The organism is Streptomyces sp. HUAS 31 (genome assembly GCF_028198125.1).
GTDB classification, from domain to species: domain Bacteria; phylum Actinomycetota; class Actinomycetes; order Streptomycetales; family Streptomycetaceae; genus Streptomyces; species Streptomyces chartreusis.
The window spans coordinates 8,270,169-8,381,989 of sequence record NZ_CP116353.1; the positions used below are offsets into that span (position 1 = coordinate 8,270,169).

The following is a 111,821-nucleotide window of genomic DNA, read 5'->3' on the forward strand; positions in this document are numbered from 1 at the left end:
CCACCCAGCTGGCGGACGGCTCCTGGGACGAGCCGTACTTCACCGGCACCGGGTTCCCCTGGGACTTCTCCATCAACTACCACCTCTACCGTCAGGTCTTCCCGCTCACGGCGCTCGGCCGGTATGTGCACGGGGAGCCCTTCGCCGAGCGGAGCGCGGGGCCCAGCAGGTCGCTCGCCGAGGCCAAGGGGAGCTGATGAGCCCGCAGCCCGCCCCGGCCCCGCTGCTGATCGCCTGCGCGCTCGGCATCGAGCAGTTCGCCCTGCGCGCGGGCGAGCGCGGCGGCGCCGGCGGGCCGGTCACCGTGCTCCGTACGGGCATGGGGCCCCGGGCGGCGGAACGCTCCGTCACCCGGGTGCTCGCCGACCCGGCCCTCGCCGGGGCCGCGGTCCTCGCCACCGGCTTCTGCGCGGGGCTCGCCCCCGGGATGCACCCCGGCGATCTGGTGGTCGCCGAGGAGACCCGGGATCCGGCGGGAACCGTTCCGTGCGTGGGAACCGACCTACTCGTCAAAGAACTCGTGCGGACCGTCCCGGGCCGCACCGTCCACACCGGACCGCTCACCGGCTCGGACCATGTCGTCCGAGGTCAGGAACGGTCCGATCTGCTCACGACCGGTGCAATCGCGGTCGACATGGAGTCGGCGGCGACGCTACTGAGCGCCGTCCGTACGGGCGAGCGCCCGGTTGCGGCCGTCCGGGTGGTCGTGGACGCTCCAGAACATGAACTCGTCCGGATCGGCACGTTGCGCGGTGGAATATCAGCTTTCCGCGTCCTTCGTACCGTTCTACCTGCATTCTACGAATGGCACCGTTCTTTGCTGCTCCCCAGGAGGTGAGCCAGATGGCCATGCCGCTGCGTCAGTCCATCAAGGTCGCTACTTACTTGGCTGAACAAAAGCTCCGCAGGCGTGACAAGTTCCCGCTGATCGTCGAGCTGGAGCCGCTGTTCGCCTGCAACCTCAAATGCGAGGGCTGCGGCAAGATCCAGCACCCGGCCGGAGTACTGAAGCAGCGCATGCCGGTGGCCCAGGCCGTGGGGGCGGTGCTCGAGTCCGGCGCGCCCATGGTGTCCATCGCCGGCGGTGAGCCGCTGATGCACCCGCAGATCGACGAGATCGTGCGGCAACTGGTGGCCAAGCGGAAGTACGTCTTCCTGTGCACCAACGCCATGCTGCTGCGCAAGAAGATGGACAAGTTCACCCCCTCGCCCTACTTCGCCTTCGCCGTGCACATCGACGGCCTGCGCGAGCGCCACGACGAGTCCGTGGCCAAGGAGGGCGTGTTCGACGAGGCGGTGGAGGCGATCAAGGAGGCCAAGCGGCGCGGCTTCCGGGTCACCACCAACTCCACCTTCTTCAACACCGACACCCCGCAGACCATCGTCGAGGTGCTGAACTTCCTCAACGACGACCTCAAGGTCGACGAGATGATGATCTCGCCCGCCTACGCCTACGAGAAGGCCCCCGACCAGGAGCACTTCCTCGGCGTCGAGCAGACCCGCGAGCTGTTCAAGAAGGCCTTCGCGGGCGGCAACCGCAGGAAGTGGCGGCTGAACCACTCGCCGCTGTTCCTCGACTTCCTGGAGGGCAAGGTCGACTTCCCGTGCACCGCGTGGGCGATCCCGAACTACTCCCTGTTCGGCTGGCAGCGCCCCTGCTACCTGATGAGCGACGGGTACGTGCCGACGTACCGGGAGCTGATCGAGGACACCGACTGGGACAAGTACGGCCGCGGCAAGGACCCGCGCTGCGCCAACTGCATGGCGCACTGCGGCTACGAGCCCACCGCCGTCCTCGCCACCATGGGCTCGCTGAAGGAGTCGCTGCGCGCCATGCGCGAGACGGTCTCCGGAAACCGGGAGTGACGCCATGACCGCCATCTCCTTGGGCGTCCCCGAGGTACCGGTCCGGCCGGTCGCCGAGCGACGTGTGTCGCGGCAGATCCAGGTCGGCCCGGTGGCGGTCGGGGGCGGCGCCCCGGTGTCGGTCCAGTCGATGACGACGACCCGGACGTCCGACATCGGCGCCACCCTGCAGCAGATCGCCGAGCTGACGGCGTCCGGGTGCCAGATCGTGCGCGTGGCCTGCCCGACGCAGGACGACGCGGACGCCCTCGCGACCATCGCCCGCAAGTCCCAGATCCCGGTGATCGCGGACATCCACTTCCAGCCGAAGTACGTGTTCGCCGCGATCGAGGCCGGGTGTGCGGCCGTACGCGTCAACCCGGGGAACATCAAGCAGTTCGACGACAAGGTCAAGGAGATCGCGCGGGCGGCCAGGGACCACGGCACGCCGATCCGGATCGGAGTGAACGCCGGGTCGCTCGACCGGCGGCTGCTCCAGAAGTACGGCAAGGCCACTCCGGAGGCGCTCGTGGAGAGCGCGCTGTGGGAGGCGTCGCTGTTCGAGGAGCACGACTTCCGGGACATCAAGATCTCGGTGAAGCACAACGACCCGGTCGTGATGATCGAGGCGTACCAGCAGCTCGCGGCGCAGTGCGACTACCCGCTGCACCTCGGGGTCACCGAGGCCGGGCCCGCCTTCCAGGGCACCATCAAGTCGGCGGTCGCCTTCGGGGCGCTGCTGTCACGGGGCATCGGCGACACGATCCGCGTGTCCCTGAGCGCCCCGCCCGCCGAGGAGGTCAAGGTCGGCATCCAGATCCTGGAGTCGCTGAACCTCAGGCAGCGGCGCCTGGAGATCGTCTCCTGCCCGTCCTGCGGGCGGGCCCAGGTCGACGTCTACAAACTCGCCGACGAGGTCACGGCCGGCCTGGAAGGCATGGAAGTGCCGTTGCGGGTAGCCGTCATGGGCTGTGTGGTCAACGGTCCCGGCGAGGCGCGGGAGGCCGACCTCGGGGTCGCCTCCGGCAACGGCAAGGGCCAGATCTTCGTGAAGGGCGAGGTCATCAAGACCGTCCCCGAGTCGAAGATCGTCGAGACCCTGATCGAGGAGGCGATGAAGATCGCCGAACAGATGGAGCAGGACGGGGCCGCATCGGGCGCCCCCATCGTCACGGGGAAACCGGCAGTGACTGTGAGTTGAAGCAAGGCACGGACCGAGAGGGGGCCCGAGCGTGACGATTCTGGAGAGCATCCGGGGACCACGCGACCTGAAGGCGCTGTCCGAGGCGGAACTCGGTGAACTGTCCGACGAGATCCGGGAGTTCCTGGTGCACGCGGTCGCCAGGACCGGCGGACACCTCGGGCCCAACCTGGGCGTGGTGGAACTGTCCATCGCGCTCCACCGGGTCTTCGAGTCGCCGGTCGACCGCATCGTCTGGGACACCGGTCACCAGAGCTATGTGCACAAGCTGCTGACGGGACGCCAGGACTTCTCCAAGCTGCGCGGCAAGGGCGGCCTGTCCGGCTACCCCTCGCGCGAGGAGTCCGAGCACGACATCGTCGAGAACAGCCACGCCTCCACGGCGCTCGGCTGGGCCGACGGGCTCGCCAAGGCCCGTCAGGTGCAGGGGGAGAAGGGGCACGTCGTCGCGGTGATCGGCGACGGGGCGCTGACCGGCGGCATGGCCTGGGAGGCGCTGAACAACATCGCGGCGGCCAAGGACCGGCCGCTGATCATCGTCGTCAACGACAACGAGCGCTCGTACGCGCCGACCATCGGGGGGCTCGCCAACCACCTGGCCACCCTGCGCACCACGGACAGCTACGAGCGGGTCCTGGCCTGGGGCAAGGAAGTGCTGCAGCGCACGCCCGTCGTCGGCAACACCGTCTACGAGGCCCTGCACGGCGCGAAGAAGGGCTTCAAGGACGCGTTCGCGCCGCAGGGGCTCTTCGAGGACCTGGGACTGAAGTACGTCGGCCCGATCGACGGGCACGACATCGGGGCCGTCGAGTCCGCGCTCAGGCGGGCGAAACGGTTCCACGGACCCGTGCTGATCCACTGCCTCACGGAGAAGGGGCGCGGCTACGAACCCGCCCTCGCCCATGAGGAGGACCACTTCCACACCGTCGGCGTGATGGACCCCCTGACCTGTGAGCCGCTCGCGCCGTCGGGCGGGCCGTCCTGGACGTCGGTGTTCGGCGAGGAGATCGTGCGGATCGGCGAGGAGCGGGAGGACGTCGTGGCGATCACGGCGGCCATGCTGCACCCCGTCGGGCTCGGCAGGTTCGCCGAACGGTTCCCCGACCGGGTCTGGGACGTCGGGATCGCCGAGCAGCACGCGGCCGTGTCCGCGGCGGGCCTCGCGACGGGCGGGCTGCACCCGGTCGTCGCCGTCTACGCCACGTTCCTGAACCGTGCCTTCGACCAGCTCCTCATGGACGTCGCGCTGCACCGCTGCGGAGTGACGTTCGTGCTGGACCGGGCCGGCGTCACGGGCGTCGACGGCGCCTCCCACAACGGCATGTGGGACATGTCGATCCTCCAGGTCGTCCCTGGCCTGCGGATCGCCGCGCCGCGCGACGCCGACCAGCTGCGGGCCCAGCTGCGCGAGGCCGTGGCCTGCGACGACGCGCCCACACTCGTGCGGTTCCCCAAGGAGTCGGTCGGCCCGTCGATCCCGGCGGTGGACCGGGTGGGCGGGCTGGACGTGCTGCACCGGGACGCAGGCGAGCCGGACGTCCTGCTCGTCGCCGTCGGTGTGATGGCCCCGGTGTGCCTCCAGGCGGCCGAGCTGCTCCGGGCCCGCGGCATCAACTGCACCGTCGTCGACCCGCGGTGGGTGAAACCCGTCGACCCCGCGCTCGCGCCCCTCGCCGCGCAGCACCGGCTGGTGGCCGTCGTCGAGGACAACAGCCGCTCCTCCGGGGTGGGCTCCGCCGTGGCGCTGGCCCTGGGCGACGCCGACGTCGACGTACCGGTGCGGCGGTTCGGCATCCCGGAGCAGTTCCTCGCGCACGCCAAGCGGGGCGAGGTGCTCGCGGACATCGGCCTCACGCCCGTCGAGGTCGCCGGCCGGATCAGTGCGAGCCTCGCTCTCAAGGAGGCCGAGGAGAGCGTGGCCGACGCGGTGCGGGCCGAGGGGAGCCACGACGGTCGTACCGTCGTGCCGGTCAAGGAGAAAGCCGAATGACGAGCGAGTTCGACCTCGGCAGGCTCCTCGCCGAGCGCGGAGCCGAGCGCTACGAGCTGCACACGAAGTACCTGAACCACCAGCTCCCGCGCATGCTGCACACCATCGGCTTCGACAAGGTCTACGACCGGGCCGAGGGCGCCCACTTCTGGGACGCGGACGGCGAGGACCACCTGGACATGCTCGCCGGGTTCGGGGTGATGGGCCTGGGGCGCCACCACCCCGTCGTCCGCAAGGCGCTGCACGACGTCCTCGACGCCCAGCTCGCCGACCTGACCCGCTTCGACTGCCAGCCGCTGCCCGGGCTGCTGGCGGAGCGGCTCCTCACCCACAGCCCGCACCTGGACCGGGTGTTCTTCGGCAACAGCGGGACGGAGGCGGTGGAGACCGCGCTGAAGTTCGCACGCTTCGTCACGGGCAGGCCGCGGGTGCTGTACTGCGATCACGCCTTCCACGGGCTGACCACGGGCTCCCTGTCCGTCAACGGCGAGTCCGGCTTCCGGGACGGCTTCGCCCCGCTGCTGCCGGACACGGCCGTGCCGCTCGGCGATCTCGACGCCCTGGCCCGGGAGCTCAAGAAGGGCGACGTAGCCGCCCTGATCGTCGAACCGATCCAGGGCAAGGGCGTGCACGAGGCCCCGCCCGGCTATCTGCGGGCCGCCCAGGAGCTGCTGCACAAGCACAAGGCGCTGCTCATCGCCGACGAGGTGCAGACGGGCCTCGGCCGCACCGGTGACTTCTACGCCTACCAGCACGAGGAGGGCGTCGAGCCGGACCTGGTGTGCGTCGCCAAGGCGCTCTCCGGGGGCTATGTGCCGGTGGGGGCCACCCTCGGCAAGGACTGGATCTTCAAGAGGGTCTACTCGTCCATGGACCGGGTGCTCGTGCACTCGGCGAGCTTCGGGTCCAACGCGCAGGCCATGGCGGCCGGGCTCGCCGTGCTGTCCGTCATGGAGAACGAGCAGATCGTCGCGAACGCGAGGGCGACCGGGGAGCAGCTGCGGTCCCGGCTCGCGGCGCTGGTCGGCAAGTACGAGCTGCTCGCCGACGTCCGAGGCCGTGGCCTGATGATCGGCATCGAGTTCGGCCGTCCCGACTCGCTGAAGCTGCGCGGCCGCTGGACCATGCTCCAGGCCGCCCGCAAGGGACTGTTCGCGCAGATGGTCGTCGTCCCGCTGCTGCGCAGGCACCGGATCCTCACCCAGGTCTCCGGCGATCACCTGGAGGTGATCAAGCTGATCCCGCCGCTGATCATCGGCGAGCGGGAGGTGGACCGGTTCGTCGACGCCTTCACCGAGGTGATGGACGACGCGCACAGCGGCGGCGGGCTGATGTGGGACTTCGGCAAGACGTTGATCAAGCAGGCGGTCGCCAACCGGTGAGGGCACGCACGCCGCGGGTCCGGTAGGGCCTTGCGGTCCGGTCGGGTGCCGGTGCGGGTCCGGTAGGCCCGTGAGCGCCCGGTCGGGCTCTCAGCTCGCGTTCCGCCGGTTTTGCCTCTGAGGCAAGAAATTTGCCGCAGAGGCAAACCTGCGGCTGAATGGGGAGCATGAGCTCTCCCGAGACCTCGCCCGAGGGCGAGGCGGAAGTGCCGGCCGAGGCGCTCCCCGTCGTCGCGCCCCAGCTCCGGGCCCTGCGTCGGCGCGCCGCCCTCACCCTGGAGGCCGCGGCCCGCTCCGCCGGGCTGTCACCGGCCCACCTCTCCCGGCTGGAGACCGGGCAACGCCAGCCCTCGCTGCCGATGCTGCTCGCGCTCGCCCGCATCTACGGTACGACGGTTTCCGAGCTGCTCGGCGAGTCGGCCGCCGACCGGGACGCCGTGGTGCGCGCCGCCGATATGGAACCGACCGCCGCCGGCGGCTGGACGTACTGGCAGGCCGGCGCGCCCGGACGCGGAATGCAGGCCCTGCGCGTCCATGTGCCGCACGGCTCGCAGGGCGACATCGTGCGGGTGCATCCCGGCGAGGAGTGGCTCTACGTCCTCGAAGGGCGGCTGCGGCTGCGCCTCGGGGACACCACGCACCGGCTCGCGCCCGGAGACAGCGCGCACTTCGATTCGCTCACCCCGCACCGCATCGCCGCCCTGGACCCGGGCGGGGTCGAGCTGCTGTTCGTCCACACCCTGTTGCAGAGCCCCACGGCCACCCTGTGCCTGGGCCCCACCCCTGGAGAGACGCCATGAGCGACATGGAGGAGAAGTTCCCGCGTGCCCTGTGGGTGCGGCTCATCATCTACATCGCGGTGGGGCACGTCTTCGCCGCCTTCATCTACTTCCTGTTCGAGGCGGGCGCGAAGTAGGCCGGGCGCGTCAGTCGAGCAGCCGCTCGCGCAGCCGGTCCCGGGACTCGGGGCTCAGCCGCAGGCCCTGCTCCAGGTAGGTGTCGACGCCGCCCCACGTGTCCTCGATGGTCTCGAAGGCAGCCGTCAGATACTCGGCCCGCGCGTCGAACAGCGGGCTGAGCAGCTCCATGACCTCCGGCGAGTAGGCGGAGGCGTCGCTGGCGCTGCGCCGCACCTTGTAGCGGCGGTGCTTGGCGTTGGACTCCAGGTAGTCGGCGACGATCGCCTCACGCTCGACGCCGAGGGCCAGCAGCGTCACGGCGATGGACAGGCCCGCGCGGTCCTTGCCGGCCGCGCAGTGCATAAGCGCCGGGACGCTGTCCTCGGCGAGGGAGTGCAGCACCTGGGAGTGTTCACCGGTGCGCTCCTTGATGATCGAGCGGTAGGAGACGATCATCCGGTTCGCGCCCTTGCCGTCCGACAGGATCCCGCGCAGCTGGTCGAGGTCGCCGTCCCGGACCATCTTCCAGAACTCCGCGCCGTCCGCCGGGTCGGAGAGCGGCAGGTTGACGTTGCGCACGCCCGGCAGCTCGACGTCCGGTCCTTCGAGCTTCTGGTCGGCGGCGTTGCGGAAGTCGAAGATCGTGTGCAGCCCCAGCGCGCCGAGGAAGTCTGCGTCCTCGGTCGTCGCGTGCGCGAGGTGGCCGCTGCGGAACAGCACTCCGTGCCGCACCCGTCGTCCGTCCACGGTGGGCAGGCCGCCCACATCACGGAAGTTGCGAACGCCCGCCAATTCGGGCTCGGTCGACGGGATCTGCTGCGTCACGGGGGCTCCTCCCAGTCAGTCCCGGCGGCGCGGCTCGGCGATGCGGCCGACGGGGTGCGCTCTCGACCATACGACATGGATTCCTGGGGCAATGAGTTGTCCACAGGCGTTGCCTCGGAGCCTCGCGGCCCTTGATGATGTTGGTACTTGATCGCACCCGTTCGTCTCTGTGGGGGCTTGATGCTGGGGATCTCCGACAACGGCCGTACGTGGCTCCTCTCCGGGCCGACCAGCAGTTACGCCCTCCACCTGACCGACGGCGACGAACTGCTGCACCTCCACTGGGGACCGCGGATCGGACTCGCCGACGCCGAGGCGCTCGCCGTGCGCCCGCTGCCGGAGTACTGGCCCTTCGAGTCCCCGCTCGACGGACGCGAGGAGTACCCCGTCGAGGGCGGCCCCCGCTTCGTACGGCCCGCCCTGTCCGTGCGCACCGACGAGCGGCGCGGCACCGAGTGGAGCTTCGAGCGCCACGAGTCCGAGGGTGACGAACTGCGGTTGCGCTTCCGTGACGGCGGACTGAACGTCACGCTGCACTACCGGATGCGCGGGGACGTCGTCGAGCGCTGGGTGACCCTGGACAACCAGGGAGCCGCCCTGGAGCTGCTGCGCGCCGACTCGGCGGCCTGGACCCTGCCCGAGCGGGAGGGCTGGCGGCTGTCCCAGCTGCACGGCCGCTGGGGCGCCGAGTCACGGCTTGCGCGGGCCCCGCTCACCTACGGCGAGAAGGTCATCGGCAGCCGCCGCGGCCACACCGGACACCAGCATCTGCCGTGGGTCGCGCTCGATGCGGACGCCACCGAGGAACGCGGCGAGGTCTACGGCTGCGCCCTCGGCTGGTCCGGGTCCTGGCGGATAGCCGTTGCCCAACTCCCGGACGCGCGCGTGCAGGTCACCGGCGGCGCCGGTCACGACGACTCTGGCCTGCTGCGGCTGGCCGCGGGGGAGTCCTTCACCACGCCCGTCTTCGCCGGCCTCTGGAGCGACGGCGGCTTCGGCGGGGCGAGCCGCGCCTGGCACGCGTACCAGCGCGCGTATGTGATCCCGGACGCAGACCGGGACCGGCCGGTGCTGTTCAACTCCTGGGAGGCGACCGAGTTCGACATCTCCGAGGAGCAGCAGAGCCTCCTCGCGCGGCGGGCCGCGGCCATCGGCGTCGAGCTGTTCGTGGTGGACGACGGCTGGTTCGGGACGCGCACCAGCGACCGCGCCGGGCTCGGTGACTGGACGCCCAACCCCGACCGCTTCCCCTCCGGCCTCAAGCCGCTCGCCGAGTACGTGCACGCGCTCGGCATGCAGTTCGGCATCTGGGTCGAACCAGAAATGGTCAATCCGGACAGCGAGCTGTATCGCGCACATCCTGATTGGGTTCAGTACCAATCGGGACGAAAGCGTACGGAATTTCGCAATCAGCTCGTGCTGAACCTGGCCCGCGACGACGTCCGGGAGTACCTCTGGGAGCGGCTCGACGGGCTGCTCTCCAGTGCTCTGATCGACTATGTGAAGTGGGACTTCAACCGCTGCTTCAGCGATGCCGGCTGGCCCGGTGAGGCGTATCCGCAGCGCCTGTGGGTCGACCATGTGCATGCCCTGTACGACCTGCTGGACCGGCTGCGCGCCGCTCACCCCGGCGTCGCCTTCGAGTCCTGCTCGGGCGGCGGCGGGCGCATCGACCTCGGTGTGCTCGGCCGTACGGACCAGGTGTGGACCTCGGACAACACCGACCCGCTCGACCGGCTCGCCATCCAGCACGGCTTCAGCCAGATCCATCCGGCCCGGGCCATGGCCGCCTGGGTCACCGACAGCCCGAACGCCATGCTCAACCACCGTGCCAGCTCGCTGCGCTTCCGGTTCGTGAGCGCGATGGCCGGGGTGCTCGGTGTCGGCGGCGACCTCGCGCGGTGGACCGAGGAGGAGCTCGCCGAGGCCGGGGAGTGGGTGGCGCTCTACAAGGAGATCCGGCCCCTGGTGCAGCGCGGCGACCTGTACCGGTTGCGGCCCCCGCGGGGCGGGCTGAGTGCGGTGCAGTACGTGCTCGGGGACGAAACGGTCGTCTTGGCCTGGCTCCAGGCGCAGAGCTACGGCGAGCCCCTCCCGGCGCTCCGGCTGCGTGGTCTGGATCCGACAGCTGCGTATGAATGCCTTGAAACGGGCGAAATTCACCGAGGGGCCGTACTGGTGCATCACGGACTGCGCGCCAACCTGAAGGGCGACCTTGATGCGATGGTTATTCGACTCCGTCGCATCTAGGCGATCTGTCCGAATTGGCACCTTCATTCCAACTCGCTCTGCAATAAAGAAAGCTGGAGCAGTGTCACGTGAGGAGCGTCATAGCCGTGACGGTGCGTCGCCCGTCATGTCCACGTAATTCATAGGCTTTTCAAGGGGCTTTGAGTCGGGCGACGCCCTCATATTTCACGCACGGTGACGGCTAATTCCCACAAGGGATCAACAGGAACGCATTCGGACGGAACCTCTCACTTGTTCCCATGCGTCTTCCTCGCTTACGTTCGCCACCAATCCGGACGGACGCCCAATCCTGCCGCCGCTCGGATTCCGCGCAAACTCACCCGTGCACGGCAGGAGCGGGGGACCCACAGGTACAACCGCCTGTTCCGGTCTCCGGAACGGCTAGGGGTCAAGTCGCGCCATGGCGCGGCCGGGCATCTCCAGCCCGCACCCGACAGCTCACCTCGCAGGCGCCGGAGAGGAATTCGTCATGCCCGCGAAGGGTAAGCATCGCCGTCCGAAGTCCCTGCGCTTCACCCGCTCCATAGCCGTCGCCGGAACCGGTGGCGCCGCTCTCGCTCTTCCGCTCATGGGAGCCACCGGCGCCCACGCCGCTCCCTCGCAGTCCGTTTCGGAAAAGGCCGTTCAGTCCCTTCCGGTCGCCGGCCAGAAGGCCGCCGACAAGAAGGTCGCCCAGAAGAAGACGGACGTGCGGACCTATTCGGTGAAGGTCGGCGATTACCTTTCGAAGATCGCCGACGAGCAGAACGTCAGCGGTGGCTGGAAGAAGCTCTACGCCGACAACCGTGAGGCCGTCGGCTCCGACCCGTCGCTGATCCACCCGGGCCTCAAGCTCGCCATCGGCGGCAAGAAGGCCGCGACGACCGCCCCCAAGTCGTCGCCCTCCAAGCCCTCTTCGGCGTCCAAGTCGTCCGCGAAGGACTCGTCCGCCGCGAAGCCCGCCGCGCCCAAGAAGGCGACCGCGGCCGCCGAGACCACCAGCACCGTCAACGGCTTCTCCGCCCCGCTGTCCGGCGCCTCCCTCGGCACCGGCTACAAGGTCGCGGGCAGCATGTGGTCCAGCGGTTACCACACCGGCGTCGACTTCGCCGCCGCCACCGGCACCCCGCTGAAGGCGGTCGGCGCGGGCACCGTCGTCTCGGCCGGCTGGGGCGGCGCGTACGGCAACCAGGTCGTCATCCAGCTCGCCGACGGCTACTACGCCCAGTACGCCCACCTGTCCTCGCTCTCGGTCTCCAGCGGCCAGACGGTGACCGCGGGCCAGCAGATCGGCCTCTCCGGTGCGACCGGCAACGTCACCGGCCCGCACCTGCACTTCGAGATCCGCACCACGCCGGACTACGGCTCGGACGTGGACCCGGTCGCCTACCTGCGCGCCAAGGGTGTCGCCATCGGCTGACGCGGCGCCACGCCAGAACCACCTGCCTGACACGCGGCCGAAGGCCGGACCCCGATCCCCGGGTCCGGCCTTCGGCATGTTGCGCCCACAACACCCCTGTTCAAAGGGTTATTCCACGTTTGGTGAACACTTTAGGAGTGGCTTATCTCACCGATCGTCAACCCTTTCCTACGGTCGCGTAGGTCACATTCGAAGGTGAATCATGGGCCGATGTGGCAGACGATTCGAAGAGTGACAGCAGTGCAGTGATCGGGTCGTACGTTGCGGTGGGGGACAGCTTCACCGAGGGCGTCGGCGACCCCGGCCCCGACGGCGCGTTCGTCGGCTGGGCCGACCGGTTCGCGGTCCTGCTCGCGGACCGGCGCCCCGAGGGCGACTTCGACTACACCAACCTCGCCGTACGCGGCAAACTGCTCGACCAGATCATCGAGAACCAGCTTCCGAAGGCCGCCGAACTGGCCCCGGACCTGGTCTCGTTCTCTGCGGGCGGCAACGACATCATCCGACCCGGAACCGACCCCGACGAGGTCGCCGAGCGCTTCGAGCGGGCGATCGTCCGGCTCACCTCGGCCGTCGGCACCGTCATGGTGACGACCGGCTTCGACACCCGTGGCGTGCCCGTGCTGAAGCATCTGCGCGGCAAGATCGCCACGTACAACGGACATGTGCGCGCCATCGCCGACCGGTACGGCTGCCCGGTGCTCGACCTGTGGTCCCTGAAGACCGTTCAGGACCGCCGCGCCTGGGACGACGACCGGCTCCACCTGTCTCCCGAGGGGCACACGCGCGTGGCGCTCCGCGCGGGCCAGGTCCTCGGCTTGGAGATCCCCGCCGACCCGGACCAGCCCTGGCCGCCGCTCCCGCCCCGCGGCACCCTCGAGGTCCGGCGGGACGACGTCCACTGGGCCCGCGAGTACCTGGTGCCGTGGATCGGCCGACGACTGCGCGGCGAGTCGTCGGGCGACCATGTGACGGCCAAGGGCGCGCTGTCCCCGGACGACATCAAGATGCGGATCCGATCGGTGGCTTGAGAGAGGTTCCCGAGCGACCGATACGTCCGGGCCGTACCGATGGCTGATCGGTGCGGCCCGGACGTATGTGGTCACGCCACGTGTGCTCGCACCACACACACCATCACCGGTTCGACGCCGTCAACGCCTTCCGCTCCAGCCCGAGTTCCCGGGCCAGCGCCTCGTCCACCCACTCCTGGGCACGCGTACGCGAGATCGAGCCCGGGTACGACGTCAGCTGTACGGCGAGCCCGTCGAGGAGGGCCGTCAGGCGCAGGGCCGTGCCGCCGGGGTCCGGGCAGGGGAACTCGCCGGCGGCGACGCCCTCGGCGATCACCTCGGCGATGGCCCCCTTCCACTGCCGGTCGAGGTCCCGGGTGACCTCCTGGAGCGCGGGTTCGCGCAGCGCCGCCGCCCAGCCCTCGATCCACAGCCGCCAACCCTTGGCCTGACCGGTCGGCGCGTACCAGCGCACGGCCGCCCGCAGCCGCCGCAGTGCCGTCGTACGGCGTCCGAGGAGCCGGCGCAGACGGGCCAGGTCGCCTTCGGCCGCATGGGTGAACGCGGCCGCGACGAGCTTCTCCTTGGTGTCGAAGTGATACAGCACCAGCGCGTTGCTCACGCCGAGCACCGAGGCCACGTCGGCGATCCTCACCGCCGCCACGCCCCGCGCCTCTATCTGCTCGACGGCGGCGCCCAGCAACTCCTCACGCCGTTCCGCCACGCTCAACCGCACTCTTGCCACGTCGTCACCCTAAAGCCTCGTCACCGGCCGTTCCCCGGCCAGGTCCGGCCGGGCCCCGGGACCGCAGTCACCGGTGCCAGCCGAACCGTTCGGTGATCAACGGCAGCCGGTCCGCAGCGATGGCGTGCGCGGCGACCCGCGGAGCCGTCCCGTCCGCCTCGGCACGCGCCAGCGTGAGGTCGGTCAGGGCGCGCATCGAACGTCGTGTGTGGGCGAACGCCTCGTCGGCGTCCGGGCCGATGTCCCCGAACAGCGTCCACCACCACCAGGCGTTCGTACCCGAGTTGACCACGACGTCCGGCAGCACGATGACGCCCCGGGCGGCCAGCAGCGCCTCGGCGTCGGGCCGTACGGGCATGTTGGCCGCCTCGGCGATCCAACGCGCGTTGACACGGCCCTGGTTCGAGGCGTCGATCACGTACGACACGGCCGCCGGTACCAGCACCTCCGCCTCGGCCGAAAGCCAGGCGTCGCCCGGCAGCTCGCGGTCCCCGGGACGCAGTACGGCCCGGTCGACGGTGCCGTGGGCGTCGCGTGCCGCAAGCAGGCTCTCGACGTCCAGCCCGGCCGGATTGGCGATCGTGCCCTTGATGTCGGCGACGGCCACGACGGTGAGCCCCGCGCGCGTGAGGAAGCGAGCCGTGGCCCCGCCCATGGTCCCCAGGCCCTGCACGGCGACGCGCGTCCTCCAGTACGGCACACCGGCCCGGTCCAGCGCGGTCAGCACCGACTCCGCGACCCCGCAGCCACCGACCAGTTCGTCCAGCCCGATGCCGTCGACCTCGACCGCGAACGCCTCCGCGAGCCGCCGCCGGGATCCCGCCTCGTCGTCGAGCAGCGGATACACGGCCTGGACCGACGAGACGAGCCCCGCCTCGACCGCCGCCCGGTCGACCACGTCCTGGGCGAGACCGAGGTCCTCGCCGGTGGTCCAGAGATTCTCGATGTACGGCCGCATGCTCCGCAGGTAGCGCACCAGCAGCCCGTACGCCTCCGGGTCCCGGGGATCGCAGTCGATGCCGCCCTTGGCGCCGCCCAGGGGGACGTACCGCGCCTCCGGGTCGTAGTGCAGGGCCTCCTTCATGCTCATGCCCCGCGCGAGACCCGTGACCTCCTCCAGCGTGCACCCCGGCCGCATCCGCAGCCCGCCACTGGCCACGCCGCGCACCAGCCGGTCGACGACCAGGAAGCCCTGACGGCCGGTGATGTGGTCGGTCCAGGTCAGGGACAGCAGGGGAGTGGTCGGGGCGGGTGGGGTGGTCATGGGGTCTCCGGGGTCGGGGCCGTCTCCCGGGAGCGGGGTCCGGGACCTGGGACGGGCTTTCGGGGCGAAGGCGCGGCTGTGCTTCTACTGAACGGTGAGTCAGTATCGGAGGGGGATGGGGACATGTCAATGTGGCGGGTTGATCTGTGTGGATCGGAGGGGGCGGGGTGGGCCGTGGGGGCGCCGGACCCTTCCCGGCCAGGGGGGATCCGAGAGTGTCGGACGGGCCGCCCATAATGGAACTCCTCACCGAATCCAGCTGGAGGTACCGTGGCCGGTTTCCGATTCCCGAGCTCCGGGCTGCGCGCCCTGCGGCCCGAGGCCTTCGGCGTGGATCCGAGCGGTGAGCGCATGGCGCGTATCCGCAGATCACCGCACTTCAAGGACGGGGTGTTCCAGAACCCGGGGGGCGAGGCCCGCACCAGGCCCTCCGGGTCGATGCTGGAGTTCGCCAAGGTCTTCTTCGACAAGGAGTCCCGGCCCCGACGCACCCCGGACGGCACCATTCCGGTGCACCCCACCACCTACGCGGACCTGGCCAAGCCGCCCGCCACGGGGCTGCGCATTACCTGGATGGGGCACTCCAGCATCCTCGCGGAGATCGACGGCCACCGGGTCCTCTTCGATCCCGTGTGGGGTGAGCGCTGCTCCCCGTTCCCCTTCGCCGGGCCGAAGCGGCTGCACCCCGTGCCGCTGCCGCTCGCCGCGCTCGGCCCGGTCGACGTTGTTGTCATCTCGCACGACCACTACGACCACCTCGACATGCCGACGATCAAGGCGCTGGCCGGCACCGACACGGTCTTCGCCGTGCCGCTCGGTGTCGGCGGCCACCTCGAACACTGGGGCGTGTCCGCCGACCGGCTGCGCGAGCTGGACTGGCACGAGGCGACCAAGGTCGGCGGGCTCACCCTGACCGCCACCCCGGCCCGCCACTTCTGCGGCCGCGGACTGCGCAACACCCAGCACACCCTCTGGGCGTCCTGGGCCGTCGCCTCCGACGAGCACCGGATCTACCACAGCGGTGACACCGGCTACTTCGAGGGCTTCAAGGACATCGGCGCCGAGCACGGCCCGTTCGACGCCACGATGATCCAGGTCGGCGCCTACTCCGACTTCTGGCCCGACATCCACATGACGCCGGACGAGGGCGTCCGGGCCCACCTCGACCTTCAGGGCGGCGACCCGACCGCGGGCGTCATGCTGCCCATCCACTGGGGGACCTTCAACCTGGCGCCGCACCCGTGGGCGGAGCCGGGCGAGCGGATGATGCGGGCCACGCACAAGGCCGGGGTCACGATGGCGGCGCCCCGTTGCGGCGAACCCTTCGAGCCGGCCTCCTTGGGGCCCGTGACGCCGTGGTGGCGCGAGGTCGCCCAGGCGCCCGCCGAGGGGTGGCCGGCGTGGCCGCCGGTGGCTCCGGCGCCGGACAGCACGCCGGTCTCGTAGCGCGACCGCCGTCGAGGAACGACCCATGGGGGCGCGAGTGATCATCACTCGCGCCCCCATGCGGCATTTCACGCGGGGCGCGCGGGGGTGTGTCTGGGTACTTGCGTGACGCCGCGCGCCGCTACTGTCGGTGATGCTCTGGGGTTCGGGACGGCGGGCGTGTGAGGTGCTGAAACGTCCCCACCGGCGCGGTCGGGGCCGGGGAGCGGGCCTTGGCCGAGGGGTGGGGCACGGAAAAGTGCCCCACCTCTCGACGTTTCCCCGTGACCGCTTCTGACCAGGTCCGATCGTTCGATTGCTCCTTGTGAGGGAACGGCGTGATGGGTTATCGGTCTGCCGTGCGAGACCTCATACCAGAGCGGGACGCTCGCTGCGGGAGTTTGTCAACTGCCCACCGCACTTGATGCGAAGGCGACTACTGTCAGTGTCCGTCGGGCGACGCGGAGCCGAATTCGTCAGCTCTGTCGACCGACATCGCCATGGCGCACGCCCCGGGCCGCGCAGATCGCGCGCACCCCCGGGCTCCCGACCGACGGACCAGTACGAGGACCCCGATGTCTCATCTACGCGCCCCGGCCGCACGCGCAGACCGCCGTGAGGGCGGGCGGCACGGGCGCCCGGCCGCCCGCACCGCACCCGCGCTGCCCGAGACCCATATACGGCCCCAACTGCTGCGGCTGGCCGTGCTGCCACCCGTCGCGGTCACTCTCAGCGCCTGTGCGGCCGTACTGTTCGTGATCCGCTCCACGGGCATCCGGCCGAGCCTCACGGTGTGGGCCGTGCTCGCGAGCGCGGTCTCGGTCACCGTCGCCGGCATCCTGATCGCCGCCGTGGCCGCCAACCGCACCGCAGCATCCGTGAGCGACCGCATCCGCGCGCTCCGCCGCAACAGTGCACGAGGCGAGGCCGATCTACGGGCCCTGGTCGAGACACTGAGACGCGGCGAGGCGCCCCCGAAGCGCAAGTCCCGCAGCGGTCCGCCCGAGGACGCCGACGACTTCGAACTGCTCGCCGGCGATCTGGCACGCGCCCACGACGGCGCCGTCACCGCCGTCGTGGCGGCCGCGCAGCTCTCCAGCCAGGCGGGCAGCGAACAGAAGCTCGAGGTCTTCGTCAACCTCGCCCGGCGCCTTCAGTCGCTGGTGCACCGGGAGATCTCCATCCTCGACGAGCTGGAGAACGAGATCGAGGACCCCGACCTGCTCAAGGGCCTCTTCCACGTCGACCACCTCGCCACCCGCATCCGCCGCCACGCGGAGAACCTCGCCGTCCTCGGCGGCGCCGTCTCCCGCCGGCAGTGGAGCAACCCCGTCTCCATGACCGAGGTGCTGCGCTCCGCCATCGCCGAGGTCGAGCAGTACTCACGGGTGAAGCTCGTGCCGCCCATCGACGGCACCCTGCGCGGGCACGCCGTCGCCGACGTCATCCACCTGCTGGCCGAACTGGTCGAGAACGCCACGGTGTTCTCCGCCCCGCACACCCAGGTGCTGCTCCGGGCCAACCTCGTGACCTCGGGACTCGCCGTCGAGGTCGAGGACCGCGGGCTCGGCATGCCCGTCGGCGAACAGAACCGCATGAACGCCCTTCTCGCCGACCCTGACCAGGTCAACGTCGCCAGCCTGCTGGCGGACGGACGCATCGGCCTGTTCGTCGTCTCGCAGCTCGCGAAGCGCCATGGCATCCATGTGCGCCTCCAGACGAATATCTACGGCGGAGTGCAGGCCGTACTCGTCGTGCCGCAGGGGCTGTTGGGCGACGAACCCGGGGCTCGGACGAGTGTGGGGCGGGGGCCTGAGCCGCAGCAGGGGGCCGTCGCCGGTGCCGGTACGGGCATGTCGGCGCAGGCTCTTGCCCAGGCCGCGCCGTCCTCGCCACAGGTACGTCAGCAGCAGGGGCCGGTGCCGTCTCAGCAGCGTCGGCATGCGGCGGCGACCGGGGCGACCGGGGCGGGGACAGCGGCGGGGTCGGCGTCAGCGGCGGCAGGGGCTGCTTCGGGCGCAGCTGAGAGCGGTGGGCGGCGAGGCGTAGGCGAGGCGTCCCAGGCATCGTCGGCATCGCACGGTGCACCGCGCCGGCAGGAGCCGCCGCAGGGCGGCGCGAGGGGAGCGGTCCCGAGGGCGAACGGTGCCGGACCGGCGCCGCTGCCCGTACGCGGAGCCCGGGAGGAACGGGCCAACCCGGCCGAGGCCGTGCCCGGCATCAGGCCCGACGAACGCCGACGCGTGGAGGAGAACGCCGGCGCGCCGCCGACCCCGCGTGTCAGCACCGTCCGCGGCACCATGGGCAAGCCCCAACTTCCGCGCCGACGTGCCCAGGAGCACATCGCACCCCAACTCCGTGGTGGTCCCGCACCACGGCAGGAGTCCGACCAACTCGCCGGGCACGACCCGGGGCTGATGGCCGCGTTCCAACGGGGGATCGGGCTGGCCGAGACACAGCAGCACATGGAATCGGCGCGGGGGGACGCCGAGCATGTGGATGCGGGGTACATGAGGGCCGAGCCCGTCAGCGCCGAGCACGTGGGTACCGACCATGTGGGCGCCGACCGTATCGGCACTGACCACATGGGTACCGACCACATGGGCACGGGTACAAGCCGTACGGCAACGGGTCACACGAACTCGGGCCACACCAGCACCGGCCACACGACCACCGGGCAGGCCAGCGCCGGCCACACAGCCACGGGGCACATGGGTACGGGCTACGTGGGCGCAGGGCACACGGATTCGGTGCACACCCCCACGACCCACGGGATTGCCCCCACCGCCCACGGGATTACCCCCATCACCCACGGGATCACTCCCGCCTACATCCCTTCACCCCATACGACGTCCGAGACCGCGTCATCCACCCCGGAGCCGACCCACCCGGACCCCCTGGTCTCCCAGCCCACTCGACTGGAGTCCGTACGCCCGGCGCCCAGCCGTCCGGAGCCGACGAGCCTCGACACGGCTCGACCCCAGCCCACACGTCTGCGCCCGCCGTCCCTGGATGGACTCCACATGGACGTGACCCCCATGACCACCCGGCCCTCCATGGACGTCTCGCCCATGGACCCGGCCCATATGACCGAGCCCCACCCCGGGTCCGCGCCCGGTACCGACCACACCACCTGGCCTGACGGGAGCGCTCCAGCCGGATGACCACGACTGTGACCAGCTCGAAGTCCGCCTGGGAGACCACCCCCAACCCCGGCGCTCCCGCAGACCTTCGTACCTCAAGGAGTCGATCCACCATGGCGAGCGAAGCGCCGACCGCCCATGTCTCCGATCTCGACTGGCTGATGAGCGGCCTCGTGCAGCGCGTACCGCACACGACCAGCGCGGTCCTGCTCTCCTGCGACGGGCTCGTGAAGTCCGTTCACGGCCTCGACCCGGACAGCGCCGACCACATGGCCGCCCTGGCCTCCGGGCTGTACTCCCTCGGCCGCAGCGCCGGCGTCCGCTTCGGCGAGGGGGGCGAGGTCCGCCAGGTCGTCGTGGAGCTCGACTCGACGCTGCTCTTCGTGACCACGGCCGGCTCCGGCACCTGTCTCGCCGTACTGGCGGGCCGTGAGGCCGACGCGGCGGTGCTGGGCTACGAGATGGCGATGCTGGTCAAGAGCGTCCGCCCGTACCTGGTCACCGCACCCCGGCAGCACTCCGTCGAACCCTCGGCGTTGAGGCCTTGAACATGACGGCGGCCGGCGACGGGCCCTGGCTCGACGACGCGGCCGGACGGCTGGTGCGCCCTTTCACGGTCAGCAACGGCCGTACCCGTCCCACCGTCGCGCTCGATCTCATCTCGCAGGTGATGGCCACCGGGGCGACCCCCCTCGGCTACCTGGGCCCCGAGCACGAGCTGGCGCTCGACCTGTGCCGCGCTCCCGTCTCTGTCGCCGAGGTGGCAGCCCACCTGAAGCTGCCGGCGGCGGTCACCAAGGTGCTGCTGTCGGACCTCGTCGACTGCGGGGCGCTCACCACCAAGCCCCCCGAGTTCCACCACAACCCGACAGACCGGGCCCTTCTGGAGGCAGTGCTCGATGGACTACGACGACAGCTCTGACCCCTTCCCCACCGCACTGAAGATCTTGGTGGCGGGAGGGTTCGGGGTAGGCAAGACGACCTTCGTGGGCGCGGTCAGCGAGATCGCGCCGCTCAGCACGGAGGAACTGCTCACCACGGTCAGCGCAGCGACCGACAGCCTCGAAGGGGTGGAGAACAAGGTCGAGACGACGGTGGCCATGGACTTCGGCCGCATCACACTCGATCCGGAACACGTCCTCTACCTGTTCGGCACACCCGGACAGGAACGGTTCTGGTTCATGTGGGACGAACTCTCGGAGGGTGCGCTCGGCGCGGTGATCCTCGCCGACACCCGGCGCCTGGAGGACTGCTTCGCCGCCGTCGACTTCTTCGAGCAGCGGGGTCTCGGCTTCATCGTCGCGATCAACGAGTTCGACGGCGGCTACCGGTACGACCCGGAGGAGGTCCGCGCCGCCATCGACCTCGACCCGGAGATCCCCATCGTCCGCTGCGACGCCCGGATCTCCAGCTCCGGCGTGCAGACCCTGCTCACCCTGGTGAGGCACCTCATCGCCCACACACCGGCACCCGCGCCCAGCCATGGCGCCCACATGTGACAGCCACACACACCCGCACGGAGCCGCATATGACGTACGCCCACAGGGACGGAATCCGCCCATGAGCTACGGCCCACCCCATCCGGTCGCTCGACTGCTGCTGACCCCCGAGGACAAGGAGGCCCCCGCCCGCGCCCAGCGGTTGCTCCGGCTGGGACTGGGGGATCATGCCGACCCGGCCCTCGACGTCTTCGCGGACCATCTCGCCGAGCTCACCGGGGCGCCGTACGCCATGGTCAACTTCATCGACGAGAACCGGCAGTTCTTCGCCGGGCTGCACGCACAGCACAGGGTGACCCTCACACGGGCTGATGACTCCAAGCCTGAGCTGGGGCGCCATATGGAGCGAGACCATGGGTTCTGCCCACATGTGGTCGTGCGACGCAAGGCGTTGGTCCTGGAGGATGTCTGCGACTATCCGCGGTTCGCCGGGAATCCGATCGTCGACGAGTTCGGCATCCGCTCCTACATGGGCGCGCCGCTCATCGACAGCACCGGGATGGCGCTGGGCACCGTGTGTGTCGTGGACGTGGAGCCGCGGCCGTGGGGGAGGGCGGGCCTGGACACCATCAAGGCGACCGCGGTGGACCTGATGTCCCGGCTGGAACGACGGCAGGCCGACGGACTCCCGCTGCTCTGAGCGCGGCCTCGGCGGTGCCCGACGGCTGTTTTGCCGCCGGGGCGGCATCGGTCCGACTTGGCGTGCCCCTGACTCCAAACTGGGCGGCGCAGCGGCGCGACTAGGCGCGTGTCCTGGAGGCTGACGGCGAACCGTTGCGGCGGCTCAGGGGACTGTTCGAGGAGACCCAGGCGGGCCAGCGGGCCGTCCAAGAGGGCTGCGGGACCGTGTCGGGGTGTCTGTTCGGGAACCTCACGCTGGAGCTGAGCAATCAGACCGAGGCGGTCCGCCGGCGGCTTCAGGAGATCTTCGACGCGCAGGTCGACATGGTCGAGACGGTCGTCGAGGAGGCCCGGGAGCGCGGCGACGTCACCGTGGTGGACACGCGCGAGGCGGCGCGGGCCGTGGTGGCCCAGCTGGAGGGCCAGGTCATGGTCGCGAAGATGTACAACAGCACGGAACGCCTGACCCCGCTGTGGAACAACTGCCTCGCGCTGCTCGGCGCCCGCAGACCGTCGGGTACCCGAAAGCCCTAGTAGCCCCGCCACACGTTGTCGAACGCGGCGTCCTCGATCGCCCGCCGCTGCCGTACGGCCTCCAGTTCCATGACCGCATTGCCGAGGGCGGCAAGCACGGTCGTGACCGTCTCGTCGGTGAGCTTCTCGGCGTCCTCGCCCGACTCGTCACGGATGCCGGCGGCGGTGCCCAGGGCGGTGAGGACGGGCTCGCCCGAGGTCCAGCGCTCATCCGCCTGCCGCCGGGCCGCCGAGTCGACCGGCACCGAAGGAGCGGCCCGCAGCGCGAACCGGGGACCCGGCGCCCGGGCCGTGAGCCCCACGCGCTCCAGATCCTCGACATAGGCCGCGGACAGGCCCCGGCCCCTGCGCCACAGCCAGTCCTCGACGGACTCGTACGGTTCCTGTCGTACGAGTGCCGAGACGGCCTCGTCCAGCAGACGGTCACCCGTGGGCGCCTGTGCGCTGGGTGTGATGAGGTCGCCGTCCAGGACGAGGGCATGGGCGTCGAGAAGGTCGAACATCTCCGCCGCCGCGAGCGCGAGCGACAGATCGCCTTGCTCGACTGTGTGGTCCGACGCCATGTCCAGGGTGACTATCGCGAGATCCCGTGCGGTGTTCATGAGCGGCTCCTGGTCAGTCGGCCGAGTGCGGGGCGTGGACAACGGAGGCTGTCCTCGGCGGTCCGGACGTCATACACCGATTCTCGCTGTCCTTCGGGCACCGTGTGTCGTACTACCACCATGTGGTGCGGGAACCCGATTCTCAGCTCGGCGGCGGCCGAGGCCGCGGTGAGGACCACGAGGGCGGCCAGGAGCAGGGCGGGACGGTAGCCGTCGTGCAGCAGCGGGGCGGCCAGGAGGGGGCCCAGGATCTGGCCGACGGAGTATCCGGCGGTCAGCAGCGCGACCGAGCGGGGGACGCGCAGACCGGCCCCGGCGGCGAGGGCGAGAGTGCTCACGCCCAGGAAGATGGCACCGAACAGGACCGCGGAGACCAGTGCGGCCGCCACACCGCCGACCAGGGCGGGCAGTGCGATGCCGGCGACATCGTCGACGCCGTGCTCTACCTGGAGACGGCTCCGTTCGTCACCGGCGAGATCATGCACGTCGGCGGCGGTATGAGCGCCGGACACTGACAGCCCGTCAGGGCGGGAGCAAGGGCCGGGCAATCCTCCGGGGGATCGACCAAGGAAAGGCCAAGGAGCGGACATGACCACCACGAAGGACGCGAAGGAGATCCTGAGCGGCGTCCTCGACCAGTGGAAGGACGCCGTCGACGGGCACCGGCCCGAGGACGTCGCCTCCCTGTTCACCGAGGACGCCGTCTTCCAGGGGCTGCACCCCTACAGTGTGGGCCGGGCAGGTGTGGCCGAGTACTACAGCTCGCAGCCGCTCGGCATGCGAGCCGACTACACCGTCCTGGAAACCAGACAGCCTGCCGACGGCCTGGTCCTCGGGTACCTCGACGTCCGGTTCTCGTTCACGGACCGGCCCGCGCTGGACGTCAAGCTCGCGGTACTCGTCGCCCGCGTCGAGGACAACTGGTTCATCAGCCACTACCAGGTCTCCCGCCTCCCATAGGCGCCGGCCGAGGGCGTGAAGGAAAGCTGTGGCGCCGCTTAAGAAATCCTCGATGGACCCGGGCGCCGCCGTACGGCAGATTGCTACGCGAATCCACCCCCCTCCCCGGCTGCGGGCTCCCTCGGCATGCCCGCAGCCGGGACTCGAGTGCAACAGGAGCCGTAGCGTTGAAGGCGCTGGTCAAGGAGAAGGCGGAGCCCGGGCTGTGGCTCGCGGACGTTCCGGAACCGGCCGTCGGGCCCGGCGACGTACTGATCAAGGTGCTTCGCACCGGCATCTGCGGCACCGATCTGCACATCAGGTCCTGGGACGGCTGGGCACAGCAGGCGATACGCACCCCGCTCGTGGTGGGGCACGAGTTCGTCGGCGAGGTCGTCGAGACCGGCCGGGACGTCGCCGACATCAAGCCCGGTGACCGGGTCAGCGGCGAGGGTCACCTGGTCTGCGGCAAGTGCCGCAACTGTCTGGCCGGCCGCCGGCACCTGTGCCGCGCCACGGTCGGCCTCGGCGTCGGACGCGACGGCGCCTTCGCCGAGTACGTCGCCCTGCCCGCCGCCAATGTGTGGGTGCACCGGGTGCCAGTCGACCTCGACGTCGCCGCGATCTTCGACCCGTTCGGCAACGCCGTGCACACCGCGCTGTCGTTCCCGCTGGTCGGCGAGGACGTCCTGATCACCGGTGCCGGCCCGATCGGCCTCATGGCGGCGGCCGTGGCCCGGCACGCGGGCGCCCGCCACGTCATGATCACCGATGTGAGCGAGGAGCGGCTGGAACTCGCCCGCAAGGTCGGCGTGAGCCTCGCCCTGAACGTGGCCGAGGCGAGCATCGCCGATGGACAGCGCACGCTCGGTCTGCGCGAGGGCTTCGACATCGGCCTGGAGATGTCCGGCCGCCCCGAGGCCATGCGCGACATGATCGCCAACATGACGCACGGCGGCCGTATCGCCATGCTCGGCCTGCCCGCCCAGGAGTTCCCGGTCGACTGGGCCCGCGTCGTCACCTCGATGATCACCATCAAGGGCATCTACGGCCGTGAGATGTTCGAGACCTGGTACGCCATGTCCGTGCTGCTCGAAGGCGGCCTCGACCTCGCGCCCGTGATCACCGGCCGGTACGGCTACCGCGACTTCGAGGCGGCCTTCGCCGACGCGGCGAGCGGCCGTGGCGGCAAGGTCATCCTCGACTGGACCGCGTAAGTCACCGCGTAAGTCACCGCGTAAGTCACCTGCTTTCCTGGGAGCTTTGAGATGTTCGACTCCGTGCGCGACGACCTGCGCGCCACCCTCGACGAGATCCGCGCCGTCGGCCTGCACAAGCCGGAGCGCGTCATCGACACCCCGCAGTCCGCGACCGTCAACGTCAGCGCGGGCGGTCGCCCCGGCGAGGTCCTCAACTTCTGCGCCAACAACTACCTCGGCCTCGCCGACCACCCCGAGGTGATCGCCGCCGCCCACCAGGCCCTGGACCGCTGGGGCTACGGCATGGCCTCCGTCCGCTTCATCTGCGGCACCCAGGAGGTGCACAAGGAGCTGGAGGGCAGGATCTCGGCGTTCCTCGGCCAGGAGGACACGATCCTGTACTCCTCCTGCTTCGACGCCAACGGAGGCGTGTTCGAGACGCTCCTCGGCCCGGAGGACGCGGTGATCTCCGACGCCCTCAACCACGCGTCGATCATCGACGGCATCCGGCTGTCCAAGGCCCGCCGCTTCCGCTACGCCAACCGTGATCTGGCCGACCTGGAAGCCCAGTTGAAGGAGGCGCAGTCGGCGCGCCGCCGGCTGATCGTCACCGACGGCGTCTTCTCCATGGACGGCTACGTGGCGCCGCTGAAGGACATCTGCGACCTCGCCGACCGCTACGACGCGATGGTCATGGTCGACGACTCGCACGCCGTCGGCTTCGTCGGCCCCGGCGGCCGCGGCACGCCCGAGCTGCACGGCGTCATGGACCGCGTCGACATCATCACCGGCACCCTCGGCAAGGCCCTCGGCGGCGCGTCCGGCGGCTATGTGGCGGCCCGTGCCGAGATCGTCGCCCTGCTGCGCCAGCGCTCCCGGCCGTACCTGTTCTCGAACACCCTGGCCCCGGTGATCGCGGCGGCCTCCCTCAAGGTCCTGGACCTGCTGGAGTCCGCGGACGACCTGCGTGTCCGGCTCGCCGAGAACACGAAGCTGTTCCGCCGCCGGATGACCGAGGAGGGCTTCGAGATCCTCCCCGGCGACCACGCCATCGCGCCCGTGATGATCGGCGACGCGACCAAGGCCGGCCGGCTGGCGGAGCTGCTGCTGGAGCGCGGCGTGTACGTGATCGGCTTCTCGTACCCGGTCGTGCCCCAGGGCCAGGCCCGCATCCGCGTCCAGCTGTCCGCCGCGCACTCGACGGACGACGTCAATCGCGCCGTGGACGCCTTCGTCGCGGCCAGGGCCGAACTGGAAGGCTGACGTCCGGCCCGCTCCGGACCTTGCGATAATCGATCTCATGATCGAAGCGCGGCGGCTCCACATCCTCCGTGCGGTGGCCGACCACCGCACCGTGACGGCGGCTGCCGCCGCGCTGTATCTCACCCCCTCCGCGGTCTCCCAGCAGCTCGCGGCCCTGGAGCAGGAGACCGGCCACCGCCTGGTGGAGCGCGGCGCCAAGGGTGTACGGCTGACCCCGGCAGGCGAGATCCTGCTCAGCCACACCAACGCCGTGCTCGCCCAGCTGGAGCGGGCGGAGGCCGAGCTCGCGGCGTACAGCTCGGGCGCGGCCGGCACGGTAACGGTCGCCTCCTTCGCGACCGGCATCGGCCTGGTCGTCGCGCCCGCGGTGGCCCGTCTCGCCGAGACGTCCCCCGGCATCCGCATCCGTGTCCAGGACGCGGAGGGCGACGCCAGCCTGCCGATGGTGCTGGACCGGCAGGTCGACATCGCGGTGGCCGTCGAATATCGGGGGGCGCCGCCCGCCGACGACCCGCGCCTGACGCACGTACCGCTGTACGCCGAGCCTTTCGACGCCGTCGTCCCGGTCGGCCACCGGCTGGCCGACGCGGTCGAGGTCCCGCTCGCCGAGCTGGCCAAGGACACCTGGATCGGCCCCTACCCCGGCAACCCCTGCCATGACGTGGTCGTCCTGGCCTGCGAGAACGCCGGTTTCCAGCCCCGCCTCGAACACTCCTCGGACGACTTCCGCGCCGTGGTCGCCCTCGCCTCGGCCGACGCCGGAGTGGCCCTCGTCCCGCGCTCCGCGCTGCGCGGCATGGACCTCACCGGGGTCGTCGTACGGCCCGTGGACGGGGTGGCACCCACGCGCCGGGTCTTCGCGGCCGTGCGACGAGGAGCGGAGGAGCATCCGCTGATCCGGCCTGTGCTGGAGGCGCTCGACGAGGCGGCCGGGGCGTGAGGCTCCCGTAACACCGCCGTTTCATATTCGGGATACCGTCCCGAATATGAAACGCGCGCTGGATGACCTCCAGGCTCCCGACGCTCAACTCGACACCCGCCTGGGCTCTCGGCTGGCCGCGCTGCGGGCCGAACGCGGCTGGTCTCTCGGTGAGTTGGCGGACCGCAGCGGCATCAGCCGTTCGACGCTCTCCCGGGCCGAGAGGGCGGAGATCAGCCCGACCGCATCCATGCTCAACCGCCTCTGTGCCGTCTACGGCCGCACGATGTCCCAGTTGCTCAGCGAGGTCGAGTCCGAGCCCGCGCTGCTGGTGCGGGCGGCCGAGCAGCCGGTGTGGGAGGACCGTTCCGCAGGTTTCGTACGGCGCTCCGTCTCGCCGCCGGACGCCGGGCTGCGCGCCGAACTCGTCGAGGGACGTCTCGCCGAGGGTGCCGACATCGAGTACGACCGGCCGCCTGTCCCAGGGCTGGAGCAGCACGTCTGGGTGCTGGAGGGCGCCCTCGGCGTCACGGTCCAGGAGGTCGAGCACCGCCTAGGCGCCGGGGACTGTCTGCGGATGCGGGTGTGGGGGCCGACGCGGTTCCGGTGTGCCGGGCCGGGGGCGGTGCGGTATGCGCTGGCGGTGGTGCTGCCGTGAACGTGACGCGGCTCGATGAGCCTCAACTGATGGACCGCATAGGGGACTTGGCTGACCTGCTGGTGGACACCGTGGCGGACGGCGCCTCCATCGGATTCCTCGGTCCCCTCGACCGTACGGTGGCCCTGGCCTGGTGGAATGAGCGGGCGAGTGGCGTCGGTGACCGGCGGCTGGCGGTCTGGGTGGCATGCCGGGACGGGCGGACGGTCGGCACGGTGAGCCTGGCCTTCGCCGACAAGCCCAACAGCCGCCACCGGGCCGAACTCGTCAAGCTGATGGTGCACCGGGACGCCCGGGGTCAGGGTCTCGGCCGCAGACTCCTCGCGACCGCGGAGGGGGCGGCGGCCGACGCCGGTGTCACCCTCCTCCACCTGGACACCGAGACCGACAGCCCCGCCGAGCGCCTCTACGACTCGGCCGGTTGGACCCAGGCCGGGGTGATCCCGGACTACGCGGCGAGCCCGGCGGGAGTGCTGCGGCCCACGACGATCTACTTCAAGTACGTGTGACCGTTCCGGTCGGCGAGGGGGGATCACCTGTCATGGGCGTGAACATCTCGTTCATCGGCGCGACGACGGAGGAGCTGGACAGGGCGGAGAAGGACCCGAGTTGGGCGGAGCAGCGCGTGTCCGACCTGTACGGCGTCGACCATCCGCTGCCGGACCGGCCGGACTGCGGCCCCGACGAGGAACTGGTCGCGTTCTCCTCCATCGCGGCCGAGCGCGGCTACGGGGCCTTCATGAACGTCAGCTTCTAGGGAGCGGGAGCGGGTCCTGGGGCGGGCGGGGCTCGGGCGGATGGCCCCGGAGCGGGCTGCCCCGCTGCCCCCTCTCACCAGGTGATTGTCAGTGATGGGCGCTACCGTGCCTCCCATGCCCGATGCCGAAGACGTACGCCGTATCGCCCTCTCTCTGCCGGACACGACGGAGAAGATCGCCTGGAGCATGCCCACGTTCCGGGTCGCCGGCAAGATGTTCGCCACACTGCCCGAGGACGAGACCTCCATCGCGGTGCGCTGCCCGAAGGAGGAGCGCGACGAACTGGTCATGGCCGAGCCGGGGAAGTTCTGGATCGCCGGCCACGAGGCACAGTTCGCGTGGGTACGGGCCCGGCTCGCGGCCATCGAGGACGAGGGCGAACTGCGCGACATCCTCGCCGACTCCTGGCGCCAGGCCGCTCCGACCCGCCTGCTGGACGCCTATCCGGAGCTGGGGCTGGCGACGGGGGACTGAAACCCGTGGGGCGTTGTCAGTGCCCCGTGTCATGATCCGAGGGCAGGTGTGGGAGCCGGGGCGGAGGGGGCCCGGCTACCGCGGAGGCTCGAGTGACGGCGGCGTGGACGGCGGTCCGACCGGGGAGGGGCACGACGGACATGAGGGGGGTGAAGCCGGGCAAGCAAGCCGGTGCCCGGCCGGTGTGGTCGCGGGACTTCGCCCTGTTCTTCGTCGCCCGTGCCGTCGCCCAGCTCGGGGACACGATGCTGCCCGTGGCCCTCGCCGCCGGGCTCCTCCAGCACGGGTACGGCGCCGGCGCGGTCGGTCTCGCCCTGGCCTCGACGTCCGCCGCCTTCGCCGGGCTCATCATCTTCGGCGGTGTCATCGCCGACCGCTTCAGCACCCGCAGACTGATGATCGGCGCCGACCTGGTCCGGCTGTGCACCCAGTCCCTGGCCGCCGCGCTGTTCTTCTCCGGGCACGTGGTCCTGTGGCAGATCTGCGCGATCGGTTTCGTCAACGGCGTCGCGGGCGCCGTGTTCCAGCCCGGCGTACCCGGCACGGTCCGCCGGCTCGCCACCGACGTCCAGGGCGCGAACGGCACGATGCGGATCGCCGAAGCTGTCGCCCAGCTCGCCGGACCGGCCTGCGCGGGAGTGCTCGTCGGCTTCGCCTCACCCGGCGGCGTGTTCACGGCCCACGCGACCACTTACGCCATCAGCGCCCTGTGCCTCCTCCTGCTGCGCCTGCCTGCGCGGACCCGGGCGCCGGGCGACGACCGAACCGCTCGCGGCGCACGGGCCTTCCGCGCCGATCTGGGCGAGGGCTGGCGGGAGTTCAGAGCCCGTACCTGGCTGTGGGGCGTCATCGCCGTCTGGTGCGTCTACATGATCACCGTGTGGGGTCCGACCGTCCCGCTCGTGGCGACCGAGGTGGTCCAGCAGCACGGCCCGCGCACCTACGGCCTGATCAACTCCGCCCTCGGCGCGGGCACCGTCGCCGGCGGCCTGCTCGCGCTGCGGCTGAGACCTCGCCGGATGCTCCGCGCCGGCGCGACAGGGCTCTTCGCCTTCGCCGGCTTCCCGGTGACCGTCGGCGCCGGTCTCGGCGTACCCGCCATGGTCGCCGGTGCGGCCGTCGCAGGTGCGGGCATGGCCTTCTGGAGCGTCATGTGGGCGACCAGCGTCCAGACACAGGTCCCGGCCGACGTCCTCAACCGCATCCACGCGTACGACGTCGCGGGCTCCCTGGCGATGATGCCGGTCGGCCAGGCCATCGCCGGACCGGCCGCCGCGACCCTCGGCGCCGGTCATGTGCTCCTGGTCGCCGGGGGTATGAGCCTCGTCGTCGCGGGCGCGCTGCTGTCGGTGCGGTCGATCCGGGGTCTGGTGCGAGCGGACGCCCCGGCGGCGGCACGGTCGGCTCCGGTGCAGGCGGACGAACGCGTGCGGCCCGAGCCGCACTGAAGCGGACGGGTCCGCATAAACGGGTGCGCGACCACGGACCCGAGTGCGGTATTGTTTCCCTGCGCGTTCGGCCAGGGGAAACCCCAGGTCAAACGGGCACCGGGACGTGGCGCAGCTTGGTAGCGCACTTGACTGGGGGTCAAGGGGTCGCAGGTTCAAATCCTGTCGTCCCGACTTGTGAAGCAGCAAGTCAGAGGCCGTATCGGAATTGCCGATACGGCCTTTTTCGTTTTTGCGACGGTGCTGATCTTGTGACGGTGCTGATCGCGCCTCTCTAGAAGGCCGATTCGAGGATGCCGAGGATGTCCTGCTCGGTGGGGCGGCGGGGTGCGTTGCGGGTCACGGCGTCTGCGAGAGCGCCTGAGGCGATCGGGGGCAACAGGTCCGGGCGGACGCCGAGTTCACGCAGGGGCCGTTTGATGCCGAGCTCGCCGGAGATCTCGCGGACCGCGTCGATCGCCGCGCGGGCCCAGTCGCCGTCGGCGGGCGGGTCCAGCCGCAGGGCGCGGGCGGTCTGCTCGTAGGCCTCCTGCGCGTTCGGGGCGCTGAACTCCAGGACCTCCTCCAGGACGGCGGCGAGCGCGATGCCGTGCGGGGTGCCGGTGTGGGCTGTCAGGGCGTGGCCGATGCCGTGTACCAGGCCCAGGCCGGAGATGGTCAGGGCCTGGCCCGCCAAGTGGGCGCCGAGCATCAGTTGCGCACGGGCCTCCAGATCCGAGCCGTCGCGGTGGGCGACCGGGAGCCAGCGCCCGACCATGGCCACCGCCTGCGTCGCGTACGCCACCGAGACCGGGTTGGCGCCGCGCGAGGCCAGGGACTCGATGCCGTGCACCAGGGCGTCGATGCCTGTTGCGGCCGTGATCCGGGCCGGCAGGCCGAGCGTGAGCTCCGGGTCCAGGAGGGCGATCCGCGGCTTGACCGAGGGGTGGCCGAGGTACACCTTGCGGCAGGCGGCGGTGTCCTCGATGACGCCGAAGCCGTTGGTCTCCGCGCCCGTGCCCGAGGTGGTGGGGATCGCGATCAGCGGCAGGCCGTCGAGCGCCTCCCACAGCGCGTCCGCGTCGGCCGCCGCCGCGTCCGCGTTGCCGACCAGCAACGAGATGCCCTTCGCGGCGTCGAGGACCGAGCCGCCGCCCAGGGCCACGACGACCGCCGGGCCGAACGCCCGTGCCCGGGCGGCGCCCTCGTCGACGTTGCCCGTGGACGGGTTGGCGCCCACCTCGTCGTACACCCCGTGCTCCATGCCCGCCGCGTCCAGGACCTTCAGCACCTGGTCGACGATGCCGGCGGCCCGCAGACCACGGTCCGTGACCACGAACGCGCGGTCCATGCCGAGGGAGGAGATCAGCTCCGGGAGGTGGGTGAGGCGGCCCGGGCCGAACTCGATACGGCAGGTGGGATCGATGGCCAACTGGTTGGTGAGTGACTCGCCCATGGCGTGCGGCTCCTGGAAACGCGGCGGGAAGGGAGACTGGAGGGGAAGGAAGGGGGGCGACGGTGTCCTGGGATCAGGCGGTGCCGATCAACGCCTCCTCCGGGTGTGGGAGGCGGAACTCCCGGCCGGTCAGGGCCTCGTACAGGCGGACCGGGCTCATCTCCCCGGCCAGGTCGCCGTGCTGGGCCCTGGAGCGGCGGAAGATCTGCTCCACCAGGGCGGACAGTTCCGTGGACACGCCCACGTCACGGCCGAGGTCGACGGCGAGCCCGAGGTCCTTGCAGGCCAGGGCCATCGCGAAGGAGTCGTCGTAGTCGCCCTCGACCAGCACCGACAGCACGTCGTGCTCCAGGAAGTGCGAGGCGGCCGGGCTGGCGAGCAGCGAGCTGCGCAGGACGCCCAGGTCGACGCCCGCCTTCGTGCCCATGGCCAGCACCTCGGACGTGGCGACGAGGTGGGTGAACCACAGCAGGTTGATCATCAGCTTGACCGTGTAGCCGGCGCCGAGCGGGCCCACGTGCAGCACCTTGTCGGGGTCGCCCAGGGTCTCCAGGACGGGCAGGCACATCCGGAAGTCGTCCCCGGCCCCGCCGACGAATATCTGCAACCGGCCCGCCTCGGCACCGTGCGCCATACCGCTGACGGGCGCGTCGAGCCGGCGTACTCCGCGCCGGTCCAGAACCTCGGCGGCGATCCGGTCCGCGGCGGCCGGAGTTGACGTCGACATGTCGATCCACAGGGCGCCCTCGGGCAGTGCCTCGGCGGCGCCGCCGCGCAGCAGCACCTCCTCGACGATGCGCGGGTTCGGCAGCATCGTGATCAGCAGTTCGGCGTCGGTCGCGCACGCCGCCGGGGTGTCGGCCCAGCGGGCGCCGAGCGCCAGATGCTCGACGGCTGCCTCCTGCCGGGAGTCGTGCACGGTGACCAGGTGTCCCGCGTGGATCAGATGGCGGGCCATGTGGCTTCCCATGTTGCCCAGGCCGATGAAACCGATCCTCATCGATGTCCTCGCTATGTGCCGGTGAAAAGGGGATGGACGGGTGAAGGGGGGATGGACGGGTGAAAGGGGGTATGGCTGCGGAAGGGGTCGGCCGTTCAGGACAGGTCGATCCAGGTGGTCTTGAGTGCCGTGTACGCGTCGAGCGCGTGCAGGGACTTGTCGCGGCCCGCGCCGGTGGCCTTGAAGCCGCCGAAGGGGGTGATGACGTCGCTGGCGTCGAAGGTGTTGATCCACACCGTGCCGGCCCGCAGCCGCCTGGCGGTGCGGTGGGCGACCTTCACGTCCCGGGTCCAGACGGAGGCGACGAGGCCGAAGTCGCTCTGGTTCGCCAGCCGTACGCCTTCGTCGACGTCGCCGTCGTACGACACGACCGCCAGCACCGGGCCGAAGATCTCCTCCTGGCCGACGACGGACGCGTTGTCCACACCGTCCAGCACCGTCGGTTCGACGAAGGTGCCGCCGGATTCGGTGAGTGTGCGCCCGCCGCCCAGCAGGACGCGCGCCCCGTCCTGCCTGCCGCGCTCGATGTAGCCCAGGATCTTGGCGAGTTGGCCCTCGTCCACGATCGGCCCCATCACGGTGGCCGGGTCGAGCGGGTCGCCGACGCGGAAGGTCTCTGCGGTGATCCGCCTTACGGCGTCCAGGAGTTGCTCCTTCACCGCCGCGTGGACGACGACGCGCGAGCCCGCGTTGCAGGTCTGCCCCGCGTTGTAGAAGATGCCCCACGCCACGGCGGACGCGGCGGCCTCGACGTCGGCGTCGGCCAGCACCAGTTGCGGGGACTTGCCGCCCGCCTCCACGGCGACCTGCTTGCCGTTGGACTCGCCCGCGTACACCTGGAAGAGCCGGGCCACCTCGGCCGAGCCGGTGAAGGCGATCTTGTCGACCTCGGGGTGCCTGCCGAGGGCCTGGCCCGCGACCTCGCCGCGCCCGGGGACCACGTTGAGCACGCCGTCCGGCAGCCCCGCCTCGGTGGCCAGCGCGGCCAGGCGGAGCGCGGCGAGCGAGGTCTGCTCGGCCGGCTTGAGGACGACGCTGTTGCCGGTGGCGAGCGCCGGGCCCAGCTTCCAACTGGCGATCAGCAGGGCGTAGTTCCACGGCACGACCGCGCCGACGACACCCAGCGGCTCCCGGGTGATCAGCGCCAGCGCGTCGCCCGGGGTCGGGGCCACCTCGTCGTACGTCTTGTCGAGGGTCTCGGCGTACCAGGCGATCGTCTCGGCGGCCTTGTCCACGTCGATACGCACCGACTCGGTGATGGGCTTGCCCATCTCCAGCGTGTCGAGGAGGGCCAGTTCCTCGGCGTTCGCCCGGATCAGTTCGGCCCAGCGCAGCAGGATCCGCTTGCGCTCCTTGGGCGCAAGGTCGCGCCAGCGGCCGTCCTCGAAGGCGGCGCGCGCGGACCGCACCGCGCGGTCGACGTCCTCGACGCCCGCGGACTGCACCTCGGCCAGCAGTGAACCGTCACGCGGCGAGACGCTGCTGAAACTGTCGCCGGAGGTCGCGTCGGTGAAGGCGCCGTCGATGAACAGGCGTGTCTCGAAGGAGAGTTTGGCCGCCGCGGCCAGCCACTCGTCGTACGACCGCGCCAGCAACTCCTCGATCGTGTAAGTCACTTGATCCTCCAACGGTCGATCGCGTCCTCGTCCAGCTCGACGCCGAGGCCGGGCCTGTCCGGGATCTCCAGGTCGCCCTCGGCGTTCACGCGGACCGGCTCGGCGAGCATGAAGTCGCGGCGCTCGGGGGTCCAGCCGGGCGGGTCGTAGGGGAACTCGAAGAAGGGGCCGCCGCCGACGCCGGCCGCGACGTGCAGGTTGGCGAGCACGCCGATGCCGTTGGTCCAGCTGTGCGGGGTGAACTGACGGTGCTTGAGGTGGGCCAGCTCGGCCAGGGTGCGGGCGCGCTGCATGCCGATCGCGAGCACCACGTCCATCTGGTAGATGTCGAGCGCGTCCTCTTCCAGGTAGCGCAGCAGCTCGGTGGGGGAGTGGTGCATCTCGCCCGCGGCGATCCGCACTCCGGGGTTCTCGGCGCGCAGCCGCTTGAAGCCGGCCAGATCGGCGTACGGCAGCGGTTCCTCGACCCAGAACACGTCGAGCTCGGCGAGGCGGGCGATGGTCCTGCGGGTCTGGGCGAGGTCGGAGGCGTTCGCCGTGTCGCCCGCCATCCGCCAGGACTGGTTGAGATCGACCATGATCTCGAAGTCGGCGCCGAGCTCCTCGCGCACGGCACGCACCGCGGCGATGCCCTCGTCGACACGATTGCGGTCGATCCGGATCTTCAGCGCCCGGAAACCGGCCTCGCGCACCTTCAGCGCGGTGGCGACCCGTTCCTCGGGGGACTTGAGCTCGCCCGAGGAGGCGTACGCGGGCAGCTTTTTCGCCGCGTTGCCGAACAGCTCCGACACCGGGCGGCCGTGCACCTTGCCGATGACGTCCCACAGCGCGGCCTCCAGCGGCCAGTAGTGCGCGCCGTGGAAGTTGGCGGTCTCGATGGCCCTGACGTGCCGGGTGATGTCGAGGGGGTCCTCGCCGACGAACAGGTGCTTGTACGTCTCGAAGCCGTCCATGAGGTCGCCGGAGCCGATGCCGGTGACGCCCTCGTCGGTGTGGACGCGCACGATCGTCGCGTCGAAGGTGCGGCGCGGCTCCGGGTCCCAGGCGGCGCGGAACGGGGGGTCCAGCTCCAGGCGCAGCCGGTCCAGGGTGATGTCGGTGATCTTCATCGGGCGAGTACCTCGGCGGTCGGCGTGTAGAACGGGTTGGCCGGGCCCTCCTTGGCGGCGGCCTGTACGTCGGAGACGGTGGGCGTGCCGGTCACGGCGGCCCGTACCGCGCCGTACGCGGCGGCGCGCTGGTTGCGGAAGGAGACGTCCAGGTCGCCGACCGCCGGGTTGACCCACACCGCGGCGATGATCAGCAGGTCGTCGGCCTCCTCGGCCGGGATCAGCCCGTCGTCGACCGCGTCGGCGACCCCCTGCGCGAGGCCGGCCTGCGCGGCGCCCCAGGTGGCCCGCTGGTGCAGCTCACCCTGCGCGGCGGCCTTGGCCACGAACAGGGTCAGCGGCTTCACCGGCACGGACGGCCGCACCACCGTCATGAACGGCACGTGCCCGGCGCTCGGGGTGGCCAGCGCCGTCGCCCAGGCGGTCTCGACGGGGCCGCCCTTGCGTCCGATCACGATGTTCGTGTGCGCGGCGTCGGCGCCCTCACCGACGAAGGACTCGCCGATGAGCGCGGTCGGGGCAAAGGGCGAAGGCATGGAATCTCCTGGATCTCCGGGAGCGGGAAGCGGCGGCGGACCGGGGACCGGCGAGGTGGGAGCAAAGCTCGCATACCTCGCAGTTCATCCGGCCCGATGCGGCGAATCTAGGTCCGCCGCCACCCCGTCGCAAGGCGCCCGAGGGAATCGAAATGCCGGTTGCTCTCCTGACAACTTCCGGCCTGACCTGGGGGTTCCTTTGGCGACGAGCGCGCATACGATGACTCCGTGACCGACTCCTCCTCGGCCTCCCGCGGACACGGCCTGCGCCGTGACATAGACCTGCTGGAGGCGCTCGCCTCCGACGAGGCGCAGAACGCCGGCGGCCTCGGCGTCGTACGCCTCGCCCAGCTGGTCGGCCGTGAGAAGACCCAGGTCTCCCGGGCCCTGAAGGCCCTCGCCGCCGAGGGCATCGTCGAGCGCGACCCCGACACCCTGGAGTACCGCCTCGGCTGGCGGCTGTTCTCCCTGGTGGCCCGGACCTCCGAGAGCCGCCTCGTGCGGGTGGCCGAACCCGTCATGCACACCCTGTCCGCGGACCTGGAGGAGACCAGCCACCTGTGCGTCCTCAGCGACCGTGACGTCCTCACCCTGCTGTCGGTCTCCGGGCACTCCTTCCGCGTCCACGGCTGGGAGGGACGCGGCGTGCCCGCCTGGCGGCTGTCCGCGGGGCGCGTCCTGCTGGCCGACGCCACGCCCGACGAGCTGTACGTCCGCTTCGGCACGACCGGTGAGATGCCCGTGCAGGACCTGTGGACCCTCATCCAGGACGCCCGGCGGCAGGGCTACGCCCGTGTCAGCGAGGAGTTCGAGGAGGGCCTGGTCGGCGTGTCGGCCCCGGTGCGCGACTTCCGGGGCCGGGTCGTCGCGGCCATCAACATCTCCGCCCCCAAGGCCCGGCTCGGCGAGCGTCTCGACGAGGCGGGGCGTACGACGGCCCGGGCGGCGGCACGGGTGTCGTCGCTGCTGGGCTGGGAGCCCCGGCGCACTCCGTTGCTGCGGGCCCGGCTCACCTGACCCACGTACACCCGCACATGATCGGCGAGTTGCCCTCAGAGCAACCCCCGTTTCGATCCGCCGGAGTTGCCTTGTCGGCCCCATGACGCGCTCGTAAATTCACCGCGCATCGGACGAGCCCCGTCCGAAACGGAGAAAAGAGCAGCTCATGAACCTCGCCGGCATCGACCTCCTGGCCAAGGCGCCACCAGCGGAAGGCGATGTGTTCCTCGGCGGCCGATGGCTCTCGTCCGCCGACGGACGGACCTACCCCGTCCACGACCCGGCCACCGGCGACCTCGTCCGCCACGTCTCCTCGGCGGGACCGGACGACGCCCGGGCGGCGATCGACGCCGCGCACTCGGCCGCGGCCGGCTGGCGCGCGACACCGCCCCGGCGTCGTTCGGAGATCCTGCACGACACCTTCGCGCTGATGCGCGAGCACACCGACACCCTTGCCCGGCTCATCGTCCTGGAGAACGGCAAGGCGTACCGGGACGCGGCGGCCGAGGTCGGCTACGCCGCCGAGTTCTTCCGCTGGTTCGCCGAGGAGGCCGTCCGCGTCGGCTCCGCCTTCGGGGACGCCCCGGCCGGCGGCTACCGCCACGTCGTACGCAAGCACCCCGTCGGCGTCACCGCCTTCGTCACCCCCTGGAACTTCCCGGCCGCCATGGCCACCCGCAAGATCGCCCCGGCCCTCGCGGCCGGCTGCCCCGTCCTGCTCAAGCCCGCCCCGGAGACCCCGCTCACCGCCCTCGCCGTCGCCGCGCTGCTCGCCGAAGCCGGCCTGCCGGACGGCCTGTTGAACGTCCTGCCCACCGACCGCGCCCCCGAGGTCGTCTCGGCCTGGCTCGGCGACGAACGGGTCCGCAAGTTCTCCTTCACCGGCTCCACCGCCACCGGCAAGGTGCTCCTGGAGCAGGCCGCCGCGAACGTCGTCAACGTCACCATGGAGCTCGGCGGCAACGCCCCCTTCGTCGTCTGTGCGGACGCCGACGTGGACGCGGCCGTGCGCGGGGCGATGGACGCGAAGATGCGCGGCGGCGGCGAGGTCTGCATCGCCGCCAACCGGTTCTACGTCCATGCCGACGTCGCCGCCGAGTTCACCGAGAAGTTCGGCGCCGCCATGGCCGCCGTACGCGTCGGACCCGGCCTGGAGGACGGCGTCACCCTCGGACCGATGATCGACCAGGGGGCCGTCGACAGGATCCGCTCGCTCGTCGACGACGCCGTCGCCCGCGGAGCGCGGATCGCCGCGCAGGGCGGCACACCCGACGGGCCCGGCCACTTCCATCCCGCCACCGTCCTCGTCGACGTCCCCGACGACGCCCGGATCCTGCACGAGGAGGTCTTCGGACCGGTCGCCCCGCTCACCACCTTCACCGACGAGAACGAGATGCTCGCCCGCGCCAACGCCACCGTCCATGGCCTGGCCTCGTACGTCTACTCCCGCGACGTCGGCCGCGCACTGCGCCTCGCCGAACGCCTGGAGGCCGGCATGGTCGGCGTCAACCGCGGCCTGCTGTCCGACCCGGCCGCCCCCTTCGGCGGCGTCAAGCAGTCCGGCCTGGGCAGGGAGGGCGGCCGCGAAGGCATCGAGGCCTTCCTGGAGACGCAGTACATCGCCCTGGACTGGACCGACTGACCCTCCCCCGCACCCGCCTCCCCTCCCTCCGCTCACGACAAGGACCGCCCATGGCAATGACGCCTGCGACCCAGCAGCAGCCCAGCACACCCGAAGTGCCCGACCTACACCGCGAACGCCGCCGTCTGCACACCAAGTTGAAGCTCGCCACCCAGATCGGGCAGGGCATCGACGGCTACATCATCGGCGGCATCGGCATGGCGATGGCCGCGCTCACCACCGACCTCCATCTCTCCACCTTCATGCAGGGCCTGGTCGGCGCCTCCCCGCTGATCGGCATCTTCATCGGCGGCCCGCTCTTCGGCCGGCTCGCCGACCGCTTCGGCCGCCGCCCGGTGTTCCTCGTCGACATGCTGATCTTCCTGATCGGCTCGGTCCTGCAGTTCTTCGTCACCGACGGCACCCAGCTCTTCCTCATCCGCCTGCTGATGGGCGTCGCGATCGGCGGCGAGTACGCCATCGGCGCACCGCTGCTGTCCGAGTACGCGCCCCGGCAGGGCCGCGGCCGGCTGCTGGCCAGCCTGGAGATCAGCTGGTACGTCGGCTACGCGCTGGCCACGGTCGTCGGCGCGCTGTTCGCGGACGTCGACGGCGGCTGGCGGTGGTCCCTGGCCAGCAGCGCGGTCATCGCCGTGGTGTGCGTCGCACTGCGCGGCGGCATACCGGAGTCGGCACGCTGGCTGCTGAGCAGGGGGCGCCGCGAGGAGGCCGAGGCACTGATCGAGAAGTACGGCATCGAGGTCGACATCGACGCCGAGCTCGACGAGTCCCAGGCACCCGCGAGGGAGGGTTTCCGGGCGCTGTTCAGCCGACGGCACCTGCGCAGCACGGTGTTCGCCAGCGTCTTCTGGGCGGCGCTCGTCCTGCCGTACTTCGCCATCGGCACGTTCTGGACGCAGGTCTTCGAGGCCCTGAACATGGGCGACAACGCGGTCGCGGCGCTGCTCGTCTACTCCTTCACCGCGGTGGCGGGCGTGACGGCGGGCTGTCTCGTGGTCGACTGGATCGGCCGGCGCAGGCTGCTCATCCCGCCGTTCTGGATCACCGCGGGCGCTCTGGCGCTGGTCGCGCTGTGGCCCACGTCCACCCCGGTCATCGTCGGCGGCTTCCTGTTCTTCATCTTCCTCAACGCCGCCTCCAGCGCACTCACCGCCATCTACCCGCTGGAGGTCTTCCCGACCTCCCTGCGCACCACCGGCGTCGGCTTCGCCACCGCGATGAGCCGGGTCGGCGCGGCCATCGGCACCTTCCTGCTGCCGATGGGCCTGGACCGGTTCGGTGCGGAGTTCGTCCTCCTGATCGGCGCCGGGGTGCTCGCGCTCGGCGGTCTCGTCTCGCAGTTCCTCGCCCCGGAGACGACCGACATGGACCTCGCCCGGGCGGCGCGCAAGGCGCGCGGGGCGTAGCCACCGCACACAACGCAACGGCCCCGCAGGCGAGTGCCTGCGGGGCCGTGCGCTGTCGGGCGTCAGGCGTAGGCGTCGAAGGGGATCCCGGACGGCTTCGCGTAGTTGAGAGCCCACTGGAAGTCGCCGTCGTCGATCTTGATCGTGGCGGAGCCGAAGTCGGCGCTCATGAGCTTGTCGCGGTAGCCGGCCGGATAGCCCTCCCAGCCCACCAGACGCGGGAAGAACCAGTTGCCGGTGGCGTTCTCGGCCGGCTCGTCATTGCCGTTGGCGAACCGGAAGCAGTGACTGGAGACGCCGTCCTTGTGATAGACGATCTTCGGGTGGGTGCCGTCGAATCGGATCGCCGAACGGGCGGCCAGCTGGTAGGTGTTGTGCTGGGACACCGACACGTACTCGGCCTGGTTGTCGCGGATCCACACGATGACGTGTTCCCAGTCGTGCGTGTGCCCGAGGGCCGCCGGACCGAGGGTGATCTGGTCCTTCTCGAAGTAGCTGGCGTACATCACCGCGCACCAGCCGTTGTTGCACTTGGCGCGCGAGTAGGTGTTGGCGTTGGCCAGCTGGGCGTAGTCGTGGCACTTGCCGTTGACGTCGCCGCCGAGCTTGAGACCTGGGTTGAGGGTCCCGTCGGCGCCGATGGCGGCTGTGGCGTAGCAGCCGTCGCCGTCGTAGTCGTAGGCCGGGGAGAAAGTCTGCTCCAGGCCGTCGGCGTTCTGCGGTAGCAGGGTCAGGACGTTCGCGTGGGCACTCGCGGGGAGGGCCACGACCAGCGTCATCGCGCCCAGCGCGCCGAGGGCGAGCTTGGCGAGGGATCTCGACTTGCGCATCACGGCTCCCGGTTCAGCAGTAGAGGTTGCCGCCCGGCGAGACGCCGAGGATCGAGGTGAACCGGTTGTAGGCGTCGACGCGGCTCTGCACCTGCGCCGGGTTCCTGCCGTCGCACTCCAGGGAGCCGTTGATGGAGCGGATCGTCTGGCCGAAGCCGGCCTGGTTCACCATGGCGTTGTGCGGGGTCATGGTGCCGGGACCGGACTGGGTGTTCCAGTACCAAAGACCCGTCTTCCAGGCGACGGCCGCCTCGTTCTGCACCCGCCAGGGGTTGTTCAGCAGGTCGATGCCGAGGGCGTCGCCGGCGGCCTTGTAGTTGAAGTTCCACGACAGCTGGATCGGACCGCGGCCGTAGTAGGCGGCCTGACCCGCGGGGCAGCCGTAGGGCTGGTTCCAGTCGCAGTAGTGCGGGTAGTTGGCGGTGTTCTGCTCGACGATGTGCACGAGGCCGCCGGTCTCGTGGTTGACGTTGGCGAGGAAGGCCGCCGCTTCCTGCTTCTTCACGGTGTCGCTGCCGGTCTTGGCGAAGCCCGGGTAGGCGCTCAGCGCGGCGACCAGGCCGCTGTACGTGTAGAACGAATTCCGGCTCGGGAACATCTGGTTGAACTGTGCCTCGCTGACCACGAATCCGGACGGTGTGCCGCCGCCCCCGCTCGCGGGCGCGTTCCACTTCTGGTTCGCGGTGCCGGTGCAGGTCCAGATCTGCAGCCGGGTGCCGTTGGCGCTGTTGTTGTCCCGGACGTCCAGGCACTTGTTCGCGGCCGGGTTCACGATGTCGCGCGCGCCGCTGACCACCCACTGCTGGTTCGCGCCGCCCGAGCAGTCCCACAGCTGGACCGCCGCGCCGTCCGCCGTGCTGCGCTCGGCGACGTCCAGACACTTGCCGAGCGCGCGCAGGGTGCCGTCGCCGGAGTTGGACCAGACCTGCGCGCCGGTCCCGTTGCAGTCGTAGAGCTGTACGGCGGTGCCGTTGGCGTTGCTCGCGCCCGCCACGTCGACGCACTTGCCGGCGAGGCCGGTGATCGTGCCGTCGGCGGCCCGCGCGGGGGTCACGGTGAGCAGGGCGGTCAGGACGGCGGTGAGCACCGCGAAGATCGCGAGCCGGGGTCTGAGCTGGGTCGTGGACATGGTCGAGGACGCTCCTTCGATGTGTCGAGGGGTGAGCCGGCCGCCCCTCTTCGCGAGGGGCGGCCGGCGGCAGAGCTCAGGGACGTGCTACGGGTAGTTCGTCAGATTGGCCACGTTGGAGCCGGAGTTGGACGGACCGCCCGTGTTGTTGACGACGTGCCGGATGGTGCCTGTACCGCCGAGAGAGACCGTCACCATGCTGGTGAAGCGGACTCCCGCCTTGTTCGGTGCCTCGATGGCCCGCTCGGCGGTCACACTCGGGTTGACGTTGAAGAAGCAGTAGCTGCCGAGGCCGTAGGCCTGATGGCTGGTCACGGAGTCGGCGACCTTGTAGGCCGCGTAGCCCTGCGTGGAGCCGTTCATCCACGCCGCCTGGTTCGGCGGGTCGTAGGGCATCTCGTTCTGGTAGAAGTACGTCCGGCCGCCGTTGCCGTTCCAGACGGTCTGGTACTTCTGGTAGTGCTCGACGAACAGGCCGTACGCGGTGACGTCGTCGCCGTTGACGATCAGGCCGGTGTCGCCGGTGTTGGTGTTCCAGCCGACGCCGCTGCCGTGGTCGGCGCGCCAGATCCACATGTGGTCGCCGATGACGTTGTCACTGTTGATGACGAGGCTGGTGGTCGCCTTGCCGACGGCCGCGCCGCCGACGCGGAAGTACACGTCGTGCAGCGAGGTCGGGTTGGCGGCGTGGGACGCGGACGAGCCGGCCGGGCCGACCTCCATCAGGGTGGGCGAGTTGGTGGTGCCCGCGTCGAAGAGGACGCCCGCGACCTTCACACCGTCGACGTCGGCCACCTTCATGGCGGTGACGCCGTTGTCCGGGATGAACGTGGCGAGACCCAGGCCGAGGACGACCGTGTCGGCGCGGTTCACCTGGAGGGTCTGGTTGAGGTGGTAGACGCCGGGCGTGACGAGCAGGTTCTTGCCCGCGGCCAGCGCGGCGTTGATGTCGCCGGCCGTCGCGCCCGGCTTCACGACGTAGAAGGAGTCGAGGGACAGCGAGCTGCCCGACGGGGATCCGCCCGCCCAGCTCGTCGCGCTGGAGTTGGACCGCACCGACGGCACGAACACCTTGTAGGCGCCGGCTCCGTCGACGTACAGGAACGGCTTCTCCCGGCTGACCGGGGTCTGCGCGACCGTGGTGTACGGCGGGTTGGGGAAGCTGGTGCCGGGGACGCCCTGGCTGCCGACGAAGACCATGTTCCAGTTGGAGCCGGTCCAGCTGCCGAGCTGGGAGTTGCGGGTCAGCCACTGCTGCTGGCTGCCGGAGTTGACCTGGCCGTCGATCTTGGTGTCGGCGAGCAGGCCGCCGCTGGACCAGCCGCCGTCGTCCAGGGCGAGGTTGCCGCGCAGATGCATCCGGCGGTACGCCGACGCCTGCGAGACCGCCCAGCGATCGGCGCCGCCCGTCGGGTTGACGGACAGGTTCTCGGCACCGCGCCAGAAGTTCTGGGTGGCGTTCTGCGGCGGGAACCAGTCGGCCTCGGCGTGCACCGCGCCGTTGACGGTGACCGAGTCCGGCGACAGACCGAGCCCGGCGACCTGGGTGTAGAAGCCGACGTTGACGTTCGCGTTGTAGGAGCCCGGCTTGAACAGGACGGCGTAACGCTGCGAGCCGAACTGGTTGGTCTCCTGCTGCTGGAAGATCGAGTTGAGCCGGTTCTGGATGGTCGAGGACGACATGGACGGGTCGAAGACGACCACGTTCGGGCCGAGGTCCGGGTTCGCGGTCGACTGGTTCACCGGGACCACCTGGAACCGCTGGGCGGCGCTGCCGTTGCACGTGTACTGCACGAACTGGACGCTGTCGGCGAGCGAGGCGCCCGGATCGTCCAGGCACTTGCCGCTGCCCCGGTTGACGAAGCGGTAGACGCCCCCGCCCTCGTCGACGGGCAGCCACTGCTGGTTGGCGCCGCCGCCGTAGGCCCACAGATGGACCGGCGCGCTGTCCGCGGTGGAGACGTCGGCGACGTCCACGACCTGGCCGGTGTTGTTGCGGTTGTTGATGCGGACGTAGCCGTCGCTGGTCGGCGTGAAGCTCCAGTTCTGGGCCGTCGAGCCGTTGCACGCGTACTGCTGCACGACTGTGCCGTTGGCGGTGGCGGCCGCCCGGGCGTCCAGGCATCTGCCGCTCGCGGCGTTCATGACGGTCGCGTAGTCGGCGGGCAGCGCGGCCGCCGCGCTCTCCGCGGCGCCGGCGGGCGCGGGCGCCGAGGTGAGCAGGGACGCGGCCGCCACGGTGACGACCGTGACGGCGGTGGATCTGCGGAGGCGCCTGAGCGCGGGACGCACAAAGGTGGGCACTGATTCTCCTCGCCGAGCGAAGCGATACGGGGGTTCCCGGCCGGAGCCGGGGGAGGGGGCGACCGCTGGTGGGGGTGGCTGGATCAGCCGGTGTATCCGGCGAACACCCGCGTGAAGTCCCAGTCGGACTGGTTCACGCCGGAACAGCTGTCGGCGGGGCCGCCGGTGCAGGGGCGGTCGCGGTTGACGGACCAGAACGTCAGCCGGGCCAGGTGGTGTTGCCGGGCGTAGGCGAGCATCGTCCTGAAGTCGTTGACGGTGACGGTCTCGTTCTGGTCGGTGATGCCGTTCATCGACGAGATGCCCATGGACCGGTAGGCCTGGTCGTCGCTGTAGCCGTACGCCGACTTCAGTGAGTTCTTGAGACCCTCGGCGGCCCGCACGGACAGGTCGCCCATGTTCTGTCCGTTGCCGCCGAAGTCGAACGGCATGATCGTCCAGGCGTCCACGGTCAGGCCGGTGTTCGCGGCGCGGCCGATGAGGCCGGCGTCGGGGCCGTTCTGGCCGGTGCCGATGGTGATGTACACCTTCAGGCCGGGGTTGTCGGCCTTGACCTTCTTCAGGGCGTCGACCGTGCGCTGCTGCACGGTCGGGCTGTCGTAGGCGTCGGCTTCGAGGTCGATGTCGATGGCCTTCAGCCCGAAGGCGCTGATGACCTTCTGGTAGGCGGCGGCCAGTTCGCTCGCACTGGAGCAGGAGCTCTCCAGCTTGTTGCCGCTCCAGCCGCCGAACGAGGGGACGACGTCACCGCCGTTCGCCCGCACGGTCTCGATCGTGCGCTGGTCGACCCCGCCCGTCAGTGCCCGGCCGCCGTCCCACTGCGGGTTGCAGTAGCCGTTGCTGAGGACGAAGGCGAGCGTGAAGTACTTGACGCCGGTGGCGTTGCTGACCGTGGTGGGGTTCGGCGGGCTGCCCCAGCCGTTGTAGAGGTAGGGCGCCACGGCAGATGACGCCAAGGGGGCGGCGGCCTGTGCGGGGGGAGTGGAGAGCAGGCCGGTGGTGAGCGAGAGTGCGGTGAGGGATATGGCCGCGGGGAGGATTTTGGACATGCGCGCGGAAGCCCTTCGTGGGGGGTGAGCAACCGGGGCCGCGTTCACCTTCCGAACGGTGAGTGCGTCTCGTGGGTGTCTGGTTGACCCGTGAACCTAAAGGTCTGGACCACTTACGTCAAGACGTGAAGTAAGTTTTGGCAACAATTAATTGCGGCCTGGTCGGAACGGGCCGAGTCGCCTCCGCCGGTCCCGCCGCGGCACGTGGTACTTCTTGCCTTCTCGCCCCCACCGCCGTACCAGATCGTCGACCAATCGCCTGGTGGCACCTCTATGACGAACCGCCCCTTCGGCCGGCACAGCCGTCACGTGACCGTGGGCCCCGATCGGCTTCTCGCCCTCGGTGACGCCGTGTTCTCCATCGCGATGACGCTGCTCGCGCTCGACATCACCGTCCCTGACGGCCTGCCCGAGAACGACGTCGCCGACGCCGTGGCGGATGCCGTGCCCACCATGGGCGCCTATCTGCTCAGCTTCGCCGTCATCGGCACGCTCTGGCTGGTCCAGCACGGCCTGTTCCGTCTGATCGCGACACTCGACCGCTGGCTGCTCCTGCTCTACTTCGCGCTCTTGGCGCTGATCGCCGCGCTGCCCTTCCCGACCCGGCTGATCAGCGAGTACGGCGAGACGACCACGGCGACCGCCTGCTACGCGGCGGCGATCGCCGTGGCCGTGACCCTCGTGTGCGGCATGTACGTGCGCCTGCTCATGAACCCCGACTCCGCGGCACCGCACACTTCCCGCGCGTTGCTGAAGGTGGAGATCCGCCACGGCGTCCTGCTGGTCCTCGTCTTCGCCACCTCGGTCCCGGTGGCCTTCTACTCGCCGACCCTCGCCAAGTACTGGTGGCTGCTGGCCATGGGGACACGGCTGCTGTACCGCAGGCCGGCCGCCTCGCAGGATTGACGGCCCGCGGAGGCCGTTGGCTCAGTCGGCGTCCCCGAACCACCGGCGCAGCGCTTCGAGCAGTTCCTCCTGGTCCTCACCGACCCACGCCACATGGCCGTCCGGCCGCAGCAGCACCGCGGGCACGTCCAGGTCCTCACCGACATCGACGACCTGGTCGACCCGGCCCGCCCAGCCCTTGACCGACAGCCGGCCGGTCCGGTCGAGCAGCAGGCCGCGGCCGTCGTGCGTCAACTCGTAGAGGCGGCCCTGCTTCAGCGGGAGGTCCCGCATGCGCCGGCCGAGCAGGTCGTGGCCTTCGCCGAATTCGTAGCGGACGTCGACCGCGGTGATCATCCCGGTGACGAACCGGTTCACCTCCGCGAAGTCCATCAGCTTCGAGAACAGCTCCCGCAGCGCGGTCGGGCCCGGTTCGCTTCCCAGCAGGGTGATCTGCGCCCGGGTGTTGGCGAGGACGGCGGCGCCCACCGGGTGCCGTTCGGCGTGGTAGGTGTCCAGCAGCCCTTCCGGCGCCCGGCCCCGGACCGCGGCCGCCAGCTTCCAGCCCAGGTTGAACGCGTCCTGGATACCGAGGTTGAGGCCCTGCCCTCCGGTCGGCGGATGGATGTGCGCCGCGTCGCCGGCCAGCAGCACCCGGCCGACCCGGTAGCGCTCGGCCTGCCGGGTGGCGTCACCGAAACGGGAGAGCCAGCGCGGTGAGTGCGCGCCGAAGTCGGTGCCGGCGGTCGCCCGCAACTGCTGCTTGAACTCTTCGAGGGTCGGCTCGCTCGCACGGTCCTCGGCCACGCCGTCGGCCGGCACCACGACGCGGTAGACCCCGTCCTCGCCGGCGCCCGCACCGAACCGCAGCTGGGTCTTGCGGACTTCGGCGACCACGGCGGCGATCCTCTCCGGATCCTCCGTCAGCTCCATCTCGCCCAGCAGCGTCTCGACCGTCGCGGCCTCACCGGGGAAGCCGACGCCGAGCAGCTTGCGCACCACGCTGCGGCCGCCGTCGCAGCCGGCGAGGTAGCGCGAGCGAAGCCGCGTACCGTCCGCCAGCTCCACGCTCACGCCGTCGTCGTCCTGGCTCAGCCCGACCACTTCGCAGCCCCGCCGGATCTCGGTGCCGAGTTCCAGCGCGCGTTCGTTCAGCAGCCGCTCGGTGACCGGCTGCGGGGTCGCAAGACCGTACGGGTGAGCCGTGTCCAGGCCGTCCGGCCACGCCTTGGCGATGCCACCGAACAGGCCGCCGACCTGGAACTTCTCACTGACCGCCAGGAACCGCTCCAGGAGGCCGCGCTGGTCCATCATCTCGACGCTGCGCGCGTGCAGCCCCTGACCGCGGGACTGCGGGGTCGGTTCGGTCAGTTTCTCCAGCACGACCACACGCACATCGTGCAGCCGAAGTTCGGCTGCCAGCATCAGGCCGGTGGGGCCACCGCCGACCACGATCACATCGATCATCACAATCCCCGTTTCCGCAGGTCCTGGCTTCGGTCGGCGATTGTGCTGCACCAGGGGGGCCTTGCCGCAAGGCCCCCGGTGCGCTATACGTTGAGAGTGGCAAGGAGTCGATGACCTCCTTGCCTTTGTCGTTTCCGAGCCTTCGTCGTTTCCGACGTGACGCGCCGAGGCGGGTCGGGCCCTCAGACCACACAGCCCACATGCGCCAGCGCCTGCTTCAGCAGCACCCCGTGCCCACCCGGCATCTCGCTCTGCACCGCGGGCGACAGAGCCTCCTGCGGGCTGAACCAGACCAGGTCCAGGGCGTCCTGGCGAGGCCGGCAGTCGCCGGTGACCGGGACGACGTACGCCAGGGACACCGCGTGCTGGCGCGGGTCGTGGTACGGCGTGACACCGTGCGTCGGGAAGTACTCCGCGACCGTGAACGGCTGCAGCGACGTCGGCACCCGGGGCAGTGCCACCGGGCCGAGGTCCTTCTCCAGGTGGCGCAGGAGTGCGTCGCGGACCCGCTCGTGGTGCAGTACGCGGCCGGAGACCAGGGTCCGGCTGACCGTACCGTCCGGTCCGATGCGCAGCAGGAGGCCGATGCTGGTGACCTCACCGCTGTCGTCGACGCGCACGGGCACTGCCTCGACGTACAGGATGGGCATGTTGGCGCGTGCCTGCTCCAGCTCGTCGCTGCTCAGCCAGCCGGGCGTGGTTTCGGTCATGTCAGACATTGCTTGATCATACTTTCCGGGAATTGCGAACGCTCAGTCGCGATCGGAACGGGGGACGGGGTCGGGCAGTCCGTAGAGGCGGCGGGCGTTGTCACCGGCCGCCCACGCCGCGATCCGCAGCGCGTCCGGCAGGCCGAGCTCATCGGCGTCCACCAGGTCCTGGAGCAGCTCGCCCAGGCCGCGGCGGAACGCCAGTGCGCCGAGCCGGTACAACTCGGCCAGACCATACGCGTCCGAGCTGTACAGCAGCTTGCGGAACGGCGTGATCTCCAGGGCCTCCGCCAGGATCGCCCGGGAGCGGGCGGGGCCCACGTGGTGCAGGGTCAGGCCCACGTCCAGGTACACCTGCTCGAAGACAGCCGCCAGATAGGCGGCCTGCCGCTGGTACGGCCAGCAGTGCAGGAGCAGGACGGGGATCGTGCCCCGGGTCAGATGCAGCCAGTCCGTGAGGTGGGTGGGGTCCACCCGGTGCAGGCGGATGTCGTTGTCGCCGAAGCCGGTGTGCAGCTGGAGCGGCAGCCCCAGGTCGACCGCCGTCCACAGCAGATGCCGTACCAGGACCGGGTCGGCCAGCCGGCCGCCGTCCGCGAGCCACTGCCGGGCCGCCGCGACGACGAGCGCCTCCGGCGGGCGCGCCGGGTCCAGGTCGAAGCCGGTGCGGTAGGCGGCCACCGACTTCACGGCCACCACCCCGGGCCGGCGCACGGCCTCCTCGGCGGCCGTGCGGAACGCGGCGGGGTAGGCCTCCGGTTCGACTCCGGCGGCCGCGACGGCCTCGGCCACCGACTCCAGCCGTACGACTTCGTACGCGGTCGCGCCGGCGATGCGCGCGAGTTCCCCGGGCGTGGTGATCGGGTGGGGCGTGAACCCGGTGTCGACGCAGAACACCTCGCTTCCGGCCGCGGTCAGGAAGCGCCGGTTCACCTCCCGCGCACCCAGTTCCGCACGCCGGGCCAGGTATTCGTCGGCGGGTGCGTGGCGCGGCAGGTCCAGCAGGGGTGCGCAGTGGCGGCGTACGGCGAGGCCGAGCGGGGTGTCGAAGGGGGAGACGCCGGGCCATGGCTCGCCCTCGGTGAGCAGGGACTCGAAGCCGGCCCGGTCCGGTACGGCGGTGACGATCCCGTGGCAGTGATGGTCCACCAGCGGCAGCGCCGCGAGCGCCTCGTGGACCGGCCCTGTGGCACCCATGTCAGTACTTCCACCGGTACGCGGCGGCCACCTGGTCGTCGTCGAGCCCGGCGACGGCGTCGGTCTCGCCCTGCCGTACGGCGATCACGGCGTCCGCCAGCACCGGGCCCAGCGCGGCCCGCAGTGACCCGTCGGCGCGGAACTCCTCGACGGCCTCGCCCAGCGAGACCGGCAGTCTGCGCACCCCGCGCGCGGCGGCCTCCTGCGCGCCGAGACGCGCCGGGTCGCCGGTGATCTCCTCGGGCAGCAGCGCGCCCGACGCCAGTCCGTCCAGGCCGGCGGCGATCAGGCAGCCCAGGGCGAGATACGGGTTGGCGGCCAGGTCCACCGGCTTGACCTCCAGGTTGGCGGCCTGGTCGCGGTGGCCCGCCGTGCCGGTGACCACCCGCAGGCCCGCCTCCCGGGTCTCCCGGCCCCAGGCGGTGAACACCCCCGCCCACTGCGAGGGCCTCAGCCGCAGATAGCCGGCCGGACTCGGCACGGTCACCGCGGTCAGGGCGGGCAGGTGGCCGAGCACACCGGCGACGAAGGACTCCGCCTCGGGCCGCATCCCGTGCCTGCGGTCACCGCCCGCGTGCAGGTTCACCCCGTCACGCCAGGCGGAGAGATGGACATGGCCGCCGTTGCCGACGCCCTGCCCGAGGACCGCCGGGGCGAAGGACACCGCGAGGCCGTGCCGCCCCGCCACCGCGCGGATCGTCTGCCGCACCAGCACACTGCGGTCGGCCGCCGCCACCGGGTCCGAAGCCGCCACGGACAGCTCGAACTGCCCCGCCGCGTACTCCGGATGGAACTGGTCGACCTCCACGCCCTGCCGGGCGAGCGCCGCCAGCAGATCGGCGGAGCAGTCGCTCAGCTCCACCTGCCGGGTGGCGCCGTACGCCGGACCCGTGACCGCGGGCACGAACGCGCCGTCGGCGCCCGGCGGCCGGGCGACGGCCCACTCGATCTCGATGGCCGCCCGGAAGGTGACGCCGTGGCGTTCGGCGGCCTCTCGGACCGTCCGCCGCAGGAAGGTGCGACCGCACCCGGGATGGAGCTCGCCCTCCTGCGTGATCCGGTCGACCGGTGCCCACGCCCAGCCGGGCTGGCCGGCGAGCTCCACCAGGTGGTCCAGGTCGGGGTAGAGCCGCAGATCGCCGTCCGGGGAACCGAGGACGTCGGTGGTGACAATGGAGTCGTTTGCGAGGAACGTGTCGAACACCGGCGACATCCCGACACCCCAGGCCGCTGCCGAGGCCAGCTTCGCCGTCGGGACCGTCTTCACCCGGCCGATGCCCGCCGTGTCGACGTAGGCCAGGACGATCCCGTGCACACCCCGCCCGGCCAGCTCGCCGCTCAGCGCGGTGGCCCGCTCGACGTCACCGGGACGTCCGCCCGGGACGGGGTCGGCCAGGGTGGTCATACGGTCTCCTCGACGAACTCGGCCGCTGCGCGGCGGGTCCGGTTGTGCCCGCCGGCCGTCAGGGTTTCACGCCCACCGCTCCGTACTGCGGCACCGCGGCGGGAGAACCCGGGGCGCGCCACTGCGAGCAGGACACCATCCCCGGCTCCAGCAGCTCCAGGCCCTCGAAGAAGGCGGCGATGTCGGCGCCGCCGCGGGCGGTGATCGGCGGCGTGGCGTTCTCGTTCCAGAACTCCATCGCCGGGATCTGGCCCTCGCCGCCGACCTCGGAGTCGAAGGTCGGGTGGGTGAGCACCAGGAGGCTGCCGGAGGGAACGGCGGCCATGACGCGCCGCACGATCTCGCGGGCCTTGTCGTAGTCCAGGACGAAGTTGAGGATGCCCAGCATCATCACCGCGACCGGCCGCGTGAAGTCCAGGGTCTGCGAGGCGCGTTCGACGATGGCGTCCGGGTCGTGGACGTCGGCGTCGATGTACGCGGTGACGCCCTCATGAGTGCCCGTCAGCAGGGTGCGGGCGTGCACCAGCACGATCGGGTCGTTGTCGACGTAAACGATGCGCGAGTCAGGCGCGATGCGCTGGGCTATCTCATGGGTATTGTCCGCCGTCGGCAGCCCGGTGCCGATGTCCAGGAACTGCCGTACGCCCTGCTCCTCGGCCAGGAAGCGGACGGCGCGGCCGAGGAAGTCGCGGTCGGCGCGGGCGATGTCCCGGATGATCGGGAACATCCCGGCGACATGCTCGCCGACCTGCTGGTCGACCTCGTAGTTGTCCTTGCCGCCGATCCAGTAGTTCCACACCCGCGCGTTGTGCGCCACACCGGTGTTCAGCCTCGCCGACCCGCCCGACGGGGTGTGGCCATCACTCACGACTCGTCCTCTCCTCGCACGAACGACCGAAACCGGTCATCGTCGCCATTGTGCCGCTCGGTTGATCACGCTGTCCCGGGAATCGGCAGAGCAGGCGGGGCCGTTGGCGTGCGTGCGGGGAGAGAACGGGCGCGGTCCGGCTAGTCGAACTCGCTGGGGGTCGGCGCCGGCGTCTTCCCGGCCAGGACGTCCTTGAGCCGCTGAGTACCGAGCTTGACGGCCTGTTCGACGGAGTCCTGCTGGCCTCCGTCGAGGCCGCCCGCGGTGACGGTGATCGCGTCGGTGCCGACGCGCACGGCGGCGACGTCCTCGGTGAGGGTCGCCGACTGGCCGTTCGACGACCCCGTGATGCTGACGCGCAGGCCGACACGGTCGTCGCCCTCCGTGGGCAGCGTCGTCTCGATGACCTGGACCGTGCGCTGTCCGCCGCCGGTGCCGGTGACGGTGAACTCGTCGCACTCCTGCGGCAGGGTCTCGAGCCAGGCCAGGGCCTCCTGCGGGTCGGTCCGCTCGTAGGCGGCCACCTGGTACAGCAGGCGCGACTCGCCCTGCTGGAAACCGCGCAGCGCCGACGCCCCGGACGGCTTGCCCAGCAACTGGTCGGTGTAGAGGCCGTCGAGCAGCCGCTGGCAGTCCGCGGAGTCCGTCTTGCCGCTGAGGAAATCGTCCACGTCGACGTCGCCGATGCGCAGGCTGTCGTGCCAGTCGGCGACGTCCGAGTCCTTCACCTGCGTCCAGTCGTCCTCGATGTCCGCCGCGGTGATCAGCGCGGCGACGGCACCGGCCTGGGTGAGGGTGGTGGTCGGGGACGCGCTCGGTGTCTGCCGGGCGACGGCACCGGCCTGGGAGACGTCGCCGCCGTCGTCCGAGCAGGCCGCGGTGGTCAGCAACACACCGACGGCCAGGGCCGAGGAGAGCACACGGACAGGACGGGACGGGCGACGGATCATCTGGGATGCCTCCTGTGGACGCGACGGGTGTCCCCAGCGCACCACCGGTTCTGACGGTCCACCAGCTACGCCGGACCGTTCGAGTGAGCGCCGCGGGGCGGCCCGTCCGTCAGCCGCCGGGCCGCCCGTGCCCGTGCTGCCAGGCCCAGGCTGCGATCTCGACGCGGTTCCGGGCGGAGAGCTTCGACCGGACGCTGGACAGGTGCGTCTTCACCGTGGACAGGGAGACGTACAGTTCGGCGGCGACCTCGGCGTTCGTCCGGCCGAGGGCGACCAGGCGCACGACGTCGAGCTCGCGGTCGGTGAGACTCTGAGCGGGCCTCGCCGGGGCCGCGGCGGCGGTCGTCGTCCGCAGGGCGGTGACGTGCTTGAGCAGCCGGACCGTCACCGACGGCGAGACCAGCGAGTCGCCGGCCGCGGCGGCCCGGACCGCCTCCGCGAGGAGGGTGGGCCCCGAGTCCTTGAGCAGGAATCCGCACGCACCCCCGCGCAGGGCCCCGTACACGTACTCGTCCAGGTCGAAGGTCGTCACGACGACCACCCGCAGTGGGTCGGCCACCTGCGGTCCCGCCAGCAGCCGGGTCACCTCCAGGCCGTCCAGCCTCGGCATCCGGATGTCCAGCAGGCACACGTCCGGCCGCTCCCGCCGGGCCAGCGCCACCGCCTCCTCGCCGTCGGCGGCCTCGGCGACCACGGTGATGTCGGGCTGCGCGTCGAGGAAGAAGCGGAAGCCGGTGCGGACCATCTCCTGGTCGTCGGCGATGAGGACACGGATCGGCGAACCGGACGGGGGTGGGCTGGTCATGGCTCGATCATGCCTCAGGGGATCGGGGCTTCCGGCGGGCCGAGGTTCGGCTCGTGCACGGGCGCTTTGCGGGCGGTGGTTCAGCAGGTTCGCCGTCGGTGCGCCTCGGCCGTACGGTCGGTGTCCGGTGGGGCGCCCTCGGCCGATCGGCCGATCCGGACGGGTGCGCGCTCACCTACCGTGATCGGCATGAAGCGCGCTTCGCCCCTCGGCTGTGCCCGGGGTCTCGCCGTCGGTGTCCTGCTCGCCGCCTGTGTCGTCGACGTCCTCTACGCGGGTTCCGACGGCACGAGCGTCCTGCCGACGGCGAGCCCCCTCTGGCCGACGCTGGTCGTGCTGCTGGTGGGCCTGGCCGCGGTGCTGTGGCCGAGGGAGCGGCGGCCCGAGTGGCTCACCCCGCAGGTGCGCACCGGCGTGCCCGCCGCGCTCTCGGCCCTGTTCTCGCTGGGCTCGCTGGTGACCATGAAGGCGAACGTCTTCGGCCCGGGCGAGGTCGTGATCCTGCTGTGCCTGCTGTTCGTCGCGGTACGGCACTGCCGGCCGCGCTGGGCCTGGGGATGCGGCGCCCTCGACGCGGGCGCGCTCCTGCTCCTGCCCGTGCGTGACCTCGGGCGGTCCGACACCGCCGCGCTGGGCCTGGTGGTGGCCGGCCTGGTCCTCATCGGCGTCGTCGCCGGGCCCGCCGTGTATCTGCGCACCCTGGACTACCGGCGTGGGCTCGCCGTCAGTGAGACCCGGCGCTCCGAGCGGGTCGCCATCGCCGCCGACCTGCACGACTTCGTCGCGCACCATGTCACCGGGATCCTCGTGCAGACGCAGGTGGCCCGGATGATGGCGCGCACCCGGCCGCAGGAGCTCGACCCGGTGCTGGCCGGCATCGAACGCGCCGCCACGGAAGCCCTCGCCTCGATGCGGCGGACGGTCGGCGTGCTGCGCGACGCCGGGGACGAGGCGGCCGACCGCCGACCGGTGGGCGACCTGGCGGGCATCGCCGAGTTGACCGACGGTTTCGCGAGCCCCGTCCAGCGGGTCACCCTGCGCCGCGATCCGGCGGTGTCCGACGCGCTGCCCCACGAGGTGCAGGCCGCGGCCTTCCGGGTCGTGCAGGAGGCGCTGACCAACGTCCGCCGCCACGCGGCCGACGCCACGCACATCGAGGTCCGGCTGCGGGACGACGCCGGGCGCCTGGAGGTGTCGGTCGCGGACGACGGCCGTGGCGGCACCCGGCTCCCGGCGGCCGCCCACGGCGGCGGCTTCGGACTCGTGGGCCTCAAGGAGCGGGTCACCGCGGTCGGCGGCGAACTGTGCGCCGGGCCCCGGGACGGCGCGGGCTGGGAGGTGCGGGCGGTGTTCCCGGCGGGGCGATCCTGACGCCCCCGATTTCCGGTACCGATACCTTTCGGGCTCCCTTCGCTGTTCAATGAGAGCGAACGGTGCCGTCTCCCGGCGCCCGAGAGGAGCCGCCCCATGTCACCCGCCGCGGTCCCGCCCGTCGGCGCACGCATCCGGCAGGCGCGCCTCGCACACGGGACGAGCCTGCGGGCGCTCGCGCGTGAGATCGGCGTGTCGGCGAGCCTCGTCTCGCAGATCGAGAACGGCAAGAGCCAGCCCTCGGTCAGCACGCTCTACGCCATCACGACCGCCCTCGGCATCTCGATCGAGTCGCTCTTCGACGCGGGCGAGGGCACTGCGGCGACCGCGGTGAAGGCACCCGCGACGGCCCTCACCGCAGGGCCCGGCACCGCCCCGAACCCCGCCCCCGGCACTGTCCTGCACGCCCTCGCCTCCTTCGCCGCCGACCCCGGCCGCCGCATCGGGCCGGTGGTCACGCCGGACGAGCGGGAGGTGCTGGAGCTGGACTCCGGCGTGGTGTGGGAGCGGCTCGGCCACGTCCCCGGCACGCACGTCGACTTCCTCCAGGTGACCTACCGGCCCGGCGGCGCCTCCTCCAGCTCCGGCGGCCTCATGCGCCACGCCGGCACCGAGTACGGCTGTCTGACCTCGGGCGAACTGATCCTCACCCTCGGCTTCGACGAGTACACGCTGCGCCCGGGGGACGCCGTCTGCTTCGAGTCGACGACCCCGCACCGCTACCGCAACGATGGAGACGTACCGGCCGTCGGTACCTGGTTCGTGTCCACCGAGATGTTCAGTGACACTTGACACCCGTCCCGGACAGTCGTTCACTCCGAAGTGGGGGTGGTCGCCATGGCGATCCGCACATTCGGACCCAATGCCGTCGACTGGGAAGAGCGCGTCGACCTGGACCGGCTGCGCAGGCAGCGGCTGGCCCGCCTCGACGAGACCCTGACCCGCTCCGAGCTCGGCGCGGTGCTCAGCTTCGACTTCGCCAACATCCGCTACATGACCGCCACGCACATCGGCACCTGGGCGATGGACAAGCTGATCCGCTTCGCCCTGCTGGTCCGCGGCGGCGAGCCGATCGTCTGGGACTTCGGTTCCGCCGCCCGCCATCACCAGCTGTACAACCCCTGGCTCGACTACAGCGACGGCAAGGGCGGCCCGCCCACCGGCGCCCGCGCCGGCATCTCCACCCTGCGCGGCGCCTTCCACCCGGACGCGGGCATCGCCGAGGACGTCGCCGCGAAGATCGCCGCCGAGCTGCGCGAGCACGGCCTGGCCGGCGAGCCGCTCGGCATCGACGTCGCCGAGATGCCGATTCTCACCGCGCTGCGCGCCGAGGGCATCGACGTCGTCGACGGCCAGCAGGTCTTCCTGGAGGCCCGCCGCATCAAGACCCCGGACGAGATCTCCCTGCTCACCCAGGCCTGCGCGATGGTCGACGCGGCGTACGAGGAGCTGTACGGCTATCTGCGCCCCGGGGTGCGCGAGAACGAGTGCGTCGGTGTGGTCAGCAAGGTCCTTTACGACCTCGGCAGCGAGTACGTGGAGGGCGTCAACGCGATCTCCGGCGAACGCTGTTCACCGCACCCGCACGTCTACAGCGACCGCCTGATCCGGCCCGGCGACCCCGCCTTCTTCGACATCCTGCACAGCCATCTCGGCTACCGCACCTGCTACTACCGCACTTTCGCGGTCGGCAGCGCCTCCGGTGCCCAGCGCGACGCGTACGTCCGCTGCCGTGAGTACATGGACCGGGCCATCGCCCTAGTCCGGCCCGGCGCGACGACCGCGGACATCGTCGAGGTCTGGCCGCGCGCCGAGGAGTTCGGCTTCGCCGACGAGACCGCCGCGTTCGCGTTGCAGTACGGCCATGGCGTGGGCCTGTCGATCTGGGAGAAGCCGATCTTCAGCCGGCTGGTCTCCCTCGACCACCCCGAGGTCCTCGAAGAGGGCATGGTCTTCGCCCTGGAGACCTACTGGCCCGCCGCCGACGGCTGGTCCGCCGCCCGGATCGAGGAGGAGGTCGTCGTCACGGCGGATGGCTGCGAGGTCATCACCAAGTTCCCGGCTGAGGAACTGCTGGTCGCGGGCCGCAAGTACTGGACCGTGGGCGGCGCGCTCGACACCCGCCGCGAGTCGCAGTCCCACCTCAACACCTCCCACGGCGACGGGAGTCGCTGATGGAACCGGCCGGACTCCTCGCCGCCTACGAGCAGATGACCGTCATCCGCCGTACGGAGAAGGCCGCCCACGACCTGTTCCTCCAGGGCCTGGTGAAGGGCACCACCCACCTCGCCGCCGGACACGAGGCCGTCGCCGTCGGGGCGAGCGCCGCCCTGCGGCCCGACGACTACGTCTTCGCCACCTACCGCGGCCACCACCACGCGATGGCGCGGGGCGCCACGCCGGAGGAGTGCCTGGCCGAACTCATGAGCCGGGCAACGGGGTTGTGCGGGGCCAAGGGCGGCTCCATGCACCTCACCAAGGCGTCCACCGGCATGCTCGGCTCCTACGCCATCGTCGGCGCCCACCTCCCGATGGCGGCCGGCGCGGCGTGGTCGGCCCGGCTGCGCGGCACCGACCAGATCGCCGTCGCCTTCTTCGGGGACGGCGCCACCAACATCGGCGCCTTCCACGAGGCGCTCAACCTGGCCGCCGTATGGAAGCTGCCCGTGCTGTTCGTCTGCGAGAACAACCTGTACATGGAGTACACGCCGATCGCGGACGTCACCGCCGTGCCCCGGCCCGCCGCCGACCGGGCGCCGGCCTACGGCATCGAGGGCGAGGTCGTGGACGGCAACGACGTCGTCGCCGTCCAGGAGGCGGTGGCCCGCCTCGCGGCGCGGGCCCGGGCAGGAGACGGGCCCGCGCTGCTGGAGGCACAGACCTACCGGCACTTCGGGCACAGCCGCGCCGACCCGGCGACCTATCGTCCGGCCGAGGAGGTCGAACGCTGGCTGAAGCACGACCCGCTGGACCTGGCGCGGGGGCGGCTCGTCGAGATGGGGGTGTCCGAGGCCGTCCTCGGTGAGGCGGACGAGCGCGCGACGACCGTCGTACGGCAGGCCGTCGAGGCCGCGATGGCCGCCCCGCCGCCCGATCCGGACCAGGCGCTGACCGATGTGTGGGCGGACGGAGGTGCGGCGTGGCGGACGTGATCAGCTACCGGGAGGCGGTCGCCGAGGGCATCGCGCGGGAGATGCGGCGCGATCCGTCCGTCGTGTGCCTGGGCGAGGACATCGGCGAGGCGGGCGGGGTGTTCAAGACGACCGCCGGGCTGTTCAAGGAGTTCGGGCCCGAGCGGGTCTGGGACACGCCGATCTCCGAACAGGCCATCGTGGGAGCCGCCATGGGCGCCGCGATGACCGGGATGCGGCCCGTCGCCGAGATCATGTTCTCCGACTTCCTGGCCTGTTGCTGGGACTACCTCGCCAACGAGATCCCGAAGGTGCGGTACATGACGGGCGGTCAGGTCATCGTCCCGCTCGTGGTGCGCACCGCCAACGGCGGCGGGCTCGGCTTCGGCGCCCAGCACTCCCAGGCCACCGAGAACTGGGCTCTCACCGTGCCCGGCCTGAAGATCGCCGCACCGGCCACCCCCGCCGACGTGATCGGCATGATGGCGGCGGCCGTGCGCAGCGACGACCCGGTCGTCTTCTTCGAGCACAAGGGGCTCCTCGCGTCCAAGGGCGCGCCCCCGCCGGGGGACCATGTGGTCGAGCTGGGCCGCGCAGCCGTCGTCCGGGAGGGCGCCGACGTCACCCTCGTCGCGCTCGCCTCGATGGTGCCGGTCGCCCTGAGGGCAGCCGAGCTGCTGTCCGGTGAGGGCGTCGAGGCCGAGGTCGTCGACCTGCGCTGCCTGGTGCCGCTGGACGTCACCACCGTACTGACCTCGCTCGGGCGGACCTCGCGGCTCGTCACCGTCGAGGAGAACCCGTACCAGGGCGGCTGGGGGGCGACGCTCGTCTCCGTCGTCGCCGACGAGGGGTTCACCCTGCTGGACGCGCCGGTCAGGCGGGTGACGGGGGAGTGCGTCCCGCTGCCGTTCGCCGACGCGCTGGAGGAACGGGTGATCCCCACCGTCGACAAGGTCGTGGCGGCCGTACGCGGCCTCGCCGCCTACTGAACACCCCATGGGAGGAAGGGCGATGACCAATCGAACAGTCCTGCGTGGCGGTCATGTGCTGTCGATGGACCCCGACATCGGGGACCTGCCCCAGGGGGACGTCCTGATCGAGGACGGCAGGATCGCGGCGGTGCGGCCCGACATCAGTGCCGACGCCGAAGTGCTCGACATGACCGGCCGGATCGTGATCCCCGGCTTCGTGGACACCCACCGGCACACCTGGGAGGCGTCCATCCGCAACGTCGCCCCCGACGCCACCCTGGACGACTACTTCGTCGACATCCTCGACACCTTCGCCCCGCTGTACACACCCGAGGACGTGTACGCGGCCAACCTCGCCGGCGCGCTGGAGTGTCTGAACGCCGGCATCACGACGCTCGTGGACTGGTCGCACATCAACAACTCCCCCGAGCATCCGGACGCGGCGATCCGGGGCCTCGCGGAGAGCGGCATCCGCGCCCAGTACGCGTACGGCAGCGCCAACACCTCCCTCGCCGACTACTGGTTCGAGAGCAAGATCGCGATCCCGGGCGACGACGTCCGGCGGATCCGCGGGAAGTACTTCGCCTCCGACGACGGCCTGCTCACCATGGCGCTGGCCACCCGCGGCCCCGGCTTCTGCCTCAACGACGTCGTCACCGCCGAGTGGGCGCTCGCCCGCGAACTGGACATCCCCATCACCGTGCATGTGGCCATGGGCCGCCTCGCCGGGCGCTTCGGCATGGTCAAGCAGCTGAACGACCTGGGGCTTCTGGGCGCCGACACCACCTACATCCACTGCTGCTACCTCAGCGAGGAGGAGTGGCGGATGGTCGCCGACAGCGGCGGTACGGTCTCGATCGCGCCGCAGGTCGAGCTCCAGATGGGGCACGGCTGGCCGCCCGTGATGACGGCCGTCGAGTACGGACTGCGCCCTTCCCTGAGCACCGACGTCGTCACCACCGTGCCCGGCGACATGTTCACCCAGATGCGTGCCGCCTTCGGCGCCGAGCGCGCCCGCGTCAACGCCGACTGCTGGAAGGCCAACATGCCGGTGCCGGACACCATGTTGACGGCACGTCAGATGCTGGAGTTCGCCACGCTCAACGGCGCCCACGTCGCCGGCGTCGAGGACCGCACCGGCTCGCTCACCCCCGGCAAGCGCGCCGACGTCGTCGCCGTCGACGCCACCGCGCTGAACGTCGCCCCCGTGCACGACGCGGCTGCCGCGGTCACCCTGTCGGCCGACGTCTCCAACGTCGACACCGTCATCGTCGACGGCGTGATCCACAAGCGCGACGGCAGGCTCGTCGCCGACGTCGACCGCGCCCGCCGGCTGGTCCAGGAGTCCCGCGACCGGCTCCTGGCCGCGAAGGAGGCGAAGAGCGCCGCATGACCCGACACCTGGTGCGCCTCGCCGCCGACGTCCCCGAGCCGCCGTACGACGAACTCGGGCACCGGCGGCGGGAGTTGGTGGGCGAGGCGGACGGCAGCGTGCACACCGGCTTCGGGCTGTGCGAGCTGCGGCCCGACGGCCGGGTCGCCGCCCATGTGCACTCGTACGAGGAGAGCTTCCACGTCCTCGACGGTGCCGTGATCCTCGATGTGCCCGAGGGCGCGTACCTCCTGGAAGAGGGCGACTACGGCCTCCTCCCGGCCGGCGTCGCGCACGCCTGGCGCGGTGCCGGGGACACGGGCGGCCACTGGGCCGACATGCTCGCGCCGGTGCCGCGGGCCCGCTACGGCCATGACACCCAGGCCGTCCCCGCGCTGCCGGAACGCGACCCCGTCCGCATCGACGTGCGCGACCCGCGGACCCGGTCCTTCGGGCACTTCGAACCGGGGCAGATGGACCCCGGCAAGCAGTCGCAGGACCTGCTCGCGGTGTCGGCGAGCATGCGGACCGCGCTGCTCGTGTACAGCGGCATCACCGTGAAGACGATGGTCGACAGCGACCTCGGCGCGGTCGCCTCGACCATGTTCATGGTGCAGTACGCCCCCGACGGCGTCGCGGGCAGCCACGACCACCCCTTCGAGGAGACGTACCTGATCGTCGAGGGCCTGGTCGACGCCACCTTCGACGGCGAGCGGTACCGGCTCGGGCCGGGGGACGTCGCGTGGGCGGGCGCCGGCTGTGTGCACGGGTTCTCCAACGCGGGTCAGGGGCCGGTGCGCTGGCTGGAGACACAGGCGCCGCAGCCGCCGCCGCGACACTCGTACCGGTTCACTCGGGACTGGGAGTATCTGAGGGAGGCACTGGACCGATGAGCAGTGTCCTTGTCGTGGGCGGCACGTCCGGGATCGGCCGCGAGTTCGCCCGTCTGTGCGCGCGGCGGGGCGACGAGGTGGTTGTCACCGGCCGGGACGCCCATCGCGCCGACACGGTGGCCAAGGAGATCGGGGCCGGTCGGGGCCTCGCCCTCGATCTCTCCCGGCCGACCGGGATCGCCGCCGCGCTCGCCGGGGTCGGACGCGTGGACCATCTGGTGATCGCGGGCGTCTCACGGGACGAGAACCGGGTCGCCGACTACGACATCGAGGCAGCCCTGCGTCTCGTCACGCTCAAACTCGTCGGCTACACCGAGGTCGTGCACGCCCTCGGCCCACGGCTGCACGACGACAGCGCCGTCGTGCTGTTCGGCGGCCAGGCCAAGGAACGGCCCTACCCGGGGGCCACGACCGTGGCGACCGTCAACGCGGGCGTGCGGGGTCTGGTGAACACCCTCGCCGTCGAGCTGGCGCCCGTCCGCGTCAACGCCGTGCATCCCGGCGTCGTCGGGGACAGCCCCCACTGGGCCGGCAAACCCGAGGAGGTGCTGGCGGGGCTGCGTGCCAGGACGCCCGGTGGCCGGCTCGCCACGATGGCGGACGTGGTGGACGCGGTGGACTTCCTGCTGCGCAACCGATCGGTCAACGCGGTCGAACTCGCCGTGGACGGAGGGTGGTTGCTGGGCTGAGCGGAACGGATGGGGGCTGTGGCTCGCTCATGGCTTGAGGGGGTCGTGGCCGATCGTCATCAACTGGTGGCGTCGGCGGGTCTGTTCGGGCTCGGGTTCGTTCTCGAGGTCCGCCTCCTCGGTCACGGTGTCCACGACGTCGTACATCACCTGGATGTCGGCGTCCGTGAGGTCCGTGCGTCGTTTCTGGAGGATCGAGAGGACGTGCTGCCCGGTCGGCGGGCCGGCCCGGTCCGGCAGCGGCTCGCTGTCCTCCTGGGCGTCGCTGACCCGCAGCCAGCCGGCCAGCTCCTGCGAGGTCATGTTCACCACGCGGTGGAAGTCCTCCCACAGCGCGTCGAGTTCGAGGGCGTCGGTCACGGTGTGCCCCTTGTCTTCGGGTGCGGGTGGTCGTGCGGTACGGCGGCTCGGGTCATTCGTCGCGCGGCCAGTTCTCGGCGTCGAACATCCACCGCTGCTTCTCCAGCTCGCTGGTGATGCCGATGAGCAGATCCTGGGTCACCGGGTCCGGCTCGGCGGTGGCGGTGATGCGTTCGCGCAGCCGCTCGATGGCCGCCCCCAGGGTGTCCACGACCAGCTGGACGACCTCCGTGTCGCGGATCCAGCCCTCCTTCGGGCCGGGCAGCGTGTAGGCCGCGGCGATCGTCTCCGGGCGGCCGTCGGGCGGCACGCCGAGCGCCGAGGAGCGTTCGGCGACGGTGTCGGCGTACGAGCGGGCGGTGGAGACCACCTCGTCGAGCTGGAGATGGATCGACCGGAAGCGCGGGCCCACGATGTTCCAGTGCGCCTGCTTCCCGATCAGCGAGAGTCCGAGAAGGTCGACGAGCGTGCCCTGAAGTGCGTCACCGGCGACCCTGCGGGCCGGCTCGGGAAGCGTGCTGTTCACCCCAGTCATCCGGGCTCCTCCTTCTGGCTTGGTCCAGGCCGGACGGAGCGATGCGGTGCGGAAGCGGTGTCCGGTCACTCGGTCACCGGCGTCAGTGCCGTGTCCGGCCGCTGCGGCGCGTGACCACTTCCGTCACTGCGACCACTCCATGGCGGCGCGGGTGCCCAGGCCCGGACCGATGCAAACGCGACGTGTCTCAGCGAGCGAGCACACCGTCCAGGAAGCGGATCAGGTCCGCGAAGACCTCCGCCTTGTTCGTCTCGTGAAACACCTCGTGCCGGGCCCCGGCGTAGACGCGCTCGGTCACGTCCTCCCCGCGCAGCTCCTCGATCCCGACGCGGCTGCCGGCGAGCGGGACGAGCCGGTCGTCGTCGCCGTGCAGCCACAGCAGCGGCAGCCCTCCGACCGAGCCGCTCCTGGACACGGTGTCCAGCATCCGGGCGAACGCCTCAACCGTCGGCCGCTTCATGGGCCCGTGCCAGACCAGCGGATCCCCCGCGTACGCCGCGCCCACCGCGGGATCGCGGGACAGCGCGGCCGGGCTGATGGGCGTGTCGGGGATCTCGTCGCTGGCGAGCAGCCGGCGCGGCAGCTCCCAGTCGCCGATCACCGGCCCGGACAGCACCAGGGCGGTCGGCTCGTCGCCGTACAGCTGCGCGTACCGTGCCGCGACGAGTCCGCCCATCGAGTGCCCGATCAGGACGACGGGTACGTCCGGATGCGCGGTGCGGGCCAGCGCGGCGACGGCACGCAGATCGGCGACCACGTCCTCGAAGTCCTCGATCAGCACGCGCTCGCCCGCCGACCGCCCGTGACCGACGTGATCCGGCCCGAACACCGCGGCTCCCCGCCCGACCAGCACGTCCGCCACCTCGGCGTATCGGCCCACGTGCTCGCCGTAGCCGTGGACCACGAGCGCGACGAACCCGGGCCGGGGATTCGGCCATTCGGTCACGACGATCGATCCCCGTTGTCCGTCGAGGGCATGCTCGCGGATGTCGGCCATGGCTCCTCCGGCTGCGACCGGCAGTGGTCGGCTGCCCGATCGGCTGTGTTCGGCTGCGTCGGTGAAGGTCACCGAGGGGATCTTCCCAGGGTGCGCCAGGTCGGTCTATAGTCCAAAACTAGCGGTGCTAATTAACAGGGTGCCGTCCAAACTGCCCGGTCAGGAGTCCTGTCGTGCGTCCCGTCCACTTCGCGGCCGCCCGCCGCACCCCCATCGGCAAACTGCGCGGAGCACTGTCGTCCGTCCGGCCCGACGACCTGGCCGCCGCCGTGATCAGGGGCCTCGTCGCCGACGTCCCCGCCCTCGACCCGGCGCGCGTCGACGACGTCTACTGGGGAGCCGCCAACCAGGCCGGCGAGGACAACCGCAACGTCGCCCGCATGGCCGCGTTGCTCGCCGGCCTCCCGGAGTCCGTGCCGGGCGCCACGGTCAACCGCCTGTGCGCCTCCGGCCTGGAGGCGGTGACGACCGCCGCCCGCACCATCGCGGCGGGCGAGGCCGACATCGTGCTCGCCGGCGGCTCCGAGTCCATGAGCCGCGCCCCCTTCGTCCTGCCCCGCCCCGACGAGGCGCTGCCGCACCGCATCGAGACATACGACACCCGGCTCGGCTGGCGGCTGGTCAACCCGGCGATGAAGGAACTCCACGGCCTGCTGGCGATGGGCGAGACGGCCGAGGAGGTCGCCGGGCGCTACGGCGTCTCGCGCGAACGCCAGGACGAGTTCGCGCTGCGCAGCCACCAACGAGCGGCCGACGCCCGCAAGAACGGCCACTTCGACGACGAACTCCTGCCGGTGACCCGCCCGGACGGCGTCCTCGTCGACAGCGACGAATGCATCCGCGAGGACACCTCGTACGAGAAGCTGTCCCGGCTGAAGCCGGTATTCCGCGAGGGCGGCACCGTCACCGCGGGCAACGCCTCGCCGATGAACGACGGCGCCGCCGGACTGCTCCTGGTCAGCGAGGAGGCCCTGAACGAACTGGGCCTGGAGTCCCTCGGCCGCTATGTCGCCGGCGCCTCCGCAGGCGTGCACCCCGACGTCATGGGCATCGGCCCGGTCCCCGCCACCCGCAAGGCCCTGGCCCGCGCCGACTGGACGGTCGCCGACGTGCAGGAGGCCGAGTTCAACGAGGCGTTCGCCGCCCAGGCACTCGCCTGCGTCGACCAGCTCGGGATCGACCCCGAACTGGTCAACCCCAGCGGCGGCGCCATCGCGCTGGGTCACCCGCTGGGCTGCTCGGGCGCACGGATCCTCACCACGCTGCTGCACCGGATGCGGCGGACGGGCGCCGAGCGCGGGCTGGCGACGATGTGTGTAGGTGTCGGGCAGGGAAGTGCGGTGCTGGTGGAGAGGCATTAGCCATCTCCCGACTGGCGAGACGGTCCTTACCAGTACCTGTTGTCTGCACATACCATCGGTCTCCGCATGGACACGATGACGCTTTGGCACATAACAGGCTGGGAGTTCGCCGCGCTCGCCTTCGCGGCCCTGCTCGTCGGCTTCTCCAAGACCGCCGTGAGCGGGGCCAACACGGTCAGCCTCGCGGTCTTCGCCGCCGTACTGCCCGCCCGCGCCTCCACCGGCATCCTGCTGCCGATCCTGATCGCGGGCGATGTGCTCGCCGTACTCACCTACCGGCGGCACGCCCACTGGCCCACCCTGTGGCGGCTGTTCCCCGCGGTCGCCGCCGGCGTGGTCCTCGGCACGGTGTTCCTGGTGTGGGCCGACGACGAGATCGTCCGTACGTCGATCGGCGCGATCCTGCTGCTGATGGCGGGCGTCACGGTGTGGCGCCGCCGCACGGCCGAGAAGGAGGCCGAGCCCGACTCGGTCGCGACCCGGGCCGGCCGGGTCAAGGCCCGTTCGTACGGCGTCCTCGGCGGCTTCACCACGATGGTCGCCAACGCGGGCGGCCCCGTGATGTCGATGTATCTGCTGTCGGCGGGCTTCCGCAAGCTCGGCTTCCTGGGGACGTCGGCCTTCTTCTTCCTGATCGTCAACGTCTCCAAGGTGCCCTTCAGTGCCGGGCTCGGGCTCATCGACGGGTCCTCGCTGCTGCTCGACGCCGCGCTGGTGATCTTCGTCGTACCGGGCGCGGTGCTCGGCAAATGGGCCGTGGACCGCATCAACCAGCGGCTGTTCGAGCAGCTCGTGATCGCGGCGACCGTTGTGGGCGGCCTACAGCTGCTGCTGCGCTGAGCCCCGCAGATCCCTCAGCAGGGCGGGCAGATCGGCGAACGAGTCGATCACATGGTCCGGCGTACCGCTCGCGTCCCGATGCGTCTGCGGCAGATACTTCCCGGTCCGCACCAGCACACCCGTGACACCGGCCCGCTGCGCCGCCAGCACGTCGGACTCGATGTCGTCCCCCACCATCACCGCCTCGTCGGCGCCGACCCCGACATGCGCGAGCGCCGCCTCGAAGAACGCGGGCGACGGCTTGCCGGTGATCTCGGCCTCGACCCGCGCGGCCTTCTCCAGACCGGCCAGGAACGCGCCGGTGTCCAGCCGCAGTCCCTGGTCCGTACGCCAGTACAGGTTCCGGTGCATGGCCACCAGGCGCGCCCCGCGCTGGAGATGCCCGAAGGCCCGGTCGAGCGCCGCGTACCCGAACTCGGGCCCGGCACCGCCGACGACCACGACGTCGGGCGGCTCACCGTCGCCCCGGTCCTCGTCGACGAGGGTGACCCCGGCGAGGTCCTCCGCGATGTCGCCGCTGTTCAGGAGCACACACCGGGCACGCGGGTAGTGCTCGGCGAGATGGGCGGCGGTGACGGCGGGCGCCGTCAGGATGTCGCCGGCGGACACCGGGAACCCGGCGTCCGCCAATGTGCGTGCGATCGACGCCCGGGTCCGCGAGGTCGTGTTGGTGACCAGCGCGACGGCGAGCCCCGCCTCGCGGATCTCCCGCAACGCCTCGACCGTCCGGGGCAGCGGCTGCCACGAGACGGTGAGGACTCCGTCGATGTCGATGAGGACGGCCCGTACGGATCCCATACCGGGACGATAGCCGCCCGAACCCGCCCGGACCGGCCCGGTCGCCTTCACCGGGCCGGTCCCGTCAGCTCTGCTCAGGGAGCGATACCGACGCCCGCGATGCCGCTCCAGGCCCGCTCCTGACGGGACGTCATGGCCGGCCAGTCCAGCCCGCCCGGTCGCGGCTCGACCCGCGAGGCGTACGGCGCCGGGCGGAAGTCGGGGTCGTACAGGCAGCCCGTGCCGTACCTCTCGTCGAAGGCGCCGCACGCCGCCGCGACCGACTTCTGCGTCGGCTTCTTCCCCTTGCGCACCCAGGTGTCGAGGGCCGCGACGGACGTGGCGTACTCGGCGTCGCTCAGCTCACTGTGCTCGTGCTCCCGCGTGAACGTCTGCACCAGGTGCCCGTCGCGCCCGGCGCCCCGGAGTGTGGCCCGGTAGGCCGCCTCGTGCTCGATGAACGCCGTCGGGTCGTCGATGGCGTGCAGTGTCAGCACCGGGATCGAGACCTTGCCGGTGAGATCGCTGTCGTAGGACAGGTCCCGTACGGCAGTGGGGTCGGGGGCGAAGCGTTCGACACCGGCGTTGAGCGCCGCGTCGTCATGCGACCCGGAGTAGCGGACGCCCACGTTCCCGAAGGGATTCCGGTCCCCGAGGCGCTCGTGCACGATGTCCCGGAACGTGAAGGTCGCGAACCGCAGATGCGACTCCAGCGTGCGCTCGGGGATCCGCGTGACCGCGAGGATGTCGTCGAGGTTGCGCTGCTGGAGCGCGGTCCGCTCCGCCGCCGGCGACGAGAGGCCGGTGCACTCATCGAGGCGGGCACGCAGCCCGGCGGACGTCATGGTCGAGCCGGCGCGCAGGCCCTGCCACAGCGGGTACTGCGGCTCGCTCGGGCGGGGGTGGTTGGCGCAGTAGTACTGGTAGACGACGCGCAGGTCGACGCGGTAGTCGTAGCCGCGCGAGCCGCCGCCCAGGACGCCGTTGGTGAGCAGCGCCCCGTCGTACGCCCCTGGCTTCTTCGCGTAGGTCTCCACGACCTTCGCGGCGACGTTCCCACCCCACGACTGGCCGTGCACATACGTCCGCCGGGGCTTGCCGAACTCCTCGACGAACAGCCGGCGGACGCTCTCCGTGTCGGCGGCGGCCATCCGCGTGCCGTAGCCGCCCCGGCGGTAGGACGAGCCGACCCAGGCGTAGCCCTCCTTCACCATCACCGACCAGCGGCCCAGGTCGTCGATGCTGCGCGTGGGGTCGGACTCGGCGCCGAGGTCGGGGCCGCCGTGGGCGTGTACGACGAGGGACTTGTTCCAGTTGTCGGGTATGGCGACCGCGTAGTAGGCGCCGTTCGCGTCACGCCCGGTGTAGCAGTCGGCCTTGCCCACGAGATCCGCCGGGCACTCGGCGAGTGCCGGTTCCTCCGCCGTCTCGCCCCGGGCGTTCGAGGCGCCGACGAGGACGCCGACGGCGAGCGCACCTGCCAGCACCGCGGCCAGCGTGGTGCGCCGTCGCGCGGGCGATGGGACAGACCTGCGGATCACTGAGTTCGTTCTCGTCCAGTCCAAGACGCTGCTCCTCGTCCTAGTCGGCGCGTCGCCGAGCCGTGCGCCGCGATGCTAGGGAGCGGGCGGGCCGAGGGGCCACGGTCTGGCCGTTGTGTTCATAGTGTTCGCCGGGTCGAACAGGAACGGGGGCGGCCACGAGCCCCCACGGGCACCGGAATTGACGGATCCGGGCGCAGCGGGCGCCCGAACGGGCGCGGGACAGGGGCGGCGTGAACTCCGGTGCGCCCGCACCTCGGGTCGTTCGGCGATGAGCTCGCCGAGCAGCGCCGCCCCCCGACCTCCGTCGCCCACCCCTCCTCGTACGCTCACCCCATGTCCCCCCGCCACATCCTGATCCTCGGTGGCACCACCGAGGCCCGTGAACTCGCAGCCGTGCTCGCGGCGCGGCCCGATCTCCGCGTCACCACCTCGCTCGCGGGGCGGGTGTCACGGCCGGGCGCGGTCGAAGGGGACGTGCGGATCGGGGGCTTCGGCGGCGCGGAAGGGCTGGCCGACTGGCTCCGCGCCGAGCACGTCGACCACCTCGTCGACGCCACGCACCCCTTCGCCGAGTCGATCACGGCCAACGCGGTCCGCGCCGCGCGGTCGGCGGCCGTCCCGGCACTGGTCCTGCGCCGCCCGGGCTGGCAGCCCGGCCCGGGCGACCGCTGGCACGACGTCACCTCCCTCGACGAGGCCGCCGCGCTGCTGCCCAGCCTCGGCCGACGCGTGTTCCTCACCACCGGCCGCCTCGGCCTCGCGGCCTTCGCCCACCTTTCCGACCTGTACTTCGTCGCACGCTCCGTCGAACCGCCCGAGCCCCCCATGCCCCCGCACACCGAGGTGCTCCTGGCCCGCGGCCCCTTCACCCCGTCCGACGAATCGGCCCTGCTGCGCGACCACCGCATCGACGTCCTGGTGACCAAGGACAGCGGCGGAACGGCCACCTCCGCCAAACTCACCGCCGCCCGCGGCCTCGCCCTCCCGGTCGTGGTCGTACGTCGCCCTCCGTTGCCGGAAGGCGTGGACGCGGTGCCGGACGTGGCGGGGGTGCTGCAGCGACTCGGCCTGACGCCCTGAGGAGGTGGGCCTTCAGCGGGGCTCGCTCAGCGCCCGCTCCTGCACCCGTCCCGTCAGGCCCTCGGTGAGGTCCTCGACCAGGAGGCGTTTGGCGATGGTGTGGACGGCGGCGCGCAGGTCCGTGCCGGGTGGGCGGCCGATGTCCTCGTGGACCCGTTCCTCCAGCCAGGACGCCCAGGCCGTGCCGATGGCGCGGGCCTCCCGGGCGCCCGCCGGGGTGTGGGACAGGAGGGATCCGTCGCGGGTGAGGTAGCCCTCGTCGACCATCCGGTCGAAGACGGGGAGCAGTACCTCCGGAGGGAGGTGGCGGCGGGCCGCGATCAGTCCGAGGCCGGCGTGGCCGACGAGGGTGTTCAGGATCTCCACCTGCATCACCGCCCAGGCGCCGGCCACGTCGAGGCGGGTTTCGGACGCGCTGACGATCCGGCGTGCGGCATCGGGGCCGGTGCCCCCGATGATCTTCCCGACGGTCGCCTCCAGTACCCGTTGGGCATTGGGGTCGTGCGGGGAGGCGAACCCGTCACCCAGGTCGGTGGAGGCCATGCGGGCGCTGTCGCGCAGCGGGACCTGCTTGAGGAACAGCGCGATCACGAAGCCGAGGGCCGCGACCGGCACCGTCCACAGGAACACGGTCTGGAGCGTGTCGGCGTACGCCTCGACGATCGGCGCGGCGACCGGCGACGGCAGCCCGTTCAGGCCCTCGGGGCTGGTCGCGGCCCGGCCGATGGCCGCCGGATCGAGCCCGGAGCCCACCCCCGCGGCGGTCTCGACCCCGTCGGCGAGGTTCGGCGTGAGCGTGTTGGTGTAGATCGTGCCGAAGACGGCCGTGCCGAACGAGCTGCCCAGCGTACGGAAGAAGGTCACGCCGGAGGTCGCGGTGCCGAGGTCGGCGTAGTCGACGGTGTTCTGCACGGCGATCGTCAGCACCTGCATGCACAGCCCGATGCCGGTGCCGAGGACGAACATGTACAGCGACTCCAGCCATGCACCGGTCGACGGCCCCATCATGGACATCAGGAACAGCCCGACGCCCATCACCAGGGAGCCGACGATCGGGAAGATCCGGTACTTCCCGGTCTTGCTGACCACGTTGCCGCTGAAGACGGAGGCGATGAGCAGCCCGATCACCATCGGCAGGGTCCGCACACCGGACACCGTGGCCGAGTCCCCGTCGACGTACTGGAGATACGTCGGCAGATACGTCAGCGCGCCGAGCATCGCGAACCCGACGATGAAGCTGAGAGCGGAACAGACCGAGAAGACCGGGTCGGTGAACAGCCGCATCGGCAGCATCGGTTCCGCCGCCCGCGTCTCCGCCCAGCAGAACAGCCCGAGCGCGACCGCGCCCCCGACGAACAGCCCGATGATGACGCCGGAGCCCCACGCGTACTCGTTGCCGCCCCAGCTCGTCGCCAGGATCAGGGCGCTCGCGCCGACCGCGACCAGCCCGATGCCCAGATAGTCGATCACCGGCCGGGCGGCCGACTTGACCACCGGGATCGTGCGGGCCGCCGCGAAGACGACGACGATCGCGATCGGGACGTTGACGTAGAACGCCCAGCGCCAGGTCAGATGGTCCGTGAACAGCCCGCCCAGCAGCGGCCCGATCACCGTCGCCACTCCGAACACCGCGCCGATCGCGCCCTGGTACTTGCCGCGCTCGCGCAGCGGGATGACGTCCGCGATCAGCGCCATCGCCGTCACCATCAGCCCGCCGGCCCCGATGCCCTGCATCGCCCGCCACAGGATCAGCATCGTCATGTTCGAGGCCAGCCCGCACAGGAACGAGCCCGTGATGAACACGATCGCGGAGATCTGGAAGACCAGCTTCCGCCCGAACTGGTCGCCGAACTTGCCGACCAGGACGGTCGCCACGGTCTCCGCGAGCAGATACGCCGTCACGACCCAGGACATGTGCTCGGCGCCGCCCAGGTCCGACACGATCGTCGGCAGCGCCGTACCCACGATCGTCTGGTCGAGGGCCGCCAGCAGCATCCCCAGCATGATCGTCACGAAGACGACGTTCCGGCGACGCTTGTCCAGCACGGGTGGCTGGGAGGCGGCGGTCGGGGCGGATTCCTCGGCGAGCGTCACGGGGCCACGATCACAGCGCGGAACCCGTGCCGCATGCGGGGACGGGCCACTCGGGTGGCGTAAGGAACCCTCCGCCTACTGCTCCTTCCGCTCCTCCGCATCCCGGCGGCGCAGCAGATACGTGTCCATGATCCAGCCCTTGCGCTCCCGCGCCTCCGCCCGCAACCGCTCGATCCGGGGCGCGGCCTCGGCGATCGGACCCGAGGCGAGGATCTCGTCCGGCGTGCCGATGTAGGCACCCCAGTAGATCTCGATGTCCTGGTCGGCGTACCGCCGGAAGGTCTGGTGGGCGTCGAGCATCACGACCACGTCGTCCACGTCCTCGGGGAAGCCCTCGGCCAGCCGCCGCCCCGTGGTGATCTGCACCGGCCGCGCGACCCGGTTCAGCCCCGTCCGATGCCGGGCGACGAGCGCCGAGACGCTGCTGATGCCGGGCACGACGTCGTACTCGAACTCCACCGCGCCCTTGTCCAGCACCTCCTGAAGGATCCCGAGCGTGCTGTCGTACAGGGCGGGATCACCCCACACCAGGAACGCGCCGGTCTCGTCCTCGCCCAGCTCCTCGGCGATCAGCCGCTCGTAGATCCCGGCGCGGGCGCTGCGCCAGTCCCCGACGGCGGGGGAGTAGGCCGAGCCCCCGGCCGAGCGGTCCCGCTCGGGGTCGCGGGCCTGGACGACCCGGTACGTCCCCTCGGGTATGTGCGCGTCCAGCATGTCCCGGCGCAGCTGCGTGAGGTCCGACTTCACCTCGCCCTTGTCGAGGATGAAGAACACATCCGTACCGCGCAGCGCCCTGACCGCCTGGAGCGTCAGCTGCTCGGGGTCACCCGCCCCGATCCCGATGACATGAATCATTCGCACGCCTCAGAGTCTGCCGCACGCCACCGACAGCGCCGTCACCGAGTCCACGCAGGCCGCGCCGTGCCCGGCGCCGAACCCGCCTACGCCCGCCCGCGCAACCGAGGCGCCCGCTCCCGGGCGTCCACCTGCCCGCCGGCCTCCACGTCCCCCGCCAGCTCCCGCGCCCAAGCGGCCAGCCCCGCGAGATCCATCCCGTACGGCCGCGACTCACCGCTCCCGGCCGCCCACTCCTCCACGGCCCCGGCCCCGCGCCGCAGCAGCCTCGCGCCTCCCGTCACGTTCCCCCGCGCCGAGTGCGTGAGCCCGACGGCCAGCTGTGCCAGCCCGCGCCACAGGGCCCGCTCCTCCTGAGGCCCCGTCTTCCACGCGTCCTCGAACACCTCGTGCGCATGGAACGGCTTCCCCGCGTCCAGCAGTTCCTGCGCCTCCGCGACCGACGCCCGCGGAGTGCGTACGACACCCTCCGGCTGGCGGGCGACGCCGTCCGCGCCGTACGGCAGGGGCCGTCCCAGACCGTCCCGGGGCCGCGCGTTACGCGCCCGCCCCTCGCTGTCCCGGTCCCGTGCCGCCGCCTGTCGTCCTGACGATGTGCTGCCCATACCCCCGATTGTCCATCGCCCCGTCCCCGGGCGGACGGACGCCCGCTTCGGTGCGGTCGTCGTCGTGAGGTAAAGTGCTGTTCGCGCGATCACGCGGTTCACCGCGCGAGAGGCACCGGGACGTGGCGCAGCTTGGTAGCGCACTTGACTGGGGGTCAAGGGGTCGCAGGTTCAAATCCTGTCGTCCCGACTTGCGAAGTAGCAGGTCGGAGGTCATTTCCAGTTCATTGGAAATGGCCTCTTCGTCGTTCTTGGGACCGGATGGGGACCCGGAGCGGCGAAGTCGATCGTCACCCTTCCATGTCCGCAGATTCGCAGAGCCGGTCCTACTGGTGGCCCGGTCTGGGCGATTAGATGCGATATGTGCTTGATCTTACTTTTTCTGCTCTTTAGTCTTCTCCGGGAGGAAGTGCTGCGAGGTCCGAGTCCCGTGCCACTGTCCGGAATCGAGGTGTGGAGCGCGTGCACGCGAGGTACGGCTGCCGGCCCGTTCAGGGGCAGAAGGGACGTCGCAGAGGGACGCGATGGCTGCGGGCGTTCGCCGTACTGCCGTTGCTGGCGTCGGTGCTAGCCGCTTGCGGCAGTGACGAGGGCTCAGGTAGGCCCACGCTCAACTGGTACAACTTCCCCGACGACTCCGGTGCGCTCCAGAAGGCGGCCGACCGGTGCAGCCAGGCGTCGGGCGGCCGCTACAGGATCAGCTACAACAAGCTCCCGCGTGCCGCGGACGGCCAGCGCCAGCAGCTGGTCCGCAGACTCGCCGCCGAGGACGATTCGCTCGACATCCTGGGCCTGGACGTCACCTGGGCGGCGGAGTTCGCCGAGGCACGCTGGATCCGGGAATGGACGGGGACGGCGAGGCGGCGGGCCGTAGCGGGCACCCTGCGCGTACCGCTGCAGACCTCGACCTGGAAAGGCAAGTTGTACGCCGTCCCGTACAACACCAACACCCAGCTCCTGTGGTACCGCAAGGACCTGGTGCCCACCCCACCCAGGACCTGGGCCGAGATGCTGGACATGGCCGGCGCTCTCGCCCGGCAGGGCAAACCGCACTTCGTGGAGATCCAGGGCGCCCAGTACGAGGGCCTGACCGTCTGGTTCAACACGCTGATCAACAGTGCGGGCGGCTCCATCCTCAACGCGAGCGCGACCGAGCCTTCGCTCGGTCCTCCTGCCGTGCGGGCCGCCGGGATCATGCGTGATCTGGCGAAGTCCCCGGCCGCGGACCCCTCCCTGCCCAACCAGATGGAGGATCAGAACCGTCTCGCCATGGAGTCGGGGACGGCCGCGTTCGAGCTCAACTACCCGTTCGTCTATCCGTCGATGAAGGCGAACAACCCCGCACTGTTCAAGAACTTCCGCTGGGCGCCGTCCCCCCGGGTCGACCCGAACCGCCCGGCACGGCCCACCATCGGCGGCATCGACCTGGCGGTGAGCGCTTACTCGCGCCACCCCGACCTGGCCTTCGAGGCGGCGCTGTGCCTGCGCAACCGGGAGAACCAGCTGACCGCCGCGCTCGAGGGCGGTCTGCCGCCCACCCTGCGCGCCCTGTACGACGAGCCCGCGTTCATGAAGGAGTACCCCTTCTCCCAGGACGTGCTGGCCGCCCTGGAGTCGGCGAGCGTGCGCCCGATCACTCCGGTCTACCAGAACGTGTCGATCGCCGTCTCCCACACGCTGTCTCCGCCGTCCGGGATCAAACCGGTGAGCTCCGTCAACACCATCAGAGAGCAGATCGACGATGCCCTGCGATCCGAGGGTGTGATCCCGTGAACCACCTCCCACCGCAGCACTCCGCCGGCCTGCGCCGCAGCGCACGGGCCTCGTCCTCGGGCGGCCTGAGATGAGCACGCGGGCACAACCGGCCGGAGCACCGCCGCCCCCCGAGTCGGAGCCGGACCGGGCGGCGCTCTCGGCGGGCGCCAGGCAGGAGCGGCGACTCGGCTGGCTGCTCTGCGCGCCCGCGGTCGTCGTCATGATCGCGGTGACCGCCTACCCCATCGGATACGCCGTCTATCTGTCCCTCCAGCGGTACGACCTGCGCTTTCCCGGACGAGCGGAGTTCGTGGGCCTGAGCAACTACGGGGCGGTGCTGTCCTCCCCGTTCTGGTGGGACGCCTTCTGGGTCACGCTTTTCATCACCGCCGTGTCCGTGACGATCGAACTGGTCCTCGGCATGGGACTCGCCCTGGTGATGCACCGCACGATCTTCTGGCGCGGCACCGTCCGCACGTCGGTCCTCATTCCGTACGGGATCGTCACCGTGGTCGCCGCCTTCTCCTGGCAGTACGCCTGGACCCCGGACCTCGGATACCTCGCCGAGCTGTTGCCCAGCGGAGACGCTCCGCTGACCGAACAGTGGCCCGCCCTCTGGCTGATCGTCCTTGCCGAGGTGTGGAAGACGACGCCGTTCATGGCCCTGCTGCTGCTCGCGGGCCTCGCGCTGGTCCCCGAGGAGACCCTGAAGGCGGCCATGGTGGACGGTGCCACCGCCTGGCAGCGCTTCACCAAGATCATGCTGCCGCTGATGAAGCCGGCCATCCTGGTGGCACTGCTCTTCCGCACCCTGGACGCGTTCCGGATCTTCGACAACATCTACATCCTGACCGCGGGCGCCCAGGGGACCGGATCCGTGTCGATCCTCGGGTACGACAACCTGTTCACCGCCCTGAACCTGGGCATCGGGTCGGCGATCTCGGTCCTGATCTTCATCTGCGTCGGGATCATCGCCTTCGCCTTCGTCAAACTGTTCGGCGCAGCGGCACCCGGCGCGGAGGTGAAGCGCTGATGGCCGCGGTGGGGAAGACACATGCCCTCCGATGGGGAGTCCTGAATACGGTGGTCGTGCTGTACGCCCTGTTCCCGGTGTGGTGGATCGCCGCGCTGTCGTTCAAGGACCCCAGCACCCTGACGGACGGCAACTACATCCCCACGGACTGGACCTGGGAGAACTACCAGGGCATCTTCGAGACCTCCGAATTCACCCGTGCGCTGATCAACTCGATCGGTATCGCGCTGATCGCCACGGTGATCGCGGTCGCGCTGGGCACCATGGCCGCCTACGCGGTTGCCCGGCTGCGCTTCCCCGGCAAGCGGGTACTCATCGGCATGTCACTGCTGATCGCCATGTTCCCCCCGATCTCCCTGGTGTCACCGCTGTTCAACATCGAGCGGATCATCGGGATCTTCGACACCTGGATCGGGCTGATCATCCCGTACATGACCTTCTCCCTGCCGCTTGCGATCTATACCCTGTCGGCGTTCTTCAGGGAGATCCCCTGGGATCTGGAGAAGGCCGCCAAGGTCGACGGGGCGACGCCTGCGCAGGCCTTTCGGTTGGTCATCGCACCGCTGGCCGCGCCGGGAGTGTTCACCACGGCCATTCTCGTGTTCATCTTCTGCTGGAACGACTTCCTGTTCGCGATCTCCCTGACGTCCACCGAGTCCGCGCGCACCGTGCCTGCCGCGATCGCGTTCTTCACCGGGAGCTCCCAGTTCCAGCAGCCCACCGGATCGATCGCCGCCGCCGCTGTGGTCATCACCATCCCGATCATCGTTTTCGTCCTGTTCTTCCAGCGTCGGATCGTCGCCGGACTGACCTCCGGGGCAGTCAAGGGGTGAACGTGCCGACCGCGGCGGACAGGCCACCGGTCCGGGACGCCGACCGCGGTACCCGGACCTGGAAGGCATGAAGGCAAGGAGGCACCAGCCATGGCCGAGATCATCCTCGAGGGAGTCACCAAGCGCTTTCCCGACGGGTCCCTCGCCGTGAAGGACGTGGACCTCGAGATCGCCGACGGCGAGTTCGTGATCCTGGTCGGTCCGTCGGGATGCGGCAAGTCCACCACCCTGAACATGATCGCCGGGCTTGAGGACATCACCGAGGGCACCCTGCGCATCGGAGACCGCGTCGTCAACGACCTGGCTCCCAAGGAACGCGACGTCGCCATGGTGTTCCAGAGCTATGCCCTGTACCCGCACATGAACGTCCGGGAGAACATGGGCTTCCCGCTGCGCCTGGCCAAGGTGGACAAGGACACCATCGACGCCAAGGTGACGGAAGCCGCCCGGATCCTCGATCTCACCGAGCACCTGGACCGCAAGCCCGCCAACCTCTCGGGCGGTCAGCGCCAGCGGGTGGCCATGGGGCGGGCGATCGTCCGTGACCCCAAGGCGTTCCTGATGGACGAGCCGCTGTCCAACCTGGACGCCAAACTCCGGGTGCAGATGCGTACTCAGATCTCCCGGCTGCAGCGGAGCCTCGGCACGACCACCGTGTACGTCACCCACGACCAGACCGAGGCGATGACGCTCGGCGACCGGGTCGTGGTCATGAGGCAGGGCCTGGTCCAGCAGATCGGCACGCCTGCCGAGCTGTACGACCTGCCGCGCAACATCTTCGTCGCGGGCTTCATCGGCTCCCCGGCGATGAACTTCCTGAACGCCACTCTGGAGGACGTCTCCCTGCGTTCGTCCCTGGGCGACCTGCCCCTCGACGACCGTACGAGGCAGGCGCTGGAACGTCAGAACGCGCCCCGCGAGGTCATCGTCGGGCTGCGACCGGAGGCATTCGAGGACGTGGCCCTGTCCCACGACCGGACGGGCCCGGTCTTCACCGTCACCGTGGAGGTACAGGAGTCGCTCGGCTCCGATGTGTATGTCTACTTCACCGCGGAGGGCGGGCCGGCGACGACCGCCGAACTGGAGGAGCTCGCCAAGGACTCGGGCCTGCGCGACACCGGCGCCGACACCCACAACATCGTGGCCCGCCTGGACGCCGCCACGCGTGCCCGCGAGGGCGAACCGGTGGAGCTGCAGGTCGACATGGGCAAGGCCCACGTGTTCGACCCGGCGACCGGAGCGAACCTGACGCATCCGGTGAGGGCGGACTGACGATGGAACGAGGGTGCTCCGATGGTGCACAAGGGTCTTCGTGGGCAGTAGCCCGCGGAGGCCCCTTCTGCGTTGCCGAAGCGAGATCGAATACGCGGCCGAGCGCGTGCCCGACTGCGTAGGCTCCGCGTCGAGAGATCGTCCGCAGCGAAGGGGCACGCATGACCACCGTCTTCTCCCGGATCATGGACGGCGAGCTTCCCGCCCGGTTCGTGTGGCAGGACCCGCACGCGACGGCGTTCCTGTCCCACGCGCCGCTCACGCCAGGCCACACCCTCGTCGTGCCCCGGCAGGAGATCGACCAGTGGACCCATGCCGACGGCGAGCTGCTGGCCCACTGCATGCGGGTCGCGCAGGCGGTCGGCCAGGGTGTGCAGCGGGCGTGGGACGCGCCGCGCGCCGGACTGCTCATCGCCGGCTTCGAGGTGCCCCACCTGCACATTCACGTGGCCCCGATGTGGGGCATGGGCAACCTGAACTTCGACCACGCCAAGCCCGTTGCGGACACGGCGGTCCTTGACGAGGCCGCCGACAGGCTCCGCGTCGCCCTGCGCGAGCTCGGCTTCGAGCACGCCGTGGCGCCCGGGGCCTGACCGCCGTCGAGGCCCGGGCAGGCGGGTGACGAGGCCCGGAGGTCGCCCGCCCGTCACCCGGACCGTACGACGCCGGCCGCGCCCGGATGGTAGAAGCGGGCCATGACCAACTCGCTCATCCCTCCGGCCGGTGCCCGATGACCGCCGGCATCGACACCCCCGACCGCCGCGGCCGCACCGGACTCGACCGGACGGGCCGGGACCTGACCGGCAACCCCCGCGTCAAGGTGCGCGATGTGCGGCTCCTGTCCAGCCACTGGTACGTCGAGCGCGCCACCACCTTCGACTTCCAGCACGCCGACGGCACCTGGCGGACCCAGCAGCGCGAGACGCACGACCGGGGCAACGGCGCGACCATGCTGCTCTACGACGCCGAACGCGAAACCGTCCTGCTCACCCGCCAGTTCCGCTTCCCGGTGTACGTCAACGGCCACCCCGACGGCATGCTGATCGAGACGCCGGGCGGGCTGCTCGACGACGATGACGAGCACCCGGAGATCGCCGTGCGGCGCGAGGTCGTCGAGGAGACCGGGCACACCATCGGCGACGTCCAGCACGTCTTCGACATCTACATGAGCCCGGGCTCGGTCACCGAGCGCGTCAGCTTCTACGCCGCCGCGTACGGCCCTTCGACCCGCACCCACGAGGGCGGTGGTCTGGACGAGGAGGGCGAGGACATCGAGATCCTCGAACTGCCCTTCCGCCGGGCCCTGGAGATGATCCGCACCGGGGAGATCGCCGACGCCAAGACCATCATGCTGCTCCAATGGGCCGCACTGGAGGGCCCGTTCGCCAAGTGACGCCCTTGACTTGAAGTGCGCTTCAAGATGAACACTCCCGTTCGTGCCCCGAATCCGGGAGCGCGAACGGGAGGGATTCATCCATGAAGTACCGCACCATCGGCACCAACCCGAGCACCCGCCGCGAGGTCAGCGTCCTCGCCCTCGGCGCGATGCTCTTCGGCTCACGGACCGACGAGGAGACCTCCTACGCCGTACTCGACCGCTATGTCGAGGCCGGCGGGACCTTCATCGACACCTCCGACAACTACGCCTTCTGGGAGGACGGCGGCCAGGGCGGACAGAGCGAGGAACTCCTCGGCCGGTGGCGGCGCAGCCGCGGCGTCGGCGACGAGATCGTCATCGCCACCAAGCTCGGCGCCCGCCCGCTGGCCCCGGGCACCGGCTACGTCGACAACGCCGAGGGCCTGTCGGCGAAGGTGATCCGCGAGTCCGCCGAGCGCAGCCGCGACCGGCTCGGCGTGGACAGGCTGGATGTGCTCTACGCCCACATCGAGGACCGGGACGTCCCCCTCCAGGAGACCGTCGAAGGGTTCGCCGAGCTGGTCGCCGAGGGCACGGTCGGCCTCCTCGGCGTCAGCAACCACGCGATCTGGCGGGTCGAGCGGGCCCGCGCGCTCGCCGTGAAGGCGGGACTGCCCGGCTACGAGGTGCTCCAGTACGCCCACAGCCATCTGCGGCCTCGCATCGACGTCCCCGAGGGACTGTTCCCCGACGGCAGCCTCGGCCACGCCGGCCCGGAGCTGCTGAGCTATCTGCGCGCCGAACCCGGTCTGACGCTGGTCGCCTACTCACCGCTGCTGAAGGGCGCGTACACCCGGCCGGACGTCTCGCTGCCGGGCGACTTCGACCACCCGGGCACCCCGCCCCGGCTGAAGGTGCTGCGCGAGGTCGCCCGGGAGACCGGTGCCACCGTCAACCAGGTCGTCCTGGCCTGGCAGATCGGCGCCGAACTGCCGATCCTCCCCCTGGTCGGGGCGTCGTCCGTGGCCCAGCTGGAGGAGAGCCTGGCGGCCGTGGACCTGGAGCTCACCCCGGAGCAGAGGGACCGGCTCGACGCGGCCCACTGACCACCCCGGGAGTACGCTCCGAAGAGGAGCCGAAGGAGAGTGGGCCATGCCTCTGTTCCCCAACGAGCGGTCCGTCCGCACGACCCCCGAAGGTCTCCTGTGGGAGCCCAGCGAGCGCTGGGTGCGCGGCCTCAAGGGCGACGTCACCGTCGTCGACAGCCGGCACCCCGTCCTCGTGTGGGAACCCGATCTGCCCGTCCCGTGCTACGCGTTCCCACGCGAGGAGGTCCGCACGGACCTCCTGAGCCCGGCGAAGAACCCGCCTACCGGCTCGCACACGGGATCGCAGATCTTCTACGACCTTCAGGCCGACGGCAAGCACGTGGAGAACGCGGCGTGGACCTTCCCCTCCGCCGACCTCGCCGGGCACATCGCCTTCGAGTGGTTCTGGCGCTGGGGCACCGGCCTCGACCACTGGTTCGAGGAGGAGGAAGAGATCTTCATCCACCCGCGCGACCCGCACAAACGGGTGGACGCCATGCCCAGCAGCCGTCATGTGCAGGTCGAGATCGACGGCACGGTCGTCGCGGACACGCTGCGCCCGGTGCTGCTGTTCGAGACCGGGCTGCCGATCCGGTACTACGTGCCCCGCGAGGACGTCCGGCTCGACCTGTTCGAGTCCACCGACCACCACACCGGGTGCCCGTACAAGGGCACGGCCCAGTACTGGACCTGGCACGGTGACGGAGACGTCCCGCGGAACATCGTCTGGAGCTATGCCGAGCCGCTGCCCGCGGTGGGGCCGATCAAGGGGATGGTGGCGTTCTACAACGAGGCGGTGGACATCGTCGTGGACGGTGAACGCCTGAAGCGGCCGGTCACGCCCTTCACCGTGACCCTCAAGCCCTGACCGGCGGGCTCAGGTCCGCACCAGCAGCTGGAAGTCGAACGCGTACCGGGACGCGCGGTAGATGTGCGTCCCGTACTCGACCGGCCGGCCGGTGTCGTCGTACGCCGTGCGCTGCATGGTCAGCAGCGCGGCGCCCTCCTTCTCGTCCAGCCGCTGCGCCTCCTCGGCGGTGGCGCAGCGGGCGCCGACGGTCTGGCGGGCGCTGTGCAGGGTGATGCCGACGGCCCGCATCATCCGGTACAGGCCCGTCGACTCCAGCCGGGCGGTGTCGAGGTCGAGCAGGTTCGCGGGCAGGTAGTTGCAGAGGATGGCCACGGGCTGCCCGTGCGTGCAGCGCAGTCGTTCGAGGAGCGTGACCTCCGCGCCCTCCGCGATGCCGAGCGCTGCCGCGACGTCCGCGGTCGCCGGGACCCGCTCGTTGCGGACGACCTGCGTGGTCGGGCCCTGCCCGGCCGCCTCCAGGTCGTCGTAGAGGCTGCTGAGCTCCAGCGGGCGCTTGACCTGGCTGTGCACCACCTGGGTGCCCACTCCGCGCCGCCGCACCAGCAGCCCCTTGTCGACGAGCGACTGGATGGCCTGCCGGACGGTGGGCCGGGACAGGCCCAGCCGTACCGACAGGTCCACCTCGTTGCCCAGGAGGTTGCCCGGGGCGAGCGCCCCGTGCTCGATCGCCGCCTCCAGCTGCTGCGCGAGCTGGTAGTACAGCGGCACGGGACTGCCCCGGTCCAGGGCGAAGTTCAGCGAGTCCAGCGCGGAGGCGGACGCGGTGCGTGCGGAGCCGCGGGTCTTCGCCATGGGACGGCCTCCCTGTCAGGGGGTCAGGAGTTGCTGGGGAAACCGAGGTTGATGCCGCCGTCGGACGGGTCCGGCCAGCGCGTGGTGATCACCTTCCCCTGGGTGTAGAAGGCGATGCCGTCGTTGCCGTAGATGTGCAGATCGCCGAAGAGCGAGTCCTTCCAGCCGCCGAAGGAGTGGTAGCCGACCGGCACCGGGATCGGCACGTTCACGCCGACCATGCCCGCCTTCACCTCCAGCTGGAAGCGGCGGGCGGCGCCGCCGTCCCGGGTGAAGATCGCGGTGCCGTTGCCCCAGCGGGAGTCGTTGATCAGCTTGATGGCCTCCTCGTACGTCTCCGCACGCACCACGGCAAGGACCGGGCCGAAGATCTCCTCGCGGTAGGCGTCCGCCGTCAGCGGCACCCGGTCCAGCAGGGAGACACCGAGGAAGAAGCCGTCCTCGTGGCCCTCGACCGAGTAGCCGGTGCCGTCCACGACGACCTCGGCGCCCTGTCCGGCGGCCGACGCCACGTACGAGGCGACCTTGTCGCGGTGCTCGCGCGTGATCAGCGGGCCCATCTCGGACGCCGGGTCGTCGCCGGGGCCGATGCGCAGGTTCTTCGCTCGCTCGGCGATCTTGCCGACCAGCTCGTCGCCGGTGTCACCGACCGCGACCACGACCGACACGGCCATGCAGCGCTCGCCCGCCGAGCCGTACGCGGCGTTGATCGCCTGGTCGGCGGCGAAGTCCAGGTCGGCGTCCGGCAGGACCAGCATGTGGTTCTTGGCGCCGCCCAGGGCCTGCACCCGCTTGCCGTGCTCGACCGCCTTGAGCTGGATGTACTTCGCGATCGGCGTGGAGCCGACGAAGGAGACCGCCTCGATGTCCGGGTGCTCGAGGAGCCGGTCCACGGCGACCTTGTCGCCCTGCACGACGTTCAGCACACCCTCCGGCAGCCCCGCCTCGGTGGCCAGCTCGGCGAGCCGGTACGACGCCGACGGGTCCTTCTCGGACGGCTTCAGCACGAAGGTGTTGCCGCACGCGATGGCCAGCGGGAACATCCACATCGGCACCATGGCGGGGAAGTTGAACGGCGTGATGCCGGCGACCACGCCCAGCGGCTGCCGGATCGAGGCCACGTCCACCCGGGTCGACACCTGCGTCGACAGCTCGCCCTTCAGCTGCACGGAGATCCCGCAGGCCAGCTCCACGATCTCCAGACCGCGCGCGACCTCGCCGAGGGCGTCGGAGTGCACCTTGCCGTGCTCGGCGGTGATGAGTTCGGCGATCTCGTCGCGGTGGGCGTCCAGCAGCTCGCGGTACTTGAACAGGATCGCGGTCCGCTTGGCCAGGGACGACTGGCCCCAGCTCTCGAACGCGGCCTTGGCGGAGGCGACGGCGGCGTCGACCTCCTCGACGGTCGCGAAGGCGACCTGCTTCTCCTGGGCGCCGGTGGCCGGGTTGTAGACGGGGCTGAAGCGGCCGGAGGTGCCCTCGACCGGCTTGCCGTCGATCCAGTGGGTGATGGTCTTCATGGTGCGAAAGTGCCTTTCGTAAGGGGGAGTTCAGAGGTGACGACGGCGTCCGGCGACGTGCTGGTCGTAGCGTTCGCGGGCCTCGACGGCGGCCTCGCGGTCGGCGACCTCGGCCACGGGCACGTCCCACCAGGCCTCGGGGCCCGGGGAGGTCGGGTTCAGGATGTCCGTCTCGACGTACACACAGGTCGGCCGGTCGGAGGCACGGGCCTTGGCCAGCGCCTCGCGCAGCTCGCCCACCGTCTTGGCGCGCAGCACGTCCATGCCGAGGCTGGCCGCGTTGGCGGCGAGGTCGACCGGGAGCGCGGCGCCGGTGAAGGTGCCGTCGGCGGCCCGGTAGCGGTAGTCGGTGCCGAAGCGCTCACCGCCGACCTCGTTCGACAGCCCGCCGATGGAGGCGTAGCCATGGTTCTGGATCAGGACGATGTTGACCGGCAGCCCCTCCTGGACCGCGGTCACGATCTCCGTCGGCATCATCAGATAGGTGCCGTCGCCGACCAGCGACCACACTGCGACGTCCGGGGCGGCCTGCTGGATGCCGATCCCGGCCGGGATCTCGTAGCCCATGCAGGAGTAGCCGTACTCCAGGTGGTACTGGCGCGGCGAGCGGGCCCGCCACAGTTTGTGCAGGTCGCCGGGGAGTGAACCGGCCGCGTTGATCACCACGTCGTCGTCGCCGACGACCGCGTCCAGCGCGCCCAGCACCTGGGTCTGCGTCGGTACGGCCGTCTCGTCGTCGGCGCGGTAGGCGGCCTCGACGACCTCGTCCCAGCGCTCCTTGCCCGCGCGGTACTCCGCCTCGTAGGCGGCCTCCACGCGATGGCCGGAAAGCGCCTCCGTGAGGGCGGTGAGCCCGGCGCGCGCGTCGCAGACCAGCGTCCGCGCGGCGAGCTTGTGCGCGTCGAAGCCGGTGATGTTGAGGTTCAGGAAGCGCACGTCCGGGTTCTGGAAGAGCGTGCCCGAGGCGGTGGTGAAGTCCGTGTACCGCGTGCCGACACCGATCACCAGGTCCGCGGCGCGCGCGATGTCGTCGCTGACCGAGGTGCCCGTGTGGCCGATGCCGCCGAGGTCGGCCGGGTGGTCGTGGCGGAGGGAGCCCTTGCCGGCCTGGGTGGAGGAGACCGGGATCCCGGTGGCCTCGACGAAGGCCTTCAGCGCCGCCTCGGCCTCGCTGTGGTGGACACCCCCGCCCGCCACGATCAGCGGGCGCCGGGCGGCGCGGATCGCCTCGACGGCCGTCGCCAGCTCGACCGGGTCGGGCGCGGGACGCCGCACGTACCAGACGCGGTCGGCGAAGAACTCCTGCGGCCAGTCGTACGCCTCCGCCTGCACGTCCTGGGGGAGGGCCAGCGTCACCGCGCCGGTCTCGGCCGGGTCGGCCAGCACGCGCATGGCGTTCAGCGCCGACGGGATCAGGGCCTCGGGGCGGGTGATCCGGTCGAAGTAACGGGAGACCGGACGCAGGGTGTCGTTGACCGAGACGTCCGCCTCGGTGGGGTGCTCCAGCTGCTGGAGCAGCGGGTCCGGGGCGTGCGAGGCGAAGTAGTCGCCGGGGAGCAGCAGGACCGGCAGCCGGTTGATGGTGGCGAGCGCGGCACCGGTGACGAGGTTCGTCGCGCCCGGACCGATCGACGTCGTCACGGCCTGCGCGGAGAGCCGGTTCAGCTGACGGGCGTGGCCCACGGCCGCGTGCACCATGGACTGCTCGTTGCGGCCCTGGTGGTAGGGCATGACGTCCTCGCCCGCCTGGAGGAGTGCCTGCCCGAGGCCGGCCACGTTTCCATGGCCGAAAATGCCCCAGGTGCCGGCGATCAGCCGGTGCCGTACGCCGTCGCGCTCGGTGTACTGGGCGGACAGGAACCGCACCAGCGCCTGGGCGACGGTCAGACGGACGGTGGATGGGCTCATCGGGGACCTCACTGGGACGGAGCGGTGTAGAGGGGGAGACGGGGGTCGACGGGCTGGTCCGGCCAGGTGCCGCGGACCCAGGCGTGATCCGGGTGGTCGCAGATCAGCCAGGCGCGCTCGGCCTCGGGGCCCGCCATGACGTTGAGGTAGTACATGTGGTGCCCCGGCACGGCCATCGAGGGCCCGTGCCAGCCGTCGGGGATCAGCACGACGTCGCCGCCGCGCACCTCCGCGAGGACGTCGGTGTTCCGGCCGTGGCCGGACGGGGAGACCCGCTGGTAGCCGAGGCCGGGGATGCCCTCGTGGTCGGCGAACTCGAAGTAGTAGATCTCCTCCAGCACCGACTCCTCGCCGGGCCGGTGCTCGTCGTGCTTGTGCGGCGGGAAGGAGGACCAGTTGCCGCCCGGCGTGATGACCTCGACCGCGATGAGCTTGTCGCACTCGAAGACCCCGGCCGCGCCGAAGTTGTTCACCTGCCGGCTGCTGTTACCCGTGCCGCGCAGTTCCACCGGCACCGAGGAGGCCGGCCCGTAGCGGGCGGGCAGCCGGCGCGAGCAGCGGGCGCCGGTCAGCGCGAACCTTCCGCCCGCGGCCGACGACACGGTCGCCCGGGAGTCCCGGGGCAGGTAGGCGAAGTCGGTGACGCCGCTGAACACGCCCTCCCTGCCCGCCAGTTGAAAGACGTCGTGGCCGAAATCGTCCGTCGCCCCGACCGTGCAGCCACCGTTCAGCGGCAGCACGATCCACTCGCTGTCGCCGGTCTCGAAGGTGTGCGAGCCGCCGGGCGGCAGCTGGAGCACCTTCAGGCTGGAGTAGCCCCAGCCGGCCTTCTCGGGCGTGACGTCCACGACGTAGGGGCCGTCGAGCGCCTTACCCGCAGGAAGGTGATACGTCATCGTGTTCCTCCGCGTCACAGTGCGTGTCACAACAGGCCGACGGCCGTGTCCACCGCCGTCTCCACACTGCCCTCGGCCGGGTAGAGCAGCGAGCGGCCGACGACCATGCCCTGGACGGTGGGCAGCCGCAGCGCCTTGCGCCAGCGCTCGTACGCGCCCTCCTGGTCGCCCCCGACCTCGCCGCCCAGCAGGACGACGGGGAGCGTGGACGTCTCCAGGACCTCGGCCATGTCGTCCGGGTCGTCGGTGACGGGCAGTTTCAGCCAGGTGTAGGCCGAGGTGCCGCCGAGGCCGGACGCGATGGCTATCGACCGGGTGACGGCCTCGGCGGACAGGTCGTTGCGCACCCTGCCGTCGACGCGCCGGGAGATGAACGGCTCGACGAACAGCGGCAGCCGCAGCTCCGCCATGGCGTCTATGGCACGGGCCGTGGACTCCAGGGTGGTCAGCGAGCCCGGGTCGTCGTAGTCGATACGGACCAGCAGCTTGCCCGCGTCGAAGCGCAGCCGGGCGATGTCCTCGGCCCGGTGGCCGGTGAAGCGGTCGTCCATCTCGAAGGACGCGCCCGCCAGGCCCCCGCGATTCATGGACCCCATGACAACCTTGTCCTCGAGGACGCCGAGCAGCAGCAGGTCCTCCAGGATGTCCGCCGTGGCCAGTACTCCGTCGACGCCGGGCCGGGAGAGCGCGGTGCAGAGACGTTCCAGCAGATCGGCCCGGTCGGCCATCGCCAGGCGCCGGTCGCCCACGCCGAGGGCACCGCGGGCCGGGTGGTCGGCGGCCACGATCATCATGCGGCCGCTGTCGCCGATCAGCGGGCGGCGCACCCGGCGGGCTGCGGCCTCCGCGATCGCCTCGGGGTGCCGGGCTCTGACCGCGGTGAGGTCGGGGATGCTGATGCTCAAGGAAAGCTCCGTTCAGGGGTGGCTGGGGCGGCCGTCACGACGCCTGTGCGAGGAGGGCCTCGACCTCGGCCCCGGTGGGCATCGCGGAGGAGCAGGCGAGGCGGGAGGCGACGAGTGCGCCGGCGGCGTTGGCGTACCGCATGACCTTCTCCAGCTCCCAGCCGGACAGCAGCCCGTGCACCAGCGAGCCGCCGAAGGCGTCGCCCGCGCCGAGTCCGTTGGCGACCTCGACGGGCACCGGCGGCACCTCGGCCTCGGTGCCGTCCCGGTGCACCGCCAGCACGCCCTTGGGGCCCTGCTTGACGACCGCCAGCTCCACGCCGGCCGCCAGCAGTGCCTCGGCGCACGCGCGGGGCTCACGGACCCCGGTGGCGACCTCGCACTCGTCGAGATTGCCGACGGCGACCGTGGCGTGCCGCAGAGCCTCGGCGTAGTACGGGCGGGCCTGGTCGGGGTCGCGCCAGAACATGGGGCGCCAGTCGAGGTCGAAGACCGTGGTGCCCGCCTTGTCACGCGCCTTGAGGGCGGCGAGCGTGGCGGAGCGGCTCGGCTCCTCGCTCAGGCCGGTGCCGGTGATCCAGAAGACCCGGGCCGAACGAACTGCCCAGTAGTCGAGCTCGTCGGAATGTATCTCCAGGTCAGGAGCCTTAGGCTGCCGGTAGAAGTAGAGCGGGAAGTCGTCCGGAGGGAAGATCTCGCAGAACGTCACCGGCGTCGGGTAGGCCGCGACCGGCGTCACCCAGCGGTCGTCGACGCCGAAGCCCTTGAGGGCTTCGTGCAGGTAGGCGCCGAACGGATCGTCGCCGGTGCGTGTGATCACGGCGGTGTCGCGGCCGAGCCGGGCGGCGGCCACCGCGACGTTCGCGGCGGAGCCTCCGAGGAATTTGCCGAACGTCTCCACCTGCGCCAGGGGGAGGCCGGACTGCAAGGGGTAGAGGTCGACTCCTATTCTTCCCATCGTGATCAAGTCGAAGGACTTGGCTGACTCGGCCATGCGTGACGCTCCTAGAGCTGGACAGGGGTTGCGGGTCCCAAGCGGCCTGCCGCCTCCCAGGTGTAGGACGTGAAGGCCGACGCTGTCAATAGTTTGTACTTACATTCGGACCTGAGTGTGAAATGATGTCTTAACAAAGTATTGACAGCGGGCGCATCTAGGGATTGGATCCCGTCCCAGCGCAACCGCCGTGTTCCACGGCACACAGGACGCGGACCACGAGGTCCGGGTCATGGATCCCAGTGATCAATCCCTTTCCCCCGTCGCACACCCCGTCGCACAGTGAGGTGCTGGAAAGATGGACCGCTCTTACCCCCGCTCCCGCAAGCTGGTCCCCATGGTGGCCATGGCCGCCGCGGCCGCGTTGACTCTCGCAGGCTGCTCCAGCAGCTCTGGTGGAAAGGAGTCCGAGGAGGGCGGGGCGAACGCCTCCGCGGGCAAGGCCAACACGCCCCGGATGACGGTCGCCCTGGTGACCCACCAGTCGCCCGGCGACACGTTCTGGGACATCGTCCGCAAGGGCGCCGAGGCGGCCGCCGCCAAGGACAACATCAAGCTGATCTACTCCGCCGACCCGAACGCGGGCAACCAGGCCAACCTGGTGCAGAACGCGATCGACCAGAAGGTCGACGGCATCGCGATCACGCTCGCCAAGCCCGACGCCCTCAAGGACGTCGTCAGCAAGGCGCAGAAGGCGAACATCCCGGTCGTCGGTCTGAACTCCGGTGTCAGCGAGTGGCAGAAGCTCGGCCTGATGGAGTTCTTCGGCCAGGACGAGACGGTGGCCGGTGAGGCGCTCGGCAAGCGGCTGAACGAGGCCGGCGCCAAGAAGGCCGTCTGTGTCATCCAGGAACAGGGCAACATCGGCCTCACCCAGCGCTGTGACGGCGTGAAGAAGACGTTCGAGGGCACGACCGAGACCCTGAACGTCAACGGCACGGACATGCCGTCCGTGAAGTCCACGATCACCGCCAAGCTCAAGACGGACAAGGACATCGACTACGTCGTCGCCCTCGGCGCCCCGTTCGCGCTGACGGCCGCGCAGTCCGTGGACGAGTCGGGCAGCAAGGCGAAGGTCGCGACCTTCGACCTCAACAAGGAACTGACCGGAGCGATCAAGAAGGGCGACATCGAGTTCGCCGTCGACCAGCAGCCCTACCTCCAGGGCTACCTGGCGATCGACTCCCTGTGGCTCTACAAGAACAACGGCAACTACATGGGCGGCGGCGAGGCCCCGGTCCTGACCGGTCCGGCCTTCGTCGACAAGACGAACGTCGAGAAGATCGACGCGTTCGCCGCGAAGGGCACTCGGTGATGAGCATGACCCAACAGGCTGAGCCGGCGGTGAACACACCGCCGGCCTCCGGCCCCGGCAAGGAATCCGACGGGCGGACCCGGCAGCGGCCCCTTGCGCTGCGCCTCCTCGCCCGTCCCGAGGTCGGCGTCTTCCTCGGCGCCGTCGCGGTGCTGATCTTCTTCCTCATCACGGCCCCGGCCGTGCGTGACGGCAGCTCGATGGCGAACATCCTGTATCAGTCGTCGACGATCGGGATCATGGCGCTCCCGGTCGCGCTGCTGATGATCGGCGGCGAGTTCGACCTGTCCGCCGGTGTCGCCGTGATCACCTCTGCCCTGACCGCGAGCATGGTCAGCTACCAGCTGACGATGAACGTCTGGGTCGGCGTGATCGTCGCCCTGATCGTGTCCCTCGCGGTCGGTCTGTTCAACGGCTGGCTGCTGGTCAAGACCGGGCTCCCGAGCTTCCTGGTCACCCTCGGCACGTTCCTGATCCTCCAGGGCGTGAACCTCGCCGTGACCAAGCTGGTCACCGGCAACGTCGCCACCGACGACATCAGCGACATGGACGGCTTCGAGCAGGCCAAGGCCCTCTTCGCGTCCTCCTTCGACATCGGCGGCGTCCAGGTCAAGATCACCGTGGTGTGGTGGCTGGTCTTCGCGGCGCTGGCCACGTGGGTGCTGTTGCGTACCAAGTACGGCAACTGGATCTTCGCGGTCGGCGGCAACCAGGGCAGCGCCCGTGCCGTCGGTGTGCCGGTGACGTTCACGAAGATCTCGCTGTTCATGCTGGTCGGCTTCGGCGCCTGGTTCGTCGGCATGCACCAGCTGTTCTCGTTCAACACGGTGCAGTCCGGCGAGGGCGTGGGCCAGGAGCTCATCTACATCGCCGCGGCCGTGATCGGCGGCTGTCTGCTGACCGGTGGTGCCGGTTCCGCGATCGGTCCGGTCTTCGGTGCCTTCATGTTCGGCATGGTCCAGCAGGGCATCGTCTACGCCGGCTGGAACCCGGACTGGTTCAAGGCCTTCCTCGGCGTGATGCTCCTCGGCGCCGTTCTCATCAATCTGTGGGTCCAGCGCACGGCGACCCGGAGGTGACCCGAATGACCAGCAAAGAAACCGGCACCCACGGCGCCGTCCTCCAGGACGAGGTTCCCGACAAGGACGCCCCGATCGTCGAACTGCGCGGCGCGGGTAAGGCGTACGGCAACATCCGCGCCCTGCACGGCGTCGACCTGAAGGTCTTCCCCAGCCAGGTCACCTGCGTGCTCGGCGACAACGGCGCCGGCAAATCGACCCTCATCAAGATCATCTCGGGTCTGCACCAGCACACCGAGGGCGAGTTCCTCGTCGACGGCGCACCGGTGCGCTTCTCCACCCCGCGCGAGGCGCTGGACAAGGGCATCGCGACGGTCTACCAGGACCTCGCGGTGGTTCCCCTGATGCCGGTCTGGCGGAACTTCTTCCTCGGCTCCGAGATGACCAAGGGCCCCTGGCCCGTGCGCCGTCTCGACATCGAGAAGATGAAGAAGACCGCCGACGAAGAGCTGCGCAACATGGGCATCGTCCTGGACGACCTGGAGCAGCCCATCGGCACCCTCTCCGGCGGCCAGCGCCAGTGCGTCGCCATCGCCCGCGCCGTCTACTTCGGCGCCCGCGTCCTCATCCTGGACGAGCCGACCGCCGCCCTCGGCGTCAAGCAGTCCGGCGTGGTCCTGAAGTACATCGCCGCCGCCCGCGACCGCGGCCTCGGCGTCATCTTCATCACCCACAACCCCCACCACGCCTACATGGTCGGCGACCACTTCAGCGTCCTGCGCCTCGGCACCATGGAGCTGAACGCCTCCCGTGAGGAGGTGAGCCTGGAAGAGCTCACCAACCACATGGCCGGCGGCACCGAACTCGCCGCACTCAAGCACGAGTTGTCCCAGGTACGCGGCGTCGACGTCGAGGAACTCCCCGAGGAGTCCGACCTCACCGCACCCGTGGCCTCCTCGGAAGGGAAGTCCTGACATGGCCCCTGCGCTGGACCGTATCCGGGTCGGCTCGGCCCCCGACTCCTGGGGCGTCTGGTTCCCCGACGACCCCGTCCAGGTGCCCTGGGAACGGTTCCTCGACGAGGTCGCCGAGGCCGGCTACGACTGGATCGAACTGGGCCCGTACGGCTATCTGCCGACCGACCCGGCACGGCTGACCGACGAGATCGACAAGCGGGGCCTCAAGGTCTCGGCCGGCACGATCTTCACGGGCCTGCACCGCGGCCCCGCCGTCTGGGAGTCGACCTGGCAGCACGTGAGCGAGGTCGCCGCGCTCACCCAGGCCATGGGAGCGAAGCACCTCGTCGTCATCCCGTCCTTCTGGCGGGACGACAAGACCGCCGAGATCCTGGAGCCGCCGGAGCTCACCGCCGAGCAGTGGGCCCACCTGACCAAGGGCATGGAGCGGCTCGGGCACGAGGTCAAGGAGACGTTCGGTCTCGACATCGTCGTGCACCCGCACGCCGACACGCACATCGACACCGAGGCCCACGTCGAGCGCTTCCTCGACTCGACCGACTCCGACCTGGTCAACCTCTGCCTGGACACCGGTCACTACGCCTACTGCGGCGGCGACAGCGTCAAGCTGATCGAGACCTACGGCGAGCGCATCGGCTATCTGCACCTCAAACAGGTGGACCCGGAGATCCTCGCGGACGTGGTGAAGAACGAGATCCCGTTCGGACCCGCCGTCCAGCGCGGCGTGATGTGCGAACCCCCCGCCGGCGTACCGGCGTTGGGCCCGGTCCTTCAGGCCGCGCAGAAGCTGAACGTGGACCTGTTCGCCATCGTCGAGCAGGACATGTACCCCTGCGAGCCGGACAAGCCGATGCCCATCGCGGTGCGCACCCGCAAGTTCCTGAGGTCCTGCGGCGCCTGACGATCCGAAAGGACGGCCGATCACCATGACCCAGCGTCCGCACACGCTCGGAGTCGCAGTCATCGGTACCGGAAAGATGGGCGCGGACCATGTGCGCCGCATCCAGGAGGTCACCAGCGGGGCACGGGTGACCGCCGTCGTGGACGTCGACGCGGAACGCGCCAAATCGGTCGCGGCCCGTGTCGACGGCTGCACCGTCCACACGGACCCGGCCGCCGCGATGGCGTCGGCCGACGTCGACGCGGTGATCGTCGCCTCGCCGGGCCCCGCCCACGAGGCGGCCCTCCTCGCCGCGTTCGAGCACGACCTGCCGGTGCTGTGCGAGAAACCGCTCACCCCGGACGCGGCGTCCGCGCTGCGGGTCCTTCAGGCCGAGCAGAAGCTCGGCCGGCGCCGGGTCCAGGTCGGCTTCATGCGGCGCTACGACGCCGAGTACATGAAGCTCAAGTCCCTCCTGGAGACCGGCCAGTTGGGTCGGCCGCTGATGCTGCACAACCGGCACCGCAATGTCGCCAGCCCGCCCGGCTGGACCTCCGAGATGCTCATCAACGACTCCGTCACGCACGAGATGGACGTGACCCGCTGGCTGCTCGGCCACGAGATCACGGCCGTCACGGTGCTCGCCCCGACGCCGTCCGCGAACGCCCCGAACGGCATCCGCGACCCGCAGTTCGTGGTCTTCGAGACGGACGGCGGCGCCATCGTCGACGTCGAGATCTACGTCAACTGCGGCTTCGGCTACCAGGTCCAGGCCGAGGTCGTCTGCGAACGCGGCACCGCCCGCGTCGGCGACGGCCACGCCATGGTCACCAACGCGGCCGGCCGCTGGGGCGGCATCATCGCCCAGGACTACATCGAACGCTTCGCGGACGCCTACGACCGGGAGGTCCAGGCCTGGGTGGACGCCACCCGCCGCGACGAGGTCACCGGCCCCAGCGCCTGGGACGGCTACGCGGTGGCCGCGGTGTGCGAGGCGGCGGTACGGGCACTGGAGGAGGGCGGCCGGATGCGGGTGGAACTGGTGGAGCGGCCCGCGCTCTACGCCTGACGACGATCCGTCGCGCGTCGCCACGACGCACCGGAGGGCCGGGGAACTTCCCCGGCCCTCCGGTGCGTTCGGTTCGCCCGTGGCCCTCAGCCCGTGAGCGTCGTACGCGGCCGCGGCTCGAACCCCGCCGCCCGGTACGACTCGTCGATCAGCCGCATCGTCGCCAAGGCGTCGTCCGCGTCCAGCGGGAGTGGGTTGTCCCGGCGGATGTGGGCGGCGAGGGCCTCCAGTTGGTAGGTGTACGACGAGCGGGTGCCGAGGTGTTCCGTGCGTTCGCCGTCCGGGGTGCGTACCACGAGGCGGTCGTCGAGGTGCGGGAGGACGAAGTTCGGGGCCAGGGCCTCGCCGCGGGAGCCGATGACGCGGCAGCTCATCTCCAGGTCGTCGTACGCCATGTGGCAGCGGGCCGACGCGGTGGTACCGCCCGGGAACTCCAGGTCGGCGTCCAGCCACTCGTCGACGCCCGGAGCGCCTGTTCGCTGTCCGCCGCGTGCCGAGACGAGCCGTGGCGCGCCGCCGGCCCAGGGCGCGAGCATCCGCACCGCGTGCAGGCTGTAGCAGCCGAGGTCCATCAGGGCCCCGCCGGCCAGTGACAGTGACCAGCGCGGGTCGGAGTCGCCGGGGGCCGGGATCGCCACCAGCGTCTCCACCCGCCGGAGCTCGCCCAGTTCGCCGCTCTCGACGATCTCGTGCAGACGCCGGGTCACCGGGTGGAAGAGGTAGTGGAACGCCTCCATGAAGACGCTCCCGGACTTGACGGCGGCATCCCGTACCTCGGCCGCCTCCTCGGCGTTGCTCGCCGACGGCTTCTCCGACAGGACGTGCTTGCCGGCCGCGAGCGCGGCGAGGTTCCACGGCCCGTGCAGACCGTTGGCGAGCGGGTTGTAGACGACCTCGACCTCGGGGTCGGCGAGCAGGTCGGCGTAGGAGTCCGCCACCCGCTCCACGTCGTGCTCGTCGGCGAACGCCGCGGCGCGGGACCGGTCGCGCGCGGCCACCGCCACAAGGCGGTGGCCGGTCGTCCGGGCCGGACCCACGAGAGAGAGCTCGGTGATGCGTGCCGCGCCCAGCACGCCGATGCGCAGCGGTTCCCGGCCCGTGTCGTTCATCCCTGGCGTACCTCCTCGATCGTGACCGGACGGTGCTCGTTCAGCGACAGTGTGCAGGCGTCCGCGATCCAGCCCGCCTCCAGCGCGTCCTCGATGGTGCACGGGGAGGGCCTGGTGCCCGCCACGACCTCGGTGAACGCGGTGAGTTCGGCGCGGTAGGCCGCGGTGAAGCGGTCCATGAAGAAGTCGTGCGGGGTGCCCGCGGGGAACGTCACGCCGGGCTCGACCGAACGCAGCGGCAGCTTGTCCTCCAGGCCGACGGCGATGGAGTCGGCGAAGCCGTGGATCTCCATGCGGACGTCGTAACCCCGGGCATTGTGGCGGGAGTTGGAGACCACCGCGATCGTGCCGTCGTCCAGGGTGAGAATCGCGCCCGTGGTGTCGGCGTCGCCCGCCTCCTTGATGAAGTCGGCACCCTTGTTGCCGCCGACGGCGTACACCTCCTTCACCTCGCGGCCGGTCACCCAGCGGATGATGTCGAAGTCGTGCACCGAGCAGTCCCGGAAGATGCCACCGGAGGCGGCGATGTAGGCGGCCGGCGGCGGCGCCGGGTCCAGGGTGGTCGAGCGTACGGTGTGCAGCTTGCCCAGCTCGCCGCTCTGCACCGCGGCGCGGGCGTTGACGAACCCGGTGTCGAAGCGCCGGTTGTAGCCGATCTGGATCGGCACGTCCTTGCCCTGGACGGCCTTGAGCACCTCGACGCCCTCGGCCATGGTCCTCGCGACGGGCTTCTCGCAGAAGACGGGGATGCCGGCCTCGACGCCGGCCAGGATCAGCGCGGGGTGGGCGTCGGTCGCGGCGGCGACGACGATGCCGTCCACGCCGGCCGACAGCAGGGCCTGAGGCGAGTCCACGACCTCCGCCCCGAACCGCTCCGCGGCGGCCTTGGCGGCCTCCGCGAACGGGTCGGTGACGACGAGGGAGTCGACCGCGTCGAGTCCGGAGAGGGTCTCGGCGTGGAAGGCGCCGATACGGCCGAGGCCGAGGATTCCGATGCGCATGAGCTGTGCTGCTTTCTTCGGGTGTGATTGCTGTCCGTGCTGCTTCTTCAGTCCAGGCCGCCCAGGACGTTCTGGTCCCAGTCGATCACCGACCCCGTGACCACCCCGGACCGCTCCGACAGCAGGAACACCACGAAGTCGGCGATCTCGTCGGGCTGGCCCAGCTTGCCCATCGGCAGCCTCGCGGCGGCCTCCTCGCGCCAGTCGTCCCTGGCGCCGTGGAAGGCCCTCTGTGTGGCGTCCTCGCCCTCGGTCGCGGTCCAGCCGATGTTGAGGCCGTTGATCCGGATCCGGTCCCAGCGGTGCGCGTGCGCGGCGTTGCGGGTGAGCCCGATCAGGCCCGCCTTGGCGGAGACGTACGGCGCGAGGAACGACTGCCCGCCGTGCGCCGAGGACGTGATGATGTTGACGATCGTGCCGGGTGCCTTGCGGCCGAGCATGTCCGTCACGGCGGCCTGCATGGCGAAGAACGGCGCCTTCAGGTTGATCGCGATGTGCTGGTCGAACAGCTCGGGCGTGGTGTCCAGCAGCGTGCCGCGGGACGTCAGCCCCGCCGAGTTGACCAGGCAGTCGACCCGGCCGTAGGCGTCGACGACCTCGGCGACGGACGCCTTGGCCTGCTCGGCGTCCGACAGGTCGGCCCGCACGAACATGGCCTTGCCGCCGGCGGCGGCCAGCTCGGCCACCAATGCCTCACCGGGTTCCGGGCGACGCCCGGTGACGGCCACGACCGCCCCCTCGCGGACGGCCGCCCGCGCGATGGCGGCGCCGACGCCCTGACTGCCGCCGTTGACGAGGACGACCTTGTCGTCGAGAAGTCCCATGCCTTGAGGGGTCCTTTCAGCTCTGGCGCCGCTCGGCGCCGGCCCGCAGTTGGTCACGCAGGGCCTCGGGGGTCCATGCCCCGGCCAGCGCGCGCCGTACGACGTCCGCCTGGGACGGCGGGGCCAGCCCGTCGACCGGCGGGTCGCTGTCCAGGTTGGTCGGGAAGGGGTAGCCCTCGGCGCTCGCGGCGATCACGTTCGTCGTCCAGGCCTCGTCCGCGCCCTCGCCCGCACGCCGCAGCAGTACGGGGAACACGGCGTTCGCGACGGCCTCGCGGTCCACGGTCTCCATGGCCCGCCCGAAGGCGGAGGACACCTGGAGCAGGTTCGCCATGCGCCGGATGCCCGCCGACCGGTTGGTGCCGGCGGCGTGGAACAGCGCCGGGTTGAAGAAGGCCGCGTCGCCCTTGGCGAGCGGGAGCTGGACGTGGTGCGCCTCGAAGTACTCCCGGAACTCCGGCAGTCGCCAGGCCAGGTAACCCGGCTCGTACGACTGCGAGTACGGCAGGTACATCGTCGGCCCGGACTCCACCGGCATGTCGCAGTGCGCGACGGCGCCCTGGAGGGTGAGCACGGGGGAGAGGCGGTGGACGTGGGCCGGGTAGGCCGCCGCGACCTCGTTGGAGAGGAAGCCCAGGTGGTAGTCGCGGTGCACGTTCTGCGCGGCTCCGCCCGGGTTGACCACGTTGACCTGCGAGGTCACCTGGTAGCCGGGCCCGAGCCAGGCGGTCGAGACCAGGGCGAGGATGTCGTTGGCGTAGTAGTCGGCGAACGCCTCGGGGTCGTACAGGGCCGCCTTCTCCAGCGCGTTCCAGACCCGGTCGTTGGCGCCCGGCTTGGCGAAGTGGTCCCCGGCCGTCGCGCCCGAGGCGCGCTGCTCGGCGATCAGGGCGTCGAACACGGCACTGAGCCGGTCGACGACGCCGTGGTCCGCGAAGGCGCCCTGGAAGACCACGATGCCCGGACCGTCGGTCAGCGCACGGGCCAGCTCGGCCCGCACCGCCCGGTCGTCCTCGGCCCCGCGCAGCCGGTCGCTGTCGTAGACCAGGACCTCGCGCTCCACGGCGGAGGCGTACGGGTAGTCGGCGAGGTCGGTCGTGCGCTGGACCAGCTCACGGAACTCCGCGAGGTCGCAGTCGTGCTCGGACAGCCAGGTCCGGCGGTGTACGGAGGTGAAGGACATCGGTGTCCTCTCGGTGACAGGAGCGATTCAGCGATGCCATTCTTGTCATGACAATCCCGTCGAACAACCAGCAGGCATCCATCAAAAACCCCTCAAGGAGCCGTCGCATGGGGCACCCCTTCCCGATCCGGGAGATCGCACGTCAGGCGGGCCTGAGCGAGGCCACGGTCGACCGGGTGCTCAACGAGCGCGGAGGGGTGCGGGAGAGCACCGTGCGGGAGGTCCAGCAGGCGATAGCCGACCTGGACCGGCAGCGCACCCAGGTGCGACTGGTGGGCCGGACGTTCATGATCGACATGGTCGTGCAGGCGCCCGAACGGTTCACCACCGCCGTACGCGCCGCCCTGGAGGCCGAGTTGCCGTCCCTGCACCCGGCGGTGGTGCGCTCGCGCTTCCACTTCCGTGAGACCGGGCCGGTGCCGGAGCTGACCCGGACGCTGGACCGCATCGCGCGGCGCGGCTCACAGGGCGTGATCCTGAAGGCCCCGGACGTCCCCGAGGTCACCGCGGCCGTCGCCCGGCTCGCCGAGGCCGGCATCCCGGTGGTGACCCTGGTGACGGACCTGCCCTCCACCGCGCGCCTCGCGTACGTCGGCATCGACAACCGGGCCGCGGGCGCGACCGCCGCGTACCTCATGGGCCAGTGGCTCGGCGACCGCCCCGGCAATGTGCTGACCAGCCTCAGCAGCGGGTTCTTCCGCAACGAGGAGGAGCGCGAGATGGGCTTCCGCAGTGCCATGCGCACCCTCCATCCGGACCGCACGCTCGTCGAGATCGCCGAGGGCCAGGGGCTGGACGCCACGCAGTACGACCTCGTCCGGGCCGCGCTGGAACGCGACCCGGACATCCGTGCCGTGTACTCGATCGGTGGCGGCAACATCGCGACGCTGAGGGCTTTTCAGGACGCGGGCCGTGAGTGTGCGGTGTTCGTCGCGCACGATCTCGACCACGACAACACGCGGCTGCTGCGGGAGCATCGGCTGTCCGTCGTGCTGCATCACGATCTGCGGCAGGACCTGCGGGAGGCGTGCCATGTGGTGATGCGGGCGCATGGGGCGTTGCCGCCGGCCGGGGTGACGACGCCTTCGGCGATTCAGGTGGTCACGCCGTACAACATGCCGGGTTAGGTCGTCGGGCGGGTGAGGGTGGCGCTACTCGCCGGGGAAGTCGATTCCGCACCGGTGTCTGATCTCGTCCATCACCCTCATGGCGGCGATCGAGTCGGCCAGGGGGCGCAGCGGAGTCTCCAACTGCCCGTTCTTGATGCAGCGGGCCACCTCGGTCGCCTCGAAGTGCAGGCCCTCGTGGGCGGTGCGGGGTTCGGCAGACGAGCCCACCGCCCGCCTTGTCGTCCTCGCGCACGACTTCGACGCACTCCGCGACGGTCGGTGCCGGCGGCTTCTCGCACAGCACCGGCTTCCCGGCACGCACCGCGGCCGCGGCCAGCTCGGCGTGCGTCGAGTCGTGCGAGGCGATGACCACGGCGTCCACACCGGGATCGGCGATCAGCGCCCGCGCGTCGGGGCTCACCCGCGCGCCCGGTACGGCGTCGGCGACAGCGCGGGAACGCGTCTCGTCGACGTCCGTCACCGCCACGACCTCGGCGTCCGAGACATGGCCGTGCAGCAGCCGCACATGGTCCGCGCCCATCACGCCGGCGCCGACGACACCCACCCGGACCGTCATGCCGGCACCTCCACATCCACCCAGGAGCCGCTCTCGGCCGACCGGGACATGGCGTCCAGTACGGCGGCGCTGTGCACGGCGTCCGCGAGGGTCGCCCCGTGCGGGGTGCCCTCGGCGATCGAGCGCAGGAAGCGGTACGCCTCGATCACCTTCAGGTCGTCGTAGCCCATGCTCGTCGCGGCGCCCGGCTGGAACGCGCCGTACTCGCCCTGCGCCGGGCCGACGTAGAGGGTGCTGACAGGCTGGTCCTGGTAGCTGGTGCCCCGGCTGATGCCGAGCTCGCCCATGCGGCGGAAGTCCCAGAACACCGCGCCCTTGGTGCCGTGCACCTCGAAGCCGTAGTTGTTCTGCTCGCCGACCGACACCCGGCAGGCCTCCAGCACACCGCGGGCGCCGGAAGCGAAGCGCAGCAGGCAGTTGACGTAGTCCTCGTTCTCGACCGGGCCGAGCTCACCGGTGGCGAGGCTGTGCCCGGCGATGGCGCCGGTCGGCCGGGCGCGCTCGGGCACGAAGATCGCGGTGTCGGCGGTCAGCGAGGCGATGTCGCCGAGCAGGAAGCGGGCCAGGTCGACGCCGTGCGAGGCGAGGTCGCCGAGCACGCCGCTGCCACCGCGCTCACGCTCGTAGCGCCAGGTCAGAGCGCCCTGCGGGTGGGCCGCGTAGTCGCTGAACAGCCGGACGCGGACATGCGTGACGGTGCCGATCTCACCGGAGGCGATCAGCTCGCGGGCGGTCTCCACGGCGGGGGCGTTGCGGTAGTTGAAGCCGACCGCGCTGTGCACGCCGGCCGCGGCCGCCGCGTCGGCCACCGCGCGGGCGTCCTCGGCGGTCAGACCGACCGGCTTCTCGATCCAGATGTGCTTGCCGGCCTCGGCCATCGCCACGCCGATCTCCCGGTGCAGGAAGTTCGGGGCGGTGATGCTGACGGCCCGCACGCTCGGGTCGGCGGCCACCTCACGCCAGTCGCGGGTCGTCGAGGCGAACCCGAACTGCGCGGCGGCCTCCTCGGCCCGGCCGGGCACCTCCTCGGCCACGGTCAGGAGCCGCGGACGCAGGGACAGTTGCGGGTAGTGGTGCGGGACGCGGGCGTACGCCTGGGTGTGCACCCGTCCCATCCAGCCGAATCCGACGACGGCGACGCCGAGCGTGTCCACCATTGCAGCCCCTCTTTGGACCGGTCCATTTTCTGTCCGGGCCACCTTGGGTTCCTTTTGTGACCGGTGTCAACCCCTCCGGCTCCCTTTGACAAGGGCGGGTGCCTGTGGAACGGTCCATCCTCATGAGACCGCCGACCATCCGTGACGTCGCCGACCGGGCCGGCGTCTCCAAGTCGCTGGTCTCGCTCGTGCTGCGCGGCTCGGAGCAGGTGCGCCCGGAGAAGCGGGAAGCCGTCCTGCGGGCCGTGACCGAACTCGGCTACCGTCCCAACGCCGCCGCGCGCAGCCTCAGCGAGCAGCGCACCCGCACGGTCGGTGTCCTCCTGAACGACCTGCGCAACCCCTGGTTCGTGGACATGCTGGAGGGCCTCAACTCCCTCCTGCACGACAACGGCCTGCACATGCTCCTGGCCGACGCCCGCCTCAACCGCCGCACCGGTCAGGACCCCGCCGGGCCCTTCCTGGACCTGCGGGTCGACGGCCTGGTCGTGGTCGGCACGCTGCCCGACCCGGCCGCTCTCGGGACGGTCGCCGAGCGGCTCCCGGTGGTGGTCGCGGGCGCCCGCGAGCCGGCCCTGCCCGGCGTGGCCGTCGTCGCCAACGACGACGAGCGGGGTGCCCGCCTGGTCACCGAGCACCTCATCGGGCTGGGCCACCGGCGCATCGCGCACATCGCGGGGTACGGCGCGGTCGGCGAGCTGCGGCGGCGCAGCTTCGAGGCCACGATGCGGGCGCACGGCCTCGCGGACGAGGCTCTCGTCGAGTCGAGCGACATGACCGAGGAGGGCGGCTACCGCACGACGGTCCGCCTGCTCAGCCGCCCGGACCGGCCGACGGCCGTCTTCGCCGTGAACGACATCGCCGCGATCGGTGCCTTGTCGGCGGCCGAGGAGTCGGGACTGCGGGTCCCGCGCGACCTCTCCGTCGTCGGCTACGACAACACGAGCATCGCCCGGCTGCGCCACGTCTGGCTCACCACGGTCGACAACGCCAGCCACGAGGTCGGCCGCCGCGCGGCCCGATGCCTGCTCGACCGTTTCGAGGGCGCCACCGGAGCGGGCGAACTCCACCTCGCCGCACCGACGCTGGAGATCCGGGGCTCGACGGCGCCGCCGCTCACAGGTTGATCGAGTACGCCTTCCGCAGCGTCTCGTGCACCGTCCACGTCGTACGGTCGCCCTCGCGCAGCACGGCCATGTCGCCGGGCCCGACCTTCAGCGTCGGCCCGTCCTCGACCTCGATGGTGGCCGAGCCGCTGATCACGACGAACAGCTCGTCGGCCTCGGTGTCGGTGACCACGCCCGGCGTGATCTGCCAGATGCCCCGCACCTGACGGCCGTCCTGCGACTCCCACACCACCTTTCCGGTCACCTCGGGCGTCCCGGCCAGGATCTGCTCCGGGGCCAGGGGCTCGGGTTCGAGGTCGGCGTCGGGGATGTGCAGTGCGAAGCTGTGCGTCATGCGGCCGACCCTAGCCGGGGTGGGCGAGGGAGCGGCCTGGACAGAGTGTGCGGTGTCGGCGGGGTCGGGCTGACACATCGTCGCCGCCGAGCCTCAACCGTGTGCCCAATACGGCGGACAAAATTGTTGACAATTATGTTTGGCTAGATTTACGTTCGACAGGCACTCACTCAGGGAGGGCACATGCCGAACGAAGCCCGTCCGGGCACCGGAGAGCAGGCCAAACAGCATGCGCTCGCGCAGCTGCGGCAGGCGATCCTGCACGGCGAGATGGCACCGGCCCAGCGGCTGGTGGAGAACGAACTCGCCGAGCAGTTCGGTGTGACACGGGCCAGCATCCGCGCGGCACTCATCGATCTGGAGGCTCAGGGACTGGTCGAGCGGATCCGCAACCGTGGCTCACGGGTGCGGGTGGTGACCGTGGAGGAAGCGGTCGCCATCACCGAATGCCGCATGGTGCTGGAAGGACTCTGCGCGGCGAAGGCGGCGGTCGCCGCCAGCGACGAGCAGCTGACCGTGCTGGCGGATCTCGGTACGGCCATGACCAAGGCCGTCGACGACGGCGAGCCGATGACGTACTCCGAGCTGAACCAGGAACTGCACGCCAGGATCCGTGAGTTCTCCGGCCAGCGCACGGCCGTGGAACTGCTGGAGCGGCTCAACGCACAACTGGTGCGCCACCGCTTCCAGTTGGCGCTCAGGCCCGGTCGCCCGCAGCACTCCCTGAACGAGCACCTGGCCATGATCGAGACGATCCGCGCCAGGGACCCGCAGGCGGCCGAGGCGGCCGTCCGCGCCCATCTCACCAGCGTGATCGAGGCGTTGCGCGACTGACGCACACGCACGGGACGCGGGGGGAGGCGGGCGCCCACCTGTCCAGCTAGGAGATTGCACCCATGACCCAGGCCAACGCGCCCGCCGTCCCACGTTCCACCCTCGTCATCACCGCGCACGCCGGCGACTTCGTGTGGCGGGCGGGCGGCGCCATCGCCCTGGCCGCCTCCCGGGGCGAGAAGGTCACCATCGCCTGCCTGACGTTCGGCGAGCGCGGCGAGTCCGCCAAGGCCTGGCGCGAGGGCCGGAAACTGGCGGAGATCAAGGCGATACGCCGCGACGAGGCCGAGCGCGCCGCGGCCGTCCTCGGCGCCGAGGTCCGCTTCTTCGACGCTGGCGACTACCCGCTGCTGCCCACCGCCGAGCTGACCGACGAGCTCGTCGCCGTCTACCGCGAGACACAGCCCGACGTCGTCCTCACCCACCCGACCGAGGACCCGTACAACGGCGACCACCCGGCCGCCAACCGCATGGCCGTCGAGGCCCGGATCCTCGCCCAGGCCATCGGCTACCCCGGCGACGGCGACATCATCGGCGCCCCGCCCGTCTTCTACTTCGAGCCGCACCAGCCCGAGATGAGCGGCTTCAGGCCCGAGGTCCTGCTCGACATCACCGAGGTGTGGGACACCAAGCGGGGGGCCATGGAGTGCCTCGGCGCCCAGCAGCACCTGTGGGACTACTACACCGACCTCGCCGTACGCCGCGGCGTCCAGCTCAAGCGCAATGCCGGCCCCAACCTGGGCCTGGCCCACCGGACGTTGGCCGAGGCGTACATGCGCCCCTACCCGCAGATCGCGCAGGAGCTGGCATGAGCGGCGTCATCGTCACCGACCCCCCGAAGGCGGAACTGAAGGACGTCGACGCGCTGGCCTGCTTCGGCGTCGCGACCGTGAGCGAGGCCATGGGACGGACCGGGCTGCTGGGCCCGGGAATCCGCCCCGTCCAGCAGGGCGTACGGGTCGCCGGCACCGCCGTCACCGTGCTGAGCTGGCCCGGCGACAACCTCATGATCCACGCCGCGGTGGAGCAGTGCGGCGAGGGCGACATCCTCGTCGTCACCACCACCTCCCCGTGCACGGACGGTCTCTTCGGCGAGCTGTTCGCGACCGCCCTCAAGCAGCGCGGGGTGCGCGGGGTCGTCATGAACACCGGCATCCGCGACACCCAGGAGCTGCGGGACATGGGCTTCCCCGCCTGGTCGCGGGCCGTCTCGGCGCAGGGCACCGTCAAGGCCACCGGCGGCTCGGTGAACGTGCCGGTCGCGATCGACGGCCAGGTCGTCCACCCGGGCGACGTGATCCTCGCCGACGACGACGGGGTCGTGGTCGTCCCCCGCGCTCGCGCCCGGGAGACGGTCGAGAGGGCGGAGGCCCGCGAGGCCAAGGAGGCCGCGACCCGCGCCGCCTTCCTCGACGGCCAACTCGGCCTGGACCGCTACGGGTTGCGGGAAACGCTTGTACGGCTGGGGGTGGTCTACAAGTCGTACGACGAGTACGACGAGTACGTCCGTGACGACCGCGGCAGCGCACCGCGGGACGGGGAACGGCCATGACGCGGCGTCCCGCCGAGGTCCGCTGCATGCTGATGCGCGGCGGCACCTCCAAGGGCGCCTACTTCCTGGCCGCGGACCTGCCCGCAGAACCCGCCGCCCGCGACGAGCTGCTGCTGCGCGTCATGGGCAGCCCGGACGAGCGGCAGATCGACGGGCTGGGCGGCGCGCACCCCCTCACCAGCAAGGTCGCCGTGGTGTCACCCTCGTCCGATCCACGGGCCGACGTCGACTACCTGTTCCTCCAAGTCGCCGTCGATCGACCAGAAGTGAGCGCCCGTCAGAACTGCGGGAACATCCTCGCCGGAGTCGGCCCGTTCGCCGTGGAGCGCGGGCTCGTCCCGGCGGGGGAGGAGGAGACCTCCGTACGGATCCGCATGGTCAACTCCGGCGATCTCGCGACGGCGACCTTCCCGACCCCCGGCGGCCGGGTCGAGTACACCGGCGACGCCGAGATCTCCGGCGTGCCCGGCACCGCCGCTCCCGTGGTGATCGAGTTCCCGCCCGGCGCCGGGAAGCTGCTGCCCACGGGCAGGGTCCGCGACACGCTGGACGGCACGACGGTGACCTGCGTGGACAATGGCATGCCGACCGTACTGATCACCGCCACCTCCCTCGGCGTCACCGGCTACGAGACGCCCAAGGACCTGGAGGAGGACCTGGCGCTCGCCGACCGGCTCCGCGAACTCCGTCTGGTGGCAGGCCACTTGATGGGGCTCGGCGACGTCTCGGACGCCACCGTCCCCAAGCTCACCCTCCTCGCCCCGCCCCGCCACGGCGGCGCGATCACCACCCGCACCTTCATCCCCGTCCGCTGCCACACGTCGATCGGTGTGCTCGGCGCGGCGAGCGTCGCCGCCGGGCTGCGCGTCGAGGGCGGCGTCGGTGCGGACCTCGCCCGCCTCCCCGGCGGCGGCGACCGCATCCGCATCGAACACCCCACGGGATTCCTGGACATCGAGAGCGGCCTCGCCACCGACGCCACGGGTCTGCCCACCGCCCGCCGTACGGCCGTGGTCCGTACCGCCCGAAAGATCTTCGACGGCACCGTCTTCCCCAGGTCCGCCGAGACGGCCCCACTGCCCGCACCCACCCCCGGAGGCCCCCGATGACCCCGCCGCTCGGCGACATCGCCCACATAGGCCACGCCCAGCTGTTCACCCCGGACCTGGACGCCAGCGTCGCCTTCTTCACCGACTACCTGGGGCTCACCGTCAACGGAGAGCAAGGCGAGACCGTCCACCTGCGCACCTACGACGACTACGAGCACCACAGCCTGGTGCTCACCGCCCGCGACCGGCCCGGCCTCGGCCGCATCGCCCTGCGCACGTCCGGCGAGGAGGCACTGCAACGCCGTGTCGAGGCCGTCGAGGCCGCGGGTGGCAGCGGCAAATGGGTCGAGGACGAGCCAGGACTCGGCAGGCTGTACCTCACCACCGACCCCGACGGGCACGAACACGCGCTGTACTGGGAGAGCGAGTACTACCGGGCCCCCGAGGAGCTGCGGCCGGCGCTGAAGAACCAGCCGCAGGCCAAACCCAACCGGGGCGTCGGCGTACGGCGCCTGGATCACGTGAACTTCCTCGCCGCCGACGTGCTCGCCAACGCCGAGTTCCAGGAACAGGTGCTGGGAGCCCGGCCCACGGAACAGATCCGCCTCGACTCCGGCCGAATCGCGGCGCGTTGGCTGACGTACACCGACAAGTCGTACGACGTCGTCTACACCTCGGACTGGACAGGATCCAGCGGCCGGCTGCACCACATCGCCTTCGCGACCGACACCCGCGAGGACGTCCTGCGCGCCGCCGACCTCGCCATCGACACCGGCGTGTTCATCGAGACGGGCCCGCACAAGCACGCCATCCAGCAGACGTTCTTCCTGTACGTCTACGAGCCCGGCGGCAACCGCATCGAGCTGTGCAACCCGCTCACCCGGCTCGTGCTGGCCCCGGACTGGCCGCTGATCACCTGGACCGAGGCCGAGCGCGCCAAGGGGCAGGCGTGGGGCCTGAAGACGATCGAGTCATTCCACACCCACGGGACACCCCCGGTCGCCTGAGACGGCCCCCTGCGCCAGGCGCTTCCCCAGGAGCCCTCGATTGTCGCTGAGATTGTTGACAAAAGTGTTGACTGTTCAGTCGTCCGCTCCTTAGCGTCTGGCGCACAACGCACGAGAGGAAAACAAGGGTGTCCTCCTCCCCCTCCCCGTCCGCTCGCGTCGGCAGACTGGCCGTGGTGGCCGTCGGCCTGTGCTGGCTGGCCGTCCTCTTCGACGGCCTGGACATGTTCATCTACGGCTCGGTGCTGCCCCACATGCTGGCCGAGAAGGCCCTCGGGCTGACCCCCGACAAGGCCGGTGACCTGGGCAGTTACGCCACCTTCGGCATGCTGGTCGGCGCCCTGACGGCGGGCACGGTCGCCGACCGGATCGGCCGCAGGAAGCTGATGGTGGCCTGCGTCGCGCTGTTCTCGCTGGCGTCCGCGCTGTGCGCGACGGCGGGCAGCGTCGCGGTGTTCGGCCTCGGCCGGACCCTCGCCGGCATCGGGCTCGGCGGGCTGCTGCCGACCGCGATCAGCATGGTCTCCGACTACGCCCCGCGCGGCCGCGGCGCGCTCACCATCGGGATGCTGATGACCGCCCACCACGCGGGCGGCATCCTCTCCGCCTACGTCGCCCTGTGGGTCGTCGAACCCCTCGGCTGGCGGGCCGCGTTCTGGTTCTGCGTGCTCCCGCTGCTGTTCGTGCCGGTGCTGGTCCGGTTCCTGCCGGAGTCGCTGAGCTTCCTGGTCGCCAAGGGCCGCACCGATCAGGCGCGTGCACTGGCCGACCGCTACGAGGTCGAACTGCCCGCGGCCCCGGCCGACAGGCAGGCCGCGGGCGACCGTTGGAACGCCCTGGCCAACCTCTTCCGGGGCGGCGAGTGGACCCAGACCCTGCTGTACTGGCTGGCCTCCTTCGGCGGACTGCTCCTCGTCTACGGCGTCGCCACCTGGCTGCCCACCCTGATGCGCAGCGAGGGCTATAACCTCGGCTCGGCGCTGACGTTCGTGGTCCTGTTCAACCTCGGCGGCATCGTCGGCATGCTGGTCGCGGGGCGCGCCTCCGACCGGTTCGGCGCCCCGCGGATCTCGGCGATCTGGTTCGCGCTGACGGCCGCCGGGGTCTTCCTGCTCAGCGTTCACATGCCGCTGGCACTCACCTTCACGGTGGTGTTCCTGACAGGCGTGTTCCTCAACAGCGCACAGACCATGATCTACGCGACGGTCTCGATCGGCTCCCGCCCCGAGAACCGGGCCACGGCCGTCGGTTGGACCTCCGGCATGGGCCGCTTCGGCGCCGTCTTCGGGCCGTGGCTCGGCGGCCAGTTGCTCGCCGCGAACAACGGCGACTGGGGCTTCACCGCCTTCGCCCTCGCGGGCCTTTCGTCCATGGTCTTCATCGGGATCGCCGCCCTGCGCGGCTCGAAGCGGACGGCCTCGACGGGCAGCGAACAGGAGTTGATCGGCGCGCACTGACCGACGGACGCCGACCCTCGGGGGAGAGTCGAGACGCCGCTCGCCGCGGTCATATGGGGCGAGCGGCGTCCGTCATATCAACTGGCCCTTCATATGTACTGATGGTCCGAACTGGGTTATACGACGGTCTCGCGTATTGTTGCGTCATATGCCCGCTGTGACGCGTGGCGGCTCTCGGGACGTCGGGGGCAAGTGAGTTGAACTTGAAGGGGGACGGGGGACGTGGTGGCACTTCTCGCAGTGGTGGCCGTCGTCGGATACATGGCAAAGGCAGGACTGCCCTGGTGGGTGGTGGCGGCAGTGGCCCTGTTGACGGCTGGATTCGCCGCGGGGGTGTCCGGGGGGCCGGCCCGGGGCGGCAGAAGCACGGCGGCGCCCGGCCCGGCCCTACCGCCGGCTCTGCCCCCGCTGGACGACAGGGACACGGTCGACCCGCCGATCGCGGCGAACGTGGGTGCGGCGGCCCCCGACGGCTGGGACACCCCGGCCCCGACGGCGGGCTCGGACCGGGCCCTCAGGTGAGGCGACCGCCCGTGGCCTCCCGCAGATGCCGGGCGATGAGGCCGTAGACCTCGCGCGCCTTGGCGTCGTCCAGCCCGTCGTACCCGTGGTCGGAGCCGGCCACGTCGTGGTGCTCGACCAGCGCCCCGGCCGCGCGCAGCCGCTCGGCGTAACGCTCGCCCTCGGCCCGCAGCAGGTCGTACTCGGCGGTGATCAGCAGTGCCGGGGCGATGCCCTTCAGGTCGGCGGTGTCGGAGGGGTGCGCCGGGGAGACGAGCCGGTCGGCCCGCCGGTGCACGTCCGGGACGTACGACGTGTCGAAGACGTCGGCCATCCAGGGCCGCAGCATCGGCTTGGCGATGGCGGCGCGCTTGTCGCGGGCGTTCGTCGCAAGGTCGAGCGGGGGATAGTGCAGCACCTGAAGGGCGATCGAAGGACCGCCCTCTTCCAGTGCCTGCCGTGCCACGGCCGCCGCGAGTCCGCCCCCGGCGCTCTGTCCGCCCACGGTGAGCCGCTCGCCGTCCCAGCCCTCCTGGGTGCCGTGCTCCGCGACCCACCGGACGACCTCGTACGCCTGCAGTGGCGGCGCCGGGAACGGATGCTGCGGGGCGACGGCGTAGTCCACGTTGATCACGACCGCCCCGGCGTCGACGGCGAGGAGACGGCACAGCGGGTCGTCGACCTCGGTGAGCGTCATGACGTAACCGCCGCCGTGGAAGTTGACGTGCACCGGCGCAGAGGGCTCGGTGTTCGGGGGCAGATACACGGTGACCCGAGCGGGTGCGATCGACGTCGGAATCGTCAACTCGCGTACCTTGCGCGGATATTCGGGAAACCGCGCGTGCCAGGACGAGGCCGACCCCCGTCCGGCGGCACGGCGTTCCGCCGTCACCGTCGCCCGCTGCATCACCTTGGCCACCAGGGTGGCCACCGAGGGCCGGGCCAGCACAGACATACGGCTCCGATCGGTCGCGGCCCACGGGCCTGCCACTCCACAGGGAGACTTTATTGAAGTAGGCAATTATAGGTGCCGACAATAATGGGTCAAGGGTTGAGTCGTGTCTGGGCGGGGGTGTCGATGAGGTAGGGTTGACCTGCATGATCACGCGGCACGCCGCGTGACGGCACCGGGACGTGGCGCAGCTTGGTAGCGCACTTGACTGGGGGTCAAGGGGTCGCAGGTTCAAATCCTGTCGTCCCGACGGTGCGAAGGGTCTTCGTGGGCAGTGGCTCGCGGAGGCCCTTTTCGTACGGCGTCGGCGTCAGGCCGACGGGAGCTCCGCCCAGCGGCTGGTTCCGCCCGTGTGGACGTGGACGCCGCAGCGGGACGCCAGTGCGTTGACGATGTCGAGGCCGCGGCCGTGTTCGTCCGGGTCGATCGTGGAGGTCGGGTCCTCCGCCGGTGCCGCGGGGCCCAGGTCGGTCACCTCGACACGTACCGTTCCGCACCCCTCCGGCAGGCTCCGCGAGAGCCGCAGCGTCGCCGGCGGCACGGCGTGGACGATGGCGTTGGTGAGGAGCTCCGAGACCACCAGCAGGACGTCGGCGGCGCAGTCGGCCGTCAGATTCCAGTCGGCCAGCACCGCACGGACGCGCCGCCGTATGCCGGCGACCGCCCCCGGGACGTGCGGCAGGGAGAAGACGTGCTCGACCTCCCCACGAGGCGCGGCGGCGAGCTGCGCTGCAGTCATCTGTCCTCCTCGGGCGGTCCCTGCCGGCCCCAGGTCGGGGCGTAGGCGTCATCGAACGCTAAACAAGGAGAATCCACCGGTCAACGAATCCGGGTCGGCATTACCGAACGACAGTCCCAAAGCGGAAAAACTGGGACTACCATCGCCTCATGGCCGGCCCAGTCCAGTCCATCGAGCGGGCGGCGGCGATCCTGCGACTGCTCGCCGGCGGATCCCGCCGACTGGGGCTGGGGGAGGTGGCCTCGTCGCTGGGGCTCGCCAAGGGCACCGCCCATGGAATCCTGCGGACCCTGCAGCACGTGGACTTCGTCGAGCAGGACCCGGCGACCGGAAAATACCAGCTCGGGGCGGCTCTGCTGCACCTCGGCACCAGCTACCTCGACGTCAACGAACTGCGCTCGCGCTCCATCAACTGGGCCGACGCCCTGGCCGGCCGCAGCGGGGAGGCCGTACGCCTGGGCACGCCCCTGGAGGGCAAGGTGCTCGTCATCCACCATGTCTTCCGGCCGGACGACACCCTCCAGACCCTCGACGTCGGCGCTCTGCTGCCACTGCACGCCTCCTCGCTCGGCAAGGTGCTGCTGGCCTTCGGAGCGACCCCGGTGGAGCCGCTGCTGGAGGAGGAACCCGAGGGGTACACCCGGCACACCCTGGTCCACCCCTCGGAGCTGAACCGGGCGCTCACGGAGATACGGGACCTCGGCTGGGGCGCCGAAGTACAGGAGATGAGCATGGGCGAAGCCGGGATCGCCGCGCCGATCCGGGGACAGGGCGGTCTGGTGGTGGGCGCGATAGGCGTGTCCGGGGCCGTGGAGCGGATCTGCGACTCGAAAGGCCGGCCGCTGCCGGCCCTGATCACCGTGCTGCGGGAGGCGGCACGCGCGATCTCCAGAGACCTGGGCGCGGCTCGCTGGTAGGCCCCCAGCACCTCCGCGACACATCGGAAGGGAGGGCCGATCATGGTTGAACGGTATGTGATGTCCATCGACCAGGGCACCACGTCCACCCGCTGCATCCTGTTCGACCACGGCGGGCGGCTGGTGTCGGTCGCCCAGCGGGAGCACCAGCAGTTCTTCCCCCGGCCGGGCTGGGTCGAGCACGACGCCGTCGAGATCTGGCGCAACCTTCAGCGGATCGTCCCCGAGGCGCTTTCGAACGCCGGGATCGAGGCGAGCCAGATCTCGGCCATCGGGATCGCCAACCAGCGCGAGACGACCGTGCTCTGGGACCCGCGGACCGGCATCCCGCTGGTCCGGGCGATCGTCTGGCAGGACACCCGCACCGCCCCGCTCGTCGACGAGCTGAGGAGCGACCCGGGCGACGACTTCTTCCTGGACCGCTGCCGGCTGCCCCCGTCGACGTACTTCTCCGCGCCCCGGATCCGCTGGCTGTTCGACAACGTCGAAGGTCTTGAGCGGCGCGCCCGCGACGGCGAGGTGCTGTTCGGCACCATCGAGAGCTGGCTGATCTGGAACCTCACCGGCGGCCCCGACGGCGGCCTGCACATCACCGACGCCACCAACGCCAGCCGCACCATGCTCATGGACATCCGCACACTGACCTGGGACGCGGAGCTCATGGCCTTCTTCGGCGTGCCCCGCGCGATGCTGCCGGAGATCCGGTCCTCGGCGGAGAACTACGGCGAGGCGAGCGCCCTCCTCCCGGGCGTGCGGATCACGGCGGCCCTCGGCGACCAGCAGGCGGCCCTGTTCGGGCAGA

107 protein-coding genes, 3 tRNA genes, 5 pseudogenes and 1 riboswitch (2 of these 116 cut by a window edge) are annotated in these 111,821 nt (G+C 70.9%); of the genes and pseudogenes, 70 read left to right on the forward strand and 45 right to left on the reverse strand.

What is annotated here, in order from left to right:
- The 8 genes from shc to PGH47_RS36615 form a co-directional block, all read left to right on the forward strand.
- Positions 1-197, forward strand: the final stretch of a protein-coding gene (shc, locus tag PGH47_RS36580) for a squalene--hopene cyclase (protein WP_271666992.1). It extends 1,828 nt beyond the left edge of the window; only the last 197 of its 2,025 coding nucleotides appear in the window; its start codon lies beyond the left edge, outside the window; it ends in the stop codon at positions 195-197.
- Complete coding sequence (locus tag PGH47_RS36585) at positions 197-838, forward strand: 5'-methylthioadenosine/S-adenosylhomocysteine nucleosidase family protein (protein WP_150498880.1); 642 nt, start codon at positions 197-199, stop codon at positions 836-838. The genes shc and PGH47_RS36585 overlap by 1 nt, the downstream gene beginning before the upstream one ends.
- Before the next feature lie 5 nt (positions 839-843).
- Positions 844-1,866, forward strand: coding sequence for an adenosyl-hopene transferase HpnH (gene hpnH / locus PGH47_RS36590; protein ID WP_030945596.1), 1,023 nt, complete (start codon positions 844-846; stop codon positions 1,864-1,866).
- A 4-nt stretch (positions 1,867-1,870) separates the two neighbouring features.
- Positions 1,871-3,046, forward strand: coding sequence for a flavodoxin-dependent (E)-4-hydroxy-3-methylbut-2-enyl-diphosphate synthase (gene ispG, locus PGH47_RS36595; protein WP_271666993.1), 1,176 nt, complete (start codon positions 1,871-1,873; stop codon positions 3,044-3,046).
- 31 nt (positions 3,047-3,077) lie between these two features.
- Positions 3,078-5,036 carry a 1-deoxy-D-xylulose-5-phosphate synthase gene (dxs, locus tag PGH47_RS36600; protein ID WP_271666994.1) on the forward strand — a complete coding sequence of 653 codons (1,959 nt, stop codon included), beginning with the start codon at positions 3,078-3,080 and terminating at the stop codon, positions 5,034-5,036.
- A complete protein-coding gene (locus PGH47_RS36605) occupies positions 5,033-6,418 on the forward strand; it encodes an aspartate aminotransferase family protein (protein ID WP_271666995.1) in 1,386 nt (461 codons plus the stop codon). Before dxs ends, PGH47_RS36605 begins: the two co-directional genes overlap by 4 nt.
- A 167-nt stretch (positions 6,419-6,585) precedes the next feature.
- Complete coding sequence (locus PGH47_RS36610; protein WP_271666996.1) at positions 6,586-7,218, forward strand: helix-turn-helix domain-containing protein; 633 nt, start codon at positions 6,586-6,588, stop codon at positions 7,216-7,218.
- Positions 7,215-7,334, forward strand: a complete 120-nt coding sequence (locus PGH47_RS36615; protein ID WP_128379435.1) for a DUF6126 family protein — start codon at positions 7,215-7,217, stop codon at positions 7,332-7,334. The genes PGH47_RS36610 and PGH47_RS36615 overlap by 4 nt, the downstream gene beginning before the upstream one ends.
- 10 nt (positions 7,335-7,344) lie before the next feature.
- Here the strand turns inward: PGH47_RS36615 and PGH47_RS36620 are convergent, their stop codons facing one another.
- Entirely contained in the window at positions 7,345-8,142 is a 798-nt protein-coding gene (locus tag PGH47_RS36620; RefSeq protein WP_271666997.1) for a tyrosine-protein phosphatase, read from the reverse strand.
- Positions 8,143-8,322: 180 nt separating this feature from the next.
- Here PGH47_RS36620 and PGH47_RS36625 point away from each other — a divergent pair, with 180 nt between their 5' ends.
- The 3 genes from PGH47_RS36625 to PGH47_RS36635 all read left to right on the forward strand — a co-directional run bounded on the left by PGH47_RS36625 (position 8,323) and on the right by PGH47_RS36635 (position 12,822).
- Entirely contained in the window at positions 8,323-10,392 is a 2,070-nt protein-coding gene (locus PGH47_RS36625) for an alpha-galactosidase (RefSeq protein ID WP_271666998.1), read from the forward strand.
- Positions 10,393-10,691: 299 nt separating this feature from the next.
- Positions 10,692-10,857: riboswitch (cyclic di-AMP (ydaO/yuaA leader) on the forward strand.
- Positions 10,858-10,861: 4 nt separating this feature from the next.
- On the forward strand, positions 10,862-11,791 hold the full coding sequence (locus tag PGH47_RS36630) for a peptidoglycan DD-metalloendopeptidase family protein (protein ID WP_271666999.1): 930 nt from the start codon (positions 10,862-10,864) through the stop codon (positions 11,789-11,791).
- Positions 11,792-12,036: 245 nt separating this feature from the next.
- Positions 12,037-12,822, forward strand: a complete 786-nt coding sequence (locus PGH47_RS36635; RefSeq protein WP_271668236.1) for an SGNH/GDSL hydrolase family protein — start codon at positions 12,037-12,039, stop codon at positions 12,820-12,822.
- A 103-nt stretch (positions 12,823-12,925) separates the two neighbouring features.
- Here the strand turns inward: PGH47_RS36635 and PGH47_RS36640 are convergent, their stop codons facing one another.
- A complete protein-coding gene (locus PGH47_RS36640) occupies positions 12,926-13,546 on the reverse strand; it encodes a TetR/AcrR family transcriptional regulator (RefSeq protein WP_271667000.1) in 621 nt (206 codons plus the stop codon).
- 67 nt (positions 13,547-13,613) lie between these two features.
- Positions 13,614-14,810, reverse strand: coding sequence for a glutamate dehydrogenase (locus PGH47_RS36645; protein WP_271667001.1), 1,197 nt, complete (start codon positions 14,808-14,810; stop codon positions 13,614-13,616).
- A gap of 270 nt (positions 14,811-15,080) precedes the next feature.
- Here PGH47_RS36645 and PGH47_RS36650 point away from each other — a divergent pair, with 270 nt between their 5' ends.
- The 7 genes and pseudogenes from PGH47_RS36650 (at position 15,081) to PGH47_RS36680 (ending at position 22,032) form a co-directional block, all read left to right on the forward strand.
- A complete protein-coding gene (locus tag PGH47_RS36650; RefSeq protein WP_271667002.1) occupies positions 15,081-16,256 on the forward strand; it encodes an MBL fold metallo-hydrolase in 1,176 nt (391 codons plus the stop codon).
- Between the two features lie 554 nt (positions 16,257-16,810).
- Positions 16,811-18,496: pseudogene (locus PGH47_RS36655) on the forward strand (ATP-binding protein); the annotation flags it as partial.
- A 995-nt stretch (positions 18,497-19,491) separates the two neighbouring features.
- A complete protein-coding gene (locus PGH47_RS36660; protein WP_030956513.1) occupies positions 19,492-19,926 on the forward strand; it encodes a roadblock/LC7 domain-containing protein in 435 nt (144 codons plus the stop codon).
- Between the two features lie 2 nt (positions 19,927-19,928).
- Positions 19,929-20,300 carry a DUF742 domain-containing protein gene (locus PGH47_RS36665; protein WP_030956514.1) on the forward strand — a complete coding sequence of 124 codons (372 nt, stop codon included), beginning with the start codon at positions 19,929-19,931 and terminating at the stop codon, positions 20,298-20,300.
- Positions 20,278-20,877: a GTP-binding protein gene (locus PGH47_RS36670; protein ID WP_030956515.1), complete on the forward strand. Its 600-nt coding sequence runs from the start codon at positions 20,278-20,280 to the stop codon at positions 20,875-20,877. Before PGH47_RS36665 ends, PGH47_RS36670 begins: the two co-directional genes overlap by 23 nt.
- 61 nt (positions 20,878-20,938) lie before the next feature.
- On the forward strand, positions 20,939-21,517 hold the full coding sequence (locus PGH47_RS36675) for a GAF domain-containing protein (RefSeq protein ID WP_107908281.1): 579 nt from the start codon (positions 20,939-20,941) through the stop codon (positions 21,515-21,517).
- A 134-nt stretch (positions 21,518-21,651) separates the two neighbouring features.
- The gene (locus tag PGH47_RS36680) at positions 21,652-22,032 is read left to right on the forward strand and encodes a TetR family transcriptional regulator C-terminal domain-containing protein (RefSeq protein ID WP_443048595.1); all 381 of its coding nucleotides are present in this window, start codon (positions 21,652-21,654) and stop codon (positions 22,030-22,032) included.
- Here PGH47_RS36680 and PGH47_RS36685 read toward each other — a convergent pair.
- Both PGH47_RS36685 and PGH47_RS36690 read right to left on the reverse strand, forming a co-directional pair.
- Complete coding sequence (locus PGH47_RS36685; RefSeq protein ID WP_271667003.1) at positions 22,029-22,634, reverse strand: GPP34 family phosphoprotein; 606 nt, start codon at positions 22,632-22,634, stop codon at positions 22,029-22,031. The two genes, PGH47_RS36680 and PGH47_RS36685, sit on opposite strands and share 4 nt — an antisense overlap.
- Positions 22,631-23,053 (reverse strand): annotated as a pseudogene (locus PGH47_RS36690) (YbfB/YjiJ family MFS transporter); the annotation flags it as partial. The pseudogene PGH47_RS36690 and the gene PGH47_RS36685, both read right to left, overlap by 4 nt.
- Here PGH47_RS36690 and PGH47_RS36695 point away from each other — a divergent pair.
- The 11 genes and pseudogenes from PGH47_RS36695 to PGH47_RS36745 form a co-directional block, all read left to right on the forward strand.
- Positions 23,054-23,149 (forward strand): annotated as a pseudogene (locus PGH47_RS36695) (3-oxoacyl-ACP reductase); the annotation flags it as partial.
- A gap of 73 nt (positions 23,150-23,222) precedes the next feature.
- Complete coding sequence (locus PGH47_RS36700) at positions 23,223-23,594, forward strand: YybH family protein (protein ID WP_271667004.1); 372 nt, start codon at positions 23,223-23,225, stop codon at positions 23,592-23,594.
- 167 nt (positions 23,595-23,761) lie between these two features.
- Entirely contained in the window at positions 23,762-24,790 is a 1,029-nt protein-coding gene (gene tdh, locus PGH47_RS36705; RefSeq protein WP_271667005.1) for an L-threonine 3-dehydrogenase, read from the forward strand.
- 51 nt (positions 24,791-24,841) lie between these two features.
- Positions 24,842-26,035, forward strand: a complete 1,194-nt coding sequence (locus PGH47_RS36710; protein ID WP_271667006.1) for a glycine C-acetyltransferase — start codon at positions 24,842-24,844, stop codon at positions 26,033-26,035.
- Between the two features lie 37 nt (positions 26,036-26,072).
- Positions 26,073-26,975: a LysR family transcriptional regulator gene (locus PGH47_RS36715; RefSeq protein ID WP_271667007.1), complete on the forward strand. Its 903-nt coding sequence runs from the start codon at positions 26,073-26,075 to the stop codon at positions 26,973-26,975.
- Between the two features lie 46 nt (positions 26,976-27,021).
- Positions 27,022-27,612, forward strand: coding sequence for a helix-turn-helix domain-containing protein (locus PGH47_RS36720; RefSeq protein WP_271667008.1), 591 nt, complete (start codon positions 27,022-27,024; stop codon positions 27,610-27,612).
- A gap of 29 nt (positions 27,613-27,641) precedes the next feature.
- Positions 27,642-28,121: a GNAT family N-acetyltransferase gene (locus PGH47_RS36725; RefSeq protein ID WP_443048596.1), complete on the forward strand. Its 480-nt coding sequence runs from the start codon at positions 27,642-27,644 to the stop codon at positions 28,119-28,121.
- Positions 28,122-28,153: 32 nt separating this feature from the next.
- Positions 28,154-28,369 (forward strand): hypothetical protein, encoded by a 216-nt coding sequence (locus tag PGH47_RS36730; RefSeq protein WP_271667010.1) that lies wholly within the window; start codon positions 28,154-28,156, stop codon positions 28,367-28,369.
- Positions 28,370-28,484: 115 nt separating this feature from the next.
- A complete protein-coding gene (locus tag PGH47_RS36735; protein ID WP_271667011.1) occupies positions 28,485-28,844 on the forward strand; it encodes an MmcQ/YjbR family DNA-binding protein in 360 nt (119 codons plus the stop codon).
- A 140-nt stretch (positions 28,845-28,984) separates the two neighbouring features.
- Positions 28,985-30,292: an MFS transporter gene (locus PGH47_RS36740; RefSeq protein ID WP_271667012.1), complete on the forward strand. Its 1,308-nt coding sequence runs from the start codon at positions 28,985-28,987 to the stop codon at positions 30,290-30,292.
- Between the two features lie 100 nt (positions 30,293-30,392).
- A tRNA-Pro gene (locus tag PGH47_RS36745) sits at positions 30,393-30,466 on the forward strand.
- A gap of 100 nt (positions 30,467-30,566) precedes the next feature.
- On the opposite strand, the gene PGH47_RS36750 is transcribed toward PGH47_RS36745, so the two are convergent.
- The 5 genes from PGH47_RS36750 to fae form a co-directional block, all read right to left on the reverse strand.
- A complete protein-coding gene (locus tag PGH47_RS36750; protein WP_271667013.1) occupies positions 30,567-31,727 on the reverse strand; it encodes an iron-containing alcohol dehydrogenase family protein in 1,161 nt (386 codons plus the stop codon).
- Positions 31,728-31,800: 73 nt separating this feature from the next.
- Entirely contained in the window at positions 31,801-32,727 is a 927-nt protein-coding gene (locus PGH47_RS36755) for an NAD(P)-dependent oxidoreductase (protein ID WP_271667014.1), read from the reverse strand.
- A gap of 95 nt (positions 32,728-32,822) precedes the next feature.
- Complete coding sequence (locus PGH47_RS36760) at positions 32,823-34,343, reverse strand: aldehyde dehydrogenase (RefSeq protein WP_271667015.1); 1,521 nt, start codon at positions 34,341-34,343, stop codon at positions 32,823-32,825.
- Entirely contained in the window at positions 34,340-35,452 is a 1,113-nt protein-coding gene (locus PGH47_RS36765) for a mandelate racemase/muconate lactonizing enzyme family protein (protein WP_271667016.1), read from the reverse strand. The genes PGH47_RS36760 and PGH47_RS36765 overlap by 4 nt, the downstream gene beginning before the upstream one ends.
- Positions 35,449-35,988, reverse strand: a complete 540-nt coding sequence (gene fae, locus PGH47_RS36770) for a formaldehyde-activating enzyme (RefSeq protein ID WP_271667017.1) — start codon at positions 35,986-35,988, stop codon at positions 35,449-35,451. The genes PGH47_RS36765 and fae overlap by 4 nt, the downstream gene beginning before the upstream one ends.
- A 228-nt stretch (positions 35,989-36,216) precedes the next feature.
- On the opposite strand from fae, the gene PGH47_RS36775 reads away from it, so the two are divergent.
- The 3 genes from PGH47_RS36775 (at position 36,217) to PGH47_RS36785 (ending at position 40,035) form a co-directional block, all read left to right on the forward strand.
- Positions 36,217-37,005 carry an IclR family transcriptional regulator gene (locus PGH47_RS36775; protein ID WP_271667018.1) on the forward strand — a complete coding sequence of 263 codons (789 nt, stop codon included), beginning with the start codon at positions 36,217-36,219 and terminating at the stop codon, positions 37,003-37,005.
- A 148-nt stretch (positions 37,006-37,153) separates the two neighbouring features.
- Positions 37,154-38,629, forward strand: coding sequence for an NAD-dependent succinate-semialdehyde dehydrogenase (locus PGH47_RS36780; protein ID WP_271667019.1), 1,476 nt, complete (start codon positions 37,154-37,156; stop codon positions 38,627-38,629).
- Positions 38,630-38,679: 50 nt separating this feature from the next.
- A complete protein-coding gene (locus PGH47_RS36785; protein WP_271667020.1) occupies positions 38,680-40,035 on the forward strand; it encodes an MFS transporter in 1,356 nt (451 codons plus the stop codon).
- Between the two features lie 62 nt (positions 40,036-40,097).
- Here the strand turns inward: PGH47_RS36785 and PGH47_RS36790 are convergent, their stop codons facing one another.
- The 4 genes and pseudogenes from PGH47_RS36790 to PGH47_RS36805 all read right to left on the reverse strand — a co-directional run.
- Complete coding sequence (locus PGH47_RS36790) at positions 40,098-40,865, reverse strand: NPP1 family protein (RefSeq protein ID WP_271667021.1); 768 nt, start codon at positions 40,863-40,865, stop codon at positions 40,098-40,100.
- Between the two features lie 13 nt (positions 40,866-40,878).
- The gene (locus PGH47_RS36795) at positions 40,879-41,994 is read right to left on the reverse strand and encodes a glycoside hydrolase family 19 protein (protein WP_271667022.1); all 1,116 of its coding nucleotides are present in this window, start codon (positions 41,992-41,994) and stop codon (positions 40,879-40,881) included.
- Positions 41,995-42,081: 87 nt separating this feature from the next.
- Entirely contained in the window at positions 42,082-44,286 is a 2,205-nt protein-coding gene (locus tag PGH47_RS36800) for an RICIN domain-containing protein (protein WP_443048627.1), read from the reverse strand.
- A gap of 95 nt (positions 44,287-44,381) precedes the next feature.
- A pseudogene (locus PGH47_RS36805) lies at positions 44,382-45,245 on the reverse strand (chitinase); the annotation flags it as partial.
- A 375-nt stretch (positions 45,246-45,620) separates the two neighbouring features.
- Between PGH47_RS36805 and PGH47_RS36810 the strand changes: the two are divergent.
- Positions 45,621-46,253, forward strand: coding sequence for a TMEM175 family protein (locus tag PGH47_RS36810; protein ID WP_271667023.1), 633 nt, complete (start codon positions 45,621-45,623; stop codon positions 46,251-46,253).
- A 21-nt stretch (positions 46,254-46,274) separates the two neighbouring features.
- Here the strand turns inward: PGH47_RS36810 and rox are convergent, their stop codons facing one another.
- The 7 genes from rox to PGH47_RS36845 all read right to left on the reverse strand — a co-directional run bounded on the left by rox (position 46,275) and on the right by PGH47_RS36845 (position 53,634).
- Complete coding sequence (gene rox, locus PGH47_RS36815; RefSeq protein WP_271667024.1) at positions 46,275-47,699, reverse strand: rifampin monooxygenase; 1,425 nt, start codon at positions 47,697-47,699, stop codon at positions 46,275-46,277.
- Positions 47,700-47,881: 182 nt separating this feature from the next.
- Complete coding sequence (locus tag PGH47_RS36820; RefSeq protein ID WP_030955617.1) at positions 47,882-48,409, reverse strand: NUDIX hydrolase family protein; 528 nt, start codon at positions 48,407-48,409, stop codon at positions 47,882-47,884.
- 42 nt (positions 48,410-48,451) lie between these two features.
- Positions 48,452-49,606, reverse strand: coding sequence for an amidohydrolase family protein (locus PGH47_RS36825; protein ID WP_271667025.1), 1,155 nt, complete (start codon positions 49,604-49,606; stop codon positions 48,452-48,454).
- 1 nt (position 49,607) lies between these two features.
- On the reverse strand, positions 49,608-51,011 hold the full coding sequence (locus tag PGH47_RS36830) for a glutamine synthetase family protein (protein ID WP_271667026.1): 1,404 nt from the start codon (positions 51,009-51,011) through the stop codon (positions 49,608-49,610).
- A 58-nt stretch (positions 51,012-51,069) separates the two neighbouring features.
- Entirely contained in the window at positions 51,070-51,879 is an 810-nt protein-coding gene (locus PGH47_RS36835; protein ID WP_271667027.1) for an SAM-dependent methyltransferase, read from the reverse strand.
- A gap of 140 nt (positions 51,880-52,019) precedes the next feature.
- Entirely contained in the window at positions 52,020-52,829 is an 810-nt protein-coding gene (locus tag PGH47_RS36840) for a hypothetical protein (protein ID WP_271667028.1), read from the reverse strand.
- Positions 52,830-52,938: 109 nt separating this feature from the next.
- On the reverse strand, positions 52,939-53,634 hold the full coding sequence (locus PGH47_RS36845; RefSeq protein ID WP_271667029.1) for a response regulator: 696 nt from the start codon (positions 53,632-53,634) through the stop codon (positions 52,939-52,941).
- Positions 53,635-53,823: 189 nt separating this feature from the next.
- Here PGH47_RS36845 and PGH47_RS36850 point away from each other — a divergent pair, with 189 nt between their 5' ends.
- From PGH47_RS36850 to PGH47_RS36885, 8 genes are all read left to right on the forward strand, one after another.
- On the forward strand, positions 53,824-55,005 hold the full coding sequence (locus tag PGH47_RS36850) for a sensor histidine kinase (protein ID WP_271667030.1): 1,182 nt from the start codon (positions 53,824-53,826) through the stop codon (positions 55,003-55,005).
- A gap of 96 nt (positions 55,006-55,101) precedes the next feature.
- Entirely contained in the window at positions 55,102-55,797 is a 696-nt protein-coding gene (locus tag PGH47_RS36855; RefSeq protein WP_271667031.1) for a helix-turn-helix domain-containing protein, read from the forward strand.
- 45 nt (positions 55,798-55,842) lie between these two features.
- Complete coding sequence (locus tag PGH47_RS36860) at positions 55,843-57,180, forward strand: M24 family metallopeptidase (RefSeq protein WP_271667032.1); 1,338 nt, start codon at positions 55,843-55,845, stop codon at positions 57,178-57,180.
- A complete protein-coding gene (locus PGH47_RS36865; RefSeq protein WP_271667033.1) occupies positions 57,180-58,157 on the forward strand; it encodes a thiamine pyrophosphate-dependent dehydrogenase E1 component subunit alpha in 978 nt (325 codons plus the stop codon). The genes PGH47_RS36860 and PGH47_RS36865 overlap by 1 nt, the downstream gene beginning before the upstream one ends.
- A complete protein-coding gene (locus tag PGH47_RS36870; protein ID WP_271667034.1) occupies positions 58,145-59,125 on the forward strand; it encodes an alpha-ketoacid dehydrogenase subunit beta in 981 nt (326 codons plus the stop codon). The genes PGH47_RS36865 and PGH47_RS36870 overlap by 13 nt, the downstream gene beginning before the upstream one ends.
- Before the next feature lie 22 nt (positions 59,126-59,147).
- On the forward strand, positions 59,148-60,500 hold the full coding sequence (locus tag PGH47_RS36875) for an amidohydrolase family protein (RefSeq protein ID WP_271667035.1): 1,353 nt from the start codon (positions 59,148-59,150) through the stop codon (positions 60,498-60,500).
- On the forward strand, positions 60,497-61,372 hold the full coding sequence (locus PGH47_RS36880) for a cupin domain-containing protein (RefSeq protein WP_271667036.1): 876 nt from the start codon (positions 60,497-60,499) through the stop codon (positions 61,370-61,372). Before PGH47_RS36875 ends, PGH47_RS36880 begins: the two co-directional genes overlap by 4 nt.
- On the forward strand, positions 61,369-62,061 hold the full coding sequence (locus PGH47_RS36885; RefSeq protein ID WP_271667037.1) for an SDR family NAD(P)-dependent oxidoreductase: 693 nt from the start codon (positions 61,369-61,371) through the stop codon (positions 62,059-62,061). Before PGH47_RS36880 ends, PGH47_RS36885 begins: the two co-directional genes overlap by 4 nt.
- 27 nt (positions 62,062-62,088) lie before the next feature.
- Here the strand turns inward: PGH47_RS36885 and PGH47_RS36890 are convergent, their stop codons facing one another.
- The 3 genes from PGH47_RS36890 to PGH47_RS36900 all read right to left on the reverse strand — a co-directional run bounded on the left by PGH47_RS36890 (position 62,089) and on the right by PGH47_RS36900 (position 63,953).
- Complete coding sequence (locus PGH47_RS36890; RefSeq protein ID WP_107908311.1) at positions 62,089-62,421, reverse strand: DUF3140 domain-containing protein; 333 nt, start codon at positions 62,419-62,421, stop codon at positions 62,089-62,091.
- A 52-nt stretch (positions 62,422-62,473) separates the two neighbouring features.
- Positions 62,474-62,956 carry a Dps family protein gene (locus PGH47_RS36895; RefSeq protein WP_271667038.1) on the reverse strand — a complete coding sequence of 161 codons (483 nt, stop codon included), beginning with the start codon at positions 62,954-62,956 and terminating at the stop codon, positions 62,474-62,476.
- A 187-nt stretch (positions 62,957-63,143) separates the two neighbouring features.
- On the reverse strand, positions 63,144-63,953 hold the full coding sequence (locus tag PGH47_RS36900) for an alpha/beta hydrolase (protein WP_271667039.1): 810 nt from the start codon (positions 63,951-63,953) through the stop codon (positions 63,144-63,146).
- A gap of 173 nt (positions 63,954-64,126) precedes the next feature.
- Between PGH47_RS36900 and PGH47_RS36905 the strand changes: the two genes are divergently transcribed.
- Positions 64,127-65,314, forward strand: a complete 1,188-nt coding sequence (locus PGH47_RS36905; protein WP_271667040.1) for a thiolase family protein — start codon at positions 64,127-64,129, stop codon at positions 65,312-65,314.
- A gap of 66 nt (positions 65,315-65,380) precedes the next feature.
- On the forward strand, positions 65,381-66,154 hold the full coding sequence (locus tag PGH47_RS36910) for a sulfite exporter TauE/SafE family protein (RefSeq protein WP_269643902.1): 774 nt from the start codon (positions 65,381-65,383) through the stop codon (positions 66,152-66,154).
- On the opposite strand, the gene PGH47_RS36915 is transcribed toward PGH47_RS36910, so the two are convergent.
- Together PGH47_RS36915 and PGH47_RS36920 are read right to left on the reverse strand one after the other, a co-directional pair.
- Positions 66,134-66,952 (reverse strand): HAD-IIA family hydrolase, encoded by an 819-nt coding sequence (locus PGH47_RS36915; RefSeq protein WP_271667041.1) that lies wholly within the window; start codon positions 66,950-66,952, stop codon positions 66,134-66,136. The genes PGH47_RS36910 and PGH47_RS36915 overlap by 21 nt on opposite strands.
- Positions 66,953-67,026: 74 nt before the next feature.
- A complete protein-coding gene (locus PGH47_RS36920) occupies positions 67,027-68,472 on the reverse strand; it encodes a DUF6351 family protein (RefSeq protein WP_376052270.1) in 1,446 nt (481 codons plus the stop codon).
- Between the two features lie 336 nt (positions 68,473-68,808).
- Between PGH47_RS36920 and PGH47_RS36925 the strand changes: the two genes are divergently transcribed.
- Complete coding sequence (locus PGH47_RS36925; RefSeq protein WP_271667042.1) at positions 68,809-69,555, forward strand: cobalt-precorrin-6A reductase; 747 nt, start codon at positions 68,809-68,811, stop codon at positions 69,553-69,555.
- A 12-nt stretch (positions 69,556-69,567) separates the two neighbouring features.
- Here PGH47_RS36925 and PGH47_RS36930 read toward each other — a convergent pair whose 3' ends face one another.
- The 3 genes from PGH47_RS36930 to PGH47_RS36940 all read right to left on the reverse strand — a co-directional run bounded on the left by PGH47_RS36930 (position 69,568) and on the right by PGH47_RS36940 (position 73,109).
- Complete coding sequence (locus PGH47_RS36930; RefSeq protein WP_271667043.1) at positions 69,568-71,649, reverse strand: MDR family MFS transporter; 2,082 nt, start codon at positions 71,647-71,649, stop codon at positions 69,568-69,570.
- Between the two features lie 75 nt (positions 71,650-71,724).
- Positions 71,725-72,510, reverse strand: a complete 786-nt coding sequence (gene cobF / locus PGH47_RS36935) for a precorrin-6A synthase (deacetylating) (RefSeq protein ID WP_271667044.1) — start codon at positions 72,508-72,510, stop codon at positions 71,725-71,727.
- 80 nt (positions 72,511-72,590) lie between these two features.
- Positions 72,591-73,109 (reverse strand): DUF309 domain-containing protein, encoded by a 519-nt coding sequence (locus PGH47_RS36940; RefSeq protein ID WP_271667045.1) that lies wholly within the window; start codon positions 73,107-73,109, stop codon positions 72,591-72,593.
- A 116-nt stretch (positions 73,110-73,225) separates the two neighbouring features.
- Here PGH47_RS36940 and PGH47_RS36945 point away from each other — a divergent pair.
- From PGH47_RS36945 to PGH47_RS36985, 9 genes are all read left to right on the forward strand, one after another.
- A tRNA-Pro gene (locus tag PGH47_RS36945) sits at positions 73,226-73,299 on the forward strand.
- Positions 73,300-73,571: 272 nt separating this feature from the next.
- Complete coding sequence (locus PGH47_RS36950) at positions 73,572-74,882, forward strand: ABC transporter substrate-binding protein (RefSeq protein ID WP_271667046.1); 1,311 nt, start codon at positions 73,572-73,574, stop codon at positions 74,880-74,882.
- Positions 74,883-74,952: 70 nt separating this feature from the next.
- The gene (locus tag PGH47_RS36955; RefSeq protein ID WP_271667047.1) at positions 74,953-75,897 is read left to right on the forward strand and encodes a carbohydrate ABC transporter permease; all 945 of its coding nucleotides are present in this window, start codon (positions 74,953-74,955) and stop codon (positions 75,895-75,897) included.
- On the forward strand, positions 75,897-76,730 hold the full coding sequence (locus PGH47_RS36960; RefSeq protein ID WP_271667048.1) for a carbohydrate ABC transporter permease: 834 nt from the start codon (positions 75,897-75,899) through the stop codon (positions 76,728-76,730). The genes PGH47_RS36955 and PGH47_RS36960 overlap by 1 nt, the downstream gene beginning before the upstream one ends.
- 90 nt (positions 76,731-76,820) lie before the next feature.
- The gene (locus PGH47_RS36965; protein WP_271667049.1) at positions 76,821-78,002 is read left to right on the forward strand and encodes an ABC transporter ATP-binding protein; all 1,182 of its coding nucleotides are present in this window, start codon (positions 76,821-76,823) and stop codon (positions 78,000-78,002) included.
- A gap of 161 nt (positions 78,003-78,163) precedes the next feature.
- Complete coding sequence (locus PGH47_RS36970) at positions 78,164-78,595, forward strand: HIT family protein (RefSeq protein ID WP_271667050.1); 432 nt, start codon at positions 78,164-78,166, stop codon at positions 78,593-78,595.
- 137 nt (positions 78,596-78,732) lie between these two features.
- Positions 78,733-79,395, forward strand: coding sequence for an NUDIX domain-containing protein (locus PGH47_RS36975; RefSeq protein WP_271667051.1), 663 nt, complete (start codon positions 78,733-78,735; stop codon positions 79,393-79,395).
- 83 nt (positions 79,396-79,478) lie between these two features.
- Positions 79,479-80,465, forward strand: coding sequence for an aldo/keto reductase (locus tag PGH47_RS36980; protein WP_271667052.1), 987 nt, complete (start codon positions 79,479-79,481; stop codon positions 80,463-80,465).
- A 46-nt stretch (positions 80,466-80,511) separates the two neighbouring features.
- Positions 80,512-81,315 carry a DUF427 domain-containing protein gene (locus PGH47_RS36985; RefSeq protein WP_271667053.1) on the forward strand — a complete coding sequence of 268 codons (804 nt, stop codon included), beginning with the start codon at positions 80,512-80,514 and terminating at the stop codon, positions 81,313-81,315.
- A gap of 9 nt (positions 81,316-81,324) precedes the next feature.
- Here the strand turns inward: PGH47_RS36985 and PGH47_RS36990 are convergent, their stop codons facing one another.
- The 6 genes from PGH47_RS36990 to iolC are packed head-to-tail and all read right to left on the reverse strand — an operon-like array spanning position 81,325 to position 88,330.
- Positions 81,325-82,110, reverse strand: coding sequence for a GntR family transcriptional regulator (locus tag PGH47_RS36990; RefSeq protein ID WP_093865545.1), 786 nt, complete (start codon positions 82,108-82,110; stop codon positions 81,325-81,327).
- Positions 82,111-82,133: 23 nt separating this feature from the next.
- Positions 82,134-83,627 carry a CoA-acylating methylmalonate-semialdehyde dehydrogenase gene (locus tag PGH47_RS36995; RefSeq protein WP_271667054.1) on the reverse strand — a complete coding sequence of 498 codons (1,494 nt, stop codon included), beginning with the start codon at positions 83,625-83,627 and terminating at the stop codon, positions 82,134-82,136.
- A gap of 30 nt (positions 83,628-83,657) precedes the next feature.
- Positions 83,658-85,535 carry a 3D-(3,5/4)-trihydroxycyclohexane-1,2-dione acylhydrolase (decyclizing) gene (gene iolD, locus PGH47_RS37000; protein WP_271667055.1) on the reverse strand — a complete coding sequence of 626 codons (1,878 nt, stop codon included), beginning with the start codon at positions 85,533-85,535 and terminating at the stop codon, positions 83,658-83,660.
- Positions 85,536-85,543: 8 nt separating this feature from the next.
- The gene (gene iolB / locus PGH47_RS37005) at positions 85,544-86,431 is read right to left on the reverse strand and encodes a 5-deoxy-glucuronate isomerase (protein ID WP_271667056.1); all 888 of its coding nucleotides are present in this window, start codon (positions 86,429-86,431) and stop codon (positions 85,544-85,546) included.
- Positions 86,432-86,457: 26 nt separating this feature from the next.
- On the reverse strand, positions 86,458-87,336 hold the full coding sequence (locus tag PGH47_RS37010) for a Cgl0159 family (beta/alpha)8-fold protein (protein ID WP_125526175.1): 879 nt from the start codon (positions 87,334-87,336) through the stop codon (positions 86,458-86,460).
- Between the two features lie 34 nt (positions 87,337-87,370).
- On the reverse strand, positions 87,371-88,330 hold the full coding sequence (iolC, locus tag PGH47_RS37015) for a 5-dehydro-2-deoxygluconokinase (protein ID WP_126898886.1): 960 nt from the start codon (positions 88,328-88,330) through the stop codon (positions 87,371-87,373).
- A 298-nt stretch (positions 88,331-88,628) separates the two neighbouring features.
- Between iolC and PGH47_RS37020 the strand changes: the two genes are divergently transcribed.
- The 5 genes from PGH47_RS37020 to PGH47_RS37040 are packed head-to-tail and all read left to right on the forward strand — an operon-like array spanning position 88,629 to position 93,590.
- Positions 88,629-89,645 carry a sugar ABC transporter substrate-binding protein gene (locus PGH47_RS37020; protein WP_271667057.1) on the forward strand — a complete coding sequence of 339 codons (1,017 nt, stop codon included), beginning with the start codon at positions 88,629-88,631 and terminating at the stop codon, positions 89,643-89,645.
- Positions 89,645-90,724 (forward strand): ABC transporter permease, encoded by a 1,080-nt coding sequence (locus PGH47_RS37025; protein WP_271667058.1) that lies wholly within the window; start codon positions 89,645-89,647, stop codon positions 90,722-90,724. Before PGH47_RS37020 ends, PGH47_RS37025 begins: the two co-directional genes overlap by 1 nt.
- A 5-nt stretch (positions 90,725-90,729) precedes the next feature.
- Positions 90,730-91,638, forward strand: a complete 909-nt coding sequence (locus PGH47_RS37030; protein WP_271667059.1) for an ATP-binding cassette domain-containing protein — start codon at positions 90,730-90,732, stop codon at positions 91,636-91,638.
- A 1-nt stretch (position 91,639) separates the two neighbouring features.
- On the forward strand, positions 91,640-92,542 hold the full coding sequence (locus PGH47_RS37035) for a sugar phosphate isomerase/epimerase family protein (RefSeq protein ID WP_271667060.1): 903 nt from the start codon (positions 91,640-91,642) through the stop codon (positions 92,540-92,542).
- Positions 92,543-92,567: 25 nt separating this feature from the next.
- Entirely contained in the window at positions 92,568-93,590 is a 1,023-nt protein-coding gene (locus tag PGH47_RS37040; RefSeq protein ID WP_271667061.1) for a Gfo/Idh/MocA family protein, read from the forward strand.
- An 86-nt stretch (positions 93,591-93,676) separates the two neighbouring features.
- Here the strand turns inward: PGH47_RS37040 and PGH47_RS37045 are convergent, their stop codons facing one another.
- From PGH47_RS37045 to PGH47_RS37060, 4 genes are read right to left on the reverse strand one after another with little or no spacing between them, the layout of a single operon-like run.
- A complete protein-coding gene (locus PGH47_RS37045) occupies positions 93,677-94,699 on the reverse strand; it encodes a Gfo/Idh/MocA family protein (RefSeq protein WP_271667062.1) in 1,023 nt (340 codons plus the stop codon).
- Positions 94,696-95,700, reverse strand: coding sequence for a Gfo/Idh/MocA family protein (locus tag PGH47_RS37050; RefSeq protein WP_271667063.1), 1,005 nt, complete (start codon positions 95,698-95,700; stop codon positions 94,696-94,698). Before PGH47_RS37050 ends, PGH47_RS37045 begins: the two co-directional genes overlap by 4 nt.
- A gap of 47 nt (positions 95,701-95,747) precedes the next feature.
- Positions 95,748-96,524, reverse strand: a complete 777-nt coding sequence (locus tag PGH47_RS37055) for an SDR family oxidoreductase (RefSeq protein WP_271667064.1) — start codon at positions 96,522-96,524, stop codon at positions 95,748-95,750.
- Between the two features lie 16 nt (positions 96,525-96,540).
- On the reverse strand, positions 96,541-97,707 hold the full coding sequence (locus PGH47_RS37060; RefSeq protein ID WP_271667065.1) for a phytanoyl-CoA dioxygenase family protein: 1,167 nt from the start codon (positions 97,705-97,707) through the stop codon (positions 96,541-96,543).
- 107 nt (positions 97,708-97,814) lie between these two features.
- Between PGH47_RS37060 and PGH47_RS37065 the strand changes: the two genes are divergently transcribed.
- Positions 97,815-98,834, forward strand: a complete 1,020-nt coding sequence (locus PGH47_RS37065; protein WP_271667066.1) for a LacI family DNA-binding transcriptional regulator — start codon at positions 97,815-97,817, stop codon at positions 98,832-98,834.
- Between the two features lie 24 nt (positions 98,835-98,858).
- Here PGH47_RS37065 and PGH47_RS37070 read toward each other — a convergent pair whose 3' ends face one another.
- The 3 genes and pseudogenes from PGH47_RS37070 to PGH47_RS37080 all read right to left on the reverse strand — a co-directional run bounded on the left by PGH47_RS37070 (position 98,859) and on the right by PGH47_RS37080 (position 100,550).
- Complete coding sequence (locus PGH47_RS37070; protein WP_271668302.1) at positions 98,859-99,044, reverse strand: hypothetical protein; 186 nt, start codon at positions 99,042-99,044, stop codon at positions 98,859-98,861.
- Between the two features lie 13 nt (positions 99,045-99,057).
- A pseudogene (locus PGH47_RS37075) lies at positions 99,058-99,393 on the reverse strand (Gfo/Idh/MocA family protein); the annotation flags it as partial.
- Positions 99,390-100,550: a Gfo/Idh/MocA family protein gene (locus tag PGH47_RS37080; RefSeq protein WP_271667067.1), complete on the reverse strand. Its 1,161-nt coding sequence runs from the start codon at positions 100,548-100,550 to the stop codon at positions 99,390-99,392. The gene PGH47_RS37080 and the pseudogene PGH47_RS37075, both read right to left, overlap by 4 nt.
- Positions 100,551-100,672: 122 nt before the next feature.
- Here PGH47_RS37080 and PGH47_RS37085 point away from each other — a divergent pair, with 122 nt between their 5' ends.
- Entirely contained in the window at positions 100,673-101,677 is a 1,005-nt protein-coding gene (locus PGH47_RS37085) for a LacI family DNA-binding transcriptional regulator (protein WP_271667068.1), read from the forward strand.
- On the opposite strand, the gene PGH47_RS37090 is transcribed toward PGH47_RS37085, so the two are convergent.
- Entirely contained in the window at positions 101,667-102,011 is a 345-nt protein-coding gene (locus PGH47_RS37090; RefSeq protein WP_271667069.1) for a cupin domain-containing protein, read from the reverse strand. The two genes, PGH47_RS37085 and PGH47_RS37090, sit on opposite strands and share 11 nt — an antisense overlap.
- A gap of 183 nt (positions 102,012-102,194) precedes the next feature.
- Between PGH47_RS37090 and PGH47_RS37095 the strand changes: the two genes are divergently transcribed.
- From PGH47_RS37095 to PGH47_RS37125, 7 genes are all read left to right on the forward strand, one after another.
- Positions 102,195-102,845, forward strand: coding sequence for a GntR family transcriptional regulator (locus PGH47_RS37095; protein WP_150498712.1), 651 nt, complete (start codon positions 102,195-102,197; stop codon positions 102,843-102,845).
- 62 nt (positions 102,846-102,907) lie between these two features.
- Positions 102,908-103,657: a PIG-L deacetylase family protein gene (locus PGH47_RS37100; RefSeq protein WP_030966990.1), complete on the forward strand. Its 750-nt coding sequence runs from the start codon at positions 102,908-102,910 to the stop codon at positions 103,655-103,657.
- The gene (locus PGH47_RS37105; protein WP_271667070.1) at positions 103,654-104,397 is read left to right on the forward strand and encodes a 4-carboxy-4-hydroxy-2-oxoadipate aldolase/oxaloacetate decarboxylase; all 744 of its coding nucleotides are present in this window, start codon (positions 103,654-103,656) and stop codon (positions 104,395-104,397) included. Before PGH47_RS37100 ends, PGH47_RS37105 begins: the two co-directional genes overlap by 4 nt.
- Positions 104,394-105,506 (forward strand): 4-oxalomesaconate tautomerase, encoded by a 1,113-nt coding sequence (locus PGH47_RS37110; RefSeq protein ID WP_271667071.1) that lies wholly within the window; start codon positions 104,394-104,396, stop codon positions 105,504-105,506. Before PGH47_RS37105 ends, PGH47_RS37110 begins: the two co-directional genes overlap by 4 nt.
- A complete protein-coding gene (locus tag PGH47_RS37115) occupies positions 105,503-106,453 on the forward strand; it encodes a VOC family protein (protein WP_271667072.1) in 951 nt (316 codons plus the stop codon). Before PGH47_RS37110 ends, PGH47_RS37115 begins: the two co-directional genes overlap by 4 nt.
- 128 nt (positions 106,454-106,581) lie before the next feature.
- Positions 106,582-107,910 carry an MFS transporter gene (locus PGH47_RS37120; protein WP_271667073.1) on the forward strand — a complete coding sequence of 443 codons (1,329 nt, stop codon included), beginning with the start codon at positions 106,582-106,584 and terminating at the stop codon, positions 107,908-107,910.
- A 225-nt stretch (positions 107,911-108,135) separates the two neighbouring features.
- Positions 108,136-108,432 carry a hypothetical protein gene (locus tag PGH47_RS37125; RefSeq protein WP_271667074.1) on the forward strand — a complete coding sequence of 99 codons (297 nt, stop codon included), beginning with the start codon at positions 108,136-108,138 and terminating at the stop codon, positions 108,430-108,432.
- On the opposite strand, the gene PGH47_RS37130 is transcribed toward PGH47_RS37125, so the two are convergent.
- The gene (locus PGH47_RS37130; RefSeq protein ID WP_271667075.1) at positions 108,425-109,366 is read right to left on the reverse strand and encodes an alpha/beta hydrolase; all 942 of its coding nucleotides are present in this window, start codon (positions 109,364-109,366) and stop codon (positions 108,425-108,427) included. The two genes, PGH47_RS37125 and PGH47_RS37130, sit on opposite strands and share 8 nt — an antisense overlap.
- Before the next feature lie 173 nt (positions 109,367-109,539).
- On the opposite strand from PGH47_RS37130, the gene PGH47_RS37135 reads away from it, so the two are divergent.
- Positions 109,540-109,613: transfer RNA gene (locus tag PGH47_RS37135), tRNA-Pro, on the forward strand.
- Positions 109,614-109,673: 60 nt separating this feature from the next.
- On the opposite strand, the gene PGH47_RS37140 is transcribed toward PGH47_RS37135, so the two are convergent.
- Entirely contained in the window at positions 109,674-110,102 is a 429-nt protein-coding gene (locus PGH47_RS37140) for an ATP-binding protein (RefSeq protein ID WP_271667076.1), read from the reverse strand.
- Positions 110,103-110,251: 149 nt separating this feature from the next.
- On the opposite strand from PGH47_RS37140, the gene PGH47_RS37145 reads away from it, so the two are divergent.
- Positions 110,252-111,019 carry an IclR family transcriptional regulator gene (locus tag PGH47_RS37145; protein ID WP_271667077.1) on the forward strand — a complete coding sequence of 256 codons (768 nt, stop codon included), beginning with the start codon at positions 110,252-110,254 and terminating at the stop codon, positions 111,017-111,019.
- Positions 111,020-111,061: 42 nt separating this feature from the next.
- Positions 111,062-111,821: the 5' portion of a glycerol kinase GlpK gene (gene glpK, locus PGH47_RS37150; RefSeq protein WP_271667078.1), read on the forward strand. The gene runs 755 nt beyond the window's last position; only the first 760 of its 1,515 coding nucleotides appear in the window; its start codon is at positions 111,062-111,064; its stop codon lies off the right edge, out of view.

Excerpts from the sequence above, each read along its gene's own strand:
- PGH47_RS36585 (WP_150498880.1), top strand. The coding sequence starts at position 197 with ATGAGCCCGCAGCCCGCCCCGGCCCCGCTGCTGATCGCCTGCGCGCTC.
- hpnH (WP_030945596.1), top strand. The coding sequence starts at position 844 with ATGGCCATGCCGCTGCGTCAGTCCATCAAGGTCGCTACTTACTTGGCT.
- ispG (WP_271666993.1), top strand. The coding sequence starts at position 1,871 with ATGACCGCCATCTCCTTGGGCGTCCCCGAGGTACCGGTCCGGCCGGTC.
- PGH47_RS36605 (WP_271666995.1), top strand. The coding sequence starts at position 5,033 with ATGACGAGCGAGTTCGACCTCGGCAGGCTCCTCGCCGAGCGCGGAGCC.
- PGH47_RS36610 (WP_271666996.1), top strand. The coding sequence starts at position 6,586 with ATGAGCTCTCCCGAGACCTCGCCCGAGGGCGAGGCGGAAGTGCCGGCC.
- PGH47_RS36615 (WP_128379435.1), top strand. The coding sequence starts at position 7,215 with ATGAGCGACATGGAGGAGAAGTTCCCGCGTGCCCTGTGGGTGCGGCTC.
- PGH47_RS36625 (WP_271666998.1), top strand. The coding sequence starts at position 8,323 with ATGCTGGGGATCTCCGACAACGGCCGTACGTGGCTCCTCTCCGGGCCG.
- PGH47_RS36630 (WP_271666999.1), top strand. The coding sequence starts at position 10,862 with ATGCCCGCGAAGGGTAAGCATCGCCGTCCGAAGTCCCTGCGCTTCACC.
- PGH47_RS36645 (WP_271667001.1), bottom strand. The coding sequence starts at position 14,810 with ATGACCACCCCACCCGCCCCGACCACTCCCCTGCTGTCCCTGACCTGG.
- PGH47_RS36660 (WP_030956513.1), top strand. The coding sequence starts at position 19,492 with ATGGCGAGCGAAGCGCCGACCGCCCATGTCTCCGATCTCGACTGGCTG.
- PGH47_RS36665 (WP_030956514.1), top strand. The coding sequence starts at position 19,929 with ATGACGGCGGCCGGCGACGGGCCCTGGCTCGACGACGCGGCCGGACGG.
- PGH47_RS36670 (WP_030956515.1), top strand. The coding sequence starts at position 20,278 with ATGGACTACGACGACAGCTCTGACCCCTTCCCCACCGCACTGAAGATC.
- PGH47_RS36675 (WP_107908281.1), top strand. The coding sequence starts at position 20,939 with ATGAGCTACGGCCCACCCCATCCGGTCGCTCGACTGCTGCTGACCCCC.
- PGH47_RS36685 (WP_271667003.1), bottom strand. The coding sequence starts at position 22,634 with ATGAACACCGCACGGGATCTCGCGATAGTCACCCTGGACATGGCGTCG.
- PGH47_RS36700 (WP_271667004.1), top strand. The coding sequence starts at position 23,223 with ATGACCACCACGAAGGACGCGAAGGAGATCCTGAGCGGCGTCCTCGAC.
- PGH47_RS36710 (WP_271667006.1), top strand. The coding sequence starts at position 24,842 with ATGTTCGACTCCGTGCGCGACGACCTGCGCGCCACCCTCGACGAGATC.
- PGH47_RS36715 (WP_271667007.1), top strand. The coding sequence starts at position 26,073 with ATGATCGAAGCGCGGCGGCTCCACATCCTCCGTGCGGTGGCCGACCAC.
- PGH47_RS36720 (WP_271667008.1), top strand. The coding sequence starts at position 27,022 with ATGAAACGCGCGCTGGATGACCTCCAGGCTCCCGACGCTCAACTCGAC.
- PGH47_RS36725 (WP_443048596.1), top strand. The coding sequence starts at position 27,642 with ATGGACCGCATAGGGGACTTGGCTGACCTGCTGGTGGACACCGTGGCG.
- PGH47_RS36730 (WP_271667010.1), top strand. The coding sequence starts at position 28,154 with ATGGGCGTGAACATCTCGTTCATCGGCGCGACGACGGAGGAGCTGGAC.
- PGH47_RS36735 (WP_271667011.1), top strand. The coding sequence starts at position 28,485 with ATGCCCGATGCCGAAGACGTACGCCGTATCGCCCTCTCTCTGCCGGAC.
- PGH47_RS36740 (WP_271667012.1), top strand. The coding sequence starts at position 28,985 with ATGAGGGGGGTGAAGCCGGGCAAGCAAGCCGGTGCCCGGCCGGTGTGG.
- PGH47_RS36750 (WP_271667013.1), bottom strand. The coding sequence starts at position 31,727 with ATGGGCGAGTCACTCACCAACCAGTTGGCCATCGATCCCACCTGCCGT.
- PGH47_RS36755 (WP_271667014.1), bottom strand. The coding sequence starts at position 32,727 with ATGAGGATCGGTTTCATCGGCCTGGGCAACATGGGAAGCCACATGGCC.
- PGH47_RS36765 (WP_271667016.1), bottom strand. The coding sequence starts at position 35,452 with ATGAAGATCACCGACATCACCCTGGACCGGCTGCGCCTGGAGCTGGAC.
- fae (WP_271667017.1), bottom strand. The coding sequence starts at position 35,988 with ATGCCTTCGCCCTTTGCCCCGACCGCGCTCATCGGCGAGTCCTTCGTC.
- PGH47_RS36780 (WP_271667019.1), top strand. The coding sequence starts at position 37,154 with ATGAACCTCGCCGGCATCGACCTCCTGGCCAAGGCGCCACCAGCGGAA.
- PGH47_RS36785 (WP_271667020.1), top strand. The coding sequence starts at position 38,680 with ATGGCAATGACGCCTGCGACCCAGCAGCAGCCCAGCACACCCGAAGTG.
- PGH47_RS36790 (WP_271667021.1), bottom strand. The coding sequence starts at position 40,865 with ATGCGCAAGTCGAGATCCCTCGCCAAGCTCGCCCTCGGCGCGCTGGGC.
- PGH47_RS36795 (WP_271667022.1), bottom strand. The coding sequence starts at position 41,994 with ATGTCCACGACCCAGCTCAGACCCCGGCTCGCGATCTTCGCGGTGCTC.
- PGH47_RS36810 (WP_271667023.1), top strand. The coding sequence starts at position 45,621 with ATGACGAACCGCCCCTTCGGCCGGCACAGCCGTCACGTGACCGTGGGC.
- rox (WP_271667024.1), bottom strand. The coding sequence starts at position 47,699 with ATGATCGATGTGATCGTGGTCGGCGGTGGCCCCACCGGCCTGATGCTG.
- PGH47_RS36820 (WP_030955617.1), bottom strand. The coding sequence starts at position 48,409 with ATGACCGAAACCACGCCCGGCTGGCTGAGCAGCGACGAGCTGGAGCAG.
- PGH47_RS36825 (WP_271667025.1), bottom strand. The coding sequence starts at position 49,606 with ATGGGTGCCACAGGGCCGGTCCACGAGGCGCTCGCGGCGCTGCCGCTG.
- PGH47_RS36830 (WP_271667026.1), bottom strand. The coding sequence starts at position 51,011 with ATGACCACCCTGGCCGACCCCGTCCCGGGCGGACGTCCCGGTGACGTC.
- PGH47_RS36840 (WP_271667028.1), bottom strand. The coding sequence starts at position 52,829 with ATGATCCGTCGCCCGTCCCGTCCTGTCCGTGTGCTCTCCTCGGCCCTG.
- PGH47_RS36845 (WP_271667029.1), bottom strand. The coding sequence starts at position 53,634 with ATGACCAGCCCACCCCCGTCCGGTTCGCCGATCCGTGTCCTCATCGCC.
- PGH47_RS36850 (WP_271667030.1), top strand. The coding sequence starts at position 53,824 with ATGAAGCGCGCTTCGCCCCTCGGCTGTGCCCGGGGTCTCGCCGTCGGT.
- PGH47_RS36855 (WP_271667031.1), top strand. The coding sequence starts at position 55,102 with ATGTCACCCGCCGCGGTCCCGCCCGTCGGCGCACGCATCCGGCAGGCG.
- PGH47_RS36860 (WP_271667032.1), top strand. The coding sequence starts at position 55,843 with ATGGCGATCCGCACATTCGGACCCAATGCCGTCGACTGGGAAGAGCGC.
- PGH47_RS36865 (WP_271667033.1), top strand. The coding sequence starts at position 57,180 with ATGGAACCGGCCGGACTCCTCGCCGCCTACGAGCAGATGACCGTCATC.
- PGH47_RS36875 (WP_271667035.1), top strand. The coding sequence starts at position 59,148 with ATGACCAATCGAACAGTCCTGCGTGGCGGTCATGTGCTGTCGATGGAC.
- PGH47_RS36880 (WP_271667036.1), top strand. The coding sequence starts at position 60,497 with ATGACCCGACACCTGGTGCGCCTCGCCGCCGACGTCCCCGAGCCGCCG.
- PGH47_RS36885 (WP_271667037.1), top strand. The coding sequence starts at position 61,369 with ATGAGCAGTGTCCTTGTCGTGGGCGGCACGTCCGGGATCGGCCGCGAG.
- PGH47_RS36895 (WP_271667038.1), bottom strand. The coding sequence starts at position 62,956 with ATGACTGGGGTGAACAGCACGCTTCCCGAGCCGGCCCGCAGGGTCGCC.
- PGH47_RS36900 (WP_271667039.1), bottom strand. The coding sequence starts at position 63,953 with ATGGCCGACATCCGCGAGCATGCCCTCGACGGACAACGGGGATCGATC.
- PGH47_RS36910 (WP_269643902.1), top strand. The coding sequence starts at position 65,381 with ATGGACACGATGACGCTTTGGCACATAACAGGCTGGGAGTTCGCCGCG.
- PGH47_RS36915 (WP_271667041.1), bottom strand. The coding sequence starts at position 66,952 with ATGGGATCCGTACGGGCCGTCCTCATCGACATCGACGGAGTCCTCACC.
- PGH47_RS36925 (WP_271667042.1), top strand. The coding sequence starts at position 68,809 with ATGTCCCCCCGCCACATCCTGATCCTCGGTGGCACCACCGAGGCCCGT.
- PGH47_RS36940 (WP_271667045.1), bottom strand. The coding sequence starts at position 73,109 with ATGGGCAGCACATCGTCAGGACGACAGGCGGCGGCACGGGACCGGGAC.
- PGH47_RS36955 (WP_271667047.1), top strand. The coding sequence starts at position 74,953 with ATGAGCACGCGGGCACAACCGGCCGGAGCACCGCCGCCCCCCGAGTCG.
- PGH47_RS36960 (WP_271667048.1), top strand. The coding sequence starts at position 75,897 with ATGGCCGCGGTGGGGAAGACACATGCCCTCCGATGGGGAGTCCTGAAT.
- PGH47_RS36965 (WP_271667049.1), top strand. The coding sequence starts at position 76,821 with ATGGCCGAGATCATCCTCGAGGGAGTCACCAAGCGCTTTCCCGACGGG.
- PGH47_RS36970 (WP_271667050.1), top strand. The coding sequence starts at position 78,164 with ATGACCACCGTCTTCTCCCGGATCATGGACGGCGAGCTTCCCGCCCGG.
- PGH47_RS36975 (WP_271667051.1), top strand. The coding sequence starts at position 78,733 with ATGACCGCCGGCATCGACACCCCCGACCGCCGCGGCCGCACCGGACTC.
- PGH47_RS36980 (WP_271667052.1), top strand. The coding sequence starts at position 79,479 with ATGAAGTACCGCACCATCGGCACCAACCCGAGCACCCGCCGCGAGGTC.
- PGH47_RS36985 (WP_271667053.1), top strand. The coding sequence starts at position 80,512 with ATGCCTCTGTTCCCCAACGAGCGGTCCGTCCGCACGACCCCCGAAGGT.
- PGH47_RS36990 (WP_093865545.1), bottom strand. The coding sequence starts at position 82,110 with ATGGCGAAGACCCGCGGCTCCGCACGCACCGCGTCCGCCTCCGCGCTG.
- PGH47_RS36995 (WP_271667054.1), bottom strand. The coding sequence starts at position 83,627 with ATGAAGACCATCACCCACTGGATCGACGGCAAGCCGGTCGAGGGCACC.
- iolD (WP_271667055.1), bottom strand. The coding sequence starts at position 85,535 with ATGAGCCCATCCACCGTCCGTCTGACCGTCGCCCAGGCGCTGGTGCGG.
- iolB (WP_271667056.1), bottom strand. The coding sequence starts at position 86,431 with ATGACGTATCACCTTCCTGCGGGTAAGGCGCTCGACGGCCCCTACGTC.
- iolC (WP_126898886.1), bottom strand. The coding sequence starts at position 88,330 with ATGGCCGAGTCAGCCAAGTCCTTCGACTTGATCACGATGGGAAGAATA.
- PGH47_RS37020 (WP_271667057.1), top strand. The coding sequence starts at position 88,629 with ATGGACCGCTCTTACCCCCGCTCCCGCAAGCTGGTCCCCATGGTGGCC.
- PGH47_RS37025 (WP_271667058.1), top strand. The coding sequence starts at position 89,645 with ATGAGCATGACCCAACAGGCTGAGCCGGCGGTGAACACACCGCCGGCC.
- PGH47_RS37030 (WP_271667059.1), top strand. The coding sequence starts at position 90,730 with ATGACCAGCAAAGAAACCGGCACCCACGGCGCCGTCCTCCAGGACGAG.
- PGH47_RS37035 (WP_271667060.1), top strand. The coding sequence starts at position 91,640 with ATGGCCCCTGCGCTGGACCGTATCCGGGTCGGCTCGGCCCCCGACTCC.
- PGH47_RS37040 (WP_271667061.1), top strand. The coding sequence starts at position 92,568 with ATGACCCAGCGTCCGCACACGCTCGGAGTCGCAGTCATCGGTACCGGA.
- PGH47_RS37045 (WP_271667062.1), bottom strand. The coding sequence starts at position 94,699 with ATGAACGACACGGGCCGGGAACCGCTGCGCATCGGCGTGCTGGGCGCG.
- PGH47_RS37050 (WP_271667063.1), bottom strand. The coding sequence starts at position 95,700 with ATGCGCATCGGAATCCTCGGCCTCGGCCGTATCGGCGCCTTCCACGCC.
- PGH47_RS37055 (WP_271667064.1), bottom strand. The coding sequence starts at position 96,524 with ATGGGACTTCTCGACGACAAGGTCGTCCTCGTCAACGGCGGCAGTCAG.
- PGH47_RS37060 (WP_271667065.1), bottom strand. The coding sequence starts at position 97,707 with ATGTCCTTCACCTCCGTACACCGCCGGACCTGGCTGTCCGAGCACGAC.
- PGH47_RS37065 (WP_271667066.1), top strand. The coding sequence starts at position 97,815 with ATGGGGCACCCCTTCCCGATCCGGGAGATCGCACGTCAGGCGGGCCTG.
- PGH47_RS37080 (WP_271667067.1), bottom strand. The coding sequence starts at position 100,550 with ATGGTGGACACGCTCGGCGTCGCCGTCGTCGGATTCGGCTGGATGGGA.
- PGH47_RS37085 (WP_271667068.1), top strand. The coding sequence starts at position 100,673 with ATGAGACCGCCGACCATCCGTGACGTCGCCGACCGGGCCGGCGTCTCC.
- PGH47_RS37090 (WP_271667069.1), bottom strand. The coding sequence starts at position 102,011 with ATGACGCACAGCTTCGCACTGCACATCCCCGACGCCGACCTCGAACCC.
- PGH47_RS37095 (WP_150498712.1), top strand. The coding sequence starts at position 102,195 with ATGCCGAACGAAGCCCGTCCGGGCACCGGAGAGCAGGCCAAACAGCAT.
- PGH47_RS37100 (WP_030966990.1), top strand. The coding sequence starts at position 102,908 with ATGACCCAGGCCAACGCGCCCGCCGTCCCACGTTCCACCCTCGTCATC.
- PGH47_RS37105 (WP_271667070.1), top strand. The coding sequence starts at position 103,654 with ATGAGCGGCGTCATCGTCACCGACCCCCCGAAGGCGGAACTGAAGGAC.
- PGH47_RS37110 (WP_271667071.1), top strand. The coding sequence starts at position 104,394 with ATGACGCGGCGTCCCGCCGAGGTCCGCTGCATGCTGATGCGCGGCGGC.
- PGH47_RS37115 (WP_271667072.1), top strand. The coding sequence starts at position 105,503 with ATGACCCCGCCGCTCGGCGACATCGCCCACATAGGCCACGCCCAGCTG.
- PGH47_RS37130 (WP_271667075.1), bottom strand. The coding sequence starts at position 109,366 with ATGTCTGTGCTGGCCCGGCCCTCGGTGGCCACCCTGGTGGCCAAGGTG.
- PGH47_RS37140 (WP_271667076.1), bottom strand. The coding sequence starts at position 110,102 with ATGACTGCAGCGCAGCTCGCCGCCGCGCCTCGTGGGGAGGTCGAGCAC.
- PGH47_RS37145 (WP_271667077.1), top strand. The coding sequence starts at position 110,252 with ATGGCCGGCCCAGTCCAGTCCATCGAGCGGGCGGCGGCGATCCTGCGA.